This window comes from Paenibacillus sp. 01T443, assembly GCF_056398325.1.
Window position 1 is genome coordinate 57,672 of sequence record NZ_JBFTPE010000005.1, and the last position, 115,343, is coordinate 173,014.

102 protein-coding genes, 1 pseudogene and 2 riboswitches (2 of these 105 cut by a window edge) are annotated in these 115,343 nt (G+C 49.4%); of the genes and pseudogenes, 9 read left to right on the top strand and 94 right to left on the bottom strand.

Annotation, left to right across the window (positions count from 1 at the left end; genetic code table 11):
* The 16 genes from AC1DLI_RS07940 to AC1DLI_RS08015 all read right to left on the bottom strand — a co-directional run.
* On the bottom strand, positions 1 to 335 hold the 5' end (the start) of the coding sequence (locus AC1DLI_RS07940; protein ID WP_477601271.1) for an ABC transporter substrate-binding protein. It extends 985 nt beyond the left edge of the window; only the first 335 of its 1,320 coding nucleotides appear in the window; it begins with the start codon at positions 333 to 335; its stop codon lies off the left edge, out of view.
* A 210-nt stretch (positions 336 to 545) separates the two neighbouring features.
* Positions 546 to 1,364 (bottom strand): carbohydrate ABC transporter permease, encoded by an 819-nt coding sequence (locus tag AC1DLI_RS07945; RefSeq protein ID WP_477601273.1) that lies wholly within the window; start codon positions 1,362 to 1,364, stop codon positions 546 to 548.
* Positions 1,357 to 2,241: a carbohydrate ABC transporter permease gene (locus AC1DLI_RS07950; RefSeq protein ID WP_477601275.1), complete on the bottom strand. Its 885-nt coding sequence runs from the start codon at positions 2,239 to 2,241 to the stop codon at positions 1,357 to 1,359. The genes AC1DLI_RS07945 and AC1DLI_RS07950 overlap by 8 nt, the downstream gene beginning before the upstream one ends.
* Positions 2,242 to 2,325: 84 nt before the next feature.
* Positions 2,326 to 3,684: an ABC transporter substrate-binding protein gene (locus AC1DLI_RS07955; RefSeq protein WP_477602323.1), complete on the bottom strand. Its 1,359-nt coding sequence runs from the start codon at positions 3,682 to 3,684 to the stop codon at positions 2,326 to 2,328.
* A 354-nt stretch (positions 3,685 to 4,038) separates the two neighbouring features.
* A complete protein-coding gene (locus tag AC1DLI_RS07960) occupies positions 4,039 to 4,203 on the bottom strand; it encodes a hypothetical protein (protein ID WP_477601277.1) in 165 nt (54 codons plus the stop codon).
* Positions 4,204 to 4,373: 170 nt separating this feature from the next.
* Complete coding sequence (locus AC1DLI_RS07965; protein ID WP_477601279.1) at positions 4,374 to 4,898, bottom strand: hypothetical protein; 525 nt, start codon at positions 4,896 to 4,898, stop codon at positions 4,374 to 4,376.
* Positions 4,873 to 5,568, bottom strand: a complete 696-nt coding sequence (locus tag AC1DLI_RS07970) for a hypothetical protein (RefSeq protein ID WP_477601281.1) — start codon at positions 5,566 to 5,568, stop codon at positions 4,873 to 4,875. The genes AC1DLI_RS07965 and AC1DLI_RS07970 overlap by 26 nt, the downstream gene beginning before the upstream one ends.
* A gap of 449 nt (positions 5,569 to 6,017) precedes the next feature.
* Positions 6,018 to 6,539: a DUF6933 domain-containing protein gene (locus AC1DLI_RS07975; protein ID WP_477601283.1), complete on the bottom strand. Its 522-nt coding sequence runs from the start codon at positions 6,537 to 6,539 to the stop codon at positions 6,018 to 6,020.
* A 396-nt stretch (positions 6,540 to 6,935) separates the two neighbouring features.
* The gene (locus AC1DLI_RS07980) at positions 6,936 to 7,808 is read right to left on the bottom strand and encodes a glycerophosphodiester phosphodiesterase (RefSeq protein ID WP_477601285.1); all 873 of its coding nucleotides are present in this window, start codon (positions 7,806 to 7,808) and stop codon (positions 6,936 to 6,938) included.
* A 146-nt stretch (positions 7,809 to 7,954) separates the two neighbouring features.
* On the bottom strand, positions 7,955 to 8,242 hold the full coding sequence (locus tag AC1DLI_RS07985; protein ID WP_477602325.1) for a hypothetical protein: 288 nt from the start codon (positions 8,240 to 8,242) through the stop codon (positions 7,955 to 7,957).
* 69 nt (positions 8,243 to 8,311) lie between these two features.
* Positions 8,312 to 9,457, bottom strand: coding sequence for a DEAD/DEAH box helicase (locus AC1DLI_RS07990; RefSeq protein WP_477601287.1), 1,146 nt, complete (start codon positions 9,455 to 9,457; stop codon positions 8,312 to 8,314).
* Positions 9,458 to 9,514: 57 nt separating this feature from the next.
* Positions 9,515 to 9,991 (bottom strand): GNAT family protein, encoded by a 477-nt coding sequence (locus AC1DLI_RS07995; protein ID WP_477601289.1) that lies wholly within the window; start codon positions 9,989 to 9,991, stop codon positions 9,515 to 9,517.
* Between the two features lie 572 nt (positions 9,992 to 10,563).
* Complete coding sequence (locus AC1DLI_RS08000) at positions 10,564 to 11,121, bottom strand: GNAT family N-acetyltransferase (protein WP_477601291.1); 558 nt, start codon at positions 11,119 to 11,121, stop codon at positions 10,564 to 10,566.
* Between the two features lie 160 nt (positions 11,122 to 11,281).
* Positions 11,282 to 11,545 (bottom strand): zinc ribbon domain-containing protein, encoded by a 264-nt coding sequence (locus AC1DLI_RS08005; protein ID WP_477601293.1) that lies wholly within the window; start codon positions 11,543 to 11,545, stop codon positions 11,282 to 11,284.
* A gap of 339 nt (positions 11,546 to 11,884) precedes the next feature.
* Positions 11,885 to 12,910 (bottom strand): ABC transporter substrate-binding protein, encoded by a 1,026-nt coding sequence (locus AC1DLI_RS08010; RefSeq protein ID WP_477601295.1) that lies wholly within the window; start codon positions 12,908 to 12,910, stop codon positions 11,885 to 11,887.
* 105 nt (positions 12,911 to 13,015) lie between these two features.
* A complete protein-coding gene (locus AC1DLI_RS08015; protein WP_477601297.1) occupies positions 13,016 to 13,846 on the bottom strand; it encodes a helix-turn-helix domain-containing protein in 831 nt (276 codons plus the stop codon).
* A 247-nt stretch (positions 13,847 to 14,093) separates the two neighbouring features.
* Between AC1DLI_RS08015 and AC1DLI_RS08020 the strand changes: the two genes are divergently transcribed.
* Positions 14,094 to 15,977 carry a family 43 glycosylhydrolase gene (locus AC1DLI_RS08020; protein ID WP_477601299.1) on the top strand — a complete coding sequence of 628 codons (1,884 nt, stop codon included), beginning with the start codon at positions 14,094 to 14,096 and terminating at the stop codon, positions 15,975 to 15,977.
* A 92-nt stretch (positions 15,978 to 16,069) separates the two neighbouring features.
* Here AC1DLI_RS08020 and AC1DLI_RS08025 read toward each other — a convergent pair whose 3' ends face one another.
* The 14 genes from AC1DLI_RS08025 to AC1DLI_RS08090 all read right to left on the bottom strand — a co-directional run bounded on the left by AC1DLI_RS08025 (position 16,070) and on the right by AC1DLI_RS08090 (position 34,506).
* On the bottom strand, positions 16,070 to 16,456 hold the full coding sequence (locus tag AC1DLI_RS08025; protein ID WP_477601301.1) for an iron chaperone: 387 nt from the start codon (positions 16,454 to 16,456) through the stop codon (positions 16,070 to 16,072).
* 23 nt (positions 16,457 to 16,479) lie between these two features.
* The gene (locus AC1DLI_RS08030) at positions 16,480 to 16,668 is read right to left on the bottom strand and encodes a hypothetical protein (RefSeq protein ID WP_477601303.1); all 189 of its coding nucleotides are present in this window, start codon (positions 16,666 to 16,668) and stop codon (positions 16,480 to 16,482) included.
* 141 nt (positions 16,669 to 16,809) lie between these two features.
* Complete coding sequence (locus tag AC1DLI_RS08035) at positions 16,810 to 17,463, bottom strand: M48 family metallopeptidase (RefSeq protein ID WP_477602327.1); 654 nt, start codon at positions 17,461 to 17,463, stop codon at positions 16,810 to 16,812.
* Positions 17,464 to 17,569: 106 nt separating this feature from the next.
* Positions 17,570 to 21,016 (bottom strand): glycoside hydrolase family 2 TIM barrel-domain containing protein, encoded by a 3,447-nt coding sequence (locus AC1DLI_RS08040; RefSeq protein WP_477601305.1) that lies wholly within the window; start codon positions 21,014 to 21,016, stop codon positions 17,570 to 17,572.
* 132 nt (positions 21,017 to 21,148) lie between these two features.
* A complete protein-coding gene (locus AC1DLI_RS08045) occupies positions 21,149 to 23,221 on the bottom strand; it encodes an alpha-glucuronidase family glycosyl hydrolase (RefSeq protein WP_477602329.1) in 2,073 nt (690 codons plus the stop codon).
* Between the two features lie 214 nt (positions 23,222 to 23,435).
* Positions 23,436 to 25,106, bottom strand: a complete 1,671-nt coding sequence (locus AC1DLI_RS08050; protein WP_477601307.1) for an ABC transporter substrate-binding protein — start codon at positions 25,104 to 25,106, stop codon at positions 23,436 to 23,438.
* Between the two features lie 86 nt (positions 25,107 to 25,192).
* Positions 25,193 to 26,065 carry a carbohydrate ABC transporter permease gene (locus tag AC1DLI_RS08055; protein ID WP_477601309.1) on the bottom strand — a complete coding sequence of 291 codons (873 nt, stop codon included), beginning with the start codon at positions 26,063 to 26,065 and terminating at the stop codon, positions 25,193 to 25,195.
* A gap of 16 nt (positions 26,066 to 26,081) precedes the next feature.
* Positions 26,082 to 27,020, bottom strand: coding sequence for an ABC transporter permease (locus tag AC1DLI_RS08060; protein ID WP_477601311.1), 939 nt, complete (start codon positions 27,018 to 27,020; stop codon positions 26,082 to 26,084).
* Entirely contained in the window at positions 26,987 to 27,217 is a 231-nt protein-coding gene (locus AC1DLI_RS08065) for a hypothetical protein (RefSeq protein WP_477601313.1), read from the bottom strand. Before AC1DLI_RS08065 ends, AC1DLI_RS08060 begins: the two co-directional genes overlap by 34 nt.
* 26 nt (positions 27,218 to 27,243) lie before the next feature.
* A complete protein-coding gene (locus tag AC1DLI_RS08070; RefSeq protein WP_477601315.1) occupies positions 27,244 to 28,869 on the bottom strand; it encodes an extracellular solute-binding protein in 1,626 nt (541 codons plus the stop codon).
* A 43-nt stretch (positions 28,870 to 28,912) separates the two neighbouring features.
* Positions 28,913 to 31,192: an AraC family transcriptional regulator gene (locus tag AC1DLI_RS08075; protein ID WP_477601317.1), complete on the bottom strand. Its 2,280-nt coding sequence runs from the start codon at positions 31,190 to 31,192 to the stop codon at positions 28,913 to 28,915.
* A gap of 380 nt (positions 31,193 to 31,572) precedes the next feature.
* The gene (locus AC1DLI_RS08080; protein WP_477601319.1) at positions 31,573 to 32,076 is read right to left on the bottom strand and encodes a hypothetical protein; all 504 of its coding nucleotides are present in this window, start codon (positions 32,074 to 32,076) and stop codon (positions 31,573 to 31,575) included.
* Positions 32,069 to 33,829, bottom strand: coding sequence for a sensor histidine kinase (locus AC1DLI_RS08085; protein WP_477601321.1), 1,761 nt, complete (start codon positions 33,827 to 33,829; stop codon positions 32,069 to 32,071). Before AC1DLI_RS08085 ends, AC1DLI_RS08080 begins: the two co-directional genes overlap by 8 nt.
* Positions 33,826 to 34,506, bottom strand: coding sequence for a response regulator transcription factor (locus tag AC1DLI_RS08090; protein WP_477601323.1), 681 nt, complete (start codon positions 34,504 to 34,506; stop codon positions 33,826 to 33,828). Before AC1DLI_RS08090 ends, AC1DLI_RS08085 begins: the two co-directional genes overlap by 4 nt.
* Positions 34,507 to 34,856: 350 nt before the next feature.
* Between AC1DLI_RS08090 and AC1DLI_RS08095 the strand changes: the two genes are divergently transcribed.
* Positions 34,857 to 35,420, top strand: a complete 564-nt coding sequence (locus AC1DLI_RS08095) for a hypothetical protein (protein WP_477601325.1) — start codon at positions 34,857 to 34,859, stop codon at positions 35,418 to 35,420.
* Between the two features lie 90 nt (positions 35,421 to 35,510).
* Here AC1DLI_RS08095 and AC1DLI_RS08100 read toward each other — a convergent pair whose 3' ends face one another.
* The 27 genes and pseudogenes from AC1DLI_RS08100 to AC1DLI_RS08230 form a co-directional block, all read right to left on the bottom strand.
* Positions 35,511 to 37,088: a SagB family peptide dehydrogenase gene (locus tag AC1DLI_RS08100; protein WP_477601327.1), complete on the bottom strand. Its 1,578-nt coding sequence runs from the start codon at positions 37,086 to 37,088 to the stop codon at positions 35,511 to 35,513.
* A 59-nt stretch (positions 37,089 to 37,147) separates the two neighbouring features.
* A complete protein-coding gene (locus tag AC1DLI_RS08105; RefSeq protein ID WP_477601329.1) occupies positions 37,148 to 39,091 on the bottom strand; it encodes a TOMM precursor leader peptide-binding protein in 1,944 nt (647 codons plus the stop codon).
* Positions 39,088 to 41,028 (bottom strand): putative thiazole-containing bacteriocin maturation protein, encoded by a 1,941-nt coding sequence (locus AC1DLI_RS08110; RefSeq protein ID WP_477602331.1) that lies wholly within the window; start codon positions 41,026 to 41,028, stop codon positions 39,088 to 39,090. The genes AC1DLI_RS08105 and AC1DLI_RS08110 overlap by 4 nt, the downstream gene beginning before the upstream one ends.
* A gap of 181 nt (positions 41,029 to 41,209) precedes the next feature.
* Entirely contained in the window at positions 41,210 to 41,461 is a 252-nt protein-coding gene (locus tag AC1DLI_RS08115) for a heterocycloanthracin/sonorensin family bacteriocin (protein WP_477601331.1), read from the bottom strand.
* Positions 41,462 to 41,836: 375 nt separating this feature from the next.
* Complete coding sequence (locus tag AC1DLI_RS08120; protein WP_477601333.1) at positions 41,837 to 42,697, bottom strand: SDR family oxidoreductase; 861 nt, start codon at positions 42,695 to 42,697, stop codon at positions 41,837 to 41,839.
* Between the two features lie 92 nt (positions 42,698 to 42,789).
* Positions 42,790 to 43,212 carry an Rrf2 family transcriptional regulator gene (locus AC1DLI_RS08125; RefSeq protein WP_477601335.1) on the bottom strand — a complete coding sequence of 141 codons (423 nt, stop codon included), beginning with the start codon at positions 43,210 to 43,212 and terminating at the stop codon, positions 42,790 to 42,792.
* 523 nt (positions 43,213 to 43,735) lie between these two features.
* Positions 43,736 to 45,352: a response regulator transcription factor gene (locus AC1DLI_RS08130; protein WP_477601337.1), complete on the bottom strand. Its 1,617-nt coding sequence runs from the start codon at positions 45,350 to 45,352 to the stop codon at positions 43,736 to 43,738.
* Positions 45,327 to 47,108, bottom strand: coding sequence for a sensor histidine kinase (locus AC1DLI_RS08135; protein ID WP_477601339.1), 1,782 nt, complete (start codon positions 47,106 to 47,108; stop codon positions 45,327 to 45,329). The genes AC1DLI_RS08130 and AC1DLI_RS08135 overlap by 26 nt, the downstream gene beginning before the upstream one ends.
* Before the next feature lie 48 nt (positions 47,109 to 47,156).
* Positions 47,157 to 48,035 (bottom strand): carbohydrate ABC transporter permease, encoded by an 879-nt coding sequence (locus AC1DLI_RS08140; protein ID WP_477601341.1) that lies wholly within the window; start codon positions 48,033 to 48,035, stop codon positions 47,157 to 47,159.
* An 11-nt stretch (positions 48,036 to 48,046) separates the two neighbouring features.
* Positions 48,047 to 48,943 carry an ABC transporter permease gene (locus AC1DLI_RS08145; RefSeq protein ID WP_477601343.1) on the bottom strand — a complete coding sequence of 299 codons (897 nt, stop codon included), beginning with the start codon at positions 48,941 to 48,943 and terminating at the stop codon, positions 48,047 to 48,049.
* 102 nt (positions 48,944 to 49,045) lie between these two features.
* Positions 49,046 to 50,836 (bottom strand): extracellular solute-binding protein, encoded by a 1,791-nt coding sequence (locus tag AC1DLI_RS08150; RefSeq protein ID WP_477601345.1) that lies wholly within the window; start codon positions 50,834 to 50,836, stop codon positions 49,046 to 49,048.
* A 341-nt stretch (positions 50,837 to 51,177) separates the two neighbouring features.
* Positions 51,178 to 51,723, bottom strand: coding sequence for a histidine phosphatase family protein (locus AC1DLI_RS08155; protein ID WP_477601347.1), 546 nt, complete (start codon positions 51,721 to 51,723; stop codon positions 51,178 to 51,180).
* Positions 51,724 to 51,736: 13 nt separating this feature from the next.
* Positions 51,737 to 52,183: an NUDIX hydrolase gene (locus AC1DLI_RS08160; protein WP_477601349.1), complete on the bottom strand. Its 447-nt coding sequence runs from the start codon at positions 52,181 to 52,183 to the stop codon at positions 51,737 to 51,739.
* A 77-nt stretch (positions 52,184 to 52,260) separates the two neighbouring features.
* Complete coding sequence (locus AC1DLI_RS08165) at positions 52,261 to 52,440, bottom strand: hypothetical protein (RefSeq protein ID WP_477601351.1); 180 nt, start codon at positions 52,438 to 52,440, stop codon at positions 52,261 to 52,263.
* 27 nt (positions 52,441 to 52,467) lie between these two features.
* Positions 52,468 to 52,563, bottom strand: a pseudogene (locus AC1DLI_RS08170) (ATP-dependent Clp protease proteolytic subunit); the annotation flags it as partial.
* A gap of 38 nt (positions 52,564 to 52,601) precedes the next feature.
* Positions 52,602 to 53,111 carry a hypothetical protein gene (locus tag AC1DLI_RS08175; RefSeq protein ID WP_477601353.1) on the bottom strand — a complete coding sequence of 170 codons (510 nt, stop codon included), beginning with the start codon at positions 53,109 to 53,111 and terminating at the stop codon, positions 52,602 to 52,604.
* Positions 53,108 to 53,524: a MerR family transcriptional regulator gene (locus tag AC1DLI_RS08180; protein ID WP_477601355.1), complete on the bottom strand. Its 417-nt coding sequence runs from the start codon at positions 53,522 to 53,524 to the stop codon at positions 53,108 to 53,110. Before AC1DLI_RS08180 ends, AC1DLI_RS08175 begins: the two co-directional genes overlap by 4 nt.
* A 489-nt stretch (positions 53,525 to 54,013) precedes the next feature.
* A complete protein-coding gene (locus tag AC1DLI_RS08185; protein WP_477601357.1) occupies positions 54,014 to 54,997 on the bottom strand; it encodes a LacI family DNA-binding transcriptional regulator in 984 nt (327 codons plus the stop codon).
* Between the two features lie 105 nt (positions 54,998 to 55,102).
* Positions 55,103 to 56,053 (bottom strand): D-ribose ABC transporter substrate-binding protein, encoded by a 951-nt coding sequence (locus AC1DLI_RS08190; protein WP_477601359.1) that lies wholly within the window; start codon positions 56,051 to 56,053, stop codon positions 55,103 to 55,105.
* 36 nt (positions 56,054 to 56,089) lie between these two features.
* On the bottom strand, positions 56,090 to 57,037 hold the full coding sequence (locus AC1DLI_RS08195; RefSeq protein ID WP_477601361.1) for an ABC transporter permease: 948 nt from the start codon (positions 57,035 to 57,037) through the stop codon (positions 56,090 to 56,092).
* Positions 57,027 to 58,529 carry a sugar ABC transporter ATP-binding protein gene (locus AC1DLI_RS08200; RefSeq protein ID WP_477601363.1) on the bottom strand — a complete coding sequence of 501 codons (1,503 nt, stop codon included), beginning with the start codon at positions 58,527 to 58,529 and terminating at the stop codon, positions 57,027 to 57,029. Before AC1DLI_RS08200 ends, AC1DLI_RS08195 begins: the two co-directional genes overlap by 11 nt.
* Before the next feature lie 33 nt (positions 58,530 to 58,562).
* Positions 58,563 to 58,958: a D-ribose pyranase gene (gene rbsD, locus AC1DLI_RS08205; RefSeq protein WP_477601365.1), complete on the bottom strand. Its 396-nt coding sequence runs from the start codon at positions 58,956 to 58,958 to the stop codon at positions 58,563 to 58,565.
* A 25-nt stretch (positions 58,959 to 58,983) separates the two neighbouring features.
* Complete coding sequence (gene rbsK, locus AC1DLI_RS08210) at positions 58,984 to 59,898, bottom strand: ribokinase (protein WP_477601367.1); 915 nt, start codon at positions 59,896 to 59,898, stop codon at positions 58,984 to 58,986.
* A gap of 405 nt (positions 59,899 to 60,303) precedes the next feature.
* Positions 60,304 to 61,800, bottom strand: coding sequence for a 23S rRNA (uracil(1939)-C(5))-methyltransferase RlmD (gene rlmD / locus AC1DLI_RS08215; RefSeq protein WP_477601369.1), 1,497 nt, complete (start codon positions 61,798 to 61,800; stop codon positions 60,304 to 60,306).
* Positions 61,801 to 61,880: 80 nt separating this feature from the next.
* Positions 61,881 to 62,789, bottom strand: coding sequence for a diacylglycerol kinase (locus tag AC1DLI_RS08220; RefSeq protein WP_308995161.1), 909 nt, complete (start codon positions 62,787 to 62,789; stop codon positions 61,881 to 61,883).
* Between the two features lie 64 nt (positions 62,790 to 62,853).
* Positions 62,854 to 63,636: a sirohydrochlorin chelatase gene (locus tag AC1DLI_RS08225; protein ID WP_477601371.1), complete on the bottom strand. Its 783-nt coding sequence runs from the start codon at positions 63,634 to 63,636 to the stop codon at positions 62,854 to 62,856.
* A gap of 11 nt (positions 63,637 to 63,647) precedes the next feature.
* On the bottom strand, positions 63,648 to 63,938 hold the full coding sequence (locus AC1DLI_RS08230; RefSeq protein ID WP_053372669.1) for a YerC/YecD family TrpR-related protein: 291 nt from the start codon (positions 63,936 to 63,938) through the stop codon (positions 63,648 to 63,650).
* A 235-nt stretch (positions 63,939 to 64,173) separates the two neighbouring features.
* On the opposite strand from AC1DLI_RS08230, the gene AC1DLI_RS08235 reads away from it, so the two are divergent.
* Positions 64,174 to 64,707, top strand: coding sequence for a tyrosine protein kinase (locus AC1DLI_RS08235; protein WP_477601373.1), 534 nt, complete (start codon positions 64,174 to 64,176; stop codon positions 64,705 to 64,707).
* A gap of 557 nt (positions 64,708 to 65,264) precedes the next feature.
* Here AC1DLI_RS08235 and AC1DLI_RS08240 read toward each other — a convergent pair.
* The 16 genes from AC1DLI_RS08240 to purS form a co-directional block, all read right to left on the bottom strand.
* Positions 65,265 to 66,260, bottom strand: coding sequence for an inorganic phosphate transporter (locus tag AC1DLI_RS08240; protein WP_477601375.1), 996 nt, complete (start codon positions 66,258 to 66,260; stop codon positions 65,265 to 65,267).
* Positions 66,261 to 66,284: 24 nt separating this feature from the next.
* Positions 66,285 to 66,896, bottom strand: coding sequence for a DUF47 domain-containing protein (locus AC1DLI_RS08245; protein WP_477601377.1), 612 nt, complete (start codon positions 66,894 to 66,896; stop codon positions 66,285 to 66,287).
* 220 nt (positions 66,897 to 67,116) lie between these two features.
* The gene (locus AC1DLI_RS08250; RefSeq protein WP_477601379.1) at positions 67,117 to 68,190 is read right to left on the bottom strand and encodes a DUF3048 domain-containing protein; all 1,074 of its coding nucleotides are present in this window, start codon (positions 68,188 to 68,190) and stop codon (positions 67,117 to 67,119) included.
* A gap of 253 nt (positions 68,191 to 68,443) precedes the next feature.
* On the bottom strand, positions 68,444 to 69,265 hold the full coding sequence (locus tag AC1DLI_RS08255; protein WP_477601381.1) for an alpha/beta hydrolase: 822 nt from the start codon (positions 69,263 to 69,265) through the stop codon (positions 68,444 to 68,446).
* A gap of 351 nt (positions 69,266 to 69,616) precedes the next feature.
* On the bottom strand, positions 69,617 to 71,011 hold the full coding sequence (locus tag AC1DLI_RS08260) for a sensor histidine kinase (RefSeq protein ID WP_477601383.1): 1,395 nt from the start codon (positions 71,009 to 71,011) through the stop codon (positions 69,617 to 69,619).
* Positions 71,008 to 71,865: a response regulator transcription factor gene (locus tag AC1DLI_RS08265; RefSeq protein ID WP_477601385.1), complete on the bottom strand. Its 858-nt coding sequence runs from the start codon at positions 71,863 to 71,865 to the stop codon at positions 71,008 to 71,010. Before AC1DLI_RS08265 ends, AC1DLI_RS08260 begins: the two co-directional genes overlap by 4 nt.
* 25 nt (positions 71,866 to 71,890) lie before the next feature.
* Positions 71,891 to 73,336 carry a hypothetical protein gene (locus AC1DLI_RS08270; protein ID WP_477601387.1) on the bottom strand — a complete coding sequence of 482 codons (1,446 nt, stop codon included), beginning with the start codon at positions 73,334 to 73,336 and terminating at the stop codon, positions 71,891 to 71,893.
* Positions 73,337 to 73,366: 30 nt separating this feature from the next.
* Positions 73,367 to 74,536: a polysaccharide deacetylase family protein gene (locus AC1DLI_RS08275; protein WP_477601389.1), complete on the bottom strand. Its 1,170-nt coding sequence runs from the start codon at positions 74,534 to 74,536 to the stop codon at positions 73,367 to 73,369.
* A 221-nt stretch (positions 74,537 to 74,757) separates the two neighbouring features.
* Positions 74,758 to 76,023 (bottom strand): phosphoribosylamine--glycine ligase, encoded by a 1,266-nt coding sequence (gene purD / locus AC1DLI_RS08280; protein WP_477601391.1) that lies wholly within the window; start codon positions 76,021 to 76,023, stop codon positions 74,758 to 74,760.
* Between the two features lie 136 nt (positions 76,024 to 76,159).
* A complete protein-coding gene (gene purH, locus AC1DLI_RS08285; RefSeq protein WP_477601393.1) occupies positions 76,160 to 77,707 on the bottom strand; it encodes a bifunctional phosphoribosylaminoimidazolecarboxamide formyltransferase/IMP cyclohydrolase in 1,548 nt (515 codons plus the stop codon).
* 63 nt (positions 77,708 to 77,770) lie between these two features.
* Positions 77,771 to 78,382 carry a phosphoribosylglycinamide formyltransferase gene (gene purN, locus AC1DLI_RS08290; RefSeq protein ID WP_477601395.1) on the bottom strand — a complete coding sequence of 204 codons (612 nt, stop codon included), beginning with the start codon at positions 78,380 to 78,382 and terminating at the stop codon, positions 77,771 to 77,773.
* Positions 78,382 to 79,425, bottom strand: coding sequence for a phosphoribosylformylglycinamidine cyclo-ligase (gene purM / locus AC1DLI_RS08295; protein ID WP_364151039.1), 1,044 nt, complete (start codon positions 79,423 to 79,425; stop codon positions 78,382 to 78,384). The genes purN and purM overlap by 1 nt, the downstream gene beginning before the upstream one ends.
* 65 nt (positions 79,426 to 79,490) lie before the next feature.
* Positions 79,491 to 80,975: an amidophosphoribosyltransferase gene (gene purF, locus AC1DLI_RS08300; protein WP_477601398.1), complete on the bottom strand. Its 1,485-nt coding sequence runs from the start codon at positions 80,973 to 80,975 to the stop codon at positions 79,491 to 79,493.
* Positions 80,957 to 83,203: a phosphoribosylformylglycinamidine synthase subunit PurL gene (gene purL, locus AC1DLI_RS08305; RefSeq protein ID WP_477601400.1), complete on the bottom strand. Its 2,247-nt coding sequence runs from the start codon at positions 83,201 to 83,203 to the stop codon at positions 80,957 to 80,959. The genes purF and purL overlap by 19 nt, the downstream gene beginning before the upstream one ends.
* Entirely contained in the window at positions 83,181 to 83,876 is a 696-nt protein-coding gene (gene purQ, locus AC1DLI_RS08310) for a phosphoribosylformylglycinamidine synthase subunit PurQ (protein ID WP_308995071.1), read from the bottom strand. The genes purL and purQ overlap by 23 nt, the downstream gene beginning before the upstream one ends.
* A 4-nt stretch (positions 83,877 to 83,880) precedes the next feature.
* Complete coding sequence (gene purS, locus AC1DLI_RS08315; RefSeq protein WP_477602333.1) at positions 83,881 to 84,126, bottom strand: phosphoribosylformylglycinamidine synthase subunit PurS; 246 nt, start codon at positions 84,124 to 84,126, stop codon at positions 83,881 to 83,883.
* Between the two features lie 436 nt (positions 84,127 to 84,562).
* On the opposite strand from purS, the gene AC1DLI_RS08320 reads away from it, so the two are divergent.
* Positions 84,563 to 84,706 (top strand): hypothetical protein, encoded by a 144-nt coding sequence (locus AC1DLI_RS08320; protein WP_477601402.1) that lies wholly within the window; start codon positions 84,563 to 84,565, stop codon positions 84,704 to 84,706.
* 390 nt (positions 84,707 to 85,096) lie between these two features.
* Here the strand turns inward: AC1DLI_RS08320 and AC1DLI_RS08325 are convergent, their stop codons facing one another.
* The 4 genes from AC1DLI_RS08325 to purE are packed head-to-tail and all read right to left on the bottom strand — an operon-like array spanning position 85,097 to position 88,969.
* Positions 85,097 to 85,993, bottom strand: a complete 897-nt coding sequence (locus AC1DLI_RS08325; protein ID WP_477601404.1) for a phosphoribosylaminoimidazolesuccinocarboxamide synthase — start codon at positions 85,991 to 85,993, stop codon at positions 85,097 to 85,099.
* A 15-nt stretch (positions 85,994 to 86,008) separates the two neighbouring features.
* Entirely contained in the window at positions 86,009 to 87,304 is a 1,296-nt protein-coding gene (purB, locus tag AC1DLI_RS08330; RefSeq protein ID WP_477601406.1) for an adenylosuccinate lyase, read from the bottom strand.
* A 7-nt stretch (positions 87,305 to 87,311) separates the two neighbouring features.
* Positions 87,312 to 88,487, bottom strand: a complete 1,176-nt coding sequence (gene purK, locus AC1DLI_RS08335; RefSeq protein ID WP_477601408.1) for a 5-(carboxyamino)imidazole ribonucleotide synthase — start codon at positions 88,485 to 88,487, stop codon at positions 87,312 to 87,314.
* Positions 88,484 to 88,969, bottom strand: coding sequence for a 5-(carboxyamino)imidazole ribonucleotide mutase (gene purE, locus AC1DLI_RS08340; protein WP_114378329.1), 486 nt, complete (start codon positions 88,967 to 88,969; stop codon positions 88,484 to 88,486). The genes purK and purE overlap by 4 nt, the downstream gene beginning before the upstream one ends.
* Before the next feature lie 314 nt (positions 88,970 to 89,283).
* Positions 89,284 to 89,383, bottom strand: a riboswitch (purine riboswitch).
* A 554-nt stretch (positions 89,384 to 89,937) separates the two neighbouring features.
* Here purE and AC1DLI_RS08345 point away from each other — a divergent pair.
* Positions 89,938 to 91,215 carry a glycoside hydrolase family 18 protein gene (locus AC1DLI_RS08345; protein WP_477601411.1) on the top strand — a complete coding sequence of 426 codons (1,278 nt, stop codon included), beginning with the start codon at positions 89,938 to 89,940 and terminating at the stop codon, positions 91,213 to 91,215.
* Between the two features lie 104 nt (positions 91,216 to 91,319).
* Here AC1DLI_RS08345 and AC1DLI_RS08350 read toward each other — a convergent pair whose 3' ends face one another.
* From AC1DLI_RS08350 to AC1DLI_RS08360, 3 genes are all read right to left on the bottom strand, one after another.
* Positions 91,320 to 91,889, bottom strand: coding sequence for a nitroreductase family protein (locus AC1DLI_RS08350; RefSeq protein WP_477601413.1), 570 nt, complete (start codon positions 91,887 to 91,889; stop codon positions 91,320 to 91,322).
* 55 nt (positions 91,890 to 91,944) lie between these two features.
* A complete protein-coding gene (gene msrB, locus AC1DLI_RS08355; protein ID WP_477601415.1) occupies positions 91,945 to 92,928 on the bottom strand; it encodes a peptide-methionine (R)-S-oxide reductase MsrB in 984 nt (327 codons plus the stop codon).
* A gap of 117 nt (positions 92,929 to 93,045) precedes the next feature.
* Positions 93,046 to 94,803, bottom strand: coding sequence for a stalk domain-containing protein (locus AC1DLI_RS08360; protein WP_477601417.1), 1,758 nt, complete (start codon positions 94,801 to 94,803; stop codon positions 93,046 to 93,048).
* 265 nt (positions 94,804 to 95,068) lie between these two features.
* Here AC1DLI_RS08360 and AC1DLI_RS08365 point away from each other — a divergent pair, with 265 nt between their 5' ends.
* From AC1DLI_RS08365 to AC1DLI_RS08375, 3 genes are all read left to right on the top strand, one after another.
* A complete protein-coding gene (locus AC1DLI_RS08365; RefSeq protein ID WP_477601419.1) occupies positions 95,069 to 95,500 on the top strand; it encodes a hypothetical protein in 432 nt (143 codons plus the stop codon).
* On the top strand, positions 95,497 to 96,573 hold the full coding sequence (locus AC1DLI_RS08370) for a phosphodiester glycosidase family protein (protein WP_477601421.1): 1,077 nt from the start codon (positions 95,497 to 95,499) through the stop codon (positions 96,571 to 96,573). The genes AC1DLI_RS08365 and AC1DLI_RS08370 overlap by 4 nt, the downstream gene beginning before the upstream one ends.
* A gap of 99 nt (positions 96,574 to 96,672) precedes the next feature.
* A complete protein-coding gene (locus AC1DLI_RS08375) occupies positions 96,673 to 97,593 on the top strand; it encodes a proline dehydrogenase family protein (protein ID WP_477601423.1) in 921 nt (306 codons plus the stop codon).
* Between the two features lie 188 nt (positions 97,594 to 97,781).
* On the opposite strand, the gene AC1DLI_RS08380 is transcribed toward AC1DLI_RS08375, so the two are convergent.
* The 12 genes from AC1DLI_RS08380 to AC1DLI_RS08435 form a co-directional block, all read right to left on the bottom strand.
* A complete protein-coding gene (locus tag AC1DLI_RS08380) occupies positions 97,782 to 98,744 on the bottom strand; it encodes a metallophosphoesterase family protein (RefSeq protein WP_477601425.1) in 963 nt (320 codons plus the stop codon).
* 42 nt (positions 98,745 to 98,786) lie between these two features.
* Positions 98,787 to 99,638, bottom strand: coding sequence for an EamA family transporter (locus AC1DLI_RS08385; protein ID WP_477601427.1), 852 nt, complete (start codon positions 99,636 to 99,638; stop codon positions 98,787 to 98,789).
* Positions 99,639 to 99,800: 162 nt separating this feature from the next.
* Positions 99,801 to 100,568 (bottom strand): DeoR/GlpR family DNA-binding transcription regulator, encoded by a 768-nt coding sequence (locus AC1DLI_RS08390; RefSeq protein ID WP_477601429.1) that lies wholly within the window; start codon positions 100,566 to 100,568, stop codon positions 99,801 to 99,803.
* Between the two features lie 156 nt (positions 100,569 to 100,724).
* Positions 100,725 to 101,738, bottom strand: coding sequence for a 5-oxoprolinase subunit C family protein (locus AC1DLI_RS08395; protein ID WP_477601431.1), 1,014 nt, complete (start codon positions 101,736 to 101,738; stop codon positions 100,725 to 100,727).
* Positions 101,735 to 102,490, bottom strand: coding sequence for a 5-oxoprolinase subunit PxpB (gene pxpB / locus AC1DLI_RS08400; RefSeq protein WP_477601433.1), 756 nt, complete (start codon positions 102,488 to 102,490; stop codon positions 101,735 to 101,737). The genes AC1DLI_RS08395 and pxpB overlap by 4 nt, the downstream gene beginning before the upstream one ends.
* Positions 102,487 to 103,254 (bottom strand): 5-oxoprolinase subunit PxpA, encoded by a 768-nt coding sequence (locus tag AC1DLI_RS08405; protein WP_477601435.1) that lies wholly within the window; start codon positions 103,252 to 103,254, stop codon positions 102,487 to 102,489. The genes pxpB and AC1DLI_RS08405 overlap by 4 nt, the downstream gene beginning before the upstream one ends.
* Before the next feature lie 344 nt (positions 103,255 to 103,598).
* Positions 103,599 to 104,984 carry an NCS2 family permease gene (locus AC1DLI_RS08410; protein ID WP_477601437.1) on the bottom strand — a complete coding sequence of 462 codons (1,386 nt, stop codon included), beginning with the start codon at positions 104,982 to 104,984 and terminating at the stop codon, positions 103,599 to 103,601.
* Positions 104,985 to 105,107: 123 nt separating this feature from the next.
* Positions 105,108 to 105,208: riboswitch (purine riboswitch) on the bottom strand.
* Between the two features lie 100 nt (positions 105,209 to 105,308).
* The gene (locus tag AC1DLI_RS08415; protein WP_477601439.1) at positions 105,309 to 107,366 is read right to left on the bottom strand and encodes an iron ABC transporter permease; all 2,058 of its coding nucleotides are present in this window, start codon (positions 107,364 to 107,366) and stop codon (positions 105,309 to 105,311) included.
* A gap of 8 nt (positions 107,367 to 107,374) precedes the next feature.
* Complete coding sequence (locus AC1DLI_RS08420; protein WP_477601441.1) at positions 107,375 to 108,412, bottom strand: ABC transporter substrate-binding protein; 1,038 nt, start codon at positions 108,410 to 108,412, stop codon at positions 107,375 to 107,377.
* A 211-nt stretch (positions 108,413 to 108,623) separates the two neighbouring features.
* On the bottom strand, positions 108,624 to 109,940 hold the full coding sequence (locus tag AC1DLI_RS08425; protein ID WP_477601443.1) for a 6-phospho-beta-glucosidase: 1,317 nt from the start codon (positions 109,938 to 109,940) through the stop codon (positions 108,624 to 108,626).
* A 19-nt stretch (positions 109,941 to 109,959) separates the two neighbouring features.
* Positions 109,960 to 110,922, bottom strand: a complete 963-nt coding sequence (locus tag AC1DLI_RS08430) for an N-acetylglucosamine kinase (RefSeq protein WP_477601445.1) — start codon at positions 110,920 to 110,922, stop codon at positions 109,960 to 109,962.
* Positions 110,923 to 111,121: 199 nt separating this feature from the next.
* Positions 111,122 to 111,973 carry a helix-turn-helix domain-containing protein gene (locus AC1DLI_RS08435; RefSeq protein ID WP_477601447.1) on the bottom strand — a complete coding sequence of 284 codons (852 nt, stop codon included), beginning with the start codon at positions 111,971 to 111,973 and terminating at the stop codon, positions 111,122 to 111,124.
* Positions 111,974 to 112,241: 268 nt separating this feature from the next.
* Here AC1DLI_RS08435 and AC1DLI_RS08440 point away from each other — a divergent pair, with 268 nt between their 5' ends.
* Positions 112,242 to 112,880 (top strand): TetR/AcrR family transcriptional regulator, encoded by a 639-nt coding sequence (locus AC1DLI_RS08440; RefSeq protein WP_477601449.1) that lies wholly within the window; start codon positions 112,242 to 112,244, stop codon positions 112,878 to 112,880.
* Between the two features lie 180 nt (positions 112,881 to 113,060).
* On the opposite strand, the gene guaA is transcribed toward AC1DLI_RS08440, so the two are convergent.
* On the bottom strand, positions 113,061 to 114,599 hold the full coding sequence (guaA, locus tag AC1DLI_RS08445; protein ID WP_477601451.1) for a glutamine-hydrolyzing GMP synthase: 1,539 nt from the start codon (positions 114,597 to 114,599) through the stop codon (positions 113,061 to 113,063).
* Between the two features lie 481 nt (positions 114,600 to 115,080).
* Positions 115,081 to 115,343, bottom strand: the final stretch of a protein-coding gene (locus AC1DLI_RS08450) for a transglutaminase domain-containing protein (RefSeq protein ID WP_477601453.1). Its footprint extends 2,821 nt past the window's final position; 263 of the gene's 3,084 nt are visible here — the last part of the coding sequence; its start codon lies beyond the right edge, outside the window; it ends in the stop codon at positions 115,081 to 115,083.

Genomic DNA, 115,343 nt, shown 5'->3' on the forward strand with positions numbered 1-115,343 from the left:
TTCCCTTCCTGCAATGGGCGGTACATAAATACATCGGGCGTTTCGGAACCCGTTGTCAGCTGCAGCGTAAGCTTCTGGGTCAGCTGGTCCTCGAAATATCCTTGAACGATCACGTTCATGCCCGTTGCGGCTTCAAATTCGGGAAGGAGCGGCCTGATCGCATCCGCCCAAGGATGATTAGCCGTTACCAGCGTTATGGTTTTACCTTGAAATGGCTGCGCTAACTCTCCCCTTTTATCTCCGGAATAGGAAATGCCTGTACACCCTGACGTCAAAACGGAAACCAATAGAGCCCAGATTACCGTAAGCATACAGAGTCTGCGAAATCGCTTCATAGATATGTCCTCCTTGTCGCGATTCGATAATCATAACATTACCTGAGCACGTATGTTTCTGCTATAACTAATACTTAACATCCATAACCATTCGTAAAGTAAATAAACATTAGACGTTAAACTTTTGACATTTCCTATATTTTGAAAAAAGGTTGTCCCTCCGGCAGAAAAATATGCCAAAGGAACAACCTTAATTCATACAAAGGGCGTCTAGCCCTTCACGGCGCCGGCCGCCAAACCGCTGACGACATAACGCTGTGCAAGCAGTGCGATTATGAGTACGGGAAGGGTGATAATACATGCTGCAGCCATTAGCCCGCCCCAATTGATTTCCGAATAGGACATGAAATTGAATACCGCCACCGGAAGCGGCTTCGTTTTATCACCGGCAAGAATGATGGAAAACATAAAGTTATTCCATGAGAAAATGAACGAAAGCAGGGACGACGTAATAATACCAGGGCCGGAAATCGGTAAAATGATTCGCATAAAAACTTGATGACGCGTACAACCGTCAATCAAACCCGATTCCTCGATTTCGGTAGGAAGCGCTTCGAAGAAAGAAATCATGATCCAAATAATGAATGGCAGTCCCACGAGCATATGACTGAGCATCAAAGACGGGAATGTGTCTATCAGCTCAAGCTTCGAAAATAGGATAAACCAGGGGATCAAGAAGGTGATTCCGGGAATAATCCGGGCTACGAGAATGACAAGCCCTAACTTGTGAAGGTTATGTCTGGCGATTGCGTAAGCGGCCGGCAGCCCAAGCAGCAGGGCGAATAGCGTCGATCCAAGCGCGACTACGAAACTATTGAAAATGTATTTCAGAAAATCATATTCCTTGAATACATCCGTGTAATTGTTCATCGTAGGCTTAAACACAAACAGCTGATCCGTCGACATGATTTGCCCCTGCGTTTTGAAAGAAGCCAGCAGCATCCAGAAGAAAGGAAAGGCGAATAATAGCAGCACCATAATGGTTAAACCGCCGAAAATCAGATTTGATGCCTTCTTTTGCTTATTCATGACGCCCCTCCATTCTTTTGCGCATCCAGATCATTACGATCGTCAACCCCATGACCAACGCGAAGAATAGGACAAGAAGCGAGGATGCCATCCCCAGCTTAAAGTATTGAAAACCTAATACATAACCGTAAATGTTCAACGTCTCGGTAGCCAGATTAGGCCCGCCCTGCGTTGTCGCATAAATAATATCAAATGTTTTTAATACATCGATCAAGCGCAGCATCGCAGCAACCATAATTGTTGGCTTTAATAGCGGCAGCGTAATCGAAATGAACTTTCTCCATCTGCCTGCCCCGTCGACGTCAGCTGCTTCATAGGGGTCGGTTGGAATCGTAGCCAGCCCTGCCATGATAATCAGGGCGATCATCGGCGTCCACTGCCAGACGTCAACAACAATGAGCGAAGAAATGGCCTGATCGGGGGAAGCGAGCCACAGCTGCGGCTTCAGTCCGACTGCTTTCAATATCATGTTGGCCGCGCCGATCGTCGGCTCATAAATCAACTGCCATACCAGCCCCATCGCAACCGGGGTAGCCACCATAGGCAGAAGGAAGACCGTTTTCACCATATTTTTACCTCGGAAATCCCGGGTAAGCAGTAAAGCAATCGCAACCCCTAACACAACTTCAACAGCAAGCGCCGCAACCGTAAAATACATCGTGGAGCGTGCCGCCCCCCAGAACCGGGTATCCTTCAAAAGCGTCATGTAGTTGTCGAGCCCAACCCACTTTGGAGGCGTAATGGCTGACATACTCCACTCAAAGAAGCTTATCCGTACGGTATACAGAATTGGGAATACCATCATGACTAACACGAATATTACTGCAGGCATCGTATAGATCCATTTTAAATTTCGATCAAACCAGTTGTACTGCATATGGAACTCCCCTTCCCCCCAGATCAAAATCATAAATCAAAAGGGCCACGGAATGACCCTTTTGATGGTTAGGCCGATTCGCCTTTATTTTGTTTTTTCGTTATCGATAATCACTTGCAAGGCCTCATTCGCTTTATCAGCAACTGATTGAATGTTCGTCTCACCAGTCATGATCTGCTGAACGATCTCGCCTACTGCATCGCGTGCTTCACCGACATTGATGACGGTCGGACGGTCATGGTCGACGCCGCCCTTCACACTTTCTTTGATGACATCTACCAACTCGGACGGAAATCCGGTTGTACCCTCAGGGTTATCCCATACCGAAGAACGGGCTCCAGGATTGCCTGCCTGCTGGGTTTTCAGGACCATTTCCTTGCCAGTCGCCCACTCAATGAATGCCCATGCCGCTTCCTTGTTGACTGCATTCGCATTCATGGCCAGTCCCCATGAAGTAATGTTATACGGTTTGGAGCCGGCCGAACCGGCCGGGAACGGTGCAAATCCTATTTTATCGGCAATTTGCGACTTTGTAGGATCCGTTGCGTTCTTATAAATCGAGTTCGCGTCCGTATAGAAAGCTACCTTGCCTTGCGCGAATATGCCGATCGCTTGCGGCCATGACATGTTAAGTACGCCTGGAGGGCCGTAATCCTTCAATAAGGTACCGTAGGTCGTAAAAGCTTTAATCGCTTCCGGCGTATTGATTGCCGCCTTATCTCCGTTCGTGAAATCTCCGCCTTCAGAAAACAAGAATGAAGAGACTTGCGTGACTAGCGGCGAACGCTGTCCCCTGGCTACGAAACCGTACATTTCTTTTCCAGGGTCATGAAGCTGTTTAACCGCCGCAACCAATTCATCAATCGTTTTCGGAACCGCGATCCCTGCCGCTTCCAGCAGATCCTTGCGGTAGTATAAGATTTCCTGCTCTGTAATGATCGGAATGCCGGCCACCTTTCCATCAACGGTCGCCGATCCGACAGCTGATTTGGACAAGTCGGCGAAATCGTATTCGGGATCTTTATTCACGTATTCATCCAAAGGATGTACCCAGCCGTTCTTGAAGAACAGCTTGCCCTCTTGGAGTGGACGATACATGAACACGTCCGGCGTATTAGAGCCCGTGGTGAACTGGACTGTAAGCTTCTGTGTCAACTGGTCTTCAAAATAACTTTCAACTTTTACTTTCATTCCCGTCTCAGCCTCAAACTCAGGAATGAATGGTTTAATCGCATCTCCCCAAGGGTGGTTCGCGGTTACTAACGTGATACTTTTGCCTTCAAACGGTTTTGCGGCCGGCGCGGCGTTATTCACTTTATCTGTCGACGTGTTCTCTTTACCCGCTGCCGTATTGCTTGTTTGTCCGCCGTTCGAGCACGCTGCCAGCATCGTTGCAGCAAGTACGATACTTAATCCCTGACCCAGCCAGCGTTTTCTGAACATTCTCATCCATAACCCTCCCGAATGAACTTTTTTGTATGCGCTTTCAATACAAATATACAGATTCAGGATGACGGATTATATAACGAAGACTAAACATCGATAACAATACGTTAAGGTATTTATTCACCGGCAGTTTGCCGTTTAAAACTCGCTGGACAAAATGGATAGTGGACTAGCCTTGCCACGAAAAGATGGACACTGAGAAAACCTCATTAATAAATGATGGAGGAAATCACAATGGGACGAAGGAAGAAATCTAACAGGAGGAAAGCACTCAGAAAAGGGCTCAACCCCGCGTGCTGCGAGGTTGAACCCAAGATTGCATTGCCTATTTTTTTTGATTTGAAGTTCTGCTCAGCATTTTAGATCTCCATCAGTCAGTCTTTCTAATGGAAATTCTTCTTCATCTACAGTAAATGGCTCTGCACCGCCAGATAACTTTTGTCTTAACTTATGAAGTTTGGAGCGCTGCTCTTTCTCTTTATTCCATGCAGTTGTCGTTAGAATGGTTGTACTCATATGCAGCATCCTCTCCTATTGGACTATTGATAAGAATGTAACATATCGTTTGGACACAGCTGTGTCAGGGAATGGTTGTTCGTATAAAGTAAAAAAACTTAGCACCAAAACGGGCTAAGTTTTCATTAAGCGTCTATTTAACTGCTGGAAATAACTTCAGGTGAGTAAAATTACTTCGGTATATAAGATTTTTTAGGAATTTCCACAATGTTTGCATATGGAATAGCAGGGTCGTTTATATGTTGCAAGTATGATCGATTTGAAGGCAATAAATAATTATAAATCTCAGATGAATATTTTAGGGGTTTTATATTTTGTAATAAAAGATCGCAAGATTGAACAACATTTGTCAGCGATCCGACAGGTGGAATCATAAAAATATCACGTGCTGCAGAGAGTTCCTGTACGGTATTCCGATATTCTACCATCGATGGGTCAATTTTTCTGCCTCGCAAAGAATATATTTTATCAATCCATTTTTCAGGTGTGTATCCCTCTTCGTAAGCTTCAAAAAATTGCTCAGCATAAAAAGATTCATCCTCTAAGTAACCTTCTTCAAGAAGCTTCAAAACCGGCAGGTATAGATTATAGATACGAAGAGCTTCATCACGGTCTTTTGTAAGACTCTCCAACTCATCAATAACGTTCTTACTAAAGTCATCTAGTTCGTCATACAACAAATTCCGGGTACTCATAATGTATCTCCCACCCTTCGGTTATTTCGTTATAGGTATAATATCTAACAAGTCTTAAAACTTGAGACTCGTCATTTAAAAAAACAATTTGTTGGTTTAGTTCAGCGAAAGGAAGCCTAATCCTTTCTTTATTGTGTATGATCTCGTCTTGAAACCACGTAAGTAATTCGGTTCGTTCTTGCTCGGATAAGTGCTTCCTACCTTCCAGTTTTGCCGCTATCATTCTTTTTAAACTAGACAGCACCTTTTTAAACGAATTGTCTGCGATAGGGCCCACAATTAAAGAAGGGTGACCTTCAGGATTGGCTTCGAGTTCATTTTCATATCGATGATGGAAAATACACTCAGACCATTCCCTGCTTATCCCTAAGTGTATCACAGAATCAGCAAATACTGATGCAAATTTCTCTTCTTTAATAACCTTCAGTTCCAATATACATGGCCTTTCATCGTGTAAATGATGGTTGGCCTCTATTTTGCTTCGAACAAATCTCGCAACACGTTCAAAATCAGTCGAGGTATACAAGCCGAAACCAAAGTCACGTCGTTGAACTTTATCTTTATGCTTAACTATCCACTTCTCAGCATTGATTACTTTAACACGGAATTCTGGTAATTTTGAAAGCAGTGTTCCATGATACAAGGTATCTGGAAGAATTATGTTTGGCACGTCGTTTCACTCCGAAGATTCATTATATTGCTGTCTTAAATAAGAAAATTATAACATCTAAACTATCAAATGGAATGTTTTTCTTTTGAGGAGTCTTTTTCACATTAGCAGCGCCAACGTTTTAGGATCCTCTATGAACGGATCGGCTACTCTGCATCTTCGCGCACAATGGGCTGCCCGTGGCTTCGAGGTACTCGATTCCATCCTCCGAATAAAAGAGTCCGGTTTCTTCTGTATTTCTCTTTAAATTGCTTCATCTAGAGTTTCTCCTTGCTCTGCTCTCCCACCAGGCAATGACCATCCACGGTCAGCATTTAGTTTATGCTTTAGCAACGGAATGCTTTCATCTTCGATTAATATTCCAGTTACTTTAACCTGTATAAGGTGCTCATAAAAACACCACCTCAATACTTTTAAAAACCCACTCGCTCTTCTTTAATTCAATCAGACTATATTCCATTCCCTAACTTCCCCAACGACTGCAACATCGTCTCACCAGAATAAGTAAGCGGCAATTGCAAAAAAACGTATTTGTTCATCATCCGGTTAACGTCCTCTGGCCTCGGATCATTAAAATGATACAAGTTATGCTCCAGTTCATCCCCCGCAACCATGATCATCTCATTGATTTGACTAATAATGCTTCTATTACTGGTTGGAGTATAGTCGATTCCTGTAATCCCGTTTATGTATTTATCTATAAATTGTTGATTTGCCCCGTCTAGACGCAAATTCTCTTGTATGTGCTCTATAATTAATTGATCCAAACGCTTAAAATCAGCCTTCACTAATCCATAAATAACAAAGTTATATCTGGATTCATTGTTCATAATCAAAACGCATTTTTTCCGTTTGCATATAAATAAATGTGCATGCCAGCCATATATCGATTTATCAAAGCTTGGCTGCACCGCGGATAACGGTACTTGAAGCTCAGCAGCGAGCATCTTTGTGCATTGAACCACTATCATGAAAATTACCTCCAGGCAAGTTTTAAACTGCTCTCCCATCCGCTCTTTCAAACTTCTATAAAATTTCTCCAAATCAATCTGATCAGGCACCAACACATGGGAGCAAAATAATACTCTCATAAACGAGCACCTCGCCATACGATCTTTTTAATAATCGTACCATATTCTGGAACTCACCCATATAAAATGATTTAAGAATTGAACAACTAGGGGAGTTGGAACGAAGGGGAGGTTTGGAACTGGAGGAGCGTCAGCGTTCGCCTTTGTCTCCGGATTTCAACCACATGCATTGGTAAAATGAAAGAAATCAGGAGACAACAGTGACCGGAAGTCCCAACTTTCCCGAAGTTGCGAACTATACCCGCGAGGCCACGAATACCTTCATTTTATCCCCCCTCACCCCGGATAATCCGTAATCACCCCATCCACCCCAAGCTTCTTCATCCGCTCCATATCCTCATCGTTCTGAATCGTCCAAGCAATCACCTTACGGTTCCGGTCATGGATCCTCTGGACGATCTGCTCATCTAGCAGCTCCTGCGGATAATGAATGTAAGCTGTGAACGATGCCAGCGCATCGAGCGTATCATCCGATAAAGGATGCTGATCCTCATGGATAAGCGCAGCGACGGGAATGTTCGGCAGCAGGTTGTGAATGAGACGCGTCGATTCGAAATCATAGGATTGAATGATGATGCCTGCGCTGTTCTCGATTTCTCCTATGCCCTTTAAATGCCTTGTGCCTTCTAAGCCAGTACTATTCAAACGCTGCTCGTAACTACGCACAACCTCAGCTACCTGCTCTTCAATGCCTGGATAGAGCTTCGAATCCTTAATCTCGATCAGCATCGCCATTTTTCTGGCAAAACGGTCCATGACATCCTGTAAGGGCAAGATCTTCTCGTCCTTCTTATCGCTGCTTGAGCTTTTCCCTGCATCCATATCCTCCAGCTCGCCCAGCGTATAATCGTCTGCGGCACCTGTATGCACTGTCGTTCGATCTACCGTATCGTCATGGATGACGACGAGCTTTCTATCCTTGCTCAGCTGCACATCGAATTCGATGAAGTCAGAGCCTAGACGCTCGGCCTCCTCGAAGGCAGCCATCGTATTTTCAGCCTCATGGCCGGATGCTCCGCGATGCGCAATAATAAGAAATCCCTCGGGTGAATTGGGATTGGACGCTGATACGATGAATGTTAAGCCAAATATGATCAATAAAAGCAGTCCCACGCTGCGCGATACATAAGCTTTTTTTCGTCTCCCCATCATGCCAACTCCTCTTGTAGGTTTCTGTATTCGTTTGCGAAATAAGTAGTCTTATTAACTTAAACACGCGCGGAGCCGCCCGAAACACAAAAAAGGCCAGTGCCGCCTCTTGCCAAGGCTGCTCTGACCCTTTTTTTACATGAAAGTTACTTGCTCGAATACTCCGAAGTCGCTGTATCCAGCATCGTCTGCCAGTTCGGGAAATCCGTCTCCCGAGCTACATGCCGGTCAAAAAACTCATCCGGAATGTCCTTAATATCCTCGCGCGTCTTCACTTGGAAGTTACCCTTCTCCAGAAACGCATCGAAGCTGTTAAAGCTGGAATGCTTGCTCATGAACGATTCATGAAACAACGCTTCGAGTGAGATATGGCTAGGATCCTCCTGCACATCTTTTTGACCTTGCAATTCCTTGAGCAGATCTTCAAATGACATTGGCTTTTGCTTTCTCAAATGATCACCCCTAGTTCTAATATTGTATTCCAGTGTGCCTATCGTCGTTACCTATATGGTCAGCATTGAATCAGAATGATCCACGGCTACGGGAATCGTTTTTTTAATTTTTTTCTCAATATCCTTCAAGTACGGCCGCTCTTCTGTCTCGCAGAAAGAGATCGCGATCCCGCTCAGTCCAGCCCTGCCGGTACGCCCAATACGGTGCACGTAGGTTTCTGGAATGTTAGGCAGGTTGAAGTTGATCACATGCGACAGCTCATCAATATCGATTCCTCTTGCTGCGATATCGGTCGCTACCAGCACTCTCGTTGCGCCGCTTCTGAAATTAAGAAGTGCGTTCTGGCGGGAGTTTTGTGACTTATTGCCATGAATGGCTTGAGCGGTAACATTCACTTTAGTCAGCCCGCGAACGACGCGGTCCGCGCCATGCTTGGTGCGGGTAAAGACAAGCGCCGATGTGATCGACTTATCCTTCAGCAGTTCATTCAATAAGCCCTGCTTGCTTGCTTTCTCTACAAAATAAACCGATTGCTCGATTCGCTCCACTGTTGTAGAAGCTGGCGTAACCTCCACCTTTACGGGATTAACCAGCAGCGTTTTGACGAGCTTGGATATTTCCGGAGGCATGGTGGCTGAGAAAAACAAGGTTTGTTTTTTGCTCGGCATTTTTGCAATGATTTTCTTCACATCGTTGATAAAGCCCATATCCAGCATCCGGTCTGCTTCATCCAGCACCAAAATTTGAACAGCTTGCAGATCAACAAACTTCTGATTAATTAAATCGATCAGTCTGCCTGGCGTAGCAATAATAATATCTGCGCCTTGCTCAAGCGCACGCTCCTGTACCTTCTGTGAAACGCCGCCTACAATGGCCAAGCAGCGCAGATCGGTAAATTGGCCGTATGCCTTGATGTTATCCGCAATTTGGAGAGCCAGCTCTCTGGTTGGGGTTAAAATCAAGGAACGCGTACGGCGTACCCGCCCCGGCTTGCTTTGCTGCTCAGTTAATAATTGAACAATCGGCAGGGCGAACGCGGCCGTCTTCCCTGTTCCTGTTTGCGCGCAGCCAAATAAGTCTCTGCCTGCCAGCACCACCGGAATCGCCTGCTCCTGTATCGGTGTCGGCGCCGTATAGTTCTCTTTACCCAACGCTTTCAAAATCGCGGGGGTAAGCTTTAAATCGTTAAAAGTCATATTGTCTCCTTCATTATAAAAAGCATAAATGATTAATCAAGCTGCTTATTCATACGGTTAATTATAAGTCATCCAAACGGTGCTGCCCAAAACCTCAAAGTCCTGCTTAAACCAGAAATTTCTAGATTTCTCTAAGGAATAGACATACATTCTTTTATTCGGGTATTTCGCTTTGAGCCAGTTAATAAAGGAAGCGGCATAACCTTTGCTTTCGAACTCTTTGAGCACATCGAGCGCTTCTATAAAGATGAAGTCCTTCTTGTTTTTGATATCGATATAGAAGTCCTTTTCCAAATATTTCTCATCATCGCTAAAGTAATCTTTTTCCGCCTTCTTTATCAGTTGTTTCCCGTTTTCGTATTCCCATACGACCCCGTACCCCACCATTGCATCTTCTGCCTCAATAATGTGGATTTGCTCCGGTATTTCCGTCTTTTCTCTCTTGCTGAGCTCCGGCGCATGATAAGCCGTCGCGATTTCGCCTAAGAGGGCTTGCATGTCTTGATCAAATGGTTTTGCTACAATTGTAGGCATTTATGTTCTCCCTTATTTGCTGTCTATAGCGTATATCTTCTTCAAAATAAAAGAAGCAGGGTTTTATTTCGCCCCCCACTTCTCTCATTGATTGTGTATGGTTTATTGTCCTTAGCTATCTTACCATAAATGTGAGATATCAACTAGCTAAACTCTAAGGATATGCCCGATTACCGGGGTATGATCAAATATTAGCCCCTCTGAAATGGGAATATCCCCCTTCCACAGCAAATGGACGGTGATCGTGCAAGCGGACGGCTGCCGTTGCGGTCATGAGAATGCTTGATGCGTTGAAATTAACGTAAAGCTGGCTTATCATGCAAAAAGACTACCGGATCCAGGATCCGGCAGTCTTTCTATTATCGATTCTTTTTCGTAAAAGATTGTATCGTATGCTTGAGCTTTTCACGCGCATCTTTGTTTTTCATCAGATAGGTAACTCCCATCCCGATTGCAGTAAACAGCATTTTTTTCTTCATGGTTACTACCTCCTTGGATCCTTTTTATGAATGTACCCTCTTCGACGAAGTTTTAAGCAGCCCAGGCAAATGTAAGTATTGGAGACTTTCGTTTTACGTAAGCGTGCAAAGCTTCTCGTATTTATTGAATGTACTTATCTCGTTGGACGCAGAGCCTTTAAATTCATAACCGCAGTTCAGGTAAAATTGGTTCAGCTTGGCGTTGCTTGCAATACAATCCAGCCGAATGCGGTCTTTCCCCGGAAAATGAATACCGGAATCGGACCAGCGTACAATCGCCTCACCTAAACCTTTGCCCGCAGCTTCACGGTTGATATTCAGACGGTGCAAATAGACCGAGGATTCATGCCCCTCATCCCCCCAGAGCCCGCGGTCCCATGCACTCTCCTGCTGCATCAGCATCACCATTCCCGCTAACATGCTGCCCTGCATGAATAGGTACACTTCTCCGCGCTTAATTGCCTCCGGCGTCTGATGGGAGTCCTCTCCTTCCAGCAAGCCGCTCCACTGCTTCGAGCCTTTGCTCCGTAACCATTCCGCTGTTTGAACGAGCAGCTGCAATACGGCTTCTGTATCCTCTGGCTTCGCTTGAAACACTTTGATATCCGATTGTATGATCCCGATAGAGTCCGTTCGAGTAATTGCTGACATGATAAATAACCTCCAAATCCAAATCGAAATATGGCTCCTTTAATTATACCCGTTTTTTATCTATTTTCACCCAATAGGGAGTACAGTCTCCAAAGAAAAAGAAGCAGGCTGCGCTTGCGCCTTCTGCTTCCTCCAGTGTACTGATTATTCGTTCATCCCTTTATTTGGACCATCGTTCAAGCTTAGGGATGTTTCTAGTAAAGAGGCCCGTTAAGAACTTCGGAAAACCGAATTCGACCAATTTTTGTTTCACTGTATCCTTCATTTGTTCCACGGTTAGATTAGGCTGCGTAAACTCACCATTCTGATAACAGTGGCTGCAGTAGGTTTTGCTCCGGTCACCGTTTCTTTCCGTTCCGCCCCCTTGTTCATCCCTGGCTAAAGGCATACCGCAGCTTTGACAATTCTTATGTGCTTTTTCCATTTGCTTAGCTCCTTAATATGTATAGGTCTTATATACTGCTTGTCTTCCTCCTAGTTTATCACCAAAATAATTCAATAGGTGAAATAAAATTTGCTCTTTATCCCACACCCATAAGATGTCTGCCATTTGTGGAAATTCGTATAGAAAAGCATCTCCAGGGTGAAGACTAAGAATACGTCCTTCCTTCTTGATGAATCTCTTCATAGCGAGGGATGCATCTTAAACATCTGTGCACGCAAAAAAAGAGGGAGCAATGTCCCTCTTCGTTTTGCAAACTTATTCATCATCTCATTGTGTCGTGCGAGGCCCGATGCCCAATGCTCGCTTTAAGAAGATTGCTTATTTCAGCGCGTCTGCAATGGCTTTCAAGCCATTAATTCTGCTGATCGGTCCGTATCCATAGGACAGCTCTCCATTAATGGCATACACCTGATCCTGCTTAACAGCCTTCAGCTTGTTCCAAACCTCGCTTTTTTCCCATTCGTCTGAGAGAGCCGGGAGCGATTTATCCGTGTAATTAAAATAACCGAGGAACAAATGGTCTGGATCAATAGCGCTCAGCCCTTCGAGCGTGAGCTCGATACCATCGCCAATTGCCTCTTCAGGCGCCTTCAGCCCGATCGGCTCATAATAATCGCCTGCGTAGTTTGTACCCTGCAACCAAATCGTTTTATCCCTAACCTGAAGATAGGCAACTGTGCCTTCCACGCCGCTTAATTGCTGGTTCACTTGTTCAACCTCTGCGGAAAATTCGTCAATTGTCTGTTCCGCAAGCTCCTCTTGGCCGAGGATCTCTCCGAACTTCGTAATGACGGACTGCCAATCGGTCCAGACATTCGTTTTCTCTTCATCGATCAAAATCGTTGGAGCGATCTGCGATAATTGCTCGGTTATGTCTTTGTTGGTCACGCTGCCCGCCAAAATAAGATCAGGCTCGTATTCCAGCAGCGCCTCTAAATTAACAGCCGTGTTCTCGCCAACGACAGTCACTTCATCAAACTTTTCGACATATGGCTTGTACAGCTCAGTGTCTAGAAACGACTGCTTAGCCGTGAACGGCAGCGTTACCGCAATGGACGGCAAGTCGAAGCCTAACAAGTCTTGGGTAAGTCCCCAATGTACCAATGCAATCTTTTGCGGCTTCTCGGTAATCGTAATTTCTTCGCCGTTAGCGCTTGTAACGGATCTTGGAAAACCTTTGCTGTCAGCCGTGTCAGCATTGGCATTGCTGCCGCTAGCATTTGCCGGCTTTTCTGTCGCGTTACTCGCGTTATTCGTACCTGCAGCATTTGAGCATGCGCTGACAAGCATAACGATAAACAATAGCAGGCAAGCTGCTACCATGGGCATTTTACGTAACTTCATTTCACTCTTCCCCTCAATAACTTCTCATATGATGATAACGATTATCATTATCGAGGTTAATCATACCACTGCAATTATGCTACGCAAATAGATTATTTCCCGATCTTAGGATGGATTATTTCTACTTTCGAGGTGTTTCACGGCAGTCGGCGACATCCCGTAATGCTTTTTGAATAATCTGCTGAAATAATAGGCGTCGGAGTAGCCTACGCTTCTGGCAATCTCGCGCACCGAAAATTCAGCGCTCATCAGCAGCTCATATGCAAGGTTCATTCGGAATTGAATCAAATAATTAATGGGGCCGATGCCCGTATATTTCCGAAACAAATGTGAAAAATATTTCGCCTTCATCCGGTGCTGCTCTGCTAAGCTCTCCAGCGTGATCGGTTCCATATAGTGCTGCCGAATATATTCAATCGTCTGCTCTATCATTGGCTGGCTCTCGCTGTTTTGCTGATAGCGTTCGAACAGAAGTGCCTTATTGAGCAAACGGTAAAATAACGTCTTTTTCTCCAGCAGCTCGATATTGCCAAGAACCGTGGACAGCCGCCTGAGCTGTTCCATCAACTGCAGCAGCGCCGCATCCATCTCAACATGGAGCTCACTGACCTTTTCCATTCGAGCAAGCTGTTCCTGCTCCGCGTTTGCAGGTAAATAATGCACAAGAAAATATTCGAATTCGGCTGTATGAACGACAATTTCAAAATGCCGATTATATCCGCCAAGCAAAGCCTTTCCAGGATACAGGGGGTAGCTTGTACCGTCGTAATCAAAGACAGCCTCGCCTTTCAACGCGATAAGCAGCGCGCACTTGGTCGTAGGCTGGTATTTATGTCCCTGGTAGACACCTGCACGAAGCAAGGTTTGATACACACCAAAAACATCGATCGGCACCTGCAAGAAGTAAGCAGCCAACTCATCGTACTGACTTTCCATACCAACACCCCTTCTTATTTCGGTGGCCCTTTTACTCACTCATTGTACTCGAGAAATACAGGCGGCTCAAATATTATCAATTGACGTAATACAGCAATTAAAGCATAATGAATTTACGAATCGAGTAATAAATATATTAAACTACTGAAAGGATGGTATCGCTTACATTCTGCTTTAAAGAGTCACTTATCCTTTAACTAGCCGTCCACCCTGTAACCCCATTTAAAATCAGAAAGGGATGTTTACGATGTTAAAGAAAAAATCAGCCTCCTTCTTTTCCCTCAAACTTGTTTTTGTTTCATTACTTGTAAGCGCTTTATTTTTTAGCGGTATAGCATCTGCTGCCATCAACCAGCCCCCGAACTACCCGATGTACGATACAGCGAATATTAATAACGAGTCGGCATGGAATATAACGAATGTGCATGACCCCGAAATCTACAAGGACGGCAGCACGTATTATCTATTCTCGACGGACTATAAGGTCGGCGGCGCTGCTACCCCCGGCATACAGATTCGAAAATCAACCGATTTGATCAACTGGACATGGGTCGGTTATGCACTGAATGGAGTCCCTACAGCGGCCAAAACCTGGACTGGCGGGGTCAATGTCATCTGGGCGCCGGAAATCGTTAAGCTCGGCAGCACTTATTATTTGTACTATTGCGTTTCCGCTTTCGGCACTCGCACCTCGTACATCGGTGTCGCGACAAGCAGTTCCATTACCGGTCCATGGGCCGATCAAGGCGAAGTCTTCAAAACAAAGGAAGGCGACGCCTTCACCGCTAACGCAATCGATCCTAACGTTGTCATCGATTCCACTGGACAACCATGGATGTCGTACGGATCGTTTTTCGGCGGTATTTTTGTCACAAAGCTGAATGCAACAACCGGAAAGTTTGCGGCGTCCGGACAAGGAACGTTGATCGCGGCACGCAGCACCTCAGTCGATCGTGCTGTCGAAGCGCCAAATATCGTTTATAATGCGTCCCAGAACAAATACTACTTGTTTGTCTCTTACGATTCCTGCTGCAATACGTCAAATATGACTTATAATGTCCGGGTTGGACGTTCCTCCAGCATTACGGGACCATACCTGGACTACAACGGTAATGCAATGACAAATACGAGCTTATCTCCGCAAACCGAGGTTGGTACTAAGATCTTAGGCGGGTACGGCTTCGCAGGCTCTGATGGGTGGTACGGCCCCGGTCATAACACGATCCTGCAGGATGGAAGCAGCTGGTACATGATCCATCACGCACGCGGCGGGGCTAATAAGGACTGGACATACCTGCATGTGCGTAAAATGCTATGGTCTGCTGATGGCTGGCCTCTCGTATCTCCAGAGCGGTTTACCGGCGAAGAGCAGCGTACCCTCTCCTCCAATGTCGTAGCAGGTACCTGGGAATCGATCATACTTGACCGCTCAAATAATGGGAAGATTGGATCCAGTAATGTCACCCTTCTGGCCAGCGGCAAAATAGGAACCGAATCCAGCTCCAACTACTGGACCTTCACCGCTCCGGGCACGCTCAAGCTCTACTGGTATGCACCTGGACAAGCGCCGGGCGATTACTGGATCGATACCGTCCAAATGATCGAGGCGTGGGATTGGGAGACTAGCCGCCCTACCTACGTTTATACTGGATTAAATCAATCCGGGACGGCCATATGGGGTAAAAAAATCTCGGCACCTATTCTATCTGGAGCGACGTACAAGCTAGTCAACGTCGCCAGCTGGAAATCGCTTGATGTGGCGAATGGCGGCACTGCGGACGGTACGAACGTACAGCTTTGGGCGGATAACAATCTAGCACCGCAAATGTGGAAAGTTACAATGAACACAGACGGAACGTACAAGCTGGTTAATCCGAATAGCGGGAAGGCACTCGATGTCGCGGGCGGGGGAACAGCAAATGGTACTAACGTTCAAATTTGGACGGATAATGGCTTGAGCGCTCAAAAGTGGAATATCTCTCTTCAATCCAACGGCACCTACAAGCTAATAAATCCGGCAAGCGGCAAAGCGCTGGATGTGGCGAACGGAGGCACGGCAAACGGGGCAAACGTGCAAATTTGGGAGCAAAATTCATTTGATGCTCAAAGGTGGGTCTTGCTTCCACTTTAAAATAACGGGAGCTCTCCATTAAACTCATAGCGAGTTATTCACTAATGTAGAGAATAACTCGCTGGGTTTGTGGAGTAAGCAGCGTCGACGCTTCATTTCTTTTTTAACTTCCCTGCTGCCTTCTCTATATTCTCAGCAACTCTAAATTTAACGATTTCCCGTATTAACGCATAGGGCATCGGTTTATCCAAAGGAAATTGGATGGACCCTTTTGCCCCCTTATATCTGGACAATTCTTCTTGGAATGCAATAATCCCGCTAGGAGCCGGATAAAAACCGATATGTTTTTTGTAAGCTGCAAAATGCACCAAATTACCGTGCAGCACAAACGTCGGCATTTGATAACCAATCTTCTCGGTTGCTTCAGGTGCCGCCTCTTTTATCACTTTTCTTACCTTCTCCAGTATTTCCTGGATCTCTGGAGGAAAATTCGAAATATATTCGTCAATCGACTCATACGTGATTTTGTTTCCTTCCATGGCAGCTCCTTTCGAGACTCTTGTTATTTACGGCGTTTCCGGGCGATTCTAGAATAGACAACGATTGCCGTGATAAGCATACAAATAAAACCGATATTTTCTGCCGGTCCCTGTTCCATCCCGAACACCATGCAAAGATTCGTAATCAGGCTCTTAACTAGCAGCGCCGTTACGATCAGCAATATCGGACGCATAAAATTATATTTTCTCAATTGATATAACACTCCTGACTGCAACTAATATTAGACGAGCTCCCCTCTAAATCAGACAATTGAAATCGCTTTTACGGGAGCAATCCCGGCAAGTATACCAGTTTCCTGCCCGATCGTCCAAGCTTTTCGTCATTTATGCTGCTACAGCGTCATCGCCTGTCCATACCTCGCCAGAAATGCTTCCTTTTCTTTATAATCCGGCATAATACTGCCAACGCGCCTCCAAAAGGAACGATCATGGTTCATATGGTGCAGATGACAAAGCTCGTGGATGACCACGTAGTCGATCACTTCAATTGGAGCCATCGCTAAACGATAATTAAAGGTTAAATGCTTATCCGAGCTGCAGCTCCCCCACTTCGTTCTAGACTCTACGACCTCAATCGTTTTCGGCCTCACCTTCAGCTGTGCTTGATAGATTTTGACCCGCTCCGCGACGATCTTCTTGCAGCTTAAGAAATAAAACTTCTTCAGATTATTTTTCAGTTCATCCTCATTGACCTCTTTCGTGTCGATTAACTCATGGAGAAAATAATATTTTCCGAGGTGAAGGAATTTTCCTTCGTCCTGATATTCCCTTGTCTTAGGTACTTGGCGGGCAGCAGCAATCGCTTGTAATTTGTCCAAAATCCTTTTCCCGTGACGCTCCACAGCGCTCATTACCGCTTCATCGTTCGTATCATTAGGCGCTTTAACGGTGATGTGACCCGTAGAGTCGATATGAATGGAAAGCTTTTTTCTAGTCCCATAGAGGACATTAAATTCAATCGTTTGGTTTTCAAATTCAATTTTCATCATCAACATCATTTCTGTAAGGTTATTTCGATTCACATAAAAAATAGGGAACGAGCCGAGGGTCAAGGATTACTCCCCGCTTCCCCCTTCTCCTTCCCCTATTGTATCAAACCCCCCGCATAAAGCGGAACCAGCCAAAGTCGAAGTTGCTCCCCGGCAGGAAGATGAATGTCACTTTTTGCAACCCTGTCACCTGTTCCAATTCAAACACCCGTTCTTCGTAGCCAGCGGATTTCTCAAATTCCACGAGTTGATTGGTTTCACCATTATCGCCGGCAAACCGGATATGAATCGTATTCTTGTCGATTGGCGATCTCCCATTTACGACTAGCTTCGAAGCACCTTCGCCGGTAAACTCCATCTGCGAAAATTCAAGCGAGACGTTATTCCCGATGCCCTCCACACGATCATCTGCGAAGGTAAACGTATCCCCATAAATCCGGTCGCAGGACGCTGCCGAATTTCGTTCGAAAGCCCGGTTCTGACGTTCAAAGGAAAATCCTTTGATGTGCACCTTCTGACGAAGCACGAAGCAGATCGACGTAATTCCGCGAAGTCTCTTGGTCAGGCGATACGTTTCTTCTTGATATACGTTCCACTTGGACGGCTTCTGATAAATCACGTCGGCAACTAAGGAGCTAGCCTCTTCGCCGGGCATCCCTTCCCAAATTTGCATCGTATATTCTTCACTGGATAACGCGAAGATTGGAAGCGTGATGGTGTCGGAGCCATACGGACCGAAGTCGATATCGCGGAAGCCTACGTGCGTCTCGCCGTCTCTGCTCGTCGCTACACCTCTTTCGTTGCCGTTCCCGGCATCGCCTTTACTGTAATCGTAAAGTCCCGCCGAGATGAACCCATAGGGATCCTTGTAGGCTGTTCCTAGACCTGTTGCCTTAAACTCCAACTGGGAGATAAACTTCGTCTTGTCCGTGCCGTTCTTAGTCGTACAACGCAGACGGAAAGCACCGTCGCCGATGGCGGAGATCTTCGCCTCAAGTCCGTTCGCTTCAACCCTGGCAATATTCGAGTCGATACCTTCATCCGTTACGGCGCGCCACTCGACGTCTCGATAGGTGGCATTTTCCGGCCATAATTTGGCTCGAACGGTTATCTCCTTGGTAGATTCATCTAAGTCTTGTCCCGAGTCGCTGACGATTTCGATCTTACGAAGCGGAATTTCATCGCAGCCCCCTGTCACGCAGTGCAGCTCATGATTTCTAGCGTTCGCTGAAATCCCTTGCTGAATTCCGTTTTTCACGGGATGCGACTCGAATTCCGCCGCCTCGGTTCGCATACCCTCGGAGGATACTTCGATTCGGATTTTTCCCGGCTCCAGCGTCGCGCCGATGATCACCATCAACTTACCGCTGAACAATCTTCTGCTTTTTCCCTTATACGGATCAAAATCCGTGCTGTCGCCGTTATCAAGCCCAAGCAATCGGCCTGCCCCCGTCACCTCGACATGCACGCGATTGTTCGCGTTGTCTACCGGATGACCCTCAACGTCCAACATACCGATTTCCACGAAAATCAAATCAGAACCGTCTGCCGCGAGCACCTCTTTATCCGCTTGGAGATGTATTCTGCTCGCATCCCCGAAGGATCTTCGAACATCGGTCGCTATGACTTTGCCCGTTTCGTCATAGGCGATGGCTTTGATTTCCCCTTCCGTATAAGGAACCTTCCACCAACCAACAAGCTGCGATCCATGTTCGTGATCGATATCGTACGTTCCAATCGTAGTCCCATTGAACTGCAGCTCGATCTTAGGCGCGTTCGAGCATACACGAACATCGATGATTTGCCCGTCATTGAAATCCCAGTACGGGAAGACATGCACCATTGGATTCGTTCTATAATCGGTCCATGCAGCTTGATAGATGTAATAGGAATCTTTCTTGAACGTAGCCGTATCGATCTGACCGAAATAGGAATTCTTGGTATGATACGGCGTCGGCTCCCCGATATAGTCGAATCCGGTCCACAGGAACTGACCAAGAGAAAACGGCGTATCCCGCTCCGCCAAGATACAGGCTTCCGCCGATTTGGCTCCCCAGCTTGTCGAACTGTTCCCTAGGGCGGAGCATTGCTCGTCATCGTCGGCAAGAATCGATTTCTCGAACGGGAAATGATAAATCCCTCTGCTCTGGACGACCGAAGCGGTCTCGCTGCCGTAGATGATCCAATCCGGATGCTCTTCATGATGCTTACGGTAATATTTCTCCGCGTAATTGTAGCCGGCAACCTTTACGATATCGGCACATTTCTGCGCATTCTCCCACGGCATATAGTTCGACCCGATCGTAACAAGGGCATTCTGCTTCGGATCGAATTCCAATACATATTCCATGAGCATTCTGGTGACTTCCTGGCCTCGTTCGTCTGCATGCGTATCGTAAATCTCGTTCCCGATGCTCCACATCAGCAGGCTCGGATGATTCCGGTCTCGCAGCACCCAGCTTTTCACGTCAAGATACGCCCAATCTTTGAAAAATCTTGCGTAATCGTAAGTTGTCTTCGATCGTTCCCACATGTCGAACGCCTCCGTGACGACGAACAATCCCATTTCGTCCGCCAAATCCATGAGCTCCGGAGCCGGCATATTATGTGCCGTGCGGATGGCGTTGACGCCCATTTCTTTCAGGATCTCGAATCTTCTCCGCAGCGCATAGATGTTAAACGCCGCTCCTAGAGCACCCAAGTCATGATGCTCGCAGACGCCGTTCAATTTCAGCTTCTTCCCATTCACCTGAAGTCCCTGCTCCGGGTCGAGAACGATGCTCCTGAAGCCTAGAGGCAAGGTGATCTTCTCTAGTTCTTCGCTGCACTGTTCCTCGGCCGATTCGGCCGCTGCTCGATGCATTCGCGTGACGATCCGGTACAAAGTCGGCTCGTCCGTGCTCCATAACTTGGGATGATCTACGGTTAACGTTTGGCGGTTTTTTGTGATCGAGCCGCGGCTTGCTGTTACCCGCTCCGAAGCGGCAGCGACCGTCTGGCCCTGGTAGCTGATAGTGTGCGAAAGAAGAACGTCTTCTTCGATTTGTAAGTCCGCGTCGATTTCCACTAACCAGCCGCCTTCTTGCTGCTTGGTTGCGACATACAGACCATCCGTGAGAATGTGGTTTTTGTCCCGTTCCTTCAACCATACGTTCCGGTATATCCCTGCTCCCGAATACCATCGGCTGTTTGGACTCTGGTGCACGACTTTCACGATGATTTCATTTTCTCCGCAGGTGACCGCGTCCGTAATCTCGTGTTCGAAGGAAGAGTATCCGTATTTCCATTCGCCTGCAAGCTGACCGTTTATGTATAGGGAAGAATCCATGTACACGCCGTCGAAGCAGAGCAGGAGCTCGCGATCGCGCTGTGTCCAGATAAATTTCTTGCGATACCAGCCGATACCGTTCTCGTAAAGTGCCAATGTATTATAGATCAACCAATCATGAGGGAGATCCACCGGTTCGAAGTGCAGCCCGGCATGGTCCGTAACGTCCAGACCGCTTTTGGAAAATTCCCATCCATCGTTGAAAAGTAATTTCGTATTCATGGTCGAACAGCTCGCTTTCGCAGGTATTGGGATAGAGCGTATTATTCGTCTACGCCTGCACCCTACTATTCCAAGATTGAAATGCGGTGCTTCGCATGATCGCGATGCCCCGCATTTCTTGTCCGTGCTGCATCAATAGATTAGGCGGCCTTGCGAGTCCGCAATGCCTGACTTCCGATAGAAATACGTATTGATCATGTCTCGCCATTCTTTAGCGTGTTCGCGCTGCTCTGTTAACCGGGAGGCGACAAGCTCGAAATCCTTCTCGTTCACCTTACCTTTGAGGGTCAGCCAATCGTCCAGCAAGGCCGCCGCCGCTTCCGCGCCTTCGAAATGCGTGTCGTAAATATGCTGGATTACCGGCTTGCCGCTGTGCAAGACATGAGTGTACGGGACATGATGGAAAAACAGCAGCAGCTCATCGGGACAGCTTTCTAATGCATTATAGATCTCGCAACGAGGCGAATGGTATTGCGCAGCGTATCCGGTGCCTGTTTCCATCGTTCGATCGACCCCAATGCCTTGGTGATCCGCGAAATGATACGTCCCCCACTTCGAATACTCGTAACCGTCTACGTTCGGGCCGTAATGATGATTCGGATTCACCATCCAACCGACGCCGAGCGGAGCGGTGTAGCTCTCATATATGCCCCAAGACTTCATTAAGATGTTCGTGACGACTTCTTCGACCGCCCTATCGCGGCCGAGACTTAGCCGAATCCATTCCGACGTGATCCGTTCGGCGGATAACGAAGGACTCCATGTCAACCGTCCATATCCGTATAGGTTTGCTTGAGCCAGCGGATGCCCGGTCCAGCAAGCGTCGTCCCCGATGTTCGACACGGCCGCAATTCCGCCGTACGGACGGTCCCACATGGCGCCTTGCGCGATCTTGGCAATGGTCGATCCCTCGCCGGCGGCATGCGTATCGGTGTCGAGAATTTCTTTCCACTGCGGCACCAGATAGCAGACATGCTTCTGCTGCCCCGTATATTCCTGGGTGATTTGCAGCTCCAGGATTTGATTCGTTTCGCGGAGCCCTCCGAACAACGGCGATACCGGCTCGCGAACTTGAAAGTCCATCGGCCCGTTCTTGATCTGCAGAATGACGTTATCGGCGAAGCGTCCATCAAGCGGCGTAAAGTGGTCATAGGCTGCCTTAGCCCGATCCGTCGAACGATCGCGCCAATCCTGAAGACAGTTGTATACGAAGCAGCGCCAGATTACCAGCCCGCCGTGCGGCGCCAGCGCTTCGGCCAGCATGTTCGCTCCGTCCGCATGATTCCGTCCGTAAGTAAAGGGGCCGGGACGAAATTCGGAGTCGGCCTTCACCAGAAAACCGCCAAAGTCGGGAATCGCAAGGTAAAGGGCGGACGCCTTTTCGGCCCACCAATCTCTAACCGCCTGATCCAAGGGATCCGCCGTAGGCAGACCGCCAACCGCGATCGGACTCGCGAAGTTAATGCTTAGGAATAATTGAATGGCGTATTCTCCGAATACGTCCGCGACTTTCGTTAACGTCTCTTCATACTCCGCTGTAATCAATTTCGTCTCTTCCCGGTGAACGTTCACATTATTGATCGAGATCGCATTGATTCCGACGGAGGACAGCAGCCGGGCGTAGTCCCGGATGCGGGTAAGGTCTTCCACGAAACCGCCGCTCCTGTAAAAGATCGACTTCCCCGCATAACCCCGTTCAATCGATCCGTCCATGTTGTCCCACTGATTGATCATTCTCAACCCGTTGGCAGGCGTCTCGACAATATACAGCCCGTCGAGCGGTTCTCTCATCTGCATCAACCGAATCAAGTGAAAGGTTCCGTACAACGCGCCGCGGTCCGACTTCCCGACGATTGCGATTTGGTTCGCCTCTCCCTCCGGGCCGTTCAGTGACCGGATCACGTACCCTTCGTCGCCGATCATTGAGGCTTCAGCCCCTATTTCGCGGTCGATCCTTGCATCCCCGCTGCCTAAGACACCGATGAACACGCTTGGAACAAGGTGATCCCGAATCGTAACGAGATCAGGCGAGTATCCGGTCATAGCCTGTACAGCTTCCGCCAGCTCTCTTTCTGCGGTGCGCAATACCTTGGTTCGCTCCGTGATTGCAATCGCCGAGCAGCGAACCCGGTACTCCTCCCGCAGCCCTTTATCCTCAATGACATTATAACGAAGCCACGCTTCGTGTTCGATTGTTTCGCTCATCTCCGTCACCTGACAATACCTCCATTCTAAACTTAACCACTCTTATATTTCTAGAAAAGAGGGCTAGGTGCAGCCTCCATCGGAAGACCGCACACCTAGCCCCTTTTTTAATATATAAGAATTTATAAGTTTTCACTTATAAATGTGCTTATATATCTCCGCGAAACGATAGCTTTTGCCACTGAGGACGGCGACAGCCGTTTACGCTTGACCATTAATAACCCAGCAAGCTCTTGGTCTTCTCGAAAATATCATTTGCCATGTCCGTATACCGCGTGCTGCCGTTTGCTTCAACCTGAGCCTTATAGTTGTCCCACTTATCGAAGCTTTCTTGACCGGTAACAAATTTTAACGTCATCGTTTTCACGTAATCCATAAGCGGTGTCGAGATGAGATTCATCTGTTCACTTTCCTCCGGTGAACCCATAATCGGCGGCGCCAGCTTCCGCGGCTCCCGTGTCGACTGGACGCGATTCACGAAGTCCTTCTCACCTTCGGTCATTTTGGACATTCTGAGCTTTGTAGAACCCCCGTAGGCGAACACCCCTCCGGCGAAGCCGTAATCGACGTTCAGCTGCTTCGCTGCGCCTTCGTTCATCCCGTTGTAATAGATGTCCGGCTTGAGCACGATATTTCCGCCTGCATCCAGATCATAGGTTTCGCCTTCTACGCCCCACAAGCTGAGTGTTTGACCTTCATTGGAATACCAGAGCCAGTCGACGAAACGAAGCATCTTGATAAAGCCTTCCTCGCCTAAATCGTCAAGCGCGTTCTTGCTGATCATGACCCCGTTCTCCAATCGGGAAGTCTCGACCTGAAGCTTTCCTTTTGGTCCGCCGGGTTGTGTAATCATATATAATTCGGCTTTCGGATCCTGCATTTTGCTCTTGAAATCCGCCAGTACCTGATAGATTCCGCTTATCACGTAGGTATCGCCTTTGAAGAACTTGGCTTGTGCCGCATCGTCTTCTTGCGTGAAGGATTCAGGATCCATAATGCCATCGGTAATCAGCTTGTTGAAATAACCAAGGTAGTTCTTGAAATCATCCGATGTATTGGCAAAAGTGAACTGCTTCTTCTCATGGTCGAAGACCAGTCCGTTCGACAGTCCCCAACCGCCGGTAACGCCATATTGAACAGCGGTAATGTTGAGCGCCGAATCACCTTTGAATTGATCGGAGAACACGTATTCCGCACCCGTATGCTCTTTCACCTTCTTCATCGCTGCAGAGAATTCCTCGTACGTCCAGTTCCCTTGCTCACCCTCGACGTCCACGCCCGCCGCTTCGAACACATCTTTGCGGATGATATAGGAATAACCGCCGCCGGCGATCTCCCACATGCCTGGAAGGACGTAATATTTTCCGTCATTCTTCATCTTGGCCTTCAGATCCTCTTCCATTCCCCAATCTTTCACGGCTTTCATGTAGTTCGGCATATACTGCACCCAATCGCTGACCGGCACGATCTGACCGGATGCCACGAAGGCGGACTCATCGTATGTTTTTGGAATGATGTAAGGCGCATCGCCGCTGTTCACCATCAGAGATTTCTGATTCTCATATTCCGTTCTTGCCGTGATGGACAGGTCGAAGCTTACATTCGTCTTTTCTTTAATGGCGCTCCATAGTCTCCAGTCCTCTTTCGTAGGATAATTCTCATGGTCGCTGTACATCATAGAATAGTTTACCGGTTCATTGGAGTGGAAGGTCTGCTCCTCCCCGAAAGCGTAATCCTCCGCTGCATCCGCACCGCCTGCGCCTGCATTGCCCGATGCGGGCGTTTCGTTGCCCGACGCGCCTTCGTTATTAGATGAACACGCTGTCACAAACACAAGCATCAATGCCAGCATCATCATGAATGCCGCTTTACTGAATTTCTTCATACCGCTGCCTCCCTTTATTTGGTTCCTGCGATTTTTTTATATAACGGAAACGACTGCAGCCCTTCCGGTTATATCGATTACATCGATTACCCCTTGACTGCCCCGATCATCATCCCTTGCACAAAATACTTCTGCACGAAAGGATAGATGCAGATAATAGGCAGCGAGGTGAGTACCATCGCCGTCGATTTGACGCTTGCCGCGATTTGGCTGGCCTGGTCGGACGTAGCCCCGATCTCGGTCGGACTGACCGCGTTGTCGATAATTTGCTTCAAATACAAGGCGACCGGCCACTTCTCCTTCGACTGCAAAAAGAGCGAAGGTCCAAACCAGTTATTCCACATGCCGACGATGACGAACAGCATAATCGTGACCAGAATCGGCTTTGATAGAGGAATGATAATTCTTGTGAAAATTCCGAACACGTCCAGACCGTCGACGCGTCCCGCTTCTTCCAATTCGTTCGGAATGCCGGCGAAGAACGTCTTCATTAGAATGACATTGAAGGCGCTGATCGCCCCCGGAATGACGATAGCCCAGATCGTATCCCGCATGCCGAGTGTCTTCGCGATCAGGATGTAGTTCGGAATGAGACCGCCGCCGAAATACATCGTAAACAGCACGAACGGGATAAAAAATTTATTGAGGCGCAGTCTCTCTTTTGAAAGCGGATAGGACATGACGGCCGTCGCGGTCACTGCGATGAGTGTGCCTACCACGGAATAAACAATCGTATTCAAGTAATAACGGAAGAAGTCAGGCTTGCTCAGAATGACCTCGTAGGTTTTGGTTGTAAATTCGACCGGAAAGAACGTCACCTTGCCGGCATAGATAGCGGCTTCCGAGCTGAAAGACTGCGCCACGAGATAGACAAACGGGTATAAGGTGAATAAGACAACTAGAAGCATGAATAAACCGTTTATAACAGTGAATGCATTAAAGGAAGAGGTTCGATTCACTTCGTTTGGCTCCTTTCTACCATAAGCTGGATTTCGTTGTTCGCTTCGAAACTTCATTCGCGATCGTCACCAGAATCAGTCCGATGATACCTTCGAACAAGCCTACCGCCGTCGCATAACTAAAGTTGCTGCCGGTGATACCCATCCGGTAGACGTAGGTGGAGATGACATCCGCACTTTCATAAGTCAGAGGATTGTACAAAAGCAGGATTTTCTCGAAATTCGAGCCCAAGATGCTGCCGATATCTAAGATCAGGAGCACCATGACCGTCGGCAGAATGCCGGGAATCGTGATATGCATTGCGAGCCGGAACCGATTCGCTCCATCGATTTTCGCCGCTTCATAAAGTGCCGGATCGATGGCGGTCATCGCCGCCAAATACAGAATCGTTCCCCAGCCGAGGCTTTGCCAGATGCCTGAAGTGACGTATATCGTCGGAAACCATTCCGGCAAGGAAATAAACGATATTTTACCGAGTCCCATCCAGGTCAATATACTGTTAATCGGTCCCGTCATGGAAACGATCTCCTTGATCATCCCCGCCACAATGACCATAGAAATAAAATGGGGAAGGTAAGAAACCGTTTGCACAAACTTCTTCCACTTGACTCGCCGCAATTCGTTCAGCAGCAGCGCAAACAGCAAGGTGATTGGAAATTTGACCACGAGATAGCTTACGCTTAAGGTCAGATCGTTGAAGAAGGCTCTCCAGAACGTCGGGTCCTTCATAAACATCTCGAAATAAGTAAAGCCGACCCATTCCGATCCGAAAAAATTCGTTCCGCCTCTATACTTCCGGAAAGCGATGATGTTCCCGAGCATCGGCGTATACTTGAAGATGATGAAATAAATTACAGGAAGAATCAGGAACGAATACAGCTTCCATTCCTTTCTAACATGTTTCCACAGCGGACTTGTATCTACAGCCTTATTGTCTTGCGCATGAGCTGCCATTCCGTCATCACTTCCTTAAGAAAAAATTTATCCTGGCCGTACTTGGGTGGCCTGACGTTCCATCGCTCCATCAATGTATCGGAGAAGCCCCTTGCGCAGCAATGTTCAATAACAGAAATGATGTACGATAACAAGTAAATCGCGATGAACAGCTTGAAACGAAGTGACAATTTCCCGAATCTGGCGTTATGGAACAAAAAAAAGACCTCCGAGCGTTCGGAGGTCATCGATTGACATATCGTTCATATGCCGCTTGTTTAATTTCCAGGATCCGATCGATCCCTAGCCGCTTAAGCTGCTTCACCATATCGTCGTAAGCGTCAATGGCATCCATGCCCAGAATGATTCGAAGCTCCGCATCCTTTACGTACTCGCCGATCCCGTCCATCAGCGCGGACAGCTCGCCGGCCTCTTCCGTCGTCGGCGTAATTGGCGGCAGCAAATAGTCTTCGTGCTTCGTCTTTCGCCATACCTCGACAGCCTGGTTCGTTTCTTCGAACTTCCACTCCAGCTGCGAGTCGCGCTGGATCATCGGGAAGTTCGTTTGGTGCGCGTACTGAAGCATCACCAGATCTCCGGATAATCCGCCTTGATTCGCCATGACCAGATCCGTGTATTCCGGTTGTCCGTTCTTCATTGTATACGTGACGCCTTCCATGCCGAACGCGTTCAGCAGGCTGCCTTCTTCCGAGTAGCCGTAATCCAGCCACCGAACCGCCGCTTCCAGGTTTTTCGTCGTGGCCTTGATCGCTGCCGAACTGGTCCCCGCATACGCGTTGTCGAGCTGCCCGAATTTCGGGATCTCTCCTTGTCTGAGCGTCGGATAGGGAGCGGCAACATAACGAGCGGCCGAGCCTCCCGATTGCGCCGCAAGATTATATTTCTCAATGTAGGAAAACCAGCCGACCGTCGCACCGCTTGTCCCGGAAGTCATCTTCTTGTCTACGGATTCCAAATCCAGAACGGCAAAGTCTTTATCGATCAACCCTTTCCGGTACCACTTGCTCATCGTCGCCAAATATTCCCGGTACTCCGGCTCCAAGTAACCGTATTTTACTTTCCCATCTTCCACGAAGAAATTTCCCATGACGCCGAACGCCCCCGCGAAGCCTGCCGTCCGTTCGCCCATGAATAAGGTTCGGAGCGTTAACGGCGCCGTCGCCCCCTTCTTCTCCTTGAAAGCCTTTAAGGTCGTATACCACTCGTCGATCGTCGTTGGGACAGGGAGTCCCAGCTCGTCAAGCCAATCCTTGCGGATGATCGGTCCGCCGTACACCTTGCCCTCCTCCGAACGAATGAACGGGAACGCGTAATAGATACCGCTGTCCGTCTTTACCATTTTATCGATCTCGGGGTTTTCTTCGAGCACCCGCTTGAAATTCGGTGCATACCGGTCGATGACATCATTCAGAGGCAGAATATACCCTTGCTCGATCGCCTTCTCGGGCCCTCCCGGAAATTGAAGCCAGTTATTCATAAAGATGTCCGGCAGGTTTCCCGAGGCAAGGAGATATTTGAATTTATTATCCTGCATCGGAACGCCCCCGAGATGCCGAATCGCGATGCCGGTTCGTTTCTCGTATTCTTCGTCAATCGGTCCCGCATTCGGCGTCCCCATGTCGGGGAACTCCGTCATCAACGTCAGCTCCGGCGCACCCTGCATCGGATATTCGAACGGCCCTCCGGACGTTGCGGGACTGTGGCGTTCAGGGATCGCCGTCTCTGTCTGCCCATTCGTCGACAGGTTCTCTTCCGCGTTATTCCCCCCGAAGCATCCGGACGTGAATAAGGTAATGACGGCGATCACCACCCAACCCTTCCTTAGAAAACCGAACTTTCGCGCTTCCATGTAAGCTGTCTCCTCTCAAAGTGACGTTCCGATTCTTGGCCCGTCATTGGATCGTCTTGAATTTACCGGGTGTGATGCCTTCGTATTTCTTGAATACGCGAATAAACGCATGACTGCTGGCGAATCCGACCCGGGTCGCCGTCTCCTCGATACCGGCCCCTTCTAGCAGCAGCGCCTTGGCGGCTTCTATGCGGGTCTGGCTAATATAGTCGTGCAGCCCCACCTGCCCCGTCTGTGCGCGAAACAAGCGGGATACGTACTGCGGAGTCAACCGGAAGTGGTCGCCGATCAGCGACACGCTTAAATCTTTGTCGCTGTAGTTCTCCTGCACGAACGCCATCACTTTCTCGCCGATACCGTCACTCGTCTGAACGTTCTGCTTGCTGCGGAGCACGCCGCATACCCGATCGAAAATGTCGAGAAGCTCTTGTTGGAATTCCAGCTTCGTGGAGCATGACAGCAGTCTCTTGAGCGGACGCCATTCATCCCATGCGATACCGGCCTGCTCCTGATCGGGAATCGTCTTGATCAGTGTCGTCGCTACGTCAAGCAGGACGCACTTTGCGATTTCATGCGACATATCCCGCTGGAACGCTTGCTGGATGACGTTGTCGATCATGTCCTTCGCTTTCTCGAACTCGTCGGCCTTCAGGAAATTGATCAGAATCATCTGGTCGTTCACGGTGAAGAAATAACTGCCCTCGTTCGGTTTGATGTCCCCGTACCAGATTAGCATGCCTTCCCCAAGCACCATCCTATATTCTTGGGCTTCCAAGGCTTGAAGGAATGCTTGATGAATGCCGTCCAAGCCGGTTTGCAGCTCACTTCCCACCGTCGTGAAGCGAAGCTTGTACCTAGCCGTGATGAAATCGTGAGCTTGAGCTAATTTGTCCTCTATATCGTCCTTCCAATGCTCCGCGCGATCCGGATCGACATTCACGACCGCCGCCAGCATCCCGTCCATATCCGTAAAATGAATCGTTAAGCGGTCGACAATCGAATCCGCTACGATATTGGACACAATAAACTGCGACAAGGCCAGATCCTTTGTTCCTCCCTCGTCGTTGTCGATGTAAAACAACAGCACAGCGAAACGATCGCTTGTCCAAGTCAATTTGTGAGTCTTCGCCAGCTCCGTTAACGGGATGTTCCGATCCGCCTGACCCTTCAACAGCCTTCCCAGGTAATAATCCTGCAACACCCGAAGCTGCTGAACATGTTTATTGTTCATGTCATCCCGTTCACGAATGGTCTCGAGCACACTTCTCCGGATGAACGTATATTCATCCAATTCCGTTCCTTTTCCCTGCAGCGGACTCCGGGAAAAGACGCTGACCAACTGCTTGACCGGATCGTAGTTTTTACGGGCAAAATAATAAATAACCGCGCCGCCGATCGCAAAGCAAAGCAGCAGCCCAAATAAGTTCATCGTCCGAATGGCCCCGGCGCGCTCCCAAAAGACGTCGGTCGGAAACACGCTGATGTACTTCCACCCCGTCGTATCGGACGATTCGATCGTAATCATCGACTCGATGCCTTGGAACGTGCCGGTAAAGGTGCCCGTCCCGCGGTTGTTCCATTCCTGGTACGACGAAGTTTCAATCATCGTTTCTTTGGCGTTCTGAAACAGAATTTGGTCATTCGAATCCATAATGAACACTTGACCTTGCTCCACCCAATCAATAGTTTCGAGCATAGTCCTCATCTTCTCGACATTGAGCGGCATGATAAGCGTCCCCTCCGGATCGGCAGCCGATTTCATCGGCAGCGACCGAATGTAGGAGGGCGTAATTTCGATCCTCCCTTGGTTCTCGACCGGAAGCAGCACATACTCCCCCGACTGAAACCGATTTATCAACTTAAGCCAGTCCTCATAAGTGAAATTTTGCGTCTGATGCTTTATCTCGTAAAAGACCCTATCCTTAAGATAGGTTTCATTCGAGAGTACCGACTGCAGTGGCTTCGAATAAAGGTATATTTCCTTAATAAAATCGTTCGTGGATAACAATTTATTCAGTTCTTGTTTCATTCCGTAAATATTGTAAGCGCTCTCTTCTGAAGGCGCAGTCAGCAATCTCCGGACATCCGGATGAATGGCTAGCTGCGCGGCCAGGCTCTCCGTCTGAAGCAGCTCCCCGTCCACGATATATCTCACTTGCTGCAGCATGGCGCTGCTCGCCCGTTCGATCTCGTACTTCACGATTCCCCTGGTCTGGCCATAAATGATTACACTAAGAATGACGGGTATGCATAAGATCACGGCGTACGACACGATCCACCGAAACGCCACACTTCGTGTGAAGTTTCCCCTTCCCCAGTTCAATTCGAATCCCCCTACATCGTTTTTCTTTTTGTACATTTTCTATCATAACACGAACCAGATAGGGGCTTCATATGTACAATTTGAACCTCAATGTACAGTTTGTGCACTCTTTGACGATTCTTAACGGATCTCGAGCAGATAGAGTGATAGGGAACGCATAACCATTCATCTTCTTATCTATGATAATCCAAGTCGCAGGGTCCTCTATGACGATGGAGCGAAGATACAGCATAATCTTTAACGCGGCGATCTTAACCAGCTGATTAATATACAAATGCCGGGACTAAGTAAGGTCCCGGCATTCATGTGGATGATCTTCTATAGGTCATAGCCAGAATACTAAACAGAGTCAACCTACACTTTTACATAAACATTGACGTTTACTTCAACGTAATTTCCTTTTTCCACGTTAACTCCTTACCCTGCTCATTCTTGAACAAGAACACAACCTGCCCTTGCTCGCCCTTCATTGCATCCGGATAGAAGAAGCCGGAGAATTGTCCGTCGCCGCTAATGTAGAAGCCGTTCTCGCCGTTTCCTCCATGCTCAATGGCTTCTTGAACCGAATTGACGATTAGGTTCTCCTTGGACACCCACTGCATTTCGGCAAGCGCGAATCCTTCCGGACGCTGCTTCACAGAAAAATCGAAGCTGTTGCCTTCAATCGGCTTCTCCGTCTGGTCAATGACAATTAATATTTTTTCGTCGGATTCCGCTGTAGGCGTATCCGTGCCCGGTGTTTCACCGACATTTCCTTCCACCGTTTCAGGTGTCGCCGTAGCAGCCGTATCCGATGCTGCGTTTTTGGCCGGATTGCCGCATGCACTGGCCAGCAGCAGTACGAGCAGCGATGTAATCAAATAAATATATTTTGGTTTAGTCATGAGTTGTTCCTCCGCTTTCATCTAATGTAAAAGAAAATGCTACGCCTTGCCTCGTGTTCGCCGCGCTATACTCGCTACCATGCAGCTCCAGAATGTGCTTGATAATGGCGAGTCCCAGGCCTGTTCCTCCTGATTTCCGATCTCGTGAGCGCTCCACCCGGTAAAATTGATCCCAGATCCGGCTGATATCCTCATCGGGAATAGGCGGTCCTATGTTTTCAATGACGGTTGTTACTATTCCAAGCGACGAACGCTTAATGCCGATCGTAATGGTACTGTTCTCCGCGGCATGCCGGATAGCGTTGCTCATGAAATTCAGAATAACCTGTTCGAGGCGTCTCGGATCAGCCATTACGAGCAGCTTCTCCTCTTCTTCATCCGTGTTTATCTGCAATTGAAGCTGCTTCATCTCCAACTGCTGCGAGAAAGAATCTCCAACCCTTTGAATAAGGCTTACCAGGGCTATGCTTCTCGGCTGCAGCTGGATAGCCTTGGCTTCGAATTTGGACAGCTCCAGCATATCCATAATTAATGCATTCATCCGATCTGTTTCGTTGACGATGAGCGCCAGATAACGTTCTCTTTTGTCACTCGCCACCCCGTCCTGCAGCCCTTCCGCAAAACCTTTCACAATCCCCAGAGGCGTCTTCAATTCATGTGAAATGTTCGCGATCAGCTCTTTGCGAAGCTCCTCGGACCTCAGCTTCTCCTCCACATCCTCCTGCAGCTTCACATTCGCATGGGTAAGTTCCTGCATGGCTGCATCCAGGTTCCGGGACAATGCAACCATGCTTCTGGACAGCTCCCCGAATTCATCGTTCGAATGGATTGCTGGCTGCTCTGTAAAATCCAGCTTGGCAAGACGCGCTGCCGAACGGCTCAATAGCACTAAGGGACGTGAGACAATTCTGGAATAAACCAAAGACAGGATAATCGCAAGCAGAACCATAACCGGCGCCAAATAAACGACATATTGCTTGAGAATCCCGACAGCTTCCCCGACAGGCTGCATAGAGGTCATGACGAATAAATAAGAATTTCCCTTGCTGCCCTCAGAAAGCGAACGCAAGAGAACCGTATAGGGGATGCCGCTCCATTTGTCCTGCCATTCCAGCTGCACGACCTCGCCGTTCCGCAGCCCGGACTGCCATTGTTCCGCTTGCGAATGCCAGTCCAGAAGCGCATCATCGACAAGGGCATCCTGATAAAGCGGATTATAGGAACGCTGCTCCGGCAGCATGAGATCTGTTACCTTCCCTTGCACGCGGACCAAGCCATCTTTGAGAGGGGTATCGGTCTGCTCGATAACAACGGGCAGCATAATGGTATCTTCCTCATCCATGAAGAACCCGTCGACCACCAGCGTTTCGCCGATTTGAATCCCTTGCGGGATCTCATCGACGGTCATGCCATCTTTGGGGATCTGAATCACAATCGTCTTACTCGCTGTTTCCAGCTCCAGAAAATAAGGTTGTATGCTTGTTCGTTCAAACCGGCTATTCAGGATGGCGGTACTCGTATCATGCTCATTCATGAATGCGCCGAGCAGCCGCGACACTTGTTTTTCGCTCGATTGTGCCTGTTTGTATTGCTGAACGAATTGATTCATGCTCTTCTCTAAGACATTAATCTTGGACCCGCGGTAAAAACGCTCGAAAAACATTCCTTGTGCAATCAGCAGCAAGGAGAACACGAGCAGGATCAGAACAGAGGTGACAACGAACAGTTTAAAGGCTACACCGCGCCTTCTCATTGTTCCATCTCGAATTTATAGCCAGAACGAATAACCGTGACAATCGATCGTCCTTCGTCTCCCAGCTTGGCTCTTAATTTTTTGATATGGGTGTCCACCGTGCGCAAATCTCCCAAGTAATCGTACCCCCAGACAGCGTCCAAAATATACTCGCGAGGCAGCACCTTGCCGTAATGCTTGATAAGAAAGAGAAGCAGCTCGTACTCCTTGGGCGACAAATTGATCTTGGTTCCCGCTACAAAGACGGTATAGGCCGCCCTGTTCACCGTTAATTGACCATAGACAAGCGTATCGCCCTCGCGTCCTACGGTCCCTTCCGTTCTCTTCATCAAGGCTGTAGCACGGGCTACCAATACCCTTGGACTCAGGGGCTTCGTTACGTACTCATCCGCGCCAAGCTCGAATCCCATCAGGTGATCGTCATCCTCTGCTCTGGCGGTCATGATCATAATGGGAACGTCCGACTTTTCCCGGATGCGCCTGCATACCGACCATCCATCGATTTCCGGCATCATAATGTCGAGGACCACCAAATCAACAGAGTTCTGTTCAAAAATATCAAGCGCGATCCTCCCGTTCTCCGCTTCGAACACATCCCATTTTTCCTTCTTGAAATAGTCCGTTATCACCTCGCGCATGAGCATATCGTCTTCAACCAGCAATATTGTTCGTTTCATTGCGCTGCACTCCGCTTCCGCCTGCATTTCTATGTTCATCTTGCTCCCATAACCTACTTTAGAGTAAGGCTGTGTCCTTTGTGTGTATTTCAAATGAATGATGTACCACGATTATAGTATAGCGGTTTACAGCCTCTGCCACCCGAGACGCTTGCGAACCTTCCTTAAAAGACAAAAAAGCCGACTCCTTTAGTCTGCTTTTCCGCAAAATCATGGATAATACTTTCAGCTCTCCACGCACAGTCATAAAGAATGTAATATAAGCTTGATGGTTAAGCCCAATTTATAGGGATAAGTGCCCTTTTATCGATTTAGGCATATTGTAAAGTATGATAAAAAGGAGGCACACCATGATACCTAATCGGCCATTTGTGCAACAAACGGCAACGGCTGCCATGCCGGAGTATTACCAGCAAAATCTCACGAGTCCTAATCAGGCTGAAATAAATAAACCGGCCAAGAGCGAAGATGCTCCGAAAACCCATTGCCATTGCTGCGTGGATCTGAGTCACATGGATGATTTCCATTACATGGACGACTTCCACCATATGCACGACTTCCACCACATGCACGATTATCATCACATGCATGACTTCCACCACATGCACGACTATCATCATATGCATGATTATCATCACATGCATGACTTCCACCCGATGGATCATTACCATCCCATGCATGACTCCCATCCTGCAATGCAAGGGTCATGGGATCCCCATATGCATGGTGATCACCATCATCCCCATGAAGGATGGGATTTTACATCGATCGATTATCATCATGAATCGTTCCATCCCTATGTTCATCCGCATCATCCGCATCATATGCATCATATGCATTATATGCATCATCCTATTTGCTACCCTGTCGTCTGTTACCCGGCTGACAAAGACCAAAAAGGCCAGCCAAGATAAGCGGGCAACTCTCCCATTAACAATACGCAGAAACCAAAACGGACAGATGGAATGTCATCGACATTCCATCTGTCCGTTTTGACTTGACCGCTAATGCGCCAAGCTCCCCTCAAGCCGAGAGCGGCTCCGGCAGTGACCGACCGGAATTTGAATCAGGCTTGTTAGTCCGCAGGAAACCATGCCATAGAGCTCATCGCTTACGTTTGCATCGAAACCGAGCAGCGGACGTCCTCCCAAACGGGAAGCGGCTGCCGAAAGCAGTAACCGGTGGACAAGCATCCCTGCCTCCATTTGCTGGATCCGGTAGCCGCGGTAACCGAGCTTCGAATGTTGATAATTCAAATCGCCAGCAATATGGAAGCAAAGCGGCACTTGATGCAAATTTACGTTGTCCAGCGACATCCCGTACTGAAGCCAGCCCCTATGGTCTCCCGCACGAAGCAGCTGCAAGGCATGCGCCGAACCATCATAACGATAAGCACCATTCGCGATGCCTTCAACGCCGTAAAACGAGCCATACAAGGTTATGCGGGACGCCGGACCATTCTGATTACCGTCCAAATCGTTTCGGTATTTAAAGGATAACAGAGCTTCATTCAATAAAGCAGCGAGATCAGATTGGCTAACCTGCAGCAAAATGAATTCATTTTCCGGCGAGTATCTCTCTTGAAGCACCGACGCCAAATCATAAGACAGCCTATTTACACTCGGCAGCTTAAACGCGTCGTTATTATCAGTGTCCTGCTTTTCGATTCCGATAGGTTGAAATGAATCGGAACTATCCAGCATGGAAGCTTCGTTCAGCTTCAAGAGCATCGGAAATTCCAACACTCTCCGTGAGCGCATATAGTGCTCATGCTGCAGAATCGCAAGCTCCTCGCACAAATCGGCCGCCGCAACGGCATCTCCCTTCTTCTCGTTAGAAAACCAATTAATCCACGGTTCATTCGAGAGCGGAATGACCGCATAGGCGCTTTCTTCATGCTCGGATAAACCAAGCAGGCGATTAACGGCACGATCGAGAAATTGGAAGCACACGCCCGCTTCAAAGCCGAACCTTTTTGACGTTTCCAGCAGCTGTCCCATTAACAGACCGGCGTCCAGCCCCTGCAGGCGATAACAAAAATGATTATATTTAAAGTAATTTTTCCAAAACATCGTCGACACGAAAGCAACTCCAAAAGCTGCGGATAGATCGCATCGGTTCCCCAACGCCTTGCTCAAGTAATCGTCAAATAAGCCTTCGCGGAGCAAAATCAATCGATGATGCGCCGCATCGTAATGGTAAACGCCGTAAGGTAGCTCCTCCAGCTTCAAATACAAATAAAGCTCGCTTGGATACAGCCCGCCGCCTGATGGCACAAAGCGTCTGCAAAGCTGTAGCGAGCTTCCCCAATCGTCTCCCGCATCCGGGCCGTAAACGGATTGGCTAAGCTGCGTAAGGCCGAACGTATACCATAGAAAATGGCCAAGCTCCCTAAGCTTCGGCTTCGCCATTTCACGCTCTCCTACCAGCGTGAGCGGAACCTCGGAGCAGAGCGGAAAAGACGGCAAGCCCCGGTAAAGCTTATACGGGAGCGGCGCGTCTTCCCAATCGGTCTCCCAATCTTTTGATTTCACCTTATCCGGGTCGAATTGCAATTGGTGCAGAAATGCCTTCAGACTCATCCCTTCTCCTCCCAAAAGGCTTGCATAGGGAAACGCCGCATTGAATTATCCAATCATGCTTATGGGAACGGATGCGGGTAAGCATTAAGCTGATCTGGCGAAAGCGGCTTCTTCGCATATCCAAGCTCCGCAGGAACCCGCAGTACCCGCTCCAAGCCTGTCAAGCGAACCAGATGTTGTCCGAACGTCATGGGCAGCATGCCCGGAATCAGCACCTTCACGCAATGTAGTCCGTTGCGCAGCGTCTCAGGCGTAGTCTGGTCCACTACGATCACATCCAGGCTTAACTCACGTAACGCGTGAAGGACGTCTTTTAAATCATCGGTTAAATCCGCATGCTTGGCCTTTGGCCTAAACGCCTCCTCGAACGTGCGGCATGGACGGCCGTTTTGGAGCAAAAAGTTCAGCCGTTCCTCAGACTGCTTCAAGCTGTACAGCATGGAATGATCATCCATCTGCCGGACGAGAAACGGATCATGCAGCATTTGCTCGTACTGCTCCCGATTCTCCTCCAATTTCTCGTTTAACGACAGCATCATGCCCGATAGCTCGTGGATCGCGCCTTTGACAGCGCGTACCGGATCCGGATGGGCACCTGCCGCACAAATCAGGTTAACGCCTTTATCCGCCCTGTTTTTGGCGATCGCCCAAACGCTTGGAATGCCATGCTCCATCGTAGAGTTGAATAAATAAACGTCATACATGACAACCTCGCGCAAACGCTCAATCATTAGGTTCAATTCGAGATCGCCGGCCGAATAAGGGTCCAAGGGTGAAAGCTCCAGCTGCGCATACCAGGTCATAAGGAACGAATCGCGTTCTACCACTTCCATAATGCCGTAAAATATAGCTTCCTCCAGACTGCCTCCTAGTGCACAGCCGTTCGAAGTTTCGTAAACGAACCCGTGTCCGCAGCCTGAGCTATAATAGGAGAGCAGCTCAGGCACAAGAATCGGCCGCTCCTGTAAAAACGAGTACCCCCATACCCAATCGATTTGCCTGGCGGGATCAAACGGGCGGAAAGGGAAGTCGGGCCGCTCATACATCTCCTTCTCATGCACGCCAACCAGAACGGGATTTAGCGCCTGGTCCTTCAAATTGCGGTAGCTGTCATGGACTGCCGTTTGCTTTCCGCGCGGCGACATGCCGCAATATCTTTCCAACCCTTCCAAAATGGCGGTCATCTCGCTGTCCGCATAGGAGTGCGTACGGCCAGCGCAGCCCTCATCACCCGAGAACAAAGGCAAATTTATGCTAGCATCGGCGAATGGGGACAAAAGGTCGATCATTTTCCCGTTCAAAAATCCCGTCCGAGCGTCCAGATAATCATCTGCGAGTAGTCCTTTCAGTTCCGTCATCGAACGGCTGCGGAAGCTGTTTTCGCTCACTTTTGGGCTTGGCTGCAATAGGATCCGCGATGCTTCCGCAGAATCTTTAGTGACTTGCCCGCAAATTGGACAAAGCGGGTCAGGCAAGAAGAAATGGAGCGAGCTGTTCAGCGTTTGCAGATGGATTAACATTAACCGATTTTCCGTTTGCGCAGCGGAGCCTGCAAGCACTTTTCGAACCTCGGCTGCAATAACGTGAGCCATGTGCAAAAGCCCTATAGAGGATGACCAGATATCGGGCAAGGTCCCTCCGTGCATGTAGTGCTGCTCCTGGATTTCCCACATTTCCTTGCGGTCATTTCCCGCCATTAAGCGCCGGAGATCGGCGCAGCCGGAGCATCCCGCCGTCCCCGGAATGACCAACGGCCCGATTATGCCCTCCCCAAATGAAACAAATCCGCGCAGCCAAGACACTCCGGAGCGTTGAAACACCTCTTCCGCGAGCTGATGGTCTGAAGGGTTATACCCGTCATGTAAAACAAGTGCAAGCTCAGTCGTCTCCGGCACTTCGGTTGAAAAATCCTTTTGCCTTACCAGCTGATAGTCTTCGGCTAATTCACCGCATACGAAATCTGCGAGCTGACCCTCCCCTATAACGACCAAAATTGCGCTCACGTTTCATCCTCCTCCCGAAGCAGCACGCCGAACGCGCCAGCCAGCTCCTCTTTCAAAAATGCCTCGGCAGTAAAATCAAACACAATTAGCCGCTTGCGGCTGCGTTTTAATCGATCAAGAGCGGATTGCAAAGTCTCGCGATGTTTGATTGGTTCACTTGACGGAATGGCTACGTTCAGCGCAGACCCTTTTGTCAGATTTACAGAAGACCTGCTGATCGCATTCTCCGTCGCGTATGCAGCACCATTTTGGACTTCTAGCAAAGCATGCTGCAATGCGCCACGCAGCGCCCTCGTTTTGTTTAAGCCGACCGCGCCATACCAGCAGCCGTTTGCGCGGACCCATGCGACCGGGAATCCGAATGTATCCTCGCCGAAACCGATCGCCGGCTCACCCTGCATGGTCGTTAGCGCACTCAAATAAAAGCGGCTGCGCTCATCATCATTTTGGACAAGCTGTGCTAAACGGACCGATGGCTCTTGTGCTTTAAGTTTCCGTACAAGAGCTGCCGTCAAGCATTTTTGCAATCCGCGGCAAATGCTTTCCGCGATCGACTCCCCCGCTCCAACACCCACGAATTCGCTATGGAGAGCGGTGTCAGAGCTTACTTTCCCTTCTTTCGCTGGACGTATAAGCCGATAGCCCATTCTCGACACGTAGGCTTCAATGCCGGCAAGCCCCGCTTCTCTACGCGCTTCTTCATGATTGATGCCATTGCAGATGATTTCCGGCAGCAAGTCGGCCGGTCCATCCGTCAGCGGGTCAGCCGGCTGCACACGGCATTGGGACAGCGGAAGCTGCCACAATTCCCCTTCCTCCCATACGTGAAAAATACCGGTTTCTCTTGATGTTAATCGGCTGAAATTTTCAATTAATGATGATTGGGCCTTTTCTTCCGGCTCTCTTTCTAGCAGTAATTCCAATTGTTCAATTCGGCTGATCGAAGGATGACCGCTCGCAAGCGGGTGGGGGAGAAACGGATGCCAATTACCTTCCAGCGTCTCCAAATCAAGCAGGAACAATTTATTTTTTAGCGCTGATGCCGCAACTTCGGTTGCCGTTTTAAGCCATTCGAAGACGATGACATTCGCCAGCATCGCTTCTGCCGTGGCAGAGACAACGTGATGCCTCGGATCTTTGTCAATCGCCTGACGATGGAGCCTGCGCCTTGCGGATTCCCAGCCTCCCTCCGAATCCGGATGGATGAGTGGCCCTGCAATTCCCGCTTGCTTCAGCATCATCGCCGGTAGCAGCACCTTATTCTTTTCCTTGCAAATCTGTTGCAGCACCCGCAGCTCCGGCTCTCCGCCTTCATCCGATACGAACAATACCGCATCAAACGGCTGCACAGCCGCTCGCCAATCCACATTTCCGTTTGGCGGAAAAGCAATCTCGTCCACCTTAACCTCTTGGTCCGATCCACGGGCATGCTCTGCCAGCTCCAAAATCCGCTTGCGATTCGTCGTTTCCAGATTCGTAATCCGCATTTGAATGCGAGGCAAACCGGAATCTAATAAACATTTCACTAGCGAAACAAAAAAAGAGCCAGATCCGATGGCCAGTACGGTTGACTGTCGATAGAGCTGAAACCGGTACGCGCCCGAGCCTTGAAAGCTGTCCAAAAATTCGATCTGAGATGCATATTTCTTCAATACGCTCTCTTGCAGCTGATGCGGCAGGTCCCGGCTTACATCCCTGACATAACCGTTCGCATGCAGCACTTCCGCGATTTCATAGACATGCCTTTGGTATTGGTCCGGCAACCCATTCGTCAATTCATGCATTGAATGCTCGCCGTTAAATACCGGCATTAGTTTTTCAATCCATTGACCGATGGTGCTGCCTTCCATACGAAACGATCCGATATTGTTTCGAAAATAGACGCTGCCGTCAGAGCTCGGGAGAAAAAAAGTGTCCCCCCTTACTTTAAGCCGCATAGAAGGATCCAATTGCCATTCCTCCTTATCGTGAATTCACATAAAACGTTCTAACTATTTAAAGGTATGTATAGCTATTTGTCCGTCATGCCAATTCTTATTGAAGAAAAAAAGCCCCTGTCAGCTGAATCGCTTACAGGGGCGCTTAGGATAGACTATTTGCTTGATTATTTATGCTGCATTAGCGGCAGCGCGCACAATGAGCGCAGCGAGCGCAGCCTCCGCAGCGCGCACACCCTCCACACCTGAAGCAGTTGCCGCACCCGGCACAGCCTCCGCAGGAACAAAAACCGATACAAAACCCGATGCAAAATCCGATGCAAAGCCGTGCATTGTTAGGATCAACTTGGCCTTGACCGGCGTTTGGCGTCATTCCGCTTGATTTGTAAGGGTCAATATTCAAATTTTGAAGATCGTTTTTAAACTCATCCATCACTGTAGCCTCCGTTATGTGCTCATGATTTTTTCAACGGCTTTGTCTTTATCGGATATTTACTATTAGAGCATCAGGAACTGGCCTATGCCGTTGATCGTTCATGACATATACGTATGAAATTACCTCCGCTAGTGTTACTACTGCATCCGCCTATAAGCAAAATTACTAAGTCTATAGGAATACAGACAAAGAGGCTGCCTCCAAGGTCATACCTTGAAGACAGCCTCTCTCCTCGCTCCATTACTATACATATCGAAGTACTTGTCCAGTTGTCCAGACCTTCTATACTCATATAAAAAAGAGGTTATCCATCCGGTCATACTAGACCTTCCGGGACAACCTCTTTTGTTTGATTCACGCCGTTAGTTAAGATTAGATTTCGCTTACGATTTGACGGAGACCCTCTTCGATCGGAGTGGACGGACGCCCTAGCAGCTTTTGAAAATCATTGCTCTCGACTTCCAATGCTCCCTCGCGAATTGCGCTCTGAATGCCAACCAGAATCGGAACAACCGGTTCAGGTACGCCAGCGCTGATCATGATGCTGGCATAAGTCTCGTCATCCACTTGTTGCACGGGAACTTCCCGGCCTAAGACGCCGGCAAGGATCGAAGCCAGCTCCTCTTGCGTTGCAAGCTTGCCAGACAGCTCATAAACGGAATTCTCGTGGCCTTCGCCAGCCAGTACCGATGCGGCTGCCTGTGCATAATCGCGACGGGTCGCCCAGCCTACCTTGCCTGATCCCGCCGAAGTCAACCAAGGCGCTCCTCCGAGGACAGCTTGAATGCTGCTGATCTCGTTCTCCAAGTACCAGTTGTTGCGTAGGAAGGAATAAGCAATCCCCGTGTTTTTAATGGCTTCCTCAGTCGCACGATGCACCGGCGCAAGAAAAATCGGGTTCTCGCTTGCGTTTCCTAAGCTGGTATAAGCAATGAAACCGACATTAGCGCGCTGTGCTGCTTTTACGGCAGCAGTATGCTGGCGAATCCGCGTTTCGTTGTCGCCGTCCGTGGACACGATCAAGAGGCGGTCAATACCCGCGAACGCTTTGTCTAGCGTTTCCGGTTGGTCAAAATCCCCATGCCGTACGTCCACGCCGCGGGCACGAAGGCTTTCCGCTTTCTCCGGGTTGCGAACGCTGACGGCCAGATTGTTGGCCGGAACGGTTTCCAATAACGTCTCGATTACAATCGATCCCAATTTCCCTGTTACACCTGTCACCAAAATTTTCATTATAATTCCTCCATTTTCAGTAATCTATTATTCATCCGTCGTTATAATGACTTTGGTTACAACGACGGTATAAAAAAAGCTCTATGAGCTTTTTATAACACAAACTGATCTGCCAATTGACTTAAGTTCACTTGAGCCAGCCTTTGTTCCATCGCGGCTTGGGCTTCCTTCATTTCCGTGCGAAGAGCTGCTTCAATGTTCCGGCCAACTGGACACTTGAGATTCGGTTCATCGTGAAAATTAAACAGTTGACCATCCTCGATGACTTCCACTGCGCGGTAAATGTCCAGAAGCGTGATCTGATCCCTATCCTTCAGCAACGAAGCGCCCCCCACTCCAGGACGAACGTCCACCAAACCAGCTTTCTTGAGCATCCCCATAATTCTGCGGATGATTACGGGATTCGTATTCACGCTGCCTGCAATGTAATCGCCGGTACAATCTTTGGAGCTGCTAACGGAGATTAAAGAAAGGATGTGAACAGCAATGGAAAATCTGCTACTAATCTGCTTCACTTAGCATCACCACCGTTGTAACCATTGTAGTTACTACTTAATTGAATGTCAACCCATAACCCGGGGGGAAGTTAATGCCTTGGGAAAATAAAGGATTAGCCTGATTTGAGTGAGCTGCATTGCTGATTTGAGTGAGTTACAATGCACTTTGTACTACACTGCACTTTATACAATGTATCTTCACCCAAACGTGCTTTTGCTCAGCTACAGTGTACTTTATACAGCAATAAGGATCATTTCCAGCTCAGAAGCTGCGTTATAGGCGGATACTGTTGTATTTTCTGCAATGTAGCTCAGCAGTTGAGTATCCATGTTAGGTTTCCGCTGTACTTTCTGCAATGTAGCTCCTTACTTAAAGTGTTGGTGCAGCGCTGCTGCACCGACAGGATGACTAGATGGTTGAGTGAGCAATAATATACTATTGAGTGCGCTACAATACACTTTTGAGTACGCTACAAGAGCTTATTATTGGACTACACTGCACTATATAATGTATCTTCACCCAAGGCTGCAGCTGCAGTCCTTAGGACAACCCCGTTCGATCGCGAAATTCTTGCGGGGTCATGTACGTAAAGGCCTTAAACAGCTTAATAAAATGCGGCACTGCCTGATAACCGATGATTTGCGCAATCTCGTAAATTTTTTTGTCGCTGCTGCGCAGCAAATCCAAAGCCAATTCCATCCGATATCGAAGGATATAGTCGCTCAGATTGTTTCCCGTTTCTGCACGATACGCTCTCGACAAGTAGGCGGGATGAAGACCGATGTGCGCTGCGATCGTCTGCAGCGATAATTTGTCGTTCATGTTCTCCATGATGAATTTATGGACCTTGTCTGCTAAACATGACTGCTTCTCGGAAGAGTCCTCCGATTGCTCTCTAAGACTTCGGAGCATGAAGAATGCCCACTTCTCTAACTGCTTAAGCGAAGGAGCGGCCGGCATGAGCCCGAAGGAGGACGAGCCGAACTCACTAAGCAACTTTCCTTTCTTGTGCGCTATATACTGATAGGCGTTGGCAATGGCGAAATAGGCTTCATTGGCATGCTCGGGAGGATGGTTCACACTTTTCAATTCAGCGAAAATTTCGTTTAGCTTTTCCTCTGCATGTATCCAGTTCCCCGTATCGAGCAAATGAATCAGGAGGGGAGGTCGATACAGCGACGTCAGCGTTCCAATCCGAACCTGAGCGAGATTGCCCGCGATCCGCAAAAATGCGCCTTGCCGCGTCTCTTCAATCCCCCTCATTCCATCGATTACCGATCGATACATTCCAGGAACGCCTTCGGGAAAGTACGTCCAGTTTTCGGCCAGTACGATGGAAACGTGGCCGCTCAAGAGAGATTCCGCCTTTTTCTTTAGCGCTGCCGCCCGGACGTCCATCGCATTCTGAAGGGTCTGCCCGTTCTCGTCGGTTCTCTCTTTGGCCGACACGATAAAGACGAGGTATTCGTTATGATCGCGGCAGAACCACAAATGAAAGGCGTCCCGAAACAATTCCTCCGCCATATTCATAACCGCGTATTCGATAAGCTCTTTATCCATTTTTTCGTATTCTTGAAGCCTGCCCTCCAGCCGAACGATGAACAAACCTACTTTCTGCTGCAGGGAGAATGGCAAGTTTAACAGGAAAAGCTTTCGTTCCAACTCCGCGCCCGGGATGTCGTTACCGTACAGCAGACGATTCAGCAGCTCGCCCTGCAGAGCAGGCAAATTTTCCCGAAATGCGTATACGTCGCGTTGTTGCTGTTGTTGCTGCTTCATTTCACAAGCGATTTCTTCGGCTAATTTACCTAGCGTCTCCCGCATCTGATCCGGGTTAACCGGTTTCATCAAGTAGCCGGATATATTATACGGGACTACGCTTTTCGCATATTCGAAATCCGCATACCCCGAAATAACGATAATTTTGACTTTACGCCCCATTTCGCGGATTTCCCGAATCAGCTCGATTCCGCTCATCTCCGGCATCCGGATATCTGTAATGACGATGTGGATGTTTTGTTCCTGATAGAGCTTTAAAGCTTCTTTACCGGAGTAGGCTTTATGTATACGGCCAATACCAAGTTCGTCCTTCGGAATCGTAGCAGCGAAACTGTCAACTTGAGAGGGAATATCATCTACGATCAGAACTTCCAACATCGGAATCACCTCCGTCCTTAATCATCAACCCCACGCGAAGCCCACCTAGAGATGAGTGTTCGATCAAAAGCCCTGAGGATTGTCCGAAGTAATGCCTTAGACGCTGATGAACGTTTCGCAGCCCAAGGCTGGAATCCCCGCTCGCCTGCAATGGCAAGGTATATCTTAAAGATTCTAAAGCATCTTGATGCATTCCGACGCCATTGTCTTCTATGATGAGTTCCCAACCATCCTCGGACATTCTGCCCGTTATGACGACTTCGAACTTCCCCATCTTGCTTTCCATACCGTGCACGATTGCATTCTCGACCAGCGGCTGAAACAGCAGCCTTGGCATAAGAATAGACATCATTCCTTCTTCGATATGTTCATGAAAATGCAGGCGCTCGGACTGCATCCGATGGATTTCCAAGTAATTGCGAATCAATTCCATTTCTTCGGCCAATGAAGTCAATTGTTGTTCCGTCCGGGTCGTATAACGGTAGTATTGGCTCAGGTGCTGCGTGAAAGCGACGATCACTTTCGTCCGTTCCAACTGCGCCATGCTTTGAATAAAGGCAAAGTTATTATACAGAAAGTGCGGGTTGATCTGCGCTTGTAAGTGCTTGAGTGAGGATTCTTTGGCGTGAAGCTGTTCCGTGTACACCTTATCGATCAGCGTCTGAATATCTTCGGACATCAGGTTAAACTGCTCGATCAAATAATGGAACTCATTGTGGGGTCCGCGCTTGATCCGATGATCGTACGCACCCCTCCGGAGCGATCTCACCGCCCGGATCAGATCGTTAATCGGTTTCTGCACGTTGCGGTACAGCAAGCCTGCGGAGGCGATGCCCATCAGCAGCAACAACAAACCTGCGGCATAAAACATCCGCTTGCTGTGATTGATGGGCGCAAGCACCTTTTTCATCGGCTGGAAATCGACCAAATACCATCCCAGAGAGGTTGATGTAACGTAATTGACAAGATACGGTTCATTCCGAAAGGTGATTTTGACAGCCCCTTCGGTCGGGTTCTGAGCTTTGATGATATCGAATTGCTCCGTCATGGCGCCAATCAGCTCGGGATCGAGATCCCGAGGCATGATCGGTTCAAAGTCCGGATGGTAGAGGAACGGCTGTCCGACACTGCCTTGCATAAACCTTTCGAGCATCTTCACAAGATTATTCGAAGTGAACGTGACTTCGACATACAAATTCGGATCTCTCTGATTGGAAAGCTGCTCGAAAGGTGTAATCAAATCTCGTACGAACGCTTTCTCCGGTCCCCGGTCCGTCACGATTACGCGATAATCCCAATGTTCCTGGCTCGCATTCCTGAAGTAATCCGCATCGTAATTTTGCTTCAAATTCGTAGAAACGACGACATCCGATTGCGGAGAATATACGGTAAAATCGTTCACCCATTCGAAGGAGGTCGACTGCATATCGAGCTTCTGCAGTAGAAGCCTCTTCGATGCCAATAGGGAATAGTCGGGTTCGGAGGAAGGCCGAAGCTGCAGCTGCAAAGCATCCGGGTCGGTCGCGACGACGAAGGCGGCTCTCCATAACCGATTCGCCTCGACGTCCATCTGCTCTACGAAAAATCGGATCCGATTTAAGTTGATCTGAAGAAGCTCTTGTTCGACAACTTCCGTGCTGGTCTTATTCGAAGAATCATACATGACGATAATCGGGATAAGCATCAGGACGATCACGATCATGACTTTCGTGAAAATATTCATTTTGCCGGCTGTTCCGCGTCTGATTTTAAACAATCAAGCTCACCCGATTCAATCCTATTTTGGATACAGGTCGAAATCCCTCTAGGACTTCACCGAACCAAGTACGATTCCTTTTACGAAATACTTTTGCAAGAATGGATAGACAAGTAAAATAGGCAATGCCCCGATAAAAATTTGAGCTGATTTGACGGTGCGATTTGAAAAATTCTCTATACTTTCCAATGTTACACCAACCCTAGATAAATTGTCACTTACAATCATGGAGTGTAAATAAGTAGCAAGAGGATACCCATCCGGATTAGACATATAGATCACGCCGTCAAACCATGAATTCCAATGGAACACCATCGTAAACAAAGACAACGTCGCAATGGACGGCATCGATACGGGCAAATAAACACTCCAAAGCACTCTCAGATGGCCGGCTCCATCAATATGAGCGGCCTCTTCCAAATCCTGCGGAATCGTCCGGAAGAAATTGAGCATCAAAATCATATTCCATACGCTGACAGCCGAAGGCACTACCAATGCCCATATGGTATCGATCAAGTGCAGCTTGCTTACCAATATATAAGAGGGGATCAGCCCGCCCGAGAACAACATCGTAAAGACGAAAATCCAAATGTAAATTTGACGCCCCTGGAATTTGTGATTGGTTTTCGATAAACTGTAGGCTGCCATCGTAACGACGACCATCGACAACACCGTGCCTAACACGGTCCGCTCTACGCCGATCCACAAAGATCGGATGAAACTCGCGTTGCCGAGCGTCTTTACATAGGCATCGGTCGTAAAGCCGACCGGCCAGAAGTTGACGATATTCGCTGTTGCCGCAGCCCGTGAGCTGAAAGACAACGCAAGGACGTGAAGGAGAGGAAGAATGCAAATCAGCGATAGCAAGATAAGAAAGATCGTGTTCGATAATGTAAATACGGTGTATGCTCTAGAGCGATAGCGCATAGTCGTCCTCCTTAAAATATCCGGTAATTAGCTAACTTGAAGGCCATTCTGTAACTGATCACGATCAAGACGAAGCCGATCGCCGATTTGAAGAGTCCAACAGCCGTTCCGAAGCTGAACTGTCCGTTGTTCAATCCTTCCCGATAGACAAACGTATCAATAATATCTCCATGCGAATATACCAAAGGGTTATATAAATTTAGAATTTGATCGAATCCGGCATCCAAAATCCGGCCGAGCGACAACGTCGCTACAACGATGATGATCGGCATGATAAGAGGAATGGAGATCGATATGACTTGCTGCCAACGGGAAGCCCCGTCGATTTCGGCTGCTTCGTACAAAGCCGGATTGATTCCCACCAGCGTTGCCAGAAATATAATCGCGGAAAACCCGAATTCTTTCCACACGTCGCTTAGAACGACCGTAAACCGGAACCACTCGCCGTCACCTAAGAAAAAGATGCTCGGGATGTCGAACGAATTCAGAATACGATTGACGATTCCGCCCTCTGTTGACAGAATATCGATCAATATGCCGCCCAGAATCACCCACGACAAAAAGTGAGGCAAATAGACAAGCGTCTGCACGACTCTCTTAAAATACGTCTTACGGACTTCATTGAGCAACAGAGCGAAAACGACCGGGATAATTAAGTTCACGAACAATTTGAACCCGGAAATGATTAACGTATTCCAAATGACCTGCTTGCCGTCCGGATACGTGAACAGGTACCTGAAATGATCTAAGCCTACCCACGGCGAATTTTTGATCCCAAGCCATGGCTCATAGTCTTGGAAGGCAATGACTGCCCCGAACAAAGGAATATATTGAAACACGATGCACAATGCTAAAGCCGGCAACAATAGCACATGAAACGGCCAAGTTTTTCGCCAATACGCTGCCATTACGCACACTTCCTATCATCTGAAAAATAGAGGAGGAGCGAGCCAAGGCTGCCCTCTCCTCCGTCTTCAATTTATTATTACTTAAAATGCAATCATCGATCATTATTGGTTTTTCGCGTACCATTCGTTGACTTCGTCCGTAATCTTCTGGCCGCCGTTATCCAGCCATTGTTTTACGAATTCGTCGAAGTACTCGATCGGTTTTTCTCCGTAAATGATTTTGAGATAGCTTTCTGTAGCGAGTTTCTTCAGCAATTCGCCTTTGGATTTCATCGTCGGTGTCATCGGACCGGTAAAATAGTTTTTGCCTTCAGTAATGTCTTGGTTAATCCGAACGCCCGCGGCGTCAAGCTGTCTCTTCTTCATTTGCTTGACGTCGATTTCCATCGACGTTACGGGCTCGGCGTTCGGATCGGCCAGAAACTTCTTGACCGCTGCAATGTTGGAGTGCGGAATACTCGTATAGTTGCCGAGAATATTCGTCATCATGAATCTCATATCTATAGTGGCGCCGTCTTTCAGCGGCCATTGGTCTGCCGGGACACCTGCGGCTTCGTAATTGCTCTTGATGATTTTGTCATCCAATTTCACGTAATCGTACCCTTCGTAGAATCCGTCTTTCCAACGCGGATCGAAGTACGGATCACCTTCCATCTCCAATTTTTTCGCGAATATTTTGTTAAAGTACGCGAACCAGGCTTCGATATTTTCGAAGTCTTTGTTGAATACCGTGAAGCCCTGGGCCAATGGCTTCTCCGCGCGTCTCGCCTCTCCGTCCGGACCGGCTGGGAGCGGATACGGCTGGAAATCGGCTTCCGGATTGTTCTTGGTGGCGTCTCCGAGCGGCCAATCACCCATCCAGAACGGCCCGAACATTATGCCGGCCTTACCGCTTGCTACCAATTCGGAGGCTTTCGCCGGATCCTTGATTCCGGCTTCTTTATCCATGTAGCCTGTGCTCATCCAATCTCTCATTTTTTGCAAATACAGTTTGGCGTCCGGATGGATCGCGCCGTAGCTCAACATGCCGTCTGTACCCTTGTTCCAGAACAAGCGCACGTCGTAAGTATTGATCATTTGATCGGTGAGGGCGCCTACGATCGCGTCTGTCTGACCCATCCATGTCCAAGGCCCTTCTTTAAGCGGCACGGCCAAACCGATCGTATCGTTCTGTCCGTTTTTATCGGGGTCGTTCTCTGTGAATTGCTTAAGAACGTTTTCGAATTCGTCCAACGTTGCAGGTGGCTTCAGACCTAGATTTTCAAGCCAGTCTTTGCGAATCCACATCACAGTGCCTTCGTCACCCATGAAGAAAGCTGGCAAACCGTAAATCTTGCCGTCTTTCTTGACTTCACCCAGTGCGTAACTATACGTCTCCAACATCTTCTTATACTCGGGATGTGCGTATTTCTCGATGGCTTCGTCCAGAGGCATCAATTTATTGGCCGCGAGCAAGCTTTGCAGCGGATCGCCCCCTGCTGCGAATGCATCAGGCAGCTTGCCGCCGCTGGAAAGCAGGAGGCGAAGTTTCGTATCGTAATCTTCTGGTTTTGTTACAATAAAATCGAATTTCACGTTGATTCCTATATTCTCTTTCATCCAACGGAGATTCACGTTGTCCTCCATGGACTCGCCTGGCTTGAACGCATTACCCCTCGAAGTGCCATCATCTACGATAGCAGTCGTAATTGTAACCGGAGGGTCGAACTTCTGATTCCATCCTTTCGACGACTCTGCCGCATTACCGGCGTCCGATGCAGATGGACTATTAGCTGAGTTTGACGGACTTGCCGAGTTTTGATTGTTACTGTTCGTACAAGCGGCTAATGTCGTTAGTAGTCCAATTGCAATCGAAAGCGTTAATAACCTTGCAACCTTCGAATATCGACTCATAGTTTTCCCCTTTTCTGTACATTGGTTAGTACACTTCAAATTATATGTACATGGCAGGATTGCGTATATAATCGATTTTTAACTTGATATCGCAAAACGTACATTTACCGAAGCAAACTCGTTACAACAAAAAAAAGCCTAACCCTCTTATCGATAAGGGCTTGGCTTTTGTTCGATATTAACGATATTGACGAAATTAACGATATTAACGATATTGACGATTTAGATGTCTCCTTATCTGTTAATGCAATGTAATGACACTACACACTCCACATGTGACGAGTAGACAGTGACAACAAACATGTACGTGTCCGAGGGAATGTGTTTGTTCTAAAATAAAATCACTCTGCCCATATTCGATGAATGTTAGGCTTATCCTCTGCTGAGAGTGTAAGATGAAATACATCAGGATTGGATAAAGATTCCCACTCCTTAAACCCAATGCGGTCATCAAAATGCTTAAGTAGGAGTGATATCAGGTTTCCATGTGAAACGATTACAATGTTTTTGTTCTCACTATTCAGAACTTCCATGACTACACTAATAACACGGCTCATAGCCCTGTTACTGGACTCTCCACCCTCATAACATATGTCTAAATCATCGTATGTCTTACGAAGCATATCAAGCCAATCAGGATGGTTCTTATCTGACAACACCCTTTCAGTCAATCGTTCATCCAAGGCGATTGCAACAGCTATTTTATCGGATAATGGTTTTATAGTACGGTAAGCCCTTTCATAAGGACTTGAGATGATATAATCGATATCTTTGTCCTTGAGAACTTCAGCAAGCTTTTCCGCTTGTTCAACACCAATCGCGGTTAGTTGAGCATCAGAGGCTTGTCCTTCTGCCTTACAATGTCGAACAACATAAACATTTTTCATTCGTCGTTCCTCCTTATAAGCCGATGTTGCTTTTTAGACCTTTGTAGCTTCCTGACTCAGGAAAGCCTTTCTGAACAATCGTCATAAATTTCTCAGAGAATCCATGGACTACAAGGTCATGAATCGGAACCATTTCCACACCACTTATAGGATTACTATCAAACTCGTTCGATGGGAGGCGTATTTCCCCACCTATTTTTTCGAGTAGGAACGTTATGTGTATTAGTGAAGGCGAAGCATCAGGTTTATCGCATATGTATAATAACTTGGAAACTTCAGTGGTAAGTCCTGTTTCTTCTTCGATTTCTCTTACAATTGCATCTTCAAGTGTCTCGCCTTGTTCAACTCTGCCTCCCGGCAATGACCATTTTCGGTCGGACGTTACGTTCTGTTTGACTAATAGAATTTTTCCATCCTCAACCAATATCCCCGTTACTCTAACCTGTAAAAGATTGCTCATCACTACTCGCCCCCCAAATACGTCAATATAGGCCCCACCCAGTGCAGACCGCCACTATATGCACGGTCTATCGTAATTTATTGCTCTTCTCCATTCTTTTTTGAAACAATCGTAATCGCACTAATAACCACATCAGGGAATCTTTGGCGAATTTGCGTCTTTGCTTCGGCAAAATTGTTTGCTTTCACATTTTCGAAATACAAAACACCATAAGCGTCTTGATATTCTACAGTATATTCAATTTGTTCATTGTCCACGAACCCCACCACCTCTTCTGTCCGTTATTAAGACATAAAAATGACTTTGTCAATTAACCCGTATTCCTTTGCTTCGTGGGCGTCCATAAAGTTATCTCTGTCGGTATCTCTTTCATTTTTCTCAAATAAATAATTGACCCGTTTGTTGAGCCAGTATGTGATTAATCAACACGGTATTTCTCTTCTAAGTAAGAAAACTCATTGTGCTTGGATCTCAAAACTCTAGGTTGAATAAAAACGGTATCTGTATCTTTACTTGAAGGAGTGATATTGGCATTACCTAATTCTTTAATACGTTCTACAACTTGTTCGTCAATCTTGACCAAATCCATTTCATCTTCACATACCAACCGTATTGGTATTTCTCGGGTGATCGTCTTCTCGCGTGATAACAAAGCCACACTAATTATCACTTCACCACATGCTGCTGCGTCTTGGGTAAAAATTTCAATCATAACCTCTTTGTCCTTTGAACCGAGGAGAATTTGTTCACGACCATTCTCGGCATAACCATTGAGATTACATGAGCGATAAATCCCATTCGGAAGTTGTATTTCCATTTCGGTTATTTGGGGAACAGATTCTTCATTCCGAAAGATTTGTATCCATATGTGATTCATTCCTTCTTCGTTCTCCATCATTGATTTAGCTAACTTAATTTCAAGCATCATTGATTTTCACCCCTTAATGCCTGCGATACCGAATCAATTACTTTTTGCTTTAATTCAGCAGAAATACGTGGGCTAATCGTTATGATGACATCATCAGTTATTTTCAGTGTTTCGCTTTCAATCATTCGGCTCGGTTCATACAGTGCCATTTGCTGACTGATTTTTTCAATGTCCTCCAATGAAAGTTTCTTTAATGATTCCTGAATGGATGCTAAGGTTTCGCCTGTTCTTGATAAGGTGATAATAGCGCGAAAGTAGTGAATGTGATTATCCGTGTACACCCTTTTATTACCGACTAATTCAAGGGGCGGTATCATACCAATTTGCGTGTAATACCTTACCGTTCGTAAATTCATGCGTGGGTCGTCTTGTTGGAGAACTTCCGCTATTTGTTTGGCAGTATAACTATTCATAACACACCTCCATTTACACTTCGCCGCATCCGTTACAGTCAACTGTATTACTCGCAGCTTACTGTAACTGTATTCAATTGTCAATTCATTGTGTATTGATTCGGGTAAATAAAAAGAGGGGCAATTAGCCCCTCTTAACTATTTCCGACAATACATCTTAACTATTAATCTTTCCGGACTAACAGTGAACAGCACTCCACATGCACCCTCCAAGGGAACATAGGTCTCTTGGTTGGCATTTGTTAGAGTGGGCTAAAGCCTTGATCTGTTTGCAATTGTGCCACCCCAAGAAACTGTTTACCAAAATCGAGGGAATATCTTTAAACGCTAACTTTTTTCAGGAAGCGATTGTTTTCGACTATACTTTTGATCCTATTCATTGTATTAAGGCCTTTGGTTGTCCTGCCTCTTCTTTCCAGCAAGATCCACCTAAGACAAGCGAAGAGAATTTATCATCGTTTCTCGAACCTCTTTACTTAGCCCGAAGCGCTAAGTCGTGGCCTTTCGCAGCAGTTCCACATCAAACTCGTAATTTTTACGCACGATTGGTTCATTGTTGATTAAACGGATTAAATAATCCATCGCTGTTTTGCCGATCGAATAAATTTGTTGTGAGATGGTCGTAATTTCAGGGTAAACCATGTCCATTCGAATGCCGTCGAAGCCGATTAGCTTCACTTGCTCCGGGACCCTGACTCCCATCTCAATTAACGCCTTTAACGCCCCAGATGCCATCAAATCATTGCCTGCAAATACACCATCCACATCAGGATGCAGCTTATAAATTTCCTTCATTGCTTGATAGCCCCCTGCAACGCTGAAGTTGCCATAACCGATCAGACTTGGCATAAACCAAGGCAAATCTCTGCACACTTCTTCATAGGCAAGTGTTCTCTCCCTAGATGGATGCACATGCGTAGGGCCTGAAATATGAGCAATCTTGCGACAGCCGACAGATAGAAGATGCTCAACTGCCATTTCACCGCCCTTACGGTTCGCTGCAGTGACCGAAAGGATGGGATAGTCAGAAAAAGATTTATCAATAGCTACAATCGGAATGTCGCGGTCCTGTAAGGCAATGATTTGCTCAGGCAGTACGGTATAGGATGAAATAATAATGCCGTCTATCTGCTTGTTGATAAGTGTCTCGATATACTTCTTTTCTTTGTCCGGATTATTGTCCGTATTGCATAACACAAGCGTGAAGCCGTGAGCCGCTGCTTCATCCTCGACTGCGCGGGCTATTTCGGGGAAAAAGGGATTTAAAATATCTGGCACCATTAAGGCAACTGCAGCTGTTTTTTTGCCTGCCAGGCTTCTTGCAATATTGTTAGGCTTATAATTCAGTTTTTTTATCGCTGCCATAACTGCGATTTCTGCTTCCTTGCTGACATAGCCACTTTGATTAAGCAGTCGGGATATGGTGGCAACGGACACGCCAGCTAGTTTGCTAACATCTTTAATTGTAGTCATTATTAACAAAATCCTTTCGCGACTCCGCCTGGCTTTTGATAAAAACAAGTGTATTTACGCTCGCGGGAACGTAAATACACTTGTTTGGTTTAACGCCGCTCGTTACTATTTAGCGGAATCTTTCGTAATGAGCTCAAGCTCAACAGGAATCGATTCCTCAACCGTCTCGCCTTTGGCAATCTTTATTGCGGTTTGTACTGCTAAAATACCCATCATATCAGGTTTTTGCGCTACAGTCGCGCTCAATTTTCCTGCGAATACTTCCTTTACAGCATCATCTGTCGCATCGAAGCCGACGACAAGGATACCAGCTGCGCCTGCTGCTTCAATCGCCTTGAGAGCGCCAAGCGCCATTTCATCATTATGAGCGAAAACAGCTTTAATGTCTTTGTTTCCTTGCAAAATGTTTTCCATAACAGTCAATCCTTTAGCCCGGTCAAAATCGGCAGGCTGCTTAGCCGCTATTTGGATACCGCTCGCTTTGGCGATTTCTTCATTGAAGCCCGCACCGCGCTCGCGAGCTGCCGAAGAGCCCGGAATACCTTCTAGCTCGACAACCTTGCCTGTTCCGCCAAGCTGCTCAGCGAGAAACTTCGCAGCAAGCACGCCGCCAGCTTTGTTATCGGAAGCAATATGCGTCGTTACTTTTCCGCCGTCGGCCGTGCGATCGACCGTAATAACGGGAATGCCTGCTGCGTTAGCGGATTCCACTGCGGGTACGATCGCTGCCGAATCTGTAGGGTTAATAATAATGACATCTACCTTTTGCTGAATTAAATCCTCGATTGAGGACGCTTGCTTAGCGGCATCATCCTGCGCGTCAACGGTAATCAACTCTGCCGATCCAGCCGCAGCAGCTGTCTGTGCGCCTTCTTTCAAGGTAACGAAAAATGGATTGCTTTGCGTCGAGACGGCTAGTCCGATCTTTATCCCTTCTGTTTTGTTTCCGGCTTGTTCAGCCTCTTTATTTCCTGATCCAGGAGCCGTTGTTGAACAGCCAGCAAGGAGCAGTGCTGTAATCATACCGATACTTAGTAGTTTCGTTGTCTTTTTCATGTTGCAACCACCTTTTCTTTGTTTGAATTATATGATTTAGCTATTGGCCTTCTTGCGATCAAGCAATACCGCCAACAGAATAACCATCCCTTTAACCACCTGCTGATAAAACGATGAGACACCAAGAAGATTCAAGCCGTTGTTCAAAACGCCGATAATGAGCGCTCCCACCAGCGTGCCGACGATCCATCCTTTGCCGCCGGATAAACTAGTACCGCCCAGCACGACAGCTGCAATAGCATCCAGCTCATAGCCCGTGCCGGCATTTGCCTGCGCTGAGTTCAGACGAGACGTAAGAATGATTCCCGCTAGCGACGACAGCAGTCCTGTCAAGGCATACACATAAATCTTAAAGCGTCCGGTCTTAATGCCTGAAAGCAGCGAAGCCTCTTCATTTCCTCCGATTGCGTATACATTTCTGCCGAAAGTCGTTTTGCGCAAGATAAAATATAATACGGCGAAAAAAATGATCGTAATAATAACCGGAACAGGTACCCCAAAAAAGTAACCGCCGCCAACTAATGTGAATAATTCGCTTTCAAATCCAGTTATAGGCCTGCCATCCGTATAGACGAGTGCTAAGCCCCGGTATATGGTCATCGTCGCCAGCGTCGCGATAAATGGTGCAATTTTTGTCTTCGTAATCAAAAGACCATTAATCGCTCCCATAACTCCACCGGCAACGAGTCCAATGATTATAGCCGTTAATGGGTCCATACCGCCGTTCAACAGCCCTGCGGTCAATGCTCCAGATAGTGCCAGCGTTGCGCCTACTGATAGATCGATGCCCCCGGTCAAAATGACAAAGGTCATGCCAAAAGCGATTAAAGCATTAATGGAAACTTGGCGGAACACGTTTAATATATTGTTTACGGTCAAGAAATTTGGGCTTGCTATGATTAAAATGACGGTAATAATAAGAAGTCCGATGAGCGGACCCAGCTTCTGCAGAGTAGATGATAGTTGTTTTTTGTCAATGGCCATTGCCGCTTCCTCCTGTCGCCGCATGCATGATTGTTTCCTGATTCATTTGCGCCTTGTCCAAAATAGAGGAGATGCGCCCCTCATGAACGACAATAACGCGGTCGCTTACACCTAAAACTTCGGGCAAATCAGATGAAACCATAATAATCGTGACGCCTTGCTCGCTAAGCTCATTCATCATGCTGTAAATTTCCTTCTTAGCCCCGACGTCTACCCCTCTTGTCGGCTCGTCCATAATGAACACTTTTGGTAGCTCGCCTAACCATTTGCCGATGGCAACCTTCTGCTGATTGCCTCCGCTTAACGATTTAACGGTCTGCTCAGGATCACGCGTTCTAATATTAAACCGCTTAATCATTTTATCCGACAGCTCGTTATCCTTTTTGGCAGAAATAACGCCAGAGCTAGCAATACGCTTATAATTAGTTAAGGATAGATTTTCACGGACAGACATGCCGAGCACTAATCCCTGATGCTTGCGGTCTTCCGTCACGAATACGATTCCCGCTTCGATCGCTCGCGCCGGGCTGTTGATTGTAACCTCCTGGCCATCAATAAAGATTTTACCCTGCCTTTTCTTGTCGGCCCCGAACAGCATACGTACAATTTCCGTCCGGCCTGCTCCCATAAGTCCGGCAATGCCGACTATTTCTCCGGCTGCTGCGGAGAAGCTTATACCGCTTAGCTTCCTGCCATCGCTTAAATTCTCTACCCGAAGCCGCTCCGCTCCAATTTTGCTTTTGCGCTCCGGATAACGTTCGCCAATCTCGCGGCCGACCATTAATCGAACGATATGCTCAACCGTCGTTTCGGCTATCTTCTCCGTTCCGAGAAAAGCTCCGTCACGCAGAACAGATATACGGTCACACATCCGAAAGATTTCCTCCATCCGATGTGAGATGTAGACAATGCCTACACCTTCGCGCCGCAGTTGATCCATTATTTTAAACAAAGCTTCGATTTCACGATCCGTCAGCGCCGCAGTCGGCTCATCCATAATAAGAACCTCTGCATTTTTAGATAGCGCTTTCGCAATCTCGATCATTTGCTGCTGTCCGATAGACAATGTATCCGCCTCAGCATCTGGATCAATCTCAACACCCAGGCGCTGTAAATATTCACGCGTTTTGCGTTTCATTTCCTTATCGCGTACAATTCCGGATTTGCCATAGGTAAGCTGTCTTCCTAGAAACATGTTTTCGGAAACGGACAGCTTCGGAATAATGTTCAGCTCCTGATGAATGATCGCAACGCCCATATCCTCAGCTTGCCTCGGATCCGTGAACATCACTTCCTGCCCCTTGACCTTAACAGAGCCAGAGTCGGCCTTATACACGCCTGTCAAAATTTTCATCAATGTTGATTTACCTGCGCCATTCTCACCCATCAGAGCGTGAATTTCACCCGGCTTGAGCTGAAATGCGGCGTCCTTTAAAACTTGTACGGAGGAAAAGGATTTATGAATGCCAGTCATTTCAATAAGAAACTCCATTGTTGCCACCCCTTTTGCTGAACAGCGCCTTTATTAGAAAAAAACGCCTGATTGCAGAATGATGTTCGCGTATGGCGTTGCTTCGCCCGTACGAATCACCGCTTTCGCTTGTAAGGTTAGTCTTTTAAGCTCCTCATGCGATACTTGCTTAATCGGAATGCCGTTCAGCAGTATCTTTGTGTTGTCATAGATCGGAACATTTTGCTCCGTCATTTCAGTGGCGATGATGGCTGATTCAACCTCCATATCGGCAAGCACCGCTTCTAACGTATCAAGGTAAGACGGTAGGCCAGGCTTTACAGCCAAATCGATTCGTTTAACCGAATCAGGAATCGGCAGCCCGCAATCACCAATTACGATACAGTCGGTGTGGCCCATTCTGGCAATTACTGCTGCTATCTCACTGTTTAATATGCCATTTCTTTTCATCTGTAAGTCCTCTCGAAGTTAAATATTAAGATTGCGTTTCCATAAACCGTTCGACATCAGGACGTAAAGGCATACCGCTCTGTGCACCTAGCTTGGTGACCGATAGTGCGCTGGCTGCGACCGCGAACTTAACCGCCTCATCTAGCGACGCCCCCTCACTTAGCTTCACTGCCAGTGCGCCGTTGAAGGTATCGCCTGCACCGGTCGTATCGACCGCCTCTACTTTTTTCCCCTGCTCATGCCTGATCTCGCCGTCTAGATTTTTGTAAAATGCACCCTTGCTGCCGCCGGTCATCACTATACGATGCGGATACAGCTCAAGCAGCTGCTCGTACGTTCGTTCTTGCTTGTCGTCAATGCCGAGCAATATGGCAAGCTCGTTTTCATTCGGCGTAATCATATGAACCTGCTCAAGCAGCTCTTTAGGCAGCTTAATCGCAGGAGCAGGATTCAGCATAACTGGAATGTCCAGCTCATTAGCAAGTCTTACAGCTGTCTCCACTGTATCAAATGGAATTTCCTGCTGAAGCAAGACCATATCCGAGTTTGCAATAATTTCCTTCAAGGCCAAAATATCTTCTGGAAGCAGGCAATGGTTTGCCCCGGGGATAACAATGATACGATTATCATTGTCGCATATGGTGATCGTCGCTATCCCTGTCGAGATATGTGGAACCGTTTTCACATAGGTCGTATCGATACCTTCCTTCTCCAAATCCTCCATAAGTTGCTTTGCGAAGTGATCTTCGCCAACACAGCCGATCATCGTCACCTGTGCCCCAAGACGTGCACAAGCTACGGCTTGATTAGCTCCTTTCCCACCAGTGAAGCTAGAGAAAACGCTACCAAAAATCGTCTCGCCCTGATTCGGCATGATCTCTGTTTCTGTCACCATATCTATATTCATGCTTCCTATTACTGTAATTTTCGGCTTTGTCAATTTAGCACCTCTTTATCTGCAGCAGATTATGATTCGTGTTGTGTAATCGGTTACACATTTTTTCTCATTTTATTACTCCACAATAAGATTGTCAACAGCAAAATTAAAAGCTAGGAAAACAGTAATGGCTTAATGCATATATCTGCTGTGGTCATGCACTCCGTTCGGCCGATTAATCAGCTGCCGATAAGTTTGAATCCTTGTTTACCAATCAGATTTCAGGACAAAAACAAAAAAATGACGCTTAGGATCAACTCATCCTAGCGTCATTTTGACGTTCTTTTATGTTGAATTACGGTTATTTTGTACAATATTACCTAACACTTACAACCTCTGTACTGCCACTATCACTATTCTGTACTACACCCCAAAACCCAACAGATATCAGGTTTTTAGCCCTCTGTATTAACCCTCACGAGTTAACCAGACCACACTCTCCACATGAACCGTCCAAGGGAACATATCCACAGGCACAACCTCAGCCGTCCGGTATCCGCCGTCCTCAAGTACGCGCAAATCTCTTGCCAGCGTAGAAGGATTGCAGCTCACGTAAACGACTCTCTCCGGCTGCATCGCCAGAATTGTCTCGAGCAATGCGGGATCGCAGCCTTTGCGAGGCGGATCAACGACGATCACATCCGCCGTGATGCCTTCCTTGCGCCAGCGCGGGATGACAACTTCGGCTGGCCCAGCTTCAAAAGAAGCATTGGATATGCCGTTCAACGCTGCATTGCGAGCCGCATCCTCGATGGCTTCCGGTACAATCTCCACGCCATAGACGCGCCCAGCTTGCCGAGCAAGGAACAGCGATATGGTGCCGATGCCGCAGTAGGCATCAATAACCGTTTCCGTTCCTGTCAATCTGGCATATTCCACGGCTTTGCGGTAAAGCTCAACCGTCTGCATCGGATTAACCTGATAAAACGATCTTGCCGAGATCGCGAAGCGGATACCGTCGAGCTCATCATAGATGACCTCGCTTCCCCAAAGAACAAGCGTCTCATCGCCAAAAATGACGTTCGTGTTCCGCTCGTTAACGTTCTGAACGATGCTCTTCACACCCGGCAGCTCCTCGCGGATACGCTTAACCCATTGCTCCGCCTTAGGCAGCTTCTTGCCGTTCGTCACCAGCACAACCATGATTTCACCCGTCACGACACCCGTCCGCGCCATGACATGGCGCAGCACGCCGCGGCCCGATTGTTCATCGTAAGGCGAAGCGCCCAGCTCCCGGCCAATCCGCTTCACGACGCGAATCACCTCGTCGTTATGCTCATGCTCGATTAGACAATCGTCCATATCAATAATTCGATGGCTGCCGCGCGCGTAGAAGCCCGCGATCAATTGCCCGTCATGAGCGCTCGCGCCGATTGGTACCGAAGCTTTGTTCCGGTAGCGCCAAGGCTCGTCCATGCCAACCGTAGGATGTACGATGATTCCCTCTGAAACGCTCTTTCCATCTGCAAGACTGCCTTCTCCCGCCACATGCAGCTTCCCGATCCGCACCAAATTGTCCACGACATGCTGCCGCTTCCACTCCAGCTGCGCGGGGTAATCGAAGTGCTGCAGCTGGCAGCCGCCGCACTCCTTATAAATATCGCAAGGCGGCTCAATCCGCGAAGGGCTCTTCAGCACCAGCTCTTCAAGCCTGGCATAGCCGTATTGCTTCTTGACCTTCATCACCTTCGCGCGCACGCGTTCACCGGGAAGTGCCCCCTGTATAAAAAGGGTAAAGCCGTCAGCGCGGCCTACCCCTTCTCCGTCATGCGTCAAGCCGATGATATCGACGGTGACTTCTTCATTTTTCTGAAAAGGAGCATCTACCCGGACCGCCGCACTCGCACTCACACCAGCCGCGCCGCGCGCTCTCCCTTTGCCGCCTCTGCTTCTGCCTTTGTTCATAAACTCTCTCCGCTCTATCTTCAATGCTGTTGCTTACTTATTGCTATCCATTATTCCCTAATTCCCGCATTCAACCGTTCTTAGCGGTAAGTTGATTCACCGGTCTCATCCGCAAAAATCCGCAAATGCGAAGGCAGCACCGAGAACGTGCATGGCAGCACGCCGCCATATTCGCCATCGAGGTTAATCTGCACGTAATCCGGCGTCGTTACTTTAAGCTCATCCGTCCGGAAATGAATCACATGCGGATCATTCAAATGCTCGCCGCGCAGCGCCAGCGTGACCAGCTTAATAAACTCAGGCAGGTTGCATTTACGGATAAGCAGCACATCCAATAAGCCGTCATCCAGCTTAGAGTCTGGCGCTAGCCGCTCGAAGCCGCCGACCGAGTTGCTGTTGCAGATAAGGAACATCATGAATTCATCGTGGAACTCGCCTACGCCAGCGGCTTGAAAGGTCAGCTCGGTTGGACGAAGGCGGGTCATTTTCTCCATGCCCTTCATATAATAAGCCAACTGGCCTATCATCGTCTTCAGCTTGCTCGGCACATCATACGTCAGCTCCGTCAAGGAGCCGCCCCCGGCAATGTTGATAAAATAACGCTCATTCGCCTTACCGACATCAATCGGCCGGCTGTATTGTTGAATAATCAGGTCGACGGCGTACTCCCAGTGCTTCGGAATGCCCATCGCCCGTGCAAAATCATTCGTTGTGCCCACCGGCAGTATGCCGAGCGGAGGCCGGTTCTGCTTGCTCGTGAGACCGTTAATGACCTCATACAGCGTGCCGTCACCGCCCGCCGCAATGATCATGTCATAGCCGCGATCCGCCGCTTCCGCTGCCGCAAGCGTTGCGTCTCCTTCTCCGATCGTCGCGTGACAGCTTGTTTCAATGCCGCCCTGCTCGAGCCGCTGAAGAATATCAGGCAGACGCTTTTTCATTTCTTCTCTTCCCGATGTCGGGTTATAAATAAGTCTCGCCCGTTTGATTGCCATCTCGGCTCCACTCCTAACCATCCATTCAACCTAGCCTCTATGAATAAAAGAATGCTCTCTACTTTTCATTCAAACGCTGCAGGCCCTCCAGCATCTGACGCTCCAGCCATCTTTCAATCGCCTGATTAGGAAGCATTGCCTTACCATTATATCGATACTCTAGTCCTGTAAGTCGAGTCGGAATTACATGGTTTGTAAAATAACCCCGGCTCAGAAACAGCGGTACAACAATGACCGCTTCCCCCGGGTTTGCGGCCTGCATCGCTGCAAGCTTCGCCGCGGCTTGATCGGGCAGCAGCATCGCGTACTCTGCTCGCTTATAGCCGCCTAGACCGCGCAGCCTCTCGCCGAGCTTCAGCAGGCCTTCCTGCCAGCGCTCGTGAAACACCTTTTCCTTGCTGCCGTGTCCAATAAGCAGCAAAGCTTCCTTCTCTGGTTCTGTGGATAATTCCATTATATTCGCTGCAAGCAGCTCTGCAATTTCCGGATCATCATCGATTGGCAGACCGTAGCGTATATTAGCCGATACGCGAAAGGTACCAAGGTCTCCCTCCAGATCCGTAAGCCAAGGCAAACCAAATGCTTGCCCGATTTCATCCACATGCGTGCTGCCAGACGAAATGAAGAACGGCACGACATACATGTCCGTTACACCCAGGCGTTCAAGCTCATAGATTCCATCCTGAATAAGCCGTCCCTCAATAATTTCGAGAAAGGACGACACAATTGGAATATCTGATAAGCGCGGCGAAGCTGCTGCCGCAATGACGGCATCATCAACCAGCTTAACCCACGCAGCTTCTCTGGAGCCGTGACTAATCACGAGAATGCCTGGCTTCATTGAAGGTTTACCTACCTTCCCAAACGCTCTAAAGCCATTTTATATCCGTCATTACCATAGTTCAAACAACGCTTCACCCTTGAAATCGTTGCTGTGCTGGCACCCGTTTCTGCTTCGATTGCGTTGTATGTACTGCCCTTGCCGAGCATACGCGCTACTTCAAGTCTTTGGGATAACGACTGGATTTCATTCACTGTGCACAAATCGTCAAAGAACACATAACATTCCTCTACCGACTTCAATGTTAGAATCGCTTCGAATAATTGATCTATCGCTTTATCGTTCAGCTTTTTGAGCTGCATGTGAATTCACTCCTATTAAAACTAATGTTACTATTGTATCTTTTTTAACCGTTTTTTTCAAACATTACCGTATTCACGCATCACAGAGTGGAAGATGACCACGGCGCCGTTTTGAAGCGCAGACGCATACAAGCACAGGGCATTTATCCAGAAAAAATCCGGTACCCGGGGCATTCGTCCAATCCGTATGTTCGCCTACCCCATAGACTGTTATAAAAGAAGGGTTGTGATCCGTGTGAATTATCGCAATAACCCCGGTAACGGCAACCAGCATGACGATTGGCACGGCGGCCAACGGCTTACGCAAGGCCCGCCAAGCAAATCGTCCGGCGCCAAGTCGAGCGGCTTCAACTTTGGCGGAGACCTGCCGACGATGCCGCCGGCATCAGCATCGCCGCATACGCAGGATATCCTGCCCGCCGTTATACCGGAATCAACAGCTGAGTTAATTGAAACGACCGCCAGCACCAAAGCAGGCGGCTTCTCCCTTGCCAGCCTAGGTGAAATCAAAGGTTACATCGATCGGATTGGCGGTATTGACGGTATTCTTACAACGGTTACGAAAGTCCAAAAGGTCATGTCCAGCGTCTCCCAAATGGCGCCGCTGGTCAAAGTGCTCATGGGCTCCTTCAGCAAAAAGTCATCGTCTGATTCCGATGATGACGACGGCGAATGGAAACCAAAGCGCCGAAAGCGTCGCAAGCCAAGCTCCGGCTCCGGCTCAAGCAACAATGGAGTTCGCCGCCGCAAGCCAAAACGCCGTCGATAAGCCTCCCGCAAGAGTAGGGCTTGGATATATTTCACCTACATCGTCCCAAGTGAAGCATCCCTGATTGCAGCGCGCAGCGCTGCATTCGGGTGTTTTGCTTGCGATGGTTTATTCACATTCTCACACACAATAAAATCAAGTTATTCGCCTGTGGATAAGATTTTCGCCAAGCTATCCACAGGATTTTGAACAACGATCAATGTTTTTCAAATACGCTTGTGTACAAGTGCAACCTTCGACAGGCTTCGGCAGCAGCTCGCTTACGTTCCATGCACAGCTGTTCATTCGATGTGTATATCTTATTGATATTGGAGAGCCTATTTCTTCAGCACTCACTCATCCACAACATCATTTCCCATATCGCCGCTTATTACCGTTGTCGCCGAAGCGATTCCATACACAGCTGTTATTAACTATGTGTATACACGCAAATTTCGCGCAATTTCGATAATGGTTGTCCACAAGAGAACACAAAAAATAGTGAGGTAAATCTCATTCCCCATGAACCAAAGGCTCATGGCGAGTGAGGTTTTCCTCACTATCTCAGGTCATTCTTCTTACAGGAAGAAGAAATGAATAATCCAATAGAATACCATAGCCATTACGACCGTAATCGGAATGGTAATGATCCATGCAATGATGATACGGCCCGCAACGCCCCATTTTACGGCGGAGAAGCGCTTCGCGCTGCCTACACCGAGGATCGAAGAGGTAATAACATGCGTTGTACTTACCGGCAGGTGAATCATTGTTGCCGTCAGAATAACTGCAGCGGAACCGATATCAGCTGCGAAACCGTTGATCGGCTCGATTTTGAAAATTTTTGTACCCATCGTCTTGATGATCTTCCAGCCGCCGACCGAGGTACCGAGCGCCATCGCTGTCGCTGCGGAAATCTTAACCCAGAGCGGAACGTCCATCGTCGTCTGAATGCCGGATGCTACTAGCGCAAATACGATGATACCCATCGCTTTCTGCGCATCATTCGTGCCGTGCGAGAACGATTGGAACGCAGCCGTAAGAATCTGGCCAAAACGAAACCCTTTATTCACTTGATGCGGACTTGATTTGGCGAACACCAATTTTAATATCCACATAATGATAAAACCGGCAGTGAAAGCAATCAACGGTGAAAAGATCAACGCTTGTACGATCTTGATCAGTCCGCCGGAGTTAATCGCGCTCACACCTGCTCCGCCAATAACCGCACCCGCTAGGGAGCCGATCAAAGCATGCGAGGATGAGGACGGAATGCCAAACCACCAGGTGAGCAAATTCCATACTATCGCGGATAATAAGGCAGCGATTACGATTGGAACGCCCTGCTCCAGCTCAGCCGGATTAGCAACGCCCTTGCCGATTGTTGCAGCAACGCCAGTGAAGGTAATGGCGCCGACGAAGTTCATAACAGCCGCCATGACGATTGCAACCCTAGGCTTTAATGCCCGAGTAGATACAGCAGTCGCAATGGCGTTGGCTGTATCGTGGAATCCATTTATAAAATCAAACGAAAGCGCTAGAAATACTACAATCCATAGAACGATTAAATCCATTGTGTAAGACTCCTACTCTCCAGATTAGCTGTTACGCATAATGATCGATTCCAGCGTATTAGCAACATCTTCGCAGAAGTCGGTCGTTTGCTCCAGCATCTCGTAAATCTCTTTGCGCTTCATCAGCTCAATTGGATCTGTGACGTTCGTGAACAAGCTCTTAATGCAAACCCGAAGCAGGTCATCCGCTTGGTTCTCAAGCTCGTTAAGCGCAATATTCGGCTCGCGGATGGCAAGCAGCTTACGCTCAGTCAGCAAGTAAATTGCCTTCTTGATTTGGTGCGAAGAACGAACAAGAATGTCGCCGAATAGGGTTATGTACTCATCCTTCTCACGAATGTTGTACATTTCAAAACGGGAAGCACAAGCTTCTATGCCGTCAAGAACATCATCAAGCGAACTCGTCAGGGCCATAATATCTTCGCGCTCGATCGGAGTGATGAACGTTTTGTTCAATTCCTTCAAAATCGTATGCACATGTTTGTCGCATTTGCTTTCGTATTCCTTCATGGTTTTGGCGAAAGCTGTTACATCCGATAAGTCTGACAGCCCTTTGGCGAAGTACTCAACAGCCTCGACGATAGAGTCAGCCATTTCTTCGAACGTCTTAAAGAAAATATCCTTTTTCTTGAACATCTTAATCCCCTTTACCCGACTTGATGTTTAGGCGCACTGCTGAGCCCACAATATCTTAACATAGTTTACATGCGAATTGTTAAGAGAATGTAAAGGTTTTATGAAAACTTTTAGATTTTCAAAATAAATATAAAAAAGACACAATCTCGTTACAAGATTGCGTCCATTCTATACCCAGGAAGCTCATCCGTTAACGCCTGTTAACAGTGTTTCCAAAGTGCTACGTTTGTACCCAAGATACATGCCCCTCAAATGTCGGTTTGTTCGGCACGATATGAAAGAAGGTTTTGCCGGGAACGAATGGCAGCTCTACTCCGTTCTTCACAATCCGAACCATTCCGTCAGGAGCCCTGACCCATTCCGCTTCAATGGCTTTGCCCTTCTGGAACAGCATCGCCGAGCCTCCGCTTGTCATATCGACCGCAAGCCTTCCCGCATTATCCAGCGTCTCATGATCCGCTCCGAGCACGACCAGGTTCGTTCCCGAGAGCTGTTCATTATTGTTCAAATCAATATGCGGTTTGCCGCCAATGGAACGTTTATACAAACCGGTAACCGAGTCATATACATAGCCTACGCTGTAATCTTTGAGCAGGAAAGAAATCGTAATATCAGATGCCGGAACCCCAGCCTCTGCGGAGCCCGCTTCCGCGAACGTGTACGGAGGCACCTGTTTATCCAAGTTGTATTTCTTCTTCTCCGCACCCGTGCGCAGCTTCTCTAAGCTTGAATACAAGTTATGCGGCGCTTTCCGATCCTTGCTCCTCCAGAAATAACTGCCTGCATTCGAGATCTCATCTAAATATGGCTTGCCCTGATGCTGCAGCACATCATAACCGTCGTTGCTTGCGCCTGCATGAGCAAGTATCGCTCCGTAACTGTCCCCGATATCAATGAGATAAGGCCTGATACTGCGGATCGGACCAATCGAATCGGTCAATCCTTCCGTGCTCTGGAATACCGCAATTAACCGCGTAATGCCGCCTTCGGCAAGCACTTCCCATATCACGTCGGCGTTCATGAGTCCTGATTGCGGGCGAGCAGCTGCAAAATTATTAATCATCACGGCAATCGGTCTTGCCTCCGCGGCTTTTTCCAGCTTCAAGCCGGTTAACGGCGCATCATAAGGAAGCGGTGTCGGCTCAGATACAGGCGCTGACGTTCTCGTCGGTTCGTTATTTTCATTTGTTGGCTGCGTTGTGTTGCCTACGCCGTTATCTCCGCTGCATGACGCAAGGAGAATAGTAATCGATAATAGCAGCGCTGCTGCCGTATTTCGGATTTGTTTGTCCATACGATAACCCTGCCTTTTCCCCGCTAAGCTTAGCTTGTATTCGGTTTCATACTTCTTCCATTTAAACACAATTCACAGAGGATGTCTCGACAAAAAATGCTGCTTTCTCGGTTGAAAAATTAATAATTTCACATGATAACCTTATCTCCTGCCAGAAATCGTATTCGCAGGGCTTGAACATTCAAACGTCAAACCGAATAAAGGGGCAAGCTCATATTATCTGTGAGCTTGCCCCTTTTAGCCTTCCATTTCCTTAGATACTCCAGTGATGCCAATCCTCCTGCTGCTTCTCAAGACCGTTCAACCAATCCGAGGTCACGCGGATCGCTTCCTCCTGATGGCTGCGTGCTGAATACGTATGATTCGCTTGAAAAATAATTTCCTTATCGCATAAGCCCTCATTGCGGGTCCAGAACACCTTCTGGTAGAGGAAGCTGTAGTCAACGGGAATCAGCTCATCGCTCGTACCGTGCACAAGCAGCACCTCGCCCCCAAATCTCGTTGCCGCTTGGAACGGCTGATGCTGGAGCAGCGATTCGAAGAATACGGGCTGCAGCGTATACCCTTGATAATCAGAGCTGCCTGTCGTAACGGCGTTATCATAGCTGCTGCGTCCCACAATACGTACAATATCATTAAACGGATAGGCTACCGGGGACCAAAGCACCAGCCGCTTTGCCCGCTTGTCCTTAACGGCTGTCATAATCGCAACTGCTCCGCCAAGACTGTGGCCGAGCAATACGATACGGCGCGGATCGACGCACTCCATGCTTGCCACATAATCAATCGCGCTTCTAGTCTGGTCGACCATCGAATCGAAGCCGAGAGCACCGTAATCTCCGTTGCTCTCTCCGCAGCCGCCGTAATCAAAGCGCAGAACGTAAGAGCCTTGCGCTGCAAGCGCACGAGCCGTCTTCACGAACAATCGGTCAACGCCAATGCGAGAGCCAATGAAGCCATGGCATATGATAATAGCTTGCCTTTTCTCTGTTTCATTTTTAATTCCGTCTGCGGGGTAATGCAGCGTTGCCGCAAGCTCAAGCTCGTTATGTCGCAGCGTCAAGTGCTTTTCCATCCCGATAACCTCCTGTTAGCTTATATATAATAATTCCTACCTGTATACTATGAATTAACATTAAAACCATAATATCATCCTTGCTCTGCAGCTGTCAATCCTACGTTTAAAATATAATCGCCCCACTTACGATGCAGCGAAATGGGACATACTATACATAGGATTGGCATTATAGCATGTTCAGGAGGTGCGAAACCATGCCTTTATGGATTGCATGGATGAAGGAGAATTGGCTTTCCCTAATGCTAATCTTAGGGATCGTCATTGCAATCACTTATGTGATTGCCAAGCGCAAACTGCTTTTCTATAAAGAATGACGATCAGAGCGGCGCAAATGAATGAGGCTGGAATCTACTCCTCATGCATAAGCGGCACTCGAATCGTCACGATCGTACCTGCTCCACGTTCGCTGTCAATCGTAAGCTGACCGCCGTGGAGCTCAATTATTTCTTTGCAGATTGCGAGTCCGAGTCCCGAACCGCCTTGTCCTGTATTGGCCTTATAAAACTTTTCCGTAACATGCGGCAAATCTTCCGCTTCAATCCCGCAGCCGGTATCCGATACGGTGAGCATTGCGACATCCTGCTCCGCATTCGTAACTACGCGGATCGTGCCGCCCGCCGGCGTAAATTTAAGCGCATTGTCGATCAAATTAATAATCACCTGCTTCAAACGGTTCGCATCTCCGCGAACGACAATCGGGCTCTTCCCGTAGGTGGCAAGAATCCGTACACGGGTATGCTCCTCACGCACCGCAAGCTGATTGACCGTCTCCTTCACCGGGCCGTTGAAATCGAGCACTTCGCTGTGCAGCTCCATCGTTCGCGCCGACAGCTTCGAGAAATCGAGCAGATCCTCGACAAGACCCGATAAACGCTCAGTCTCTTTGCTGATAATAGATAAGCCCAGCTTAACTTCTTCGTCATCCTCCGTAGGCTCGCTTTCCTTCAACGTCTCGCTCCAGCCCTTTATCGACGTTAACGGCGTGCGCAGCTCATGGGATATGGATGATATAAAGTCATCCTTCAGCTTCTCGCGCTTGCTAAGCTCCATAACCATGACATTAAACGTTTCCGCAAGCTGACCGATTTCATCATCATTTCGCTGAATGGCTCGGCGCGTCCAATCTCCTTCCGCCATATAGCGGGCCGCCCTCGTTAGCTCGCGAATCGGCTTCACGATCCGCTGTGCCAGAAACAAGCTTAGGCCAAGAAACAGCAGCACAACCCCGATACCGACTGCAGCAGCCATTCGAATAAGCAGGCTTACCATCGCATCCACCTGTCCCAGCGAAGCCGAGTACCGAAGCATCGACACGACGCGCGTTTCATTCCAGAGCGGAATGGTCACGGACATTACACGCTCGCCATAATACGGATCGACGCCTCTCCAGCTACCGGTAGCACCTGCGATTGCAGATTTTACGTCAGCCGTCGTATAACGGATATCCGGCGCGAAGCCATCGGAGTCGATACGGATTTGGCCTGTGCTATCAAGCAGCTGGAGCCTCGTTCCGCTCTCCACCATGTATTGCAGCATATAATCGCCTTGGTCCTTTACCGTAAGGGAGGATAGGGAACGGCTGTGCAGCGATAGCGCGGATTCCGCTCTTTGCTTAACGGAGCTCTGCGCGCTTCCATAATAATAGTTCCACATCAATGCGGCAAACACGCCGCCGAGTACGCTGACGACAAGCACGATGAGCAGCAAATAGCTCCATACCATGCGCGTTTGTACGCTTTTCATTCGTCGACGCCCCGTTTCCACCGATAGCCGTAGCCCCAAACCGTTTCTATAAAAGCCGGATCAGACGGATTTTTCTCGATTTTTTGGCGAATTCTCCGTATGTTTACGTCAACCACCTTGAGATCGCCGACGTAGTACCTGCCCCATACCTCAGTCAAAATATGATCGCGGCTGACGCTCTCGCCTACACGCTCCATCAGCAGCCTGACCAGCGTCCATTCCGTTGGCGTCAAAATAATTTCCCGATCGCGCTTCCACAGCTTGCGCTCCGACACAGAAAGGCGAAACGGCAGCACTACCAGCTCTGGATGCATGGCGGCATAGGGATAAGACGACTGCATGGGCGGCTGTGCATGCGGGATTGCTGTCATGCTGGATCCAGCGGCTTCTTCAATCGCTGCGTCAGCTTTATTAACGGAAAGGCTCTCGTTAGCTGCGCCTGCCTCGTGCTCCTGATCCCGCGCCTGCTCCTGATCCGCCGCCGTATCCGGCTTCATACGGCGATAAAGCGATTTAATGCGCGCGATGAGCTCACCCGGGCTGAAGGGCTTCTGCACATAATCGTCCGCACCAAGCTCCAGCCCATGTATTTTATCTTCTTCCTGTGACTTTGCCGTCAGCATAATGATACCCATGCGCGGATAACGGGCACGCAGCTGCTCGCATACCTCGAATCCGCTGATCGTAGGCAGCATAACGTCCAGAAGCGCAATATCGATCGGGCCTTCCGTCTCAGCGAGAGCGAGCGCCGCTTCTCCCGTCTCTGCTTCCAGAACTTCCATTTCGTTACGCTTCAGGTTAATGCGGACGAAGCCGCGGATGGACTCCTCGTCCTCCAACAATAATATACGCATCGCTCAGGCCACCCGCTTTTCTATCTTAATCATTTCGAATGGTCAGTGAAGAAGCAAGCTCCGCTTCCACCCCAGCCATTTCGCTGAACGCTTGACGCTCTGCTTCCGGCCACTTCGCCGGGGCTTCCTTTACGAACGAAACCGCAAATATATTGCCGCTGTCCGTCAAGAGCTGCCGATAGGGCTTTCCTTGCTGCCTCCACTCTGATTCTACGGTTTCCCACTGCTTCTGCGGTACGGCATATAATGTGGCCAGATCGGACGTCATGTTTAACTCCTCATTCCAATAGTCAATCGCTACGAAGGCATGCGCTTCATCCGAGCTATGCAGCGTGTAGCGGCCTATCCATTGCTCCGGAATCCGCAGCTGTATGCCATAGCGATAATCCGTAAATTCTTCCGAGATTTTCTCAAAGCCCTTTTTGCCGTCCCACTGCATCCATTCGTTCAACCACTTGGACTCGGCATAGGAAATGTCTTCATACCCAGGCGCTTCTCTTGCCCATGACAGCTCCAATATGCCATCCGCATTTTTATCCTTGCTCATAGTAGGTGTGCCGCTCAACCCTTCTTGCCCTTTTGCGCCCGTTGGGAAAACGAGCCGAAGCTTGTTTTTCTCCCAAACATACATCGCCGTATAGGTGCTGTGGGCACCGGTCGACGCCTCCAAAATAATCCCTCTATGGCGAGGTGATATCCGTCCAATAATTAAACGGTCATAATTATTAACAGCATTATACAGGTTTTCCGTGTAGAGTTCCTGCATGCCCCCGTTTTTCCAATTGTAGAGCGTTAAATGATATTCGGGCAGAGCCATTTCCTGGCTCGTTCCGATCTCTGAGAGGATCGCAAGCTCCAGACGCCCATCCTCATTGATGTCGCCCGTATCCCCGTAAGAATAAGGCAGCGTCTCCACTGGCTTCAGAATCAGCTTACCCGTATCGCCCCGTACGGGCTTTGTGTTGAACGAATAAATCTCAAGCACGTTGGGACTGTCGAAAGCGCCGATCCATCCGATCATAATTTCCATATGGCCGTCCTTATCGAGATCCTCGATTTTCAGCCATTCGATAAGCCTAGCAAGCGGCTGCTGCACGAGCACCCATGGCTTCCATAGGCCCGATGTATATTTAAACACCATTAACTCCGGTGAGCTGTATTCATTGTAATAAGAAACGATGGCCTCTTTCGTACCGTCCCCGTCTGCGTCGATTAGACGAATCGCTTCCATATGATCCTCTCGAAGAGGGAGCGTGAGCTTGCTGTAAGCCGGCAGATTCATTTCGATGGCTTGTACGATCGCTTGCTTTTCCGGCGCAATAGCCGGCTTCTGCAGGAGATCTGCAGGTGCGGCTGTATAACGACAGCCTGTAGCCAAGCATAGGAGGATTAGGATGCCGCAGAGCAGAATGCTCCATCGCATGATTTGTCCTCGGCTATACTTGGCTCTCGTATAACTTCCGTTATCCAACTTTACAGCCTCCTCGTACCTTTAACCCAGTTAAACTAGTTGATCGGCAGTCACCAATGTGTAGCCCATTTCTACTAAATCATCAATAATGCCCGGTAACGCTTGTACCGTGTTCTTAATATTTTTGCTGCCAAAAGAATGCATTAATATTATACCACCCGGCTTTGCCTCGTTCTTAATCATTTTGCTCATATTCGCTGCGGATGTACCCGCCCAATCACGCGTATCGATGTTCCAGCCAACTAATTCGCGGCTGCTCGCTTTCAATACAACCTTCAGCGTATCCGATACGGCGCCGTATGGAGCGCGGACCATAGCCGGCGTAAAACCGATTGTTTTTTTGATCACGGCATCGGAGGTTTTGATTTCCACGATCATTTGCTGCTTGTTCAGCTTAGATAAATCCTTATGGCTGTAAGTATGATTGCCGATTGCATGTCCTTCCTCCGCAATACGCTGGAGCACTTCAGGATTTTTCTTGACCTGCTGTCCGACGACAAAAAATGTTGCTTTTACTTCTTTTTCCTTCAGGATGTCCAAAATGTCATTCGTATAACGCTGGTCCGGACCGTCATCAAACGTCAAGGCAATATATTTCTCGCCTTTGCCGGGCTTTACTGCCGGAGCCGTTTTATCAGGCTTATCCAGCTCTTCTGCAGAGGTATCTGGTTTGTTCGTCACCGGCGTATCCGGCTTCGCTGTGGACTGCGTGACAGGCTCGCTCGTAGCCGCTGCATCCGGCTTAGGGGTTGGCGTTACTTCCGGCTTCTCCGTTGCCTGAGCGTCCGGCTGCTCTGTTCCAGCCGGTTCCGGCTCGTTGGTCACTTCTGCTCCTGCATTGTCCGGATCGGCATCCGGCTTTTCTGTGACGCTCGGATCTGGCTTGTCGTAACCCGGATGAGCTCCTATGCTGCCTTCACCCTGCGTCTTCGGCGGCTTGCCTGTCAGATCGCCGTGGCTGACATCGCTTCCCGTGCCACCGCCGGCATGGCCAACGATGACAACATTGCCTTCGCCGTCTGAGCCTCCATCTGTCTGAGGACCCGTCCAGACGCTGCCTGTGGTTACTGCTGGCTGCTTATCGCCTGTCAGCAGCGAGCTAATCGTTTGGCTGGCAGAGCATCCGCTAAGCCATACCGTTACTGCCGCAAACATCATCCAAACTAATAGCTTTGGACGATGCCGCTTTGCCATTTTCATCTCATTCACCTTCTATTCCTCGCTGATAGATTCATTGTAACGCTGGAACAGATTGATAGAGTTACAAATTAGTAACACCTTTCGAGTAAATCTGACATAAATGAACATAAAAAAAGAGCCTGACAGCTATAGCCATCGGGCCCTGCACGCAAAAAAAACGAATGCCCCGCGCTGCTCTAGGTGAGCGTCGCGGGGCATTGGCCTTTCATTCAATAATGGACTTAAACCAGCGCTTTTGCGGCAATGTCCGTACGGTTTTGCTTGCCTTCGAAGTCGATGACGCTAACCGCTTCGTATGCACGGGCACGAGCCTCAGCAATGTCGCGACCGCGTCCCACAATACCCAGCACGCGTCCGCCGTTCGTTACGAACTGACCGTCCTTCTCGGCTGTACCTGCATGGAACACCAATGCACCCTGTGCTTCCGCCTCGGCAAGACCGCTAATGACACGGCCTTTCGGATAAGAAGCGGGATAACCTTCTGATGCAACAACCACACAAACCGCTGCTTCGTCACTCCACTGGATATCGAGCTGATCGAGGTTGCCGTTAATCGATGCAAGCACGATATCGATCAGATCCGTTTGCAAACGAGGCAATACGACCTGCGTTTCCGGATCACCCATACGCGCGTTAAACTCGATGGTCTTTGGACCGTCCGGCGTAATCATAAGGCCGGCGAACAATACGCCGCGGAACGGGCGCCCTTCGCTAACCATTGCTTTTGCCGTAGGAATAATGATGTTCTGGATGGAATCCTCGATGATGGCTGGATCGATATGCGGCAGCGGCGTATACGTTCCCATGCCGCCTGTATTTGGCCCTTTGTCGCCGTCAAAAATCGGCTTATGATCCTGTGCGGGCACCATCGCGCGTACAGTTTCGCCGTCAACGAAAGCAAGAATCGACATTTCTTGTCCGACTAGGCATTCCTCGATAACGATTTGCGTGCCGGCTTGGCCAAATACCTTATCGACCATCATTTCGCGCAGTGCCTTTTCTGCTTCTTCAAGCGTTGCGGCAACCGTAACGCCTTTGCCGGCAGCTAGGCCGTCAGCCTTAATAACGATAGGCGCAGACTGCTCGCGAAGGTATGCGGAAGCTGTCTCATAATCGGTAAACGTCTCATACTTCGCCGTTGGAATGTTGTACTTTTTCAGCAAATTTTTCATGAAAATTTTGCTGCCTTCGATTTCCGCCGCGTTTTTGCGAGGACCATATGCTGCGATTCCAGCTGCCTCGAATGCATCCACGATGCCATCCGCAAGCGGATCATCCGGACCTACAAACACAAGATCAATCGCTGCATTCTTTGCAAAACGGATCAGCTCGTCAAACTCGCTGACTGCAATCGGCACAACTTCGGCAAGCTGCGCAATGCCGGCATTGCCCGGCGCACAAAAAATTTCTTTTACCTTCTCGCTTTTCTTAAGCGCCCATACGATTGCGTGCTCGCGTCCGCCGCCGCCCACTACCAAAATACGCATAACCGTTAACCTCCTAAATAACTATACAAGCGTAAACGGCTGTCGCCGTCCTTTATAATTCTTATATTTTAAAACAGCTGCAGCCGCCGCCCTCGCCAGCTCTCTGTCGTTAACGTGCGGCTGCCTATTTACTCGTTTAGTGTTTAAAGTGACGCACGCTTGTAAACACCATAGCGATGTTGTTCGCGTTAGCCGCTGCGATGGACTCTTCGTCCTTGATTGAGCCGCCTGGCTGAATGATTGCGGTAATACCCGCTTTTGCCGCAAGCTCAACCGTGTCTCCCATTGGGAAGAATGCATCCGAAGCAAGAGCTGCGCCTTTTGCCGCCTCGCCCGCTTGCTCAATCGCGATACGAGCCGCGCCAACGCGGTTCATTTGGCCTGCGCCAACGCCGATCGTCATATCATCCTTAGCAAGCAAAATCGCGTTCGATTTCACATGCTTCACGACTTTCCAGCCAAATAGAAGCTGCTTCAGCTCTTCTGCTGTTGGTTTGCGGTCCGTTACGAACTTCAGATCCGCTTCCGTTACGCCGTGTACGTCGCTCTCTTGCACGAGCATGCCGCCGTCAACCGATGTAACAAGCCATTCCGGCTTGCGCTCGCCTGCTGCGGTAAGCTCGCCCAGCTTCATCAAGCGGATGTTTTTCTTTTTCGTCAAAATTTCAAGCGCCTCTGGCGTGAAGTCAGGAGCGATGATGATTTCAAGGAAAATACCGCCAAGCAGCTCAGCCGTGTCAGCACCAATCGTACGGTTAGCCGCGACGATACCGCCGAAGATCGAGGTTGGATCCGCTGCGTATGCTTTTTGGTAGGCTTCGTGAATGGTTGCGCCGATTCCTACGCCGCAAGGGTTCATATGCTTAACGGCAACAACTGCCGGCTCGTCGAACTCTTTCAGAATAGCAAGCGCTGCGTTTGCGTCGCTGATGTTGTTGTAAGAAAGCTCTTTGCCATGAAGCTGCTCGGCAGTCGTTACGTTGCCTGCCGCAGCAAGCGGCTTGCTGTAGAATGCAGCCTTCTGATGCGGATTCTCGCCGTAACGAAGATCCTGAACCTTCTCGTAAGTTACCGTATACGTCTCAGGCAATGATTCGCCCACTTGCTTGGTCAGGTAATCGGAAATTAGGGAATCATAAGCCGCTGTATGGCGGAACACTTTGGCAGTCAAGCGTTTGCGTGTCTCAAGCGTCGTATCGCCTTGTGCTTTCAATTCTTCAATAACCGTGCCATAGTCGGCAGTATCAACTACAACCGTTACGAACGCATGGTTTTTGGCAGCAGAGCGAAGCATAGTCGGGCCGCCGATATCGATGTTTTCGATCGCATCTTCATAGGAAACATCAGGCTTAGCGATCGTTTCTTTGAACGGATATAAATTAACGACAACAAGGTCGATATAATCCAGACCAAGCTCCTTCATCGTTTTCTGATGCTCTTCATTGTCACGCACCGCAAGCAAACCGCTATGTACGGCCGGGTGAAGTGTTTTGACACGACCATCCAAAACCTCCGGGAAGCCCGTTACATCGGAAATACCGATAACCGGAATGCCTTCCTGTTGCAACAGGCTGAATGTACCGCCCGTCGAAATGATTTGCACGCCTTGGCTTGCCAAGTCTCTGGAAAATTCCACGATTCCCGTTTTATCGGAAACACTGATTAACGCTCTACGAATTGCCACGCAAATACCTCCTCATCTATTTGACCAAACCTTTGCTTATCCGAAAATAGTGCCTTAAATTCGCTAGCCGCTCACTCTCACATGACGCCCATCGAGCGAAACGCGCCCCTGCGCGATCTGCTGGATGACAGCCGGCAGCAGCGCTTGCTCCGCTGCGTGGATGCGCTCTGCGAGCGATTCTTCCGTATCTGCATCCGTCACTTCAACCACGCGCTGCGCGATAATCGGCCCGCTGTCCATGCCCCCGTCCACATAATGGACGGTTACGCCGGTCAGCTTCACACCGTACGCCAGCGCTTGCAAGGTGGCGTTCACGCCGGGGAATGCCGGCAGCAATGCCGGATGAATATTAATCATCCTGCCGTAGAACGGCTCAACGAGCACCGATGTGATAATGCGCATGTAGCCCGCCAGCACGATCAATTCTACGCCGCGGCGCGCAAGCTCAGCGATAATCTCCGTCTCGTAGGCTTCACGGGACGGATACTCTTTCGGCGTGAACAGGAACGTGTCCACGCCAGCCTTCCGCGCGCGCTCCACTACGGGAGCGGCAGGCTTGTCACAAACAAGAAGCTCGATGGTTACATCGAGCTTCCCCTCCTGCACCGCATCCACAATCGCTTGGAAGTTTGAACCTTGTCCCGAAGCGAAAACAGCGATGCGAAGTGCTCCCATTATACGTCCGCTCCGGTAAACGTTACGATGCGGCTTCCTTCCGTAACCGTTCCGATACGGTAAGCCTGCTCTCCAAGCTCGTTAGCAATGCGAAGTGCTTCATTTGCTTGATCAGCCGGTACAACAACTACTAAGCCGATACCCATATTGAAAGTCGTGAACATATCACGATTCGTAATGCCGCCTTTATTTTGCATCAAATCGAAGATTGGCAAAATCGGCCATGAGCCGAATTCCACGTCAACGTTCACGCCGTCCGGCAGAACCCGCGGGATATTCTCGATAAAGCCGCCGCCCGTAATATGCGCCATGCCCTTCACTTCTACTTGCTCAACCAGCTTAAGCGCCGATTTTACGTAGATGCGGGTTGGCTCGATCAGCACGTCGCCAAGCTTCGCGCCGCCAAGCTCTTCAAGCTCCTGATCAAGCTTGTATCCAGCATCCTCAAGCAGCAAACGGCGAACGAGTGAGAAGCCATTGCTGTGAATACCGCTTGAAGCGAAGCCGATAACCGCGTCGCCCGCAGCGATAGTTGATCCGTCGATCATTTTCTTCTTGTCGACAATACCGACCGTAAAGCCGGCGATATCGTATTCTCCGCCTTGGTACATACCCGGCATTTCAGCCGTTTCGCCGCCGATCAAGGAACAGCCCGCTTGCACGCAGCCTTCAGCGATACCTTTGACGATCGCTTCGATCTTCTCCGGAACGACTTTGTCGCATGCCAAGTAATCGAGGAAGAACAACGGCTCCGCGCCTTGAACGATGATATCGTTCACGCACATTGCCACGGCATCGATGCCGATCGTGTCATGCTTGTCCATGGCAAAAGCAAGCTTCAGCTTTGTTCCGACGCCATCCGTTCCAGACACGAGCACAGGCTCATCATACTTGTCCTTGTTTAGGCTGAACAGACCGCCAAAGCCACCAAGCTCTGCCAGCACCTCAGGGCGGTAAGTCCGCTTTACGTGCTTCTTCATCCGTTCAACCGCTTCGTTGCCTGCCGCGATATCGACGCCGGCTTTTTTGTACGCTTCTGACACTCTCGGTCAACTCCTTAACTAATTTAGGAGCAGCAATCACTCCATGGGGTTAATCATTTACGCTATTAACAGCTGCAGCTTTTGTCCGATTCTTCGTTAACCGGCGTTGGGTAATCGTTATCGAAGCAAGCGAGACACATGCCGCGATTATACGCTCCGTCATTGCCGCCAACCGATTCTACAAAGCCTTCGTCGCTTAAAAAGGATAAAGAATCCGCATTGATCTGTTTCCGTATTTCTTCTACCGTGCGGTAAGAAGCGATAAGCTCCTTGCGGTCGGGCGTGTCGATGCCGTAATAGCAAGGGTTTTTGAAAGGCGGCGATGTAATCCGCACATGCACCTCTGTCGCTCCTGCTTCGCGAAGCAAGTTAACGATCCGAAGCGACGTTGTGCCGCGCACGATGGAATCGTCAATCATGACGACGCGTTTGCCTTCAACCACTTTACGGACAGCGGACAGCTTCATTTTGACACCCTTCTCGCGAAGCTCTTGGGAAGGCTGGATGAACGTCCGGCCGGTATATTTGTTTTTGATAAGTCCAAGCTCGTAAGGAATGCCCGTTTGCTCCGCATAACCGATCGCAGCCGAGATACTCGAATCGGGAACACCCGTTACGATATCCGCGTCGACGAACGACTCCGTTGCAAGCTGACGGCCCATCCGTTTGCGCGCCGAGTGAATGTTAATCCCGTTAATATCACTGTCCGGGCGGGCAAAATAAATGTATTCCATCGCACAGGTTGCGCGGCGGTCAACTTTGGCGTAACGATCCTCACGCAAGCCGTTAGCATCCAAAATAAGCAGCTCGCCCGGCTGAACATCGCGCTCATAAACCGCACCGATCGTCTCAAATGCGCATGACTCCGAAGAGAATACGTATCCATCGCCGATGCGGCCCATAACGAGCGGACGCAGGCCATGCGGATCAGAAGCAACCAGCAGCTTTTCATTGGTCATGATCAAGAATGCAAAGCCGCCGACAATGCGCTGCAAAGCCTCTTTCGCTGCCGTTTCAAAATCCTTCGACGAGCGAGCGATCAGATGAGCGATAACTTCCGTGTCGCTGGACGTTTGGAAGATCGAGCCTGACATCTCGAGCTCATGGCGGATCTCAGGCGCGTTCACGATATTGCCGTTCGTAGCAACCGCAAGGTCGCCGTCCCGATAACGGAAAATAAGCGGCTGCGCGTTGGCAAGCTTGCTCTCTCCCGCTGTCGAATAACGAACATGGCCAATCGAACGGTCGCCGGCCAGTATATCGAGCTTTTCTTTATCGAATACTTCTTTTACTAGACCCATGCCGCGGTGGTAAGCGAATTTGTTGCCGTTATTCGTATCTACCGTACAAATTCCGGCACTTTCCTCGCCGCGATGCTGAAGCGCATGAAGTCCATAATAGGAAAGGTTGGACGCTTCGGGGAGATTAAATACCCCGAAAACGCCGCATTCCTCACGCAATTTGTCAAAAATATCGTCACGGCCAATGCCTTCGTTATAGTGGTCTCCCGTCCATAACAAGGGCTCCTGTCTTATTTTTTCATCAGACATGGAATCGCATCCTTCCAGACCTTCTCCAGTTGTTTTACCGGCGCCTGAATGCCGGCTTTTCCGTTTACGCTTATGGTCAGGCCGCTGCCTTTAACAGTACCGATTTGTGCATGTACAACGCCTTGCTCGGAAAGCAATGCTTGCAAAGCCGCAGCTTGCTCCGGTTTAGCCGAAAGCAGGATACGGGATTGCGATTCGCTGAACAAGAGATGGTCAGCGCGCAGCTCCGATGTCAAAGCAACTTCAGCGCCAAGGCGACCGCTTATGCAGGATTCCGCAACAGCAACCGCAATACCGCCTTCGGACAAGTCATGCGCCGAGGCTACAAGACCTTTTTGAATAGCGCCAAGCACGGCATCAAGAACCTTCTTCTCCGTTGCAAGGTCAATTTCAGGAGGACGTCCGGCAGCAGCGCCTTGCAATACGTACTGCAGCTCGCTTCCGCCCAGTTCCGCTTTCGTTTCGCCGACAAGAATGATAACGTCGCCTTCTGCTTTGAAGCCTTGTGTCGTGATGTGGTCGATGTCATGTACGAGACCAACCATACCGATTACCGGCGTCGGGTAAATAGCGCCCTTCGCGTTCTCGTTGTACAAGCTTACATTACCGCCGATTACCGGCGTATTAAGCACGACGCAAGCCTCAGACATACCGTCTGCGGATTTCTCAAGCTGCCAGAACACCTCTGGCTTCTCCGGGTTACCGAAGTTAAGGTTATCCGTAACAGCAAGCGGCTCTGCGCCCGAGCAAACGATGTTACGCGCTGCTTCCGCAACGGCAATGCGTCCGCCCACTTCCGGATCTAGATATACGTAACGTCCGTTACAGTCCGTTGTCATCGCAAGCGCCTTGCGCGTGCCGCGAATCGTTACGACTGCCGCATCGGAGCCCGGTTGAACAGCTGTCGATGTACGAACCATGTAGTCATATTGATTATAAACCCACTCTTTGCTCGCTACGGTTGGGGAAGCAAGAACCTTCTCCAGCGCGCCGGTCAAATCGGTTACTTCTTCGTAAGCTGCTGTGTCTATTGCAGCATTTTCGCTGAAGTAAGCAGGCTCTTTCGATGGTTTGTCGTATACAGGGCACTCGTCAACGAGCGCTTTAACCGGCATATCGGCAACCTCTTGGCCTTGGTGGAACAAACGAAGACGTCCGTCATCCGTTACTTTACCTACTTTGGCGCAAATAATGCCCCAACGGTCAAAGATTTCTTTCGCCTGTGCTTCATGCTGCGGCTCTACGACGAAGAGCATACGCTCTTGCGACTCGGAAAGCATCATCTCATAAGGCGTCATGCCTGTTTCGCGCTGCGGCACCTCATCAAGGTAAAGCTCAAGGCCGTTACCCGCTTTGGAAGCCATCTCCGCGCTGGAGCATGTAAGTCCTGCTGCTCCCATATCTTGAATACCAAGCACGATACCGGAATCGATCAGCTCAAGCGTCGCTTCCATAACCAGCTTCTCCATAAACGGATCGCCGACTTGTACCGCTGTACGTTTTTCTTCGGATTCTTCGGACAGTTCTACTGAAGCAAAGGTTGCGCCGTGAATACCGTCGCGGCCTGTAGCAGGACCCACGTAGAATACCGGGTTGCCTACCCCTTTAGCGACACCGCGCTGAATTTTGTCATGATCGATTAGACCCACGCACATCGCGTTAACGAGCGGATTGCCCTCGTAGCTCTCATCGAACATAACCTCACCCGCAACTGTCGGAATACCAATACAGTTACCGTAGCCGGCAATACCGCTAACTACATGCTCAAACAAATATTTAACGCGCTCATTCTCAAGGCGACCGAAGCGCAGGCTGTTCAGCAAAGCAATCGGACGAGCTCCCATGGAGAAAATGTCGCGGATAATGCCGCCAACGCCAGTTGCAGCGCCTTGGAAAGGCTCAACCGCCGATGGATGGTTATGCGATTCGATTTTGAATACAACCGCTTGGTTGTCGCCGATATCGACGATACCCGCGCCTTCGCCTGGTCCCATAAGAACGCGAGGTCCGGTAATCGGGAATTTTTTCAAGATCGGCTTGGAGTTTTTGTAAGAGCAGTGCTCTGACCACATGACGCTGAAAACGCCGATTTCCGTATAGTTAGGCTGACGGCCAAGAAAACCGCAAATCAGCTCAAACTCATAATCGGATACGCCAAACTGGCTGTAAATCTTTTGCTCGGCAATTTGCTCCGCTGTCGGTTCCTTAGCTGTTAACTGCTGCGCCATGTTGTTCCCTCCATGCATTCAAAATCGATGTAAACATCCGTTTGCCGTCTTCCGAGCCAAGCAATTGATCAATCGCGCGCTCTGGATGAGGCATCATTCCTACTACGTTTCCTGCTTTGTTGCTGATACCCGCAATGTTCTCTACCGAACCGTTCGGGTTCGTGTCGCCTGCATAGCGGAATACGATTTGGTTGTTTGCTTTAAGCTCGGCAAGCGTTGCGTCGTCGCAATAGTAGTTGCCTTCGCCGTGGGCGATTGGAATCGTTATAATTTCACCTTGCGAGTATTGGTTAGTAAATGCTGTGCCGCTGTTTACAACTTCAAGCTGCTCTTGCTGGCACACGAACTTCAGTCCGTTGTTGCGGATCAATGCGCCTGGCAGAAGGCCGGCTTCCGTCAAAATCTGGAACCCGTTGCAAATGCCCAGGATAAACTTGCCGGCTTCAGCCGCTTTTTGCACTTCGCCCATAACAGCCGCGAATTGTGCGATCGCGCCGCAGCGCAGGTAGTCGCCGTAAGAGAAACCGCCCGGCACTAGAATTGCATCATAAGCGGACAAGTCCGTAGCTGTATGCCATACGTAGTCAACCGACTGGCCGATAGTGTCTTCGACGGCTTTGAAGCAATCGATATCACAGTTGGAGCCAGGAAATACGAGTACCGCAAACTTCATCGTCTTAACCCTCCAGTTCAAAACGGAAATCTTCTACAACCGTGTTCGCGAACAGTTTTTCGCACATTGCTTTGATGCGTACTTCCGCTTCGCTGCGGTCAGTCGTATCGAGTTCAAGCTCCAAATATTTGCCGATGCGTACTTTTTCGACTTCGGCGAAGCCCAGAGTGTGAAGCGCGCCTTGTACAGCGGTTCCTTGTGGATCCAAAACGTTTTGCTTGATGGTGACGTAGACGGTTGCCTTCATAATAGCCTCCTGAAAATGTGGGTTTTTCTCGCAACAGCTTTCTTATTCAAAATGTGATTGCCGCTCGGGCGCGGGAGTTATTGCTTACGCCGCTTTCGAAGCCGTGAAATCTGATTACACCGCTTAGCGGCAATTTCCCGGCTTCAAGAAGCGATCGCTGTCGCTCTCCAGCAACAACTTCCCGCTCTCCGAGCTCTCACACTTTGAGATAATACCGTTTCGAGTGAGTCGGTGAAGCAATGTTTTCTCGCAGACTTGATGGACGTTGCTCAGCGCGGGCGTGGGGGTTATTGTCTACGTCGCTTTCGAAGCCGGGAAATCTGATTACACGCTAAGCGGTAATTTCCCGGTCTTCAAGAAGCGATCGCTGTCGCTCTGCGACAACAACTCCCCACGCTTCGCGTGAGCTCATTTCCACCAAACCCTGAGAGGATGGTCGGTGAAGCAATGGGGTGCAGCAGCGCTCTCGCTGACTGCCTGCTTTGACGGCATACGCTTTGGCGTCCCTATGTCAGCGTCGATGCTTGCGCTCGGCGTTGTTTTTGTCATTTCTCCCGCCTGCTATGGCGGATTTTTAATATAACGGGATTTACTCCCGTTAATTCAAATACAAATGCCAGTTTGCTGCGATTAGCGGGAATTTTCGGCGTTAATTGCAACAGTTTCGGCGTCCTAGCTCGATTGGATCACATTTAACGCCAGTTTTTACCGTTAATTCGCTCAACTTACAAGCTGCGATTGAATTAACAGGAGTTTTTCCTGCTAATTTAACCATAAAAGCCAGTTTGCTGCGAATAGCAGTACTTATGGGCGTTAATGGCTTCATTTCGATGTCCTAGTTCGATTTGGTGCCGATTAACGCCCGCAAATACCTTTATTTCGCTCAGCATCCCTGCCCTGAATCGAAATATCGTTTAATTCTACCGCTATTTCCGATGCATATGAAGCAGAAATTTGCGGACAGTTACGTTTTCTAAAGTTCGACGCCAGTCAGACGGCGGTAAATATCGCGGTAGCGAGCCGTTGTTTCGGCTACTACGGCTTCAGGCAATGGTGCTGGCTTGCTGTCGCGGTCCCAATCGGAACCAAGCAGATACGTGCGCACCGGTTCTTTGTCCATGCTATCGATCTCGATATCCAGCGCATAGTTGCCTTCAGCCCAGAAACGCGAGGAATCCGGCGTGAAGATTTCATCGATCAAAACGACTTTGCCGTCGATAAGTCCGAACTCGAATTTGCAATCGGCAAGAATAATGCCATGCTCGGCGCAATAGCCGTGAGCGAACTCATAAAGCTTGATGCTGCGGTCGCGCAGCTCTTCGGCAAGCTCGGCGCCGACCATTTCTGCCATTTTCTCAAATGGGATGTCCTCGTCGTGACCAACGTCGTTTTTCGCTGCCGGCGTGAAGATCGGCGCTGGAAAACGTTCGTTTTTGCGAAGGCCAGCCGGAAGCTCAATCCCGTTAATAGCTGATGTTTGCTGGTATTGTCTCCAGCCGCCGCCCGTAATATAGCCTCGAACCACGCACTCGATATCGATGCGCTCCGCTTTACGGGTTACCATGATGCGGTTTTTCAGCAGCTCGGGCTCCGTTACGAGAGCGCCAAGCTTCTCCACATCCGTGTGGACGACATGATTCACTTGGATATCGGCCGTTTGCTCGAACCAGTAAGCCGATAGGCGGTTCAGCACATTGCCTTTGTCCGGAACAGCAGGGTCAAGCACATAGTCGAATGCCGAGATCCGATCCGTTACGACGATTAGGAAATGCTCGCCAAGATCATAAAGCTCACGTACCTTACCTTTGTAAATGAGCGGTGCTTTTATATAATCGACAGCCGTCGATAAAGCTTGCGATGTTGCAGTCATCAGGCCAGCCTCCCCTTAAATCAATCCCAAACGTGTGAAAATCGTATCCACATGCTTCAAATGCCAAGCCGGGTTGAAGCAATCGTCAATTTCTTCCGTGGAAAGCACGCTTGTAATTTCTTCCGTTTCGCCGATGATGTCGCGGAATTGACGCTGTGTCTCCCACGCTTGCATCGCGCGCGGTTGAACGGTGTCGTACGCTTTTTCCCGGCTGAAGCCTTTGTCGATCAGCTTCGTCAATACGCGGCCCGAGAACGGCACGCCGTATGTCGCTTGCATGTTGCGTTTCATGTTTTCCGGGAACACGGTCAGGTTGTTGATGATATTGCCCAAACGGTTCAACATGTAGTTAAGCAGCATCGTTGCATCCGGCAAAATAATCCGTTCAACCGAAGAGTGGCTGATATCGCGTTCATGCCAAAGCGCGATGTTCTCATAAGCGGTAACCATATGTCCGCGAATAACGCGGGACAAGCCGGAAATGTTCTCGCAGCCGATCGGGTTGCGCTTATGCGGCATTGCGGAGGAGCCTTTTTGACCTTTTGCGAACGGCTCTTCGACTTCACGGAATTCGCTCTTCTGCAAAGCGCGGATTTCGGTTGCAAATTTATCGAGCGACGAAGCGACGAGCGCAAGTGTCGCCATATATTCAGCGTGGCGGTCACGCTGCAATGTTTGCGTCGAGATTGGAGCTGCCGTAATGCCGAGCTTCTTGCACACGAATTCTTCAACGAAAGGATCGATGTCTGCGAATGTGCCTACAGCGCCGGACATTTTTCCGAATTGCACGTTGTTTGCCGCATGGTGGAAACGCTCCAGGTTACGCTTCATTTCCTCGTACCAAAGCGCCATTTTTAGACCGAAAGTCGTTGGCTGCGCGTGAACCCCGTGAGTACGTCCCATCATCGGCGTATCTTTATATTGAAGTGCTTTATCCTTTAGGATCTCAATGAAGCGCTCGATGTCTTTGACGAGAATTTCATTCGCTTGAAGCAGCAGGTAACCGATCGCCGTATCAACGACATCCGTAGAAGTCAGGCCGTAATGCACCCATTTGCCTTCAGGACCTGCTTTCTCGGATACCGCACGCGTAAACGCGATAACGTCATGGCGAGTGTCCAGTTCGATCTCATAAATGCGGTCAATGTCGAAATCAGCGGAAGCGCGAAGCGCGACTACATCTTCCTTAGGAATAACGCCCAGCTCGGACCAAGCCTCGCATGCGCAAAGCTCAACCTCCAGCCATGCTCTAAATTTATTTTCCTCTGTCCAAATTGCTCTCATTTCCGGTCTGCTGTAACGCTCTAACATTAATCCTTCACACCTTCCAAATAGTTGTTTCTTCAATCCAGCTCAGTGCGGCTTCCGTGTTCTCAGCCAGCACGTTGACATGACCCATCTTCCGCTTGGCAACAGCGCCCTTTTTCCCGTACAAATGCACCTTCGGCGCTACCTTCAACCGCTCAGCCGACTCATCCCGGCGTGCCGTCAGCGCAAGCAGCGGCTCGACATGCTGGCCGAGCACGTTGACCATCACGACTGGACTCATCAGCGTCGTGTCGCCAAGCGGCAAATTGCATACCGCCCGCACATGCTGCTCGAACTGCGACGTACGGCAAGCCTCCATCGTGTAATGGCCGCTGTTATGCGGGCGAGGCGCAAGCTCGTTTACGAACAGCTCGCCGTCTGCCGTAACAAACAGCTCTACCGCGATAAGCCCAACCGCGCCTAACCCCTCGGCAATCCGCGTTGCAAGGCGCTCAGCCTCGCGCTGCAGCTCCTCGCTGATTCTTGCGGGAACGATGGACAAATGCAATATATTATCGACGTGTATATTCTCCGCTGGAGGGAAAGTTTTAATTTCACCCTGCGGACTTCTCGCCGCTATAACCGAAATTTCTTTATCAAAACGAATGAACTGCTCCAGCACCAGCTGTACCTTCGCGCGCGCGAGTGTCTCATACGCTTCTTCGATCTCATCTGCGCTGCGAATGACCCACTGCCCTTTGCCGTCATAGCCGCCCATCGCCGTCTTCAGCACGCATGGCGTGCCGAAGGCAGCTACCGCCTCGCGAAGCTCGTCAACGCTGCGAATCTCACGGTAGGGCGCGACGCGTACGCCGGCCGCTTCTATCGCATGCTTCTCTCGAAGCCGATGCTGCGTCGTGTAGAGCAGCTCGCTGCCTTGCGGCACGTACGACTCTTCCATGAGCATCGCCGCGACGTCCGCGTCAACGTTCTCGAATTCATAAGTAATGACATCCGAACGCTTCGCAAGCTCCCTTGCTGCCTCGCGGTCATCGTAATCGGCCACAATTTGCTCGGCGACCTGTCCGGTTGGACTGTCTAGGGTCGGATCAAGCGCGATGAACCGATAGCCCATCGCGCTGCCCGCATTCGCGAGCATTCGGCCAAGCTGGCCTCCGCCTAAGATTCCGATCGTACTGCCGGGCAGCAGCGTCTTTAGAGGCTGCTTGTCCGTTTCATGACTCATAGCGTTTCACTGCTTTCCAGCACTTCCTGCTTCACGCGCTCGCGGCGCGCTTCCACGCGCGCTTGCACCTCAGGGTCGAATGCTCCCAGCATTTGTGCCGCCAGCAATCCCGCATTCGTGCCGCCCGCGTTGCCAATCGCAACCGTAGCCACGGGAATACCGCCCGGCATTTGAACGATGGAAAGTAAAGAATCCAATCCACTCAGATTTGATGATTTAACGGGAACGCCAATAACCGGCAAAATCGTCTTTGCAGCGACCATGCCGGGCAAATGTGCGGCTCCGCCAGCTCCGGCGATAATCACCTTAAGCCCGCGCTCTACCGCAGTTTCCGCGTATTCAAACATCAAATCCGGTGTCCGATGCGCCGAAACGACCTTTTTCTCATAAGGAATTTGCAATTCCTCCAGAACATCGCAGGCTAATTTCATTGTGTCCCAATCCGATTTGCTGCCCATGATGACGCCCACCTTCGCAGACATGCGATCAAACCCACTTTCATTTATAAGTTTATAAATCATAAAGCTTCATGAACTCGAAGCGGTAAAAACCAGAAAAAGCCCGTCAGCAACCATAGGAATGGGAATGCCGCAGGACCGGAGCGGAAGCAGACGATACGACCGGTATTCATGCGAACCCGCGATCGAACATGCTTCACTTTAATGATGACGAATCAAGCTGCGCCGCATGGCCGTAAAGACAAGAGTAGGCTGCCTCGTGAGAGAGGCAACCTCTATCTAATCAAAAGGGCATCTGTATGCTGCGAACTTGCTTTATGGCGATCGCTCGGTATCGCATGTCGTCTCATCTTGCTCGTAGTCCGAAAATTAAGGTTTCCGGGTAGAAACATTCAGGCCTTATCCCAAATATATACGAGATGAATGTAAATGAAATAGGAAGAAGTTAGATGGTTCATCCTTGTATTTCAGTTTTAACTTTAAAGTCATACTTCTGAGTCTTCGGCTTCGACAAACTACAACATGTTTCGCACTGTCAGAGCGCTCCGCCTCAAACCTATTCTAGTTTATCTAATCCCCAAACCACTGTCAATGAAATACGAACATTAAAAGACAATGTTTTATAAAGGTTCGTTTTTTTGAATAAAACAAAGCCGAATTCCGAGTGAAATACCCATATTTAGGGGCTTAACCCACACCGTTTACCTTTCATGCTCCGCTGAAGCCCCAGTTCGTTCCATTTTCTCAAAGAAAAGGCGCACAAACGCAAATCACGAAAAGATCCGTATGCGATAAAATACTGGATTTAGCGTCGGCTGCCTGTACTTATTTTCGTATTATTCCCAATGCTCGGAATTCCCACCCGCTTCTTTTCCAGACTAGGGACAACCTCCGACGAATACAGTTATAATGGAGACTTTTTTGGTATGCGCACAAAGAGGCCGCAGTCGTAAATGCATGAACAATGAATTTGAAAAGGAGGTTCGGCGAAGATGCAAATTCATGTAGTGCAGAAAGGCGATTCATTATATAAGCTGGCTCAAAAATTTGACGTATCCGTTAGCGATATTACGGATGCCAACGGGTTAAGCGACCCGAATATACTTGTTGTCGGTCAATCCATTATCATTCCCACTGAAGCAGCCACTCACAGGGTGCTCGTCGGAGAGACGCTTTGGCTGATCGCTCAGCGATACGGCGTTACGCTGCAAGAGCTGGCGGAGGTTAATCAAATTAAAAATCCTGCGCTCATTTATCCAGGTCAAACGATTGTGATTCCTCAACCGGCACGACCCACTATTGAAGTCAATGCTTACACCGAAAAGTTCGGACCTGCCGGCGTCGAGCTTGTGCAGGAAATCGGTCAATACTTAACGTATTTAAGCCCGTTCAGCTGTCGTGTACAGGCTGACGGGTCCTTTACAACCCTCGACGACTCCGCGATCATTAATGCCGCCTACCAATCGAGAGCCGCGCCGATGATGGTCATCACTAATTTTGAGAACGGAACCTTCAGCCCGGAAATAGCCCATGCGGTGTTAAGTGATCCTGCGCTTCAGCAAAGGCTTATCGGAAACATACTCGCCACGATGAAGCAAAAGGGATACCTAGCGCTTAATGTTGATTTCGAGTATGTGCCGCCTGCCGACCGTGAGCTGTACAACGCCTTTTTGCAGAGACTCGTAGACAGCCTGCATCCGCAGAATTATCTTGTATCCAGCTGTCTCGCGCCCAAGCTCAGCGCCACCCAAACGGGTACGCTGTACGAGGCGCATGATTATCCTGCTCATGGACGCATCGTCGATTTCGTTGTGCTGATGACCTACGAATGGGGATGGTCTGGCGGAGCTCCCCGCGCCGTTGCGCCGCTGAACGAGGTTAATAAAGTGCTGACTTACGCGTTAAGCGTAATTCCAGCACAGAAAATCATCATGGGCATGCCGTTATACGGCTATGACTGGACACTGCCCTACGTGCAAGGTGGGAAATGGGCACCCACAGTCAGTTCGCAGGCGGCGGTAAACCGGGCTATTCAATACGGAGCAAACATTGAATATGACGTGGACGCGCAATCCCCCCACTACAACTATTATGATAAGGAAGGCCGCGAGCATACCGTCTGGTTTGAGGACGCACGCAGCGTGCAGGCGAAGTTCAACCTCGTAAAAACCTATAACCTGCGCGGTGTCAGCTACTGGGTCCTTGGCGTTCCTTTTCCACAGAATTGGTATGTGCTGCAGGCGAACTTTACGATTAAGAAGCTTGTATGAGGCGTTTTCTTTCATTGTTTACCGGATTCATGCAGACCAAAAACAGGCCGTACCATTCGCATATCCGAATGGCACGGCCTGTTTCATAAGCTTATTACCGTAATCTACACCAGCCATACCGTCTTCGCGGTAGCAGGTACACGCTGCGGCTCCGGCGGCGTCATCTCGGGATAACCCAAGTAAATGAAGCCAACAATCCGGTCTTTCTCGGCAAGCCCGAATGTCTCTCTCATGAGGGGATGATACATCGGATCGCCGGATCGCCAGATCGCACCCAGTCCGCTTGCGTGCGCGGCGAGCAGCAAGTTTTGCACGGCTGCTTGAGCAGCAGCAAGCTCTTCTTCCAGAACCGCCCGCGGATCATTAGAAGGCGAGCATACTGCCGCTATAACAACAGGTGCGCGGTATGCTTTTGTCCGTTCCTTCGCTAGTCGATCTTCAAGCGCCTGTCCAGTCAAATCCGGAACCGCTGCTGCGGATACGCGCGCATATCCCTCGGCAAGCCGGCCTCGGCCTTCACCGGTCATGACAATAAATGACCATGGCTGCGTATTATGATGGCTGGGCGCCCAAACGGCCGCATCGAGCAGTCGTTCAATAAGCGCGCGGTCTACAGGGTCCTTCTTGACTCTCCCAATCGTTCTGCGCGTCCGAATCGCTTCTTCAACGTTCATCTTCTGTATCTCCTCCATTCATTTGAGTTGTTCCTTCTGCCGTTTGACAGACCTATTACTCGAAAAGATGCAAATACTCGCCGTACCCTTCTTGCTCCAGCTCATTTTTGCCAATGAACCGCAGAGATGCAGAGTTAATGCAGTACCGAAGCCCGGTTGGCTGCGGTCCGTCATCGAACACATGGCCGAGATGGGAATCGCCTTCCTTACTGCGAACCTCAACCCTTACCATATAATGCGAGGAGTCAGTATGTTCTGCTATTGCTGAAGCCTGAAGCGGCTTTGTAAAGCTCGGCCATCCGCAGCCTGCATCGTATTTATCGCGGGAGCTGAACAGCGGCTCTCCTGACACAATGTCCACATAGATGCCATCCTCGGTGTGATCCCAGTACTCGCCTGTGAACGGACGCTCCGTCCCGCTGTTTTGCGTTACTTCGTATTGAATCGGGGTCAGACGCTGCTTAAGCTCTTCCTTGTCCTTCTTAACCGTCCAGTTCTGCGAGATAAACGCGTCACGGCCGGAACCTTTACGGTACATTTTATAGCGGTAAGGGTTCGTTTTATGATAGCCCTGGTGATAATCCTCTGCCGGGTAAAATGCCTGCGCCGGCTCGATTTCCGTTACGATCGGACGATCGAAGCGGCCGCTCGCCTCGAGCTCCCGCTTGGAAGCCTCAGCCAGCTCGCGCTGCTCCTCATCATAATAATAAATGCCCGTCCGGTAAGACTCGCCGCGGTCATGGAACTGTCCGCCCGCATCCGTCGGATCAATTTGCATCCAGAATATGTTGAGCAGCTTCTCGTAGGGAAAAATTTGCGGATTGTACGTAATTTGCACCGCCTCCGCATGGCCTGTCGTCTCCGAGCAAACCTCCTCATAAGTCGGGTTGACGGTATGACCTCCCGTATAGCCGGAAACGACCGAGATAATTCCCGGCATTTCTTCAAAAGGAGTGACCATGCACCAGAAGCAGCCTCCCGCGAACATGGCTTTAGCTTCGGTTTGGCTTGCGCCGTTATTTGTAATTGGTTGATCCATACTGATCATCCTCCTCAATGGTTCTAATGAAAATCACTATCTCTAGTATACATGACAAGGAGGGTCAACAACAAAAATGGAGGAAACGCCGATCCACACGGCGATTCCTCCAAATAATTATGATTTAAAGTCCGATGCCGGCAGAAATACGAATAGGATCGGCAATGAGCTTGCTCCCGGCGATGTATATTGAATGGTCACCTCAGGTGCTGCTTGCTGTCCGGCTGCTCCCTCTGGTCTTAGCTGCGTATAAATAAGCGCACCTTCGCCTACCTTTACATGTCCGCCGGACGGCACCGAAACAACTTTGCCGTTTACAGTGACTGCCCCTTGGAAAATACCCGCGCGCGGATTCAAAATAATGCGCGTTCCGTAAGCGATGCTTTTGAGCTTGATCGTCGTCACAGCGCCATACTCACCGCCGTTAATTGTCATTCCTCCCGTCAGCGCATCTACGCCCGCCATAGCCGGACCACGCTGGCCGAGGCGAAGCTTGCTTTCCGTCACGCCAACCTTTTCATTCACTTCGATATATTGATCGGTATCAAAAAACTTCCCGCGGTTGCCGACTTTCTCCAGCTCAGGCAGCGTAAACACGGCGCTTACCGGATCCGTGAATTCTTTTAACGCTAGCGTCGAGAAGGTCAATTCGCCATCCATGTCTACATCAAGCAAGCCTGAAAAGCCTTCATCCGGATTCATGATGATTTTCTCCATCTCCGGCATCAGATTGATGGATGCCCCCGGCTCAATGATCATTTCGCGCGGCTGTGACGGCACAAAATATCTGCTTACCGCAGCGGATCCGAACTGAAGCGCGCTTACGCTAGGTCCAGCCAGTCCCCGGTTGCCTATCGTCAGCTTAACGCTCTCCGTTCCCTTGTTCGTTGCGACTACGGCTAGCTTTAACCGCTCTTGGGCACCGTTCCGGTGATGGAGGAACAATCGGCTTGGATCATTCAATGTATCCTCATAGAGGAGACCCTCACCAAAGAAACGTTCCGGCGCATTCGACATGTACAATGTGCGTCCGCTCTTGGATTCAATGGTCGAAACCTCTTTAAAGGTGTTCATCAGCTTTCCGTCTAGTACGAATTTATCGCCTGGATTACCATAACGCATGTAATACTCGTATGGTGTGTACATCACTTCGTCCGTCACGTGAATGTCTTGGGACACGAGATCGCTGCTAAGTCCTTCGCTATCGTAGACGCTTAGCGTTACCGTATAAACGCCCGGCTCGAAATAGGTGCTTTTCCGGCCCGTCCATATCGGTTTAACGGTCTTCCCGTCCGGATCATAGCTGAGATCCTCATATTCGATATTCTCGCCCTGTTTCACTTCGAGCGGTGCATTGAATTTGGCTACCGGCGCGACATTCGGCTCCGGCTGAATCGTAATGGTGATTTGCTTCAGCTGCGCGTTATAGACGTAACCCGCATTCCATAGGAACTTTACCGCGGATAAAGGGACATGCATCGTGCCATTGATCCGCATAGCCGCATTTGGCAAAAGCAAATAGCTGCCGTTGCGGTTCGCACCGCGCATGTTAACGTTCAGTGTTACTTTGTTGAAATAAGTATCGATATGAGTACCCTTGCTATCGTTATATACGCTTGCGCCTACAGAAGTCGCAATCGTACGGACCGGAATCATCGTGACTCCTTTTACCACCGGAAGCGGCGTTGTCATTTGCTGCGTTTTCCCGTTCAACGACATTTGTTTTGAACCGTGGACAAATACCAATTTTATCGGCTGACGCTCTGCCGCATGCGCCTCTTCCTTCGCTCCAAACCCTGCTCCCACAAGCGAAACTAGCAAGCTAGCAACAACAATTCGCTTGGCCATTCGACTGATCCAATTCACTCTACTCATCCTGTTCTCCTTCCAAATTTACAGCATCGACTGCTGCATCCCGTATGGTTAGACGCACAAGTGGGTAAGAATGTTCCGCTGATTTTTAAAATTTACAATTTATTTCCACCTCACATAGGGGACATCTACTTCTCTCTTTGTTACAATAAGATGACATGCGCAACTATTTGGCATGATTTGATGTCTAGAATAATGAACCCCATGCTTGCAGTTCGTTCATCCGATCTTTCGTGCAAGTGACTAACAAGAGAGGTGAATGAATAGAATGAGTGATTTGATTTTGGAACAACGTACTGCCAGCCAATACGACAAGAAGACACGCAAAAAGAGAGGAAACCGTACCTTTCTCCTCTTCGTCTGCGTATGGGTCATTATTATATGCTCCGGCATACTTGGCGCGAAATGGTATACCGAACGGATTCAGCAAACCTTATCCGCGGATCTGGAACGGCAAACCGCAAGCCAAATTGCGGCCATGCAGCAAACCTACGAGGCTCGCATGCTTCAGCTTGAAACGGATTATACGGCAGATCTTACTGAGCTTAAGGCAAAGGTGGATGCGCTAAACGAGCTGCTTACGTTCACGAAGGATAATGCGGCCTCCAAGACCGATAACAGCAACAAGCTGTACACGCAGCTGAACGAGGTGAAGAAGCAGCTGAATGAGCTGCAGAAGAACTTGGATGTGCTCAAATGAATATCACCGTAAGAGCATTAAACCGTACCGCCTTACTCGCATGTGCCCCTTTTCTAGGCGTAATGATCTGGCTGCTATTATCCGATATGGTCATTCAATTATCTACCGAAGCATTCCCGAAGCCCGTCACCGAACAAGCAAGGCTGCCTGAAGCCGATATTACGCATGCCGCAGCAGGCCTTGATCTCGCCCAGGAAATTGCGTCGCAAACGCGGGAATCGATTCAAAGGCAAATAAAACTGTACCAGCAGACGAATGCGGATATGGCGAAAATTTCGTCGATTGCAGCCTCCCAAGCGATGAAGCCTCTGCAAATTTACGATCGCAATATTACGCGAAAGCTTGGCAATGCCTCTGCAACCGTTGAATCCGACAAGCTTAGAGCCCAGCTCTTCTACATAAAAGCAGAAAACTTTACGGCTTACGCGCTAAAAGTAAAGCTGAAGAGCAAAGATGCCATGACGATGTCTCTCGGCGGCGACGAGCTCGGCAAAGCAGAGTCTACGCTTTCCGCAGTCAACCGTCACGGAGCCATTGCGGGCGTCAATGCGGGCGGCTTTGCGGATGGACGAGGCAAGCGTTATCCGCTCAGCACAACCATCGTGGACGGAAGCTATGCAACAGGCTTTGAACCGCCTCACGCAGATTTGTTTTTTGTCGGTTTAAATGAACAGAATGAGCTGATCGGCGGGAAATTCGCAAGCAAAGCGCAGCTGGATGCCCAGAAACCAAAATTCGGTGCTTCCTTTGTGCCCGTACTGATGAGAGGCGGGGCTCCGCAGCCGATCCCGATCAAGTGGCAGACAAGCCCGAAGCGGGCGCCGCGAACCATTGTAGCCAACTATAAAGACGATCAACTGCTGTTTATTGTAGCAGACGGCTATAACGAATCCGGGAGCTCCGGCGCTACGCTTGGCGAGATGCAGCTTCTCCTTCAGCGTTATGGCGCCGTGGACGGCTATAATCTCGATGGCGGCGGCTCCTCATCACTTATTTTTAATGGACGAGTCATTAATAAGCCTTCGGATGGACAGCTTCGGAAGCTGCCGACCCACTTTCTGTTTTTCAAATAATTAGGCTCGCATAGCGCGTGACGATGATTTCTGAATATACTACTATCGAGCTTCCCAATTCAGACTCCTACTATCGTTTTTCGGAAAGGAGCAGCACGGATGGGCATCGGATCGAAATGGTATCGCAAATCATTGTTGACGATTACGGGCATGCCGCTTGTAGAAAAGCTATCAACGAACTATGGCAAAAGGCTTGCCAGCCGGTTTATTGCGGGAGAAACGCTTGATGAAGCTTTGGATGAAATCGAGAAGCTGGGTAAACTTGGCATTATGGCGACCCTGGATCACCTTGGAGAAGGCATTCGGGATTTAAGCGAGGCAGCGGCATACAAGGAACAATACCTGAAGCTAATCGAGGGCATTGCCAAGCGTAAAGTAAACTCCAACGTCTCGTTAAAGCCGACCCAAATGGGACTTGCGCTAGACCATGCGGCCTGCTTTGCAAATATTCGAGATGTTGTGAAGCATGCGCGGCGCCACCGAAACTTCGTTCGAATCGACATGGAGAATACCCCTTTCACCCAAGCGACAATCGATATCGTCAAACGGCTTCATGCCGAGGGGTTGACCAATGTGGGTACCGTGCTGCAGGCTTACTTATTCCGAACGGAGCAGGATGTCAGTGATTTGCTGCGAGCACGGATAAGCCTTCGCCTCGTCAAAGGCGCCTATAAGGAATCAAACGAGGTTGCCTATCAAGACAAGGGTAAAGTCGTCGATAGCTTCAAAAACATGATTAAGCTTCATTTAGATAAAGGCGTTTATACCGCGATCGCTTCGCATGATGATGAGATTATCAGCTGGGTGAAAACCTACGCGCGCGCGCATCGCATTCCAAAAAACGCCTTTGAGTTCCAAATGCTGTACGGTCTCCGAATGAGTGAGCAGGCCCGTCTGGCAAAGGAAGGCTACCGCATCCGCTGCTACGTCCCCTATGGAAGCATGTGGTATCCCTACTTCACCCGCCGTTTGGCCGAAAAGCCCGCTAACCTTATGCTGGTGCTCAAAAATATGTTCTAAAAGAAAAGCTGAAGCCTGTGCGGGCTTCAGCTTTTTTTAAAATATAAGAATTTATAAGTTTTCGAAGCTTATCGGGATTCTTATATTTCACCGCGAAACGAGCTTTTGCCTCCAAAGGATGGCGACAGCCGTTTACGCTTGTCATTCCAATGCGTTTGCCGAGGAGCTGGATGGGCTGGGCTCGCCAATCATCCGATTACCGGACGATGCTCCGGCTGATGGCGGACGACGGAGCCGTCAACTAATCGCAGCCACGATTCTACGTTCCTCTCGTTCTCGGTCAAGCGGATCACGCGGGCGCCTCGCGGGAAGCCTTCCTTGCCGTAGGTATTGAACCCTGTTGCCCGTCCGTAATAAAGGCGGATCCCGTAAAGCTCTCCCCAATAATCGTTCGTATGGTCATGTCCACAGAAGGTTGCTGTCACGTCACCCTGCGCCAGCATTGCCGAGAAGAAACCTGCTTGCGTCCGTGCCGCGCAAACCTCTTCGTTTTTATCCCCATAACATATTTCCCTGTCCCATACTTCTTGATATTCCGGGAGCGGGATGTGAAAGAAGGCGATGGCCGGCAACACTTTATCCTGCATCCGAGCTCTCCATTTCCGTGACTGTTCCAAGTACCACTGCACTTGATCATGCTGAATCCAATCGTAGCCGGGAACGCTGGGCAGCCTGGAATAATCGCCGGAGTCAAGGCAATAGAGCAAGGCGGCCGCTTGATCGTTGACAGCCCCGAAGACAGGAAGCACATAGTTGCCTGTGCCGTGGATATCCCGCGGTCCAGGTTCAGCTAATGTATGCGTGTGCTTCAGCACCTCGCCCATCAGCTCGTCGCGGGTAATGTCGTTCTCCGTATCATGATTACCGAATACGACCCCCCATGGAATGCTGCGCTGCTCCGCGGCGGCAACCGCCTCCCGAAACGCTTGTTTCGGATCGTCGCATAAGCATGACCCATCCGAATCCTTGCCCGTATAAATGACATCCCCCGTAAATATAACAAAATCCGGTTGTTCGGCATCAAGCACAAGCTCCATGGCTGCTTTCGACTGCAAATCCAGCTCGCCCCCGTCCTGCCAATGAATATCGGTAAATTGGACAATGGTAAAAGTGCCGTCATTGCGAAAACGAAGCTCTTTAGCGTTTCTCATCTTCATCCTACTCCCTCTCCAATAAGTAGATTAAACAATGATTTAATGCCCGGATGACGCAATCATGATGATGCCCATGACAACAGCGACCGAAGCCGTAATTCTTCGGATCCCCTGCGACTCCTTCAACACGAAAAGGCCGAGCAGCGTGCCGAATACGATGCCTACCTCCCTCATAGGCGCGACCGTTGAAACATTGGCATTTCTAGCTGCGAACAAAAACAGCAAATACGATCCAGGCGACAAAATAGCGCCAATCCATATCCGATTCGAATGTGTGCGAATAACATGCCTTAAACGATTAGAATGAACAACCGCAGGCGTCAGTCCAAGCACAAATCCGATGTTCGTCACCTCAAGCAGCGCAAGCGGTGAAAGATGCTGCAAATTCGCCTTATCGATAAGCGTATAAATGGTAATGCATAGGCCGACACTCATGGCCAGCAGCATCGGCTTAAGAAAAGCTTGCTGCCCCTTGCCCGAGGATCTTCCAAGCATGACGATGAACCCGGTCAGCATAAAGCAGAGTCCGATCCAGCCCCATAAAGCCAAGGATTCGTCAAACAAAAATACCCCAAACGCTGGAATAAGCAGGGTTGGCGTGCCCCGCATGACGGGGTACACTTGCGATAAATCGCCGGCGTTATAGGTGTAGGCAAGCAGCAGCGAGTAGATGCTTTGCATGATAAGCGATGCCCCGATTAACAGCCACATGGCCAGCGATAATGATGCGCCAGCTAACTCATTGACGAGCGTCGGCAGCAAGAGAATGGTCGCAGGCATATAGATCACCCATAAGAAAACTGCTTTATCCGTGCTTTGCTTCGCCAGCATATTCCATACGGCATGTGCCAAGCCGGAACACAATACAAGAATAATAGAGATAACAAGCAATGAGGCAACAACTCCTCGAACCCTTCTTTTCAAACACAATAACACACAAACACACACATTTACAATAACTTAATATAAAATACACAACAATCAAAAAAAAAAGATCCTTGGCCATTTGCCAAGAATCGTTAGGACATCGAAGCCCCTTTTCCTTATTCCATTCTACTCGTAAACGATCTCAATACCGCTCCGTTTGTATTTCGCGACTAAATCCAGGTCGATCTTCGAATCCGTAACGAACCGTTCAACCTCCCCGCAGCCGCATACCTTGAGCAGGGAGACCTGATCAAATTTGCTGCTGTCGGCAAGAGCGATTGTGCGTTTCGCTTTCGCTTGCATGATTTTCTTCACCTGCACCTCGCCAATCGCGTTGTCGGTAATGCCGTCTTCCAATGTAACCCCGCTCATGCTCATAAAGAAAAGGTCTGCGTGGAAGCGGGACGCGAATTCTTCTGCCAAATCACCGATAATACTCTGTTCCTCTTGCCGGATAACGCCGCCGATCATTACCAGCGTATAACCTGGCATATCCATTAATTCATTTATAATCGGAAGCGAATTCGTAATGATCGTCAGTTTATCGAACTTTGCCTTAAGCGCCTTCGCGATCTGTGTGTTGGTGGTGCTAACATCGAGTGCGATGGACATCCCTTCCGTTACATATCGAACGGCCAGCTGCGATAATTCCGTCTTCTCCGTCAAATAGATCGATTCACGAATCGGCAACGGAATTTCGGTGCTATAGTCCAACTCTTTCAGAATCGCGCCGCCATGGACCCTCTGCAAATATCCGGCATTCTCTAAATGCTCCAGATCCCGCCGTATCGTTTCGAACGAAACGCCGAACGCTTCCATAAGCTCCGATGCACGAATGGATTTATCCGTATTTATTTTCTGGATAATTAATTGATGCCGCTGCTGTACAAACAATTGCTTTCACTCCTTTATGCCAAAACTTCCGGACTTCATTGCTTCTGATTAGTAGTCTATCATAAATCGGCCGGGGGAGCTTAACCGATAGATACCATCGTCCACCCAAAGCTTTGCATGCAGAAGACGGATGCCAGCAGGCCGTTTATGGCCAGTTTAGTTAGCTCCGTTAATTTTTAACGCTATAGCTGCCTTCAGCATTCGCATGTCGCGCTCGCTGTTCAAATAAAGCCGCTCCGCTTCCTGCTGGGTAATGGCTTCGAAGCGGAAGCGATCGCCGGGCTTCAGCTGCGCGAATACCGGAATATCAACCGAGGCGACCTGCGCGATACGCGGATAACCGCCGGTTGTCTGTCTATCGGACAATAACACGATGGGATTGCCGTCAGAAGGGAGCTGGACGGTGCCGTTTGCAACTGCCTCCGATAGCAGCTCCTGCGGCGAAGCGAGCGCAAGCTTCTGCGCGCCTTCAAGCCGGTAGCCCATGCGGTCAGACTGCACGGCGATTTGATACGTTTGACGAAACAGCGCCTGCTGGCTATCCTCCGTAAACAGCTCGAAATGGGAGCCAGGCATTGCGCGAATGATAGGGTCTGCCAGACTATCCGCTATCGCAAAATGACTCGCATGCCAATGCGGCACGGCGAAGCCTCCATACAGGCCGCCGCTCAGCAACGATTTGATTCGCTCGGACAGCAAGCCTGGAGCCTGGGCAGAAAGCATATCTCCGGACTTAAGCGCTCGACCCTGATAACCTCCGATGGCGCCGCGCAAATAAGTGCTCCTGCTGCCCATCACGACAGGCACATCAAATCCTCCAGCGATCGCTAAGTAAGAACGGCAGCCCGATTGGCAGGCTCCGAATTTAATGACGGATCCGGCGCGAATGAGTGCAGGCCGCCAAAGCGGCAGCCGCTCGCCTGCCGCTGTCACGGAAAGATCTGCACCGCAGATCGCGAGAATAATATCTTTGTCGATAAGCAGCTCCGCTCCGGCCAGCGTTATCTCCAGCACGGCTTCATGGCCTTCATTGCCGACCAACACATTGGCTGCCCGCGCTGCTCCCGTATCCATGGCTCCTCCGGGTACGACGCCGTATTTCTGAAAGTGATACCTGCCGAGATCTTGAACGGTAGTTAGCAGGCCGGGACGAACGACGGTTATACTCATAACTCACCTTCCATGTACAGCTTATATTCTTCGCTCGTTATCGGCTTGAACAGCACGGAATCTCCGGGCCTAAGCAGGCTAGGAATCTCTTCCTGCGGGCGAAACAGCGCAAGCGGCGTCCTGCCTATAAGCTGCCAGCCGCCCGGAGTCGATACGGAATAAACCCCCGTCTGTTTGCCTGCGATACCGACGCTGCCCCGCGGGATGCTCGTTCTCGGCGTCTGATGTCTTGGTGCCGCTATTCGCTCCGACATCCCGCCCAAATATGGAAAGCCGGGCGCGAAGCCCAGCATATACACCAAATAAGATCCGGCTGCATGAATCGCGATAACCTCTTCCTCCGAGAGCCTATTAAGCTTTGCTACAAGCGAAAGATCGGGTCCGTATTCGCCGCCGTAGCAGACAGGGATCTCCACGGTCCTGGTCAACTGATCCGCTGCGCTTAGCAGCTCTTTGCTAAGGTATGTCTCCAGCCTTGCGCGAACCGTTTCAAAAATAGTATCATGCTTAAGCTCTTCTCCAGCACGGCTTCTGCTCACGAGCAGCGGATCATAATGGATGGCTACCGCGGCAAAAGAAGGCACACACTCTATAAAGCCAGCAAACGGCTGCGCCTCTATAACCTCGGTAAGGCTCCTCACGAAACGATTAAGCTCGGTGCTGATACTGCTGGCCAAACGTAGGATGACGGCTGAATCCCCAAGCGGCAGCAGCTCATAGGGGAACGGATTATCCTTTATCATCATATTCATGCCCCATTTCCCGCTTTTTTTACGGCAATCCCCTCTGCTTCCAAGGCTTCCCGAAGTCGCTGCACGTGCACCAGTGCGCCAGGCGTATCGCCATGCACGCATACTGTATCTGCTTTCAAAATAAATCCGCTCTGCTGACGGGTTTGGACCTCTCCCTCTTTAACCATTTTGACCGCTTGCGCAGCCGCACGATCCGCATCCGCAATCACTGCGCCCGCTATCCCTCGCGGCGTAAGCGATCCATCCGACTCATAGGTTCGATCCGCGAACACTTCATTTATCGTATGCAAACCGATAGCTTTTCCTGCGAGAATAAGCTCGCTGCCTGCCAAACCGAACAGCAGGAGGCTAGGGTCTACCCTATAGACTGCCTCGGCGATTGCATCCGCCAGCTGCCTGTTCCGCGCTGCCATATTATAGAGAGCGCCATGCGGCTTCACATGCCGAACGATGCCCCCTTCTGACTTGGCAAAAGCATGAACGGCCCCCAGCTGATACACCGTCATATCGTAAGCTTCCTCCGGCGTGATGTCGATCACACGTCTCCCGAATCCGGCCAAATCAGGCAGTCCGGGATGCGCGCCGATGGCGACGCCGTGCTCCAGAGCCAGCTTCACCGTACGGCGTATCGTCGCGGCATCTCCGGCGTGAAAGCCGCAGGCAATGTTTGCTGAAGTAATATATTTCATCAGCTCGCTGTCCGAGCCGGTGTGGTACACGCCAAAGCCTTCACCCATATCGCAATTCAAATCGACCTGCTTCACAAGGCTCCTCCTTTCGCGCACTCAAATATGCTATTTCAAAATTATATCAAATTACCACCAAGCGTAAACGGCTGTCGCTCTCCTTTGGCGGCAAGGCTCGTTTCGCGTAGATCTATAAGCATATTTATAATGTGAAAACCAATAATTCTTATAGATCAAGCGTAAACGGCTGTCGCTTTCCTTTGGCGGCAAAGCTCGTTTCGCGTAGATCTATAAGCATACTTATAATGTGATAACCTATAAATTCTTATAGATCAAGCGTAAACGGCTGTCGCTCTCCATAAACCTTTGTACGCAAAAAAAGAAGCAGCGCCGGCCCAGCGCTGCTTCTTTCTTTATGAACTCTATTCCCCGCCCATGAACACGTAACGGCCAATAATCAGCACCGCTAGAATCCACATGAGCCAGTGAACCTTGTATTTCCCTTTGCCCGTTGCATTCGCAACCGTTGCAAGCAAAACGTACGAAACGATACCGAACGAAATACCGTTCGCAATGTTGTACGTCAGTGGCATAAATGCAAGTGTCAGGAATGATGGAATGGCGTAAACCATATCCGAAAAATCGATATCCTTGACCGATTGCATCATCAACACGCCTACGATAATAAGCGCGGCAGCCGTTGCCGCACCCGGAACAAGCGCAACGATCGGTGACAAGAAGATCGCAAGGAGGAAGCAAATACCCGTTGTTACGGCAGTCAAGCCCGTACGTCCGCCTTGCGCAATGCCTGCCGAGCTTTCAACGAATGCGGTAACCGTGCTCGTACCGAGCACCGCGCCGCCGCTGACGCCGATGGCATCCACGAACATTGCCTTACCAACACGCTTCTTGCCTGTTTCCGGATCCTTCATATAACCTGCGCGGTTTGCCGTACCGACGAGCGTACCGAACGTATCAAACATCTCAACGAAGGTAAACGTCAGGATAACCGTTACAAGCCCGACTTCAAACAGGCCCGCAAAGTCGAAATGCCAGAAGTTCATTTTCGAGAAATCAGGCACCCAGGTTTGGCCCGTAAATGCGGCTTTCACATCAACATGGCCAATTAGAATCGCGATAACGGTCGTGCCTAGAATGCCGAACAAAATGGCTCCCGGTACGCGAAGCACCATCAGCATGCCGATGAGCAGCAGCGCAATAACTGTTAGCACAACCGTCTCATTGTGGAAGCTTCCCAGCTGGATAACGGTTTCGGATCCGCTAACCGGTGTGAACACCCCAGCCTTGATGTCTGTGAAGCTTGATACGGCGATTGTCATAATGCCGCTGTTTTTCAAGCCGATAATCGTAATAAACAAGCCGATACCAACCGTAATCGCATGCTTTAGGCTGTCTGGAACAGCGGTGATAAGCATTTGACGAATTTGCGTCAGCGTCAAGATAATAAAGATAATTCCTGAAATAAAGACGGCTGTCAGTCCCATTGCAGGCGAGATCGGCGTATCCGTTGATGCCGATGCGATCACGACGGATGCAAAGTACGCGTTAAGACCCATACCGGGAGCAAGCGCAACAGGAAAGTTAACGAACAGCCCCATTGCAATGGTGAAAATTCCGGCAGCAAGCGCCGTAGCTAGAAATACGGCAGTCCAGTCTAAGCCTGCTGGCGTAAGTATAATTGGATTGACAGCCAATATATATGCCATCGTCATGAAAGTCGTCAGCCCCGCCATAATCTCTGTTCTGACATTTGTTCCGTGTTCCTTTAAGCGAAAGAAACGTTCCATTTTGATTACAAACCTCCCAAAAATGTGGTGGAACAAACAAAGAAGCCTAGGAAATAAATGCAATAAATCGCATTTCTCCTAGGCTCTGCAAAAAGGGGAAAAGTATACCCGCTGGACCGCTGCGAGCTTTTCCGCCATTTTCGTAGCCTGATCATTTACGGTGACCGAGTAGAGACTCTCAAGCCGATTCTTGAGATTATACGAAAAAATATGCTGTTGTTGTTTTCCGTTTTCAATTCTAAAGAGAATATGACCACTTTGTCAACATCTTTTACGAACATTAATGGCAATTAATACCTTCATCATTCGTTTTTAGCAATCATTTTATATTTTCTTGACGAGTGAACGGTACATCAGGAATAGGAAATAAGGAGCTCCGATCAGCATAATGATCAGTCCGGATGGAATCTCCTTCGGCGCCATCACCGTTCTGCCGAGTGTATCCGCCAGCACAAGCAGCAAGCCGCCAAGCAGACCCGATAACACAATGGAGCGTCTCGTATGGTGACCGACCATCATTCGCACCGCATGCGGCGCCATCAGTCCAAGGAAACCGATCGTGCCCACGCTTGCAACTGCGCCGGCAGCGAGCAGCACTCCGATTATCATTGCCCAGAGGCGTGTGCCCCTCACGGGCAGGCCAAAGCCCGTCGAGCTCTCGTCTCCGAATGCGAGCAGGTCAAATTTTCTGCCCAAATAATAAGCGGCCGGTACCAGAATGAGAAGAAAGATAAAAATGCTGTTAAACTGGTCCCACCCTCGCCCGTAGGTCGTGCCGGTAATCCAGACGAAAGCCGTGCTGCTCCAAAGGCTTGCCTTCACGATCATCGCCTGTATGCCGGCAGAGCCAATGGCAGATACCGCGATACCAAGCAAAATAAGAACCGAAGGGTTAAGCGACTTGCGCCATGCCAAGAAAAATACAAAGGCTGCTGAGATAACACCGCCTGCAATAGCGGCAATTGGAAGAGCGAAAATCGGCAGCGTAGGCCAAGCGACCAACACCACCAAAGCGCCAAAGCCCGCACCTGAGGTTACTCCGATAATCGAGGCATCCGCGAGCGGATTACGGACAGCGCTTTGAATGAGCACGCCGCTGATCGCCAGCGCAATGCCCCCGCCAGCCGCAACAAGCGTGCGCGGAAGCCGTAAATTCAGCAGTACAGAGTAAGAGTCGTCTCCTGCCCCAACAAGACTTCTAAGCAATTCCATGATCGGGATTTTCGTTCCGCCAAGCGACAAACTGACTAGGATTAAGACGGCTAGCAATACGGCCATGGAAATCGCAGTCGGCGCAAAGCGCATGCGCAGCGGGGCTCCCCCGATGCTCATCGACGACTGCCCCGTGCCCGAGCCGGAAATGTTTTTCATCTTGGTAAGTACCAGCCAAATGAGCCAAGGTGCGCCGATGATCGCCATCACAGCGCCGACCGGCATTTCACCGAGACTACTGCGCACCATGCGGGCGAGCAAATCCGCAGCCGTTATGAGCAGTGCGCCCCAAAGCGCACTCGCTGGAATGAGCAAGCGATGCTTGCGAATGCCTGAGAGACGGACCAGATGCGGGGCAACAAGCCCGACAAAACCAATCGGTCCAACAACGCTAACCACGATCGCTGCCATAAACACCGAAAGCGTAAGTCCGCCCGCTCGGGTGAGGCCAACGCGCTGTCCCAGCGAGCGCGCGGTCGATTCATCCAGCTCCAGCGCGTCGAATTGGCGGCCTGCGAATATGGCGATAACGAGCAGCGCTGCCACGAACGGCCAGGCATACTCAACGCCGCTCCAGTCGAGCTGGATCAAGGTGCCCGATCCCCATAAAAACAAGGATTGCGTTTCTGTTTCTTTAAAAATGTGAATGGCCGACGTAAATGCGCCGAGCACCAACGATACGATCATACCCGATAAAGCCAGCCGAACCGGCGTTGCTGTGCGGCCCCCGCCAAGGAAATAAGCAGCCAGCGCTGCCAGGAAGCCCCCGCCTGCTGCCAGTAAAAATGGGAACTGATGCTGCAGCGCAGGAAAAGCAACCATGCCGAGCACAACCATAAAGTAGGCGCCCGCATTAATCCCCAGTGTATCGGAGGCGGCGAGCGGATTTTTCGTTATGGTCTGCAAAAGCGCACCTGCCGCAGCAAGCGCGGCACCGGCTATGATGCCGATTACCGTCCGCGGCATCCGGATATCCCAAAGCAGGTTATGCTCCATTACGTCACCCTGCCGGTGCATTAATCCGTCAAACACGGTAGCTGCCGGAATTTGTGCTTCCCCGAAGCACAGGCTCAGCACAGACAGAACGAAAAGGGCGGCAAGGCCGCCCCCGAATATACCGATCATTCGCCAAATCATACCCAATGAGGCTTCGTTTTTATGATTCGTCATCATCTCGCTCATTTCGTCAAAACATTTACGACTTGGTCAACGATCACTTTGGAGGAGATCGGACCGCCGAACACCCATGTTGCGCTGTCGAGGGCATAAGTACGTTTTTCTTTCACGAAGTTCAGGCCGTTCCATACGGAATTGTCTTTCAGCGCACCTGCGAAAATGTCATCGTCCTTTTGAACGATATAAAGCAGGTTCGTATCTTGAACGGCAGGCAGCGCTTCTACTGTCGAAGTGCTAAAGCCGTAAAGCTCGAAATTCTCGGATTTCCAATCGTTTTTCAGACCAATACGATCCAGTGTTTGCACCGCCAAAGAGTTGTCTGTGAACAAGCGCATCGTTGCAGCGTTCTGGTAGCTGAATGCTTGCGTAAGTACGTAATTCAAGCCGTCTTTGCCAGCTGCAGCCAGCTTTGTTTTCGCATCCGCATAATGCTGGTCGAGATCAGCAAGCACTTTGTCGCCTTCCGGTGTTTTGCCTACTGCTGCAGCAATCGATTTGAACATATTGATCATCTCGGTGTACTGGTCGCCTTGGCCATCCGGCGGGTACAGGCTGAATATAAGTGTCGGCGCAATGCCTTTCAACTGATCGTAGATCGCTTCGTGGCTGTCCGTGTTCGCAATAATCAGATCAGGCTTCAAGGATGCGATAGTCTCAAGGTTAGGCTCGTGGCGGAGACCAACGTCTGTCACGCTTGCGTCAAGAGGAGCTTCGCCCGTTACCCACAGCTTATAGTTTTCATTGTCCGCGTTGCCGATAGGCTGCATGCCTAGCGCGATAATATCCTCTGTAAATGTCCATTCCAGTACAACAACCTTTTGTGCAGGCTTATCCAGCGTTACTTCGCCTTTCGCATCCTTTACGACAATGGGGCCAGCTGCTGCTTCAGTGCTCGCATTAGTCTCAGCCGCGTTGGTTTCGGCTGCATTGCCGTTTTTCTCGTTCCCTGCTGTCGTGTTAACCGAATTGTTCGTGCCGCAGCCAGCCGCAACCAGCATAACGACGATCACCATAATCAAGCTCATTAAACGTTTGTTCATTTCCTCGTACCCCCTATTTTTATAAACCATTACATCCACATTGAATGATAACCATTTTCGTTATGTTGATAATGATTATCATGTTCAAGAACTTCAGTAATCTTATAACCGTTTTAGATATATGTCAATACAATTTTTTTCTTGTTTTCAATTCAAAGAAAAAGGGCGGGAGTCTTGCTCCCGCCCTTCTCATTGCTGCTCCGTTGGCAGCTTATATTCTTTCATTTTTAAAAAAGTTAGGTAAATAAGCTTTGTTCGCCTCAAGCATCTCTTCAAGCAGCAGCTTCGCAACCGCTACGCTTGGAACAAGCGGATGATGCACCATCGCTTGCAGCGCGATACCTCTATCACCGCTAATCGCGGCCTCGATTGTCAGCGATTCGTAAGTTTTCACGGCATGCATGAGCCCTTTGATTTGCTCAGGCACACGCTGCAGCGGCAGCGGGATCGGTCCCTGCGCCGTAACGACGCAGTTGACTTCAATGCTCGCATCCTCGGGCAGAAAATCGATAATATTGCCGTTTCTCACGTTCAGCGTTTGAATATCCCGCTTATCCGTATACAGCGCATGCATAAGATTGACAGCGGCCTCGGAGTAATAAGCACCGCCGCGCTTCTCAAGCTGCTTCGGCTTCTCATTCAAATTCACGTCCTTATAAAGCTCGAACAGCTCCGCCTCTACCCGGCTGACGACTTCCGCGCGCGTGCCGTTTGTCGCAAGCGACTCGGTCATTTCCGCAAGCATCGCATCCGTCATGTAGAAATAGCGAAGATAATACGTTGGCAGCGCGCCAAGCGAACTCAGGAAATCCGCATCCCAGTCAAAAGCGGTAACGTTTGTGGCCGAATAATCCCTGCCGCCGCCAATCATCTCCTGCAGCTTATCCTCGCCATTCACGTAAGCGGCCGTAATCCAGTGAAGATGGTTAATGCCAACAAATTCAGGCAAAACCTCTCGTTCGCTGACGCCGTATTCCTTTGCCAGAAATTTTTGGAAGTTAATGGGTGAATTGCATAGGCCGACCGTCTTTACGCGGCTGTGCTTCTGTACGGCTTCCGTCACGATCCCTGCCGGATTCGTAAAATTCAGCATCCATGCATCGGGCGCCAGCTCTTCTATATCTCTGCAAATATCTAGAATGACCGGCACCGTGCGGAGCGCCTTGAACATGCCTCCCGGCCCCGTCGTCTCCTGCCCGATGACACCGTGCGATATCGGAATATGCTCGTCGCGCCGCCTAGCCTCCAGCAGCCCTACCCGCATTTGCGTCGTTACAAAATCAGCTCCAGCAATCGCTTCTCGGCGGTCTAGCGTTAATTTCACTTCAATCGGTAAGCCGGCCTTTTCAACCATACGCCGGGCAAGCTCACCGACAATCGCAAGCTTATGGCGCCCCTCCTCGATATCAACGAGCCACAGCTCGCGAATCGGCATTTCGTCGTATTTTTTGATGAAGCCTTCCACAATTTCAGGTGTATATGAGGAACCGCCGCCAATGACGGCGACCTTTAATGGTTTTTTGGACATGTGAACGAGCCTCCCTATATTAAAATGTAATTTTACGCAATGCGGAATCAACCGATTGATCAATGGCAATGCCGCCGCAATCCATGGCGCTCATAACTGCTCCAATGACCGGGTCGACCGTCAATCTCACTGTTTTTGCTTGCGGCGCAGCTATAGCCAGCGCTTCTTTGATCGCATCAACCATATGAGGGGAACCTCCCCGCGAGAGCACGCTGCCTGTCAAAACAACATCGAAGCTTTCTTGCTCCATGCCGAGGCGCTTGATTAGCGCAATGACCGCATTGGCATGCTCGCTGCCAGCTTCGCGCAGGATACGGATGGCGACTGCATCACCCAGTGATGCAGCTTCAAACATGACCTTAGCAAGACTATGAGACGGTCGCTTGCCGTTATAAAGCGCGTCATCGTACATTTCCTGGATGGTCGCATAGCCCAGCCGCTGCGGAACAAGATCACTTAACAGCGTAGCTTGCTCCCTGCCCTCCGAGGCCCGAATGGCGCTGCGGAAGGCATGAATCGCAAGATCCGTGCCCGAGCCCTGTCCATCGCCGAATAAATAACCGAAGCCGCCATACTGGAGCTCTTCTCCTTGCGGATTGCGGGCCGCCGCGTTAAATCCGGTACCGCTTATAATGACTGCCCCATACGATTGGTTTGTTCCGGCGCGCATGCCGATCATCGTATCGCATGCGATGGCGTATTGTTTATAGTTAAGCGATGCGATCATCGGACGTAAAATCTCATAATCCGGCTCGCGATCGGCTCCGGCGAGACCAAAATACGCGAACGTCACCTGCTCCTTCGTTACGCCCGCTTCCTGCAGAGCCTCCTGGCAAGCATCATCGATGCTTGTTCTCGCTGATTCAAATGCAGTTTGGTGGTTTCCATTGCCACCGAGGCCTCTGCCGAGCACATGGCCTTTCTCGTCTACGAGCAGGGCGTGGGTTTTGCTGCCACCCGCATCTATTCCAAGAAAAATCATGATGTTCACGCTCCTTATTTGTACTTTCTTCTATTTCTAGCGTAACCGGCTGACGCCAGCCTTTGCGGCGAAAATTCGGTTCGCGTTGAAATAGAAGCAACGTATAACCATCTCATTTATACTTTCTTCTATTTTAAAATAAAAAACATCGCTCTTCTAATGAAAAAGAACGATGTTCTGATACAATCTTACTGTTTATTTATATTCTTAGCTCAGAAGGCTGCCTGCCGATATGCTGTTTGAACAATCGGTTGAAATTAGATAAATTGCGGAAGCCGCACTCCGCTGCCACTTCGATAATTTTCTTATCCGTGGATTCCAGCAGGTAAGTGGCCTGCGCCAGCCGAAGCTGGATTAAATAATCCATTGGCGATGTGCCGACGACCTGCACGAACAGCGAGCTGAACCTTGATGGACTTAGATGTGCCGCGTCTGCCAGCACTGCAAGCGTCCATGGATGGGCAATATCGGTCTCGATGTCGCGCAGCACACCTCGAATAGTTTCCGTTCCGCGCGCATGCAGCGCTTCGTTTTTATTATTTTTCATAAAGTAACGATTGACGAACGCCAGCAGCTGAATGAGCTTCGCCCTCACGACAACCTCGAAATGCGGTTCCTTCCGCATAAATTCAGCAGACATTTCCTTTAGAATTTCCCCTAGCCTCCCCAGCATAGGGTGCGTCCTATCCAGCACATGATCCGAACGCAGGCCGATATCACGGAAAGGAATAAGCAGATCCGCATCATAACGCTGCTCAAGCGCAAGGATTGAAGAGTCAAACATGACGATGCTCATGACCAGCTCATCTGCTTCAAACGCCCGGTGCAAATCATTGGAATGAATGAGTACAACATCGCCTTGCTGGAAGTCATAGCGGTTCCCGTTAATCAAATAGTAGCCGCTTCCCTTCTCGATATAGTTGATTTCAAGCGCTTTATGCCAGTGCAGCCTTTGAAAGGTTGGCGTAACCCCCACAGATTGCGAAATGATAATCGGAAAAGCCTGCGGCAGCGCAATCTCGTCTTTGCTGATGGATGGCAATAGCTTCATTGTTTTCTCCTAAAAGGTTTGCGGATGCAAACCTGGCTTCGTAAGCATTATCTTAGGTTTGCGAATGCAAACCTGGCTTCGTAAGCATTGGCTTAGGGTTGCGAATGCAAACCTGGCTTCGTAAGCATTGGCTTAGGGTTGCGGATGCAAACCTGCTCATCACAAATTATAGCAGATAGGCTTTGTTGACATCATCTGTAAATCGGGAATAATATTTATACCAACGGTTAGTAACCAATGGTTATTTTCGTGCGAAGGAGGACTGCCGATGGCTGCAAAAAAAGAGCAGCGTTCCGAGGAAACGAAACGTTCGATTATTTCCGCTGCTGAGAAGCTGTTCGGCGAGAAGGGCTACGAAGCTGTAACGATTAGAGAAATCGCCAAGGGAGCAGGCTGCTCGCATACGACGATCTATATTTATTTTCAGGATAAAGAGGCTTTGCTTCATGCACTATCCATACCCCTGCTGCTTCAGCTAAATGCGTCTTTAGATACTCTAGCTGCCGATGCCTTCCTATCCGCGGACGAGAAGCTTCGCCGCATGAATGAACGGCTTATTCGGTTCTGCTTGGATCACCGGAGTATGTATACCCTATTTTTCGAGGCGAAACCCGCTCGTAGCGATGAACCAGAGCCCGATCTTGAAATCAATCGGCTGCGCAGCCATATGTTCAATATCATCATTCAACTCCTAAAGACCAATCTTAATTTGTCCGAGGGTGATCAGCTTCTCAGCTGCTCACGCATTTATTCCTATATGCTGCGCGGAATCGTCAGCACGTATACCCATTCGGAGGAGAGTGTCGACTCCATTATGAGCCGCCTCTCCCCCAGCTTCGATGATGCCTTTGAAGCTCTCCTGTTTGGATTCGGCAGACAGATTAACGAAAGAAGAGCGGATTCATGACATTTTTAAACAGGTTGGCTGTATAAGTGGATTGCGACGAAGGAGGCAAAATTGAGGTTAGCTGGACATTTTGTTGCTCTCATGATCTTACAAATCAAAAAAATGGCGTACTAAACTGTTGTCAGTTTGTACGCCATTTTGTGCATATTCATATTTTAATGCTGGTCGAGCAAAAGAAATCTATTCCCACTCGATTGTAGCAGGCGGTTTCGACGTAACATCGTAGACGATACGGTTAACGTTGTCTACTTCGTTTACGATACGAACGGAGATTTTTTCGAGCACATCCCAAGGAATACGCGCCCAGTCAGCTGTCATACCGTCGATGGATGTAACCGCGCGGATACCTACGGTATAGGAATACGTACGGGCATCGCCCATAACCCCTACGCTCTTCATGTTAGGAAGCGCGGTGAAGTATTGCCAAATTTCACGGTCTAGACCTGCTTTTGCAATCTCGTCACGCAAAATCGCATCAGATTCACGGACAATCAGAAGCTTGTCCTCCGTTACTTCGCCTAGGACACGAATCGCAAGACCCGGGCCTGGGAACGGCTGACGCCAAACGATAGCTTCAGGCAAGCCGCACTCTTCCCCGACTTTACGTACTTCATCCTTGAACAAAGCTTTAAGCGGTTCAATGAGCTTGAACTTAATATCTTCAGGCAAGCCGCCAACGTTATGGTGAGATTTGATCGTTTGCGCTGTAGCCGTACCGCTCTCCACGATATCCGTGTAAAGCGTGCCTTGCGCCAAAAATTCAAAGTCATCCAATTTATCCGACTCTTCTTGGAACACGTAGATGAACTCGTTGCCGATAATTTTACGTTTTTGCTCCGGATCCTCTACGCCCTTCAGTTTGCTGAGGAAACGCTCCTGCGCATCGATCTTAAGCACCTTCATGTCGAATTTGCCAACGAAGGTTTCCATAACGCCTTCAGCTTCGCCCTTGCGGAGCATGCCGTGGTCGATAAACATACAAGTAAGCTGATCGCCGATCGCTTTGTGAAGCAGGATCGCAACAACAGAAGAATCTACGCCACCGGAAAGCGCGCATAGAACCTTTTTGTCGCCAACCTCGTTACGGATATCACGAATCGCATCTTCAATGAACGATTCCATCGTCCATGTGCCGTCGCAATCACAAACGTTGTATAGGAAATTACGGATCATCTCGTTACCAAACTCAGAGTGACGAACCTCCGGATGGAATTGAACCGCATAAAATTGACGCTCTTTATTGCTCATTGCCGCAATAGGAGCATGCTCCGTGCTTGCGTCAACTGCAAAGCCGGCAGGCAGCTCGACAACGTGATCGCCGTGGCTCATCCAAACCGTTTGAACTTTATCGAGACCAAAGCCAATTTGTGAACCTTCTACAAACTCAACCTCTGCTTTGCCGTACTCGCGTTTGCCCGCACGCTCAACCTTGCCTTCAAGCTGATGCGACATAAGCTGCATACCGTAGCAAATTCCGAAGATCGGAATGTTCAGATCATAAATCGCAGGATCCACCATTGGTGAATTTTCTTCATAAACGCTAGCCGGTCCTCCCGAGAATACAATACCCTTCGGCTGCAATTCACGGATCCGTTCTACCGACGTGTTATAAGGCAATAGCTCGCTGTATACGCCTAAATCGCGGATACGGCGTGCAATCAGTTGATTGTATTGGCCTCCAAAATCGAGAACAACGATGATTTCATTTTGCTTAGTCATTACCGAGCCTCCCTCAAATTATGTAGTAATTATATATAAGGCGGTTTGAGCGAGTCAAGGCGAAACAACGTGACAATTCGTAGGAGAAGCGGTTAAGGCGTGTTTGCTTGGGGAAATGTAGTCGGTTTTGGGGTGAATAAGAGGTGGTTAGAGATGGATGATAAGCCGAGATAATGCTGGGAATGCAAATAACAGGAAAAACTCCATCTAATTTTTTCTCAATAGATGTTCTTGGCAAATTAACTGGAATTTCTCCCGTTAATTCAACCAATAGATCGGTAATCGGGCCTAATTAATCAAATTAGATGGAGAATTTCCAGCTAAATGCGCTGATACAGGTATTAAGGTGAAATTAGCAGGAGTGTTTCCTGTTAATTATGACGCTGCATATTCATTTACATATTTGAACATTTGGCTTCTCTTTACCAGCGCAGCCGATGCCAGGCTTAGCCTATGCAACGCGCGTACAATCCATAGCAGTTTAGTTGGAAGCCTTGACGGCAGAGGACCGCTTTGTTTTGTGAACAGGCTGCTTATCCAGTACGCGCAAAACGGTACGCAGCGCAGCCGGCGTCGGCGCGCCTGGCCAAGGTCCTGGTGCAGCGAAATGCGCTTCCTCCATCCAGCTAGTCAGCTGACGGAGCGCATCCTGCTGCTCCGCCGCCAGCATAGGCTCGGCGGCGCTCGCATATTCACGCGGCGTCAGCGCCTCCGCGTGTACGCCGAAACGGCGATGCAGCAGCG

Coding starts and splice junctions, on each gene's coding strand:
- AC1DLI_RS08045 (WP_477602329.1), bottom strand. CDS start 23,221: ATGAGCGAAACAATCGAACACGAAGCGTGGCTTCGTTATAATGTCATT.
- AC1DLI_RS07985 (WP_477602325.1), bottom strand. CDS start 8,242: ATGTCATTTGAAGATCTGCTCAAGGAATTGCAAGGTCAAAAAGATGTG.
- AC1DLI_RS08265 (WP_477601385.1), bottom strand. CDS start 71,865: ATGCGTATATTATTGTTGGAGGACGAGGAGTCCATCCGCGGCTTCGTC.
- AC1DLI_RS08155 (WP_477601347.1), bottom strand. CDS start 51,723: ATGAAAAATGTTTATGTTGTTCGACATTGTAAGGCAGAAGGACAAGCC.
- AC1DLI_RS08040 (WP_477601305.1), bottom strand. CDS start 21,016: ATGAATACGAAATTACTTTTCAACGATGGATGGGAATTTTCCAAAAGC.
- AC1DLI_RS08435 (WP_477601447.1), bottom strand. CDS start 111,973: ATGAAGCTATTGCCATCCATCAGCAAAGACGAGATTGCGCTGCCGCAG.
- AC1DLI_RS08425 (WP_477601443.1), bottom strand. CDS start 109,940: ATGTCCAAAAAACCATTAAAGGTCGCCGTCATTGGCGGCGGTTCCTCA.
- purK (WP_477601408.1), bottom strand. CDS start 88,487: ATGAGTCATGAAACGGACAAGCAGCCTCTAAAGACGCTGCTGCCCGGC.
- AC1DLI_RS08110 (WP_477602331.1), bottom strand. CDS start 41,028: ATGCGGCTTAAAGTAAGGGGGGACACTTTTTTTCTCCCGAGCTCTGAC.
- AC1DLI_RS08060 (WP_477601311.1), bottom strand. CDS start 27,020: ATGGCAGCTCATGCGCAAGACAATAAGGCTGTAGATACAAGTCCGCTG.
- AC1DLI_RS08200 (WP_477601363.1), bottom strand. CDS start 58,529: ATGGAGTTTCTTATTGAAATGACTGGCATTCATAAATCCTTTTCCTCC.
- AC1DLI_RS08410 (WP_477601437.1), bottom strand. CDS start 104,984: ATGGAACGTTTCTTTCGCTTAAAGGAACACGGAACAAATGTCAGAACA.
- purB (WP_477601406.1), bottom strand. CDS start 87,304: ATGTTAGAGCGTTACAGCAGACCGGAAATGAGAGCAATTTGGACAGAG.
- AC1DLI_RS08120 (WP_477601333.1), bottom strand. CDS start 42,697: ATGAAAATTTTGGTGACAGGTGTAACAGGGAAATTGGGATCGATTGTA.
- AC1DLI_RS08035 (WP_477602327.1), bottom strand. CDS start 17,463: ATGAAAATTGAATTTGAAAACCAAACGATTGAATTTAATGTCCTCTAT.
- AC1DLI_RS08195 (WP_477601361.1), bottom strand. CDS start 57,037: ATGGCCATTGACAAAAAACAACTATCATCTACTCTGCAGAAGCTGGGT.
- AC1DLI_RS08130 (WP_477601337.1), bottom strand. CDS start 45,352: ATGTTGGAAGTTCTGATCGTAGATGATATTCCCTCTCAAGTTGACAGT.
- purE (WP_114378329.1), bottom strand. CDS start 88,969: ATGTCTGCGAAGGTGGGCGTCATCATGGGCAGCAAATCGGATTGGGAC.
- AC1DLI_RS07945 (WP_477601273.1), bottom strand. CDS start 1,364: ATGAATAAGCAAAAGAAGGCATCAAATCTGATTTTCGGCGGTTTAACC.
- AC1DLI_RS07950 (WP_477601275.1), bottom strand. CDS start 2,241: ATGCAGTACAACTGGTTTGATCGAAATTTAAAATGGATCTATACGATG.
- AC1DLI_RS08095 (WP_477601325.1), top strand. CDS start 34,857: ATGATACCTAATCGGCCATTTGTGCAACAAACGGCAACGGCTGCCATG.
- AC1DLI_RS08175 (WP_477601353.1), bottom strand. CDS start 53,111: ATGATGCTTGAAATTAAGTTAGCTAAATCAATGATGGAGAACGAAGAA.
- AC1DLI_RS08140 (WP_477601341.1), bottom strand. CDS start 48,035: ATGCGCTATCGCTCTAGAGCATACACCGTATTTACATTATCGAACACG.
- AC1DLI_RS08325 (WP_477601404.1), bottom strand. CDS start 85,993: ATGACTGCAACATCGCAAGCTTTATCGACGGCTGTCGATTATATAAAA.
- AC1DLI_RS08070 (WP_477601315.1), bottom strand. CDS start 28,869: ATGGAAGCGCGAAAGTTCGGTTTTCTAAGGAAGGGTTGGGTGGTGATC.
- AC1DLI_RS08185 (WP_477601357.1), bottom strand. CDS start 54,997: ATGACTACAATTAAAGATGTTAGCAAACTAGCTGGCGTGTCCGTTGCC.
- AC1DLI_RS08275 (WP_477601389.1), bottom strand. CDS start 74,536: ATGAAAATGGCAAAGCGGCATCGTCCAAAGCTATTAGTTTGGATGATG.
- AC1DLI_RS08080 (WP_477601319.1), bottom strand. CDS start 32,076: ATGACTAAACCAAAATATATTTATTTGATTACATCGCTGCTCGTACTG.
- AC1DLI_RS08345 (WP_477601411.1), top strand. CDS start 89,938: ATGCAAATTCATGTAGTGCAGAAAGGCGATTCATTATATAAGCTGGCT.
- AC1DLI_RS08050 (WP_477601307.1), bottom strand. CDS start 25,106: ATGAAGAAATTCAGTAAAGCGGCATTCATGATGATGCTGGCATTGATG.
- AC1DLI_RS08255 (WP_477601381.1), bottom strand. CDS start 69,265: ATGGAAAAGCACTTGACGCTGCGACATAACGAGCTTGAGCTTGCGGCA.
- purQ (WP_308995071.1), bottom strand. CDS start 83,876: ATGAAGTTTGCGGTACTCGTATTTCCTGGCTCCAACTGTGATATCGAT.
- AC1DLI_RS08240 (WP_477601375.1), bottom strand. CDS start 66,260: ATGGATTTAATCGTTCTATGGATTGTAGTATTTCTAGCGCTTTCGTTT.
- guaA (WP_477601451.1), bottom strand. CDS start 114,599: ATGACTAAGCAAAATGAAATCATCGTTGTTCTCGATTTTGGAGGCCAA.
- AC1DLI_RS08100 (WP_477601327.1), bottom strand. CDS start 37,088: ATGAGTCTGAAGGCATTTCTGCACCAATTGCAATTCGACCCGGATAAG.
- AC1DLI_RS07995 (WP_477601289.1), bottom strand. CDS start 9,991: ATGCCTACAATTGTAGCAAAACCATTTGATCAAGACATGCAAGCCCTC.
- AC1DLI_RS08150 (WP_477601345.1), bottom strand. CDS start 50,836: ATGAGTCGATATTCGAAGGTTGCAAGGTTATTAACGCTTTCGATTGCA.
- AC1DLI_RS08145 (WP_477601343.1), bottom strand. CDS start 48,943: ATGGCAGCGTATTGGCGAAAAACTTGGCCGTTTCATGTGCTATTGTTG.
- pxpB (WP_477601433.1), bottom strand. CDS start 102,490: ATGAATATGATGATAAAGGATAATCCGTTCCCCTATGAGCTGCTGCCG.
- AC1DLI_RS08180 (WP_477601355.1), bottom strand. CDS start 53,524: ATGAATAGTTATACTGCCAAACAAATAGCGGAAGTTCTCCAACAAGAC.
- msrB (WP_477601415.1), bottom strand. CDS start 92,928: ATGGATCAACCAATTACAAATAACGGCGCAAGCCAAACCGAAGCTAAA.
- AC1DLI_RS08260 (WP_477601383.1), bottom strand. CDS start 71,011: ATGAAAAGCGTACAAACGCGCATGGTATGGAGCTATTTGCTGCTCATC.
- purF (WP_477601398.1), bottom strand. CDS start 80,975: ATGTCTGATGAAAAAATAAGACAGGAGCCCTTGTTATGGACGGGAGAC.
- AC1DLI_RS08350 (WP_477601413.1), bottom strand. CDS start 91,889: ATGAACGTTGAAGAAGCGATTCGGACGCGCAGAACGATTGGGAGAGTC.
- AC1DLI_RS07990 (WP_477601287.1), bottom strand. CDS start 9,457: ATGACTTTTAACGATTTAAAGCTTACCCCCGCGATTTTGAAAGCGTTG.
- AC1DLI_RS08190 (WP_477601359.1), bottom strand. CDS start 56,053: ATGAAAAAGACAACGAAACTACTAAGTATCGGTATGATTACAGCACTG.
- AC1DLI_RS08250 (WP_477601379.1), bottom strand. CDS start 68,190: ATGGACAAACAAATCCGAAATACGGCAGCAGCGCTGCTATTATCGATT.
- purD (WP_477601391.1), bottom strand. CDS start 76,023: ATGCGTATTTTGGTAGTGGGCGGCGGCGGACGCGAGCACGCAATCGTA.
- AC1DLI_RS08230 (WP_053372669.1), bottom strand. CDS start 63,938: ATGCAGCTCAAAAAGCTGAACGATAAAGCGATAGATCAATTATTCGAA.
- rlmD (WP_477601369.1), bottom strand. CDS start 61,800: ATGAACAAAGGCAGAAGCAGAGGCGGCAAAGGGAGAGCGCGCGGCGCG.
- AC1DLI_RS08225 (WP_477601371.1), bottom strand. CDS start 63,636: ATGAAGCCAGGCATTCTCGTGATTAGTCACGGCTCCAGAGAAGCTGCG.
- AC1DLI_RS08430 (WP_477601445.1), bottom strand. CDS start 110,922: ATGATTTTTCTTGGAATAGATGCGGGTGGCAGCAAAACCCACGCCCTG.
- AC1DLI_RS08020 (WP_477601299.1), top strand. CDS start 14,094: ATGTTAAAGAAAAAATCAGCCTCCTTCTTTTCCCTCAAACTTGTTTTT.
- AC1DLI_RS08115 (WP_477601331.1), bottom strand. CDS start 41,461: ATGGATGAGTTTAAAAACGATCTTCAAAATTTGAATATTGACCCTTAC.
- AC1DLI_RS07960 (WP_477601277.1), bottom strand. CDS start 4,203: ATGAGTACAACCATTCTAACGACAACTGCATGGAATAAAGAGAAAGAG.
- AC1DLI_RS08090 (WP_477601323.1), bottom strand. CDS start 34,506: ATGAAACGAACAATATTGCTGGTTGAAGACGATATGCTCATGCGCGAG.
- AC1DLI_RS08365 (WP_477601419.1), top strand. CDS start 95,069: ATGAGTGATTTGATTTTGGAACAACGTACTGCCAGCCAATACGACAAG.
- AC1DLI_RS07980 (WP_477601285.1), bottom strand. CDS start 7,808: ATGGGGAGACGAAAAAAAGCTTATGTATCGCGCAGCGTGGGACTGCTT.
- AC1DLI_RS08370 (WP_477601421.1), top strand. CDS start 95,497: ATGAATATCACCGTAAGAGCATTAAACCGTACCGCCTTACTCGCATGT.
- AC1DLI_RS08415 (WP_477601439.1), bottom strand. CDS start 107,366: ATGACGAATCATAAAAACGAAGCCTCATTGGGTATGATTTGGCGAATG.
- AC1DLI_RS07965 (WP_477601279.1), bottom strand. CDS start 4,898: ATGAGTACCCGGAATTTGTTGTATGACGAACTAGATGACTTTAGTAAG.
- AC1DLI_RS08245 (WP_477601377.1), bottom strand. CDS start 66,896: ATGTTCAAGAAAAAGGATATTTTCTTTAAGACGTTCGAAGAAATGGCT.
- AC1DLI_RS08395 (WP_477601431.1), bottom strand. CDS start 101,738: ATGAGTATAACCGTCGTTCGTCCCGGCCTGCTAACTACCGTTCAAGAT.
- AC1DLI_RS07955 (WP_477602323.1), bottom strand. CDS start 3,684: ATGTTCAGAAAACGCTGGCTGGGTCAGGGATTAAGTATCGTACTTGCT.
- AC1DLI_RS07975 (WP_477601283.1), bottom strand. CDS start 6,539: ATGATAGTGGTTCAATGCACAAAGATGCTCGCTGCTGAGCTTCAAGTA.
- AC1DLI_RS08375 (WP_477601423.1), top strand. CDS start 96,673: ATGGGCATCGGATCGAAATGGTATCGCAAATCATTGTTGACGATTACG.
- AC1DLI_RS08420 (WP_477601441.1), bottom strand. CDS start 108,412: ATGAACAAACGTTTAATGAGCTTGATTATGGTGATCGTCGTTATGCTG.
- AC1DLI_RS08440 (WP_477601449.1), top strand. CDS start 112,242: ATGGCTGCAAAAAAAGAGCAGCGTTCCGAGGAAACGAAACGTTCGATT.
- purN (WP_477601395.1), bottom strand. CDS start 78,382: ATGGGAGCACTTCGCATCGCTGTTTTCGCTTCGGGACAAGGTTCAAAC.
- rbsD (WP_477601365.1), bottom strand. CDS start 58,958: ATGAAAAGAAATGGCATATTAAACAGTGAGATAGCAGCAGTAATTGCC.
- AC1DLI_RS08160 (WP_477601349.1), bottom strand. CDS start 52,183: ATGAGCAATCTTTTACAGGTTAGAGTAACGGGGATATTGGTTGAGGAT.
- AC1DLI_RS08085 (WP_477601321.1), bottom strand. CDS start 33,829: ATGAGAAGGCGCGGTGTAGCCTTTAAACTGTTCGTTGTCACCTCTGTT.
- AC1DLI_RS08380 (WP_477601425.1), bottom strand. CDS start 98,744: ATGAGAAACGCTAAAGAGCTTCGTTTTCGCAATGACGGCACTTTTACC.
- AC1DLI_RS08025 (WP_477601301.1), bottom strand. CDS start 16,456: ATGGAAGGAAACAAAATCACGTATGAGTCGATTGACGAATATATTTCG.
- AC1DLI_RS08005 (WP_477601293.1), bottom strand. CDS start 11,545: ATGGAAAAAGCACATAAGAATTGTCAAAGCTGCGGTATGCCTTTAGCC.
- AC1DLI_RS08000 (WP_477601291.1), bottom strand. CDS start 11,121: ATGTCAGCAATTACTCGAACGGACTCTATCGGGATCATACAATCGGAT.
- AC1DLI_RS08010 (WP_477601295.1), bottom strand. CDS start 12,910: ATGAAGTTACGTAAAATGCCCATGGTAGCAGCTTGCCTGCTATTGTTT.
- AC1DLI_RS08360 (WP_477601417.1), bottom strand. CDS start 94,803: ATGAGTAGAGTGAATTGGATCAGTCGAATGGCCAAGCGAATTGTTGTT.
- AC1DLI_RS08015 (WP_477601297.1), bottom strand. CDS start 13,846: ATGGAAAGTCAGTACGATGAGTTGGCTGCTTACTTCTTGCAGGTGCCG.
- purL (WP_477601400.1), bottom strand. CDS start 83,203: ATGGCGCAGCAGTTAACAGCTAAGGAACCGACAGCGGAGCAAATTGCC.